At 55.0% G+C, this 115343-nt stretch carries 105 protein-coding genes (2 of these 105 cut by a window edge); 55 read left to right on the top strand and 50 right to left on the bottom strand.

The genetic code is table 11. The annotated features are described in order from the left end of the window. On the top strand, nt 1-1328 hold the 3' portion of the coding sequence (locus tag AC6I8R_RS21270; RefSeq protein ID WP_415174656.1) for a GMC family oxidoreductase. 445 nt of this gene lie to the left of the window's left edge; the window shows 1328 of its 1773 coding nt (coding positions 446-1773); the start codon falls outside the window, past its left edge; its stop codon occupies nt 1326-1328. 10 nt (nt 1329-1338) lie between these two features. Further along, on the top strand, nt 1339-2646 hold the full coding sequence (locus tag AC6I8R_RS21265; protein WP_415174705.1) for a c-type cytochrome: 1308 nt from the start codon (nt 1339-1341) through the stop codon (nt 2644-2646). Nucleotides 2647-2704: 58 nt separating this feature from the next. Here the strand turns inward: AC6I8R_RS21265 and fetB are convergent, their stop codons facing one another. The 4 genes from fetB to AC6I8R_RS21245 all read right to left on the bottom strand — a co-directional run bounded on the left by fetB (nt 2705) and on the right by AC6I8R_RS21245 (nt 6994). Further along, complete coding sequence (fetB, locus tag AC6I8R_RS21260) at nt 2705-3463, bottom strand: iron efflux ABC transporter permease subunit FetB (protein ID WP_415174657.1); 759 nt, start codon at nt 3461-3463, stop codon at nt 2705-2707. Further along, a complete protein-coding gene (gene fetA, locus AC6I8R_RS21255) occupies nt 3450-4115 on the bottom strand; it encodes an iron efflux ABC transporter ATP-binding subunit FetA (protein WP_497832843.1) in 666 nt (221 codons plus the stop codon). The genes fetB and fetA overlap by 14 nt, the downstream gene beginning before the upstream one ends. Nucleotides 4116-4213: 98 nt before the next feature. Further along, the gene (gene arnT / locus AC6I8R_RS21250) at nt 4214-5860 is read right to left on the bottom strand and encodes a lipid IV(A) 4-amino-4-deoxy-L-arabinosyltransferase (RefSeq protein ID WP_497832842.1); all 1647 of its coding nucleotides are present in this window, start codon (nt 5858-5860) and stop codon (nt 4214-4216) included. A 141-nt stretch (nt 5861-6001) separates the two neighbouring features. Beyond that, entirely contained in the window at nt 6002-6994 is a 993-nt protein-coding gene (locus tag AC6I8R_RS21245) for an FUSC family protein (protein ID WP_497832841.1), read from the bottom strand. 294 nt (nt 6995-7288) lie between these two features. Here AC6I8R_RS21245 and AC6I8R_RS21240 point away from each other — a divergent pair, with 294 nt between their 5' ends. After that, nucleotides 7289-8668 (top strand): glycoside-pentoside-hexuronide (GPH):cation symporter, encoded by a 1380-nt coding sequence (locus AC6I8R_RS21240; RefSeq protein WP_415174661.1) that lies wholly within the window; start codon nt 7289-7291, stop codon nt 8666-8668. Beyond that, nucleotides 8665-10701 carry a glycoside hydrolase family 31 protein gene (locus AC6I8R_RS21235; RefSeq protein WP_497832840.1) on the top strand — a complete coding sequence of 679 codons (2037 nt, stop codon included), beginning with the start codon at nt 8665-8667 and terminating at the stop codon, nt 10699-10701. The genes AC6I8R_RS21240 and AC6I8R_RS21235 overlap by 4 nt, the downstream gene beginning before the upstream one ends. 67 nt (nt 10702-10768) lie before the next feature. Here the strand turns inward: AC6I8R_RS21235 and AC6I8R_RS21230 are convergent, their stop codons facing one another. From AC6I8R_RS21230 to galB, 4 genes are read right to left on the bottom strand one after another with little or no spacing between them, the layout of a single operon-like run. Further along, nucleotides 10769-11653: an NAD(P)-dependent oxidoreductase gene (locus tag AC6I8R_RS21230; RefSeq protein WP_497832839.1), complete on the bottom strand. Its 885-nt coding sequence runs from the start codon at nt 11651-11653 to the stop codon at nt 10769-10771. Next, nucleotides 11646-12737 (bottom strand): 4-oxalomesaconate tautomerase, encoded by a 1092-nt coding sequence (locus AC6I8R_RS21225; protein ID WP_415174664.1) that lies wholly within the window; start codon nt 12735-12737, stop codon nt 11646-11648. Before AC6I8R_RS21225 ends, AC6I8R_RS21230 begins: the two co-directional genes overlap by 8 nt. Before the next feature lie 2 nt (nt 12738-12739). Then, complete coding sequence (locus tag AC6I8R_RS21220) at nt 12740-13456, bottom strand: 4-carboxy-4-hydroxy-2-oxoadipate aldolase/oxaloacetate decarboxylase (RefSeq protein ID WP_415174665.1); 717 nt, start codon at nt 13454-13456, stop codon at nt 12740-12742. Next, entirely contained in the window at nt 13453-14190 is a 738-nt protein-coding gene (gene galB, locus AC6I8R_RS21215; RefSeq protein ID WP_415174666.1) for a 4-oxalmesaconate hydratase, read from the bottom strand. The genes AC6I8R_RS21220 and galB overlap by 4 nt, the downstream gene beginning before the upstream one ends. A gap of 136 nt (nt 14191-14326) precedes the next feature. Between galB and AC6I8R_RS21210 the strand changes: the two genes are divergently transcribed. After that, nucleotides 14327-15538, top strand: coding sequence for a LysR family transcriptional regulator (locus AC6I8R_RS21210; protein ID WP_415174667.1), 1212 nt, complete (start codon nt 14327-14329; stop codon nt 15536-15538). Nucleotides 15539-15807: 269 nt separating this feature from the next. Here AC6I8R_RS21210 and flhA read toward each other — a convergent pair whose 3' ends face one another. From flhA to hypA, 6 genes are all read right to left on the bottom strand, one after another. Further along, nucleotides 15808-17877 carry a formate hydrogenlyase transcriptional activator FlhA gene (gene flhA / locus AC6I8R_RS21205; RefSeq protein ID WP_497832838.1) on the bottom strand — a complete coding sequence of 690 codons (2070 nt, stop codon included), beginning with the start codon at nt 17875-17877 and terminating at the stop codon, nt 15808-15810. A 110-nt stretch (nt 17878-17987) separates the two neighbouring features. Beyond that, nucleotides 17988-18998 (bottom strand): hydrogenase expression/formation protein HypE, encoded by a 1011-nt coding sequence (gene hypE, locus AC6I8R_RS21200; RefSeq protein WP_415174706.1) that lies wholly within the window; start codon nt 18996-18998, stop codon nt 17988-17990. Next, complete coding sequence (hypD, locus tag AC6I8R_RS21195) at nt 18985-20115, bottom strand: hydrogenase formation protein HypD (protein ID WP_497832837.1); 1131 nt, start codon at nt 20113-20115, stop codon at nt 18985-18987. Before hypD ends, hypE begins: the two co-directional genes overlap by 14 nt. After that, nucleotides 20115-20372 carry a HypC/HybG/HupF family hydrogenase formation chaperone gene (locus AC6I8R_RS21190; protein WP_415174670.1) on the bottom strand — a complete coding sequence of 86 codons (258 nt, stop codon included), beginning with the start codon at nt 20370-20372 and terminating at the stop codon, nt 20115-20117. Before AC6I8R_RS21190 ends, hypD begins: the two co-directional genes overlap by 1 nt. Beyond that, the gene (gene hypB / locus AC6I8R_RS21185) at nt 20363-21214 is read right to left on the bottom strand and encodes a hydrogenase nickel incorporation protein HypB (RefSeq protein WP_415174671.1); all 852 of its coding nucleotides are present in this window, start codon (nt 21212-21214) and stop codon (nt 20363-20365) included. Before hypB ends, AC6I8R_RS21190 begins: the two co-directional genes overlap by 10 nt. Then, nucleotides 21207-21569 carry a hydrogenase maturation nickel metallochaperone HypA gene (gene hypA / locus AC6I8R_RS21180; protein WP_208725884.1) on the bottom strand — a complete coding sequence of 121 codons (363 nt, stop codon included), beginning with the start codon at nt 21567-21569 and terminating at the stop codon, nt 21207-21209. Before hypA ends, hypB begins: the two co-directional genes overlap by 8 nt. Before the next feature lie 205 nt (nt 21570-21774). Here hypA and hycA point away from each other — a divergent pair, with 205 nt between their 5' ends. The 18 genes from hycA (at nt 21775) to hcr (ending at nt 42646) form a co-directional block, all read left to right on the top strand. Beyond that, the gene (hycA, locus tag AC6I8R_RS21175; RefSeq protein ID WP_415174673.1) at nt 21775-22230 is read left to right on the top strand and encodes a formate hydrogenlyase regulator HycA; all 456 of its coding nucleotides are present in this window, start codon (nt 21775-21777) and stop codon (nt 22228-22230) included. 88 nt (nt 22231-22318) lie between these two features. Beyond that, nucleotides 22319-22924 (top strand): 4Fe-4S dicluster domain-containing protein, encoded by a 606-nt coding sequence (locus AC6I8R_RS21170; RefSeq protein ID WP_415174707.1) that lies wholly within the window; start codon nt 22319-22321, stop codon nt 22922-22924. After that, entirely contained in the window at nt 22921-24729 is a 1809-nt protein-coding gene (hycC, locus tag AC6I8R_RS21165) for a formate hydrogenlyase subunit 3 (protein WP_497832836.1), read from the top strand. The genes AC6I8R_RS21170 and hycC overlap by 4 nt, the downstream gene beginning before the upstream one ends. Before the next feature lie 9 nt (nt 24730-24738). Then, nucleotides 24739-25665 (top strand): respiratory chain complex I subunit 1 family protein, encoded by a 927-nt coding sequence (locus tag AC6I8R_RS21160; protein ID WP_415174675.1) that lies wholly within the window; start codon nt 24739-24741, stop codon nt 25663-25665. A gap of 18 nt (nt 25666-25683) precedes the next feature. Next, entirely contained in the window at nt 25684-27393 is a 1710-nt protein-coding gene (locus AC6I8R_RS21155; RefSeq protein ID WP_497832835.1) for a hydrogenase large subunit, read from the top strand. A 12-nt stretch (nt 27394-27405) separates the two neighbouring features. Further along, on the top strand, nt 27406-27951 hold the full coding sequence (locus AC6I8R_RS21150) for a formate hydrogenlyase complex iron-sulfur subunit (protein ID WP_415174677.1): 546 nt from the start codon (nt 27406-27408) through the stop codon (nt 27949-27951). Then, nucleotides 27948-28712, top strand: a complete 765-nt coding sequence (locus tag AC6I8R_RS21145) for an NADH-quinone oxidoreductase subunit B family protein (RefSeq protein ID WP_208725891.1) — start codon at nt 27948-27950, stop codon at nt 28710-28712. The genes AC6I8R_RS21150 and AC6I8R_RS21145 overlap by 4 nt, the downstream gene beginning before the upstream one ends. Continuing rightward, nucleotides 28712-29122 carry a formate hydrogenlyase maturation HycH family protein gene (locus tag AC6I8R_RS21140; RefSeq protein ID WP_415174679.1) on the top strand — a complete coding sequence of 137 codons (411 nt, stop codon included), beginning with the start codon at nt 28712-28714 and terminating at the stop codon, nt 29120-29122. The genes AC6I8R_RS21145 and AC6I8R_RS21140 overlap by 1 nt, the downstream gene beginning before the upstream one ends. Beyond that, nucleotides 29115-29582, top strand: a complete 468-nt coding sequence (gene hycI / locus AC6I8R_RS21135) for a hydrogenase maturation peptidase HycI (protein WP_497832834.1) — start codon at nt 29115-29117, stop codon at nt 29580-29582. Before AC6I8R_RS21140 ends, hycI begins: the two co-directional genes overlap by 8 nt. A 183-nt stretch (nt 29583-29765) precedes the next feature. Beyond that, complete coding sequence (gene hydN, locus AC6I8R_RS21130) at nt 29766-30311, top strand: electron transport protein HydN (protein WP_208726618.1); 546 nt, start codon at nt 29766-29768, stop codon at nt 30309-30311. A gap of 35 nt (nt 30312-30346) precedes the next feature. Beyond that, nucleotides 30347-32497 (top strand): formate dehydrogenase subunit alpha, encoded by a 2151-nt coding sequence (fdhF, locus tag AC6I8R_RS21125; RefSeq protein ID WP_415174681.1) that lies wholly within the window; start codon nt 30347-30349, stop codon nt 32495-32497. Nucleotides 32498-32580: 83 nt separating this feature from the next. Then, a complete protein-coding gene (hypF, locus tag AC6I8R_RS21120) occupies nt 32581-34845 on the top strand; it encodes a carbamoyltransferase HypF (RefSeq protein WP_497832833.1) in 2265 nt (754 codons plus the stop codon). Further along, on the top strand, nt 34823-35836 hold the full coding sequence (locus tag AC6I8R_RS21115) for a HoxN/HupN/NixA family nickel/cobalt transporter (protein WP_415174708.1): 1014 nt from the start codon (nt 34823-34825) through the stop codon (nt 35834-35836). The genes hypF and AC6I8R_RS21115 overlap by 23 nt, the downstream gene beginning before the upstream one ends. A 279-nt stretch (nt 35837-36115) precedes the next feature. Beyond that, on the top strand, nt 36116-36862 hold the full coding sequence (locus AC6I8R_RS21110) for a gluconate 2-dehydrogenase subunit 3 family protein (RefSeq protein ID WP_415174683.1): 747 nt from the start codon (nt 36116-36118) through the stop codon (nt 36860-36862). A 4-nt stretch (nt 36863-36866) separates the two neighbouring features. Next, the gene (locus AC6I8R_RS21105; RefSeq protein ID WP_497832832.1) at nt 36867-38630 is read left to right on the top strand and encodes a GMC family oxidoreductase; all 1764 of its coding nucleotides are present in this window, start codon (nt 36867-36869) and stop codon (nt 38628-38630) included. After that, nucleotides 38627-39844 (top strand): c-type cytochrome, encoded by a 1218-nt coding sequence (locus AC6I8R_RS21100; RefSeq protein ID WP_497832831.1) that lies wholly within the window; start codon nt 38627-38629, stop codon nt 39842-39844. Before AC6I8R_RS21105 ends, AC6I8R_RS21100 begins: the two co-directional genes overlap by 4 nt. A 164-nt stretch (nt 39845-40008) precedes the next feature. Beyond that, a complete protein-coding gene (gene hcp / locus AC6I8R_RS21095) occupies nt 40009-41661 on the top strand; it encodes a hydroxylamine reductase (protein ID WP_497832830.1) in 1653 nt (550 codons plus the stop codon). 10 nt (nt 41662-41671) lie between these two features. Further along, entirely contained in the window at nt 41672-42646 is a 975-nt protein-coding gene (hcr, locus tag AC6I8R_RS21090) for an NADH oxidoreductase (RefSeq protein WP_497832829.1), read from the top strand. Between the two features lie 47 nt (nt 42647-42693). Here hcr and AC6I8R_RS21085 read toward each other — a convergent pair whose 3' ends face one another. Beyond that, on the bottom strand, nt 42694-43023 hold the full coding sequence (locus AC6I8R_RS21085; RefSeq protein WP_208725901.1) for a YciI family protein: 330 nt from the start codon (nt 43021-43023) through the stop codon (nt 42694-42696). Nucleotides 43024-43124: 101 nt separating this feature from the next. On the opposite strand from AC6I8R_RS21085, the gene AC6I8R_RS21080 reads away from it, so the two are divergent. Further along, entirely contained in the window at nt 43125-44018 is an 894-nt protein-coding gene (locus AC6I8R_RS21080) for a LysR family transcriptional regulator (protein ID WP_497832828.1), read from the top strand. A gap of 37 nt (nt 44019-44055) precedes the next feature. Here AC6I8R_RS21080 and AC6I8R_RS21075 read toward each other — a convergent pair whose 3' ends face one another. Next, nucleotides 44056-44856: an IclR family transcriptional regulator gene (locus AC6I8R_RS21075; protein WP_497832827.1), complete on the bottom strand. Its 801-nt coding sequence runs from the start codon at nt 44854-44856 to the stop codon at nt 44056-44058. 71 nt (nt 44857-44927) lie between these two features. Between AC6I8R_RS21075 and AC6I8R_RS21070 the strand changes: the two genes are divergently transcribed. From AC6I8R_RS21070 to AC6I8R_RS21055, 4 genes are all read left to right on the top strand, one after another. After that, nucleotides 44928-46382, top strand: coding sequence for an NAD-dependent succinate-semialdehyde dehydrogenase (locus AC6I8R_RS21070; protein WP_497832826.1), 1455 nt, complete (start codon nt 44928-44930; stop codon nt 46380-46382). Between the two features lie 28 nt (nt 46383-46410). Continuing rightward, nucleotides 46411-47571 carry an iron-containing alcohol dehydrogenase gene (locus AC6I8R_RS21065; protein WP_497832825.1) on the top strand — a complete coding sequence of 387 codons (1161 nt, stop codon included), beginning with the start codon at nt 46411-46413 and terminating at the stop codon, nt 47569-47571. A gap of 54 nt (nt 47572-47625) precedes the next feature. Next, nucleotides 47626-48417: an AttM family quorum-quenching N-acyl homoserine lactonase gene (attM, locus tag AC6I8R_RS21060; protein WP_208725906.1), complete on the top strand. Its 792-nt coding sequence runs from the start codon at nt 47626-47628 to the stop codon at nt 48415-48417. Nucleotides 48418-48683: 266 nt separating this feature from the next. Then, on the top strand, nt 48684-50063 hold the full coding sequence (locus tag AC6I8R_RS21055; RefSeq protein WP_497832824.1) for an MFS transporter: 1380 nt from the start codon (nt 48684-48686) through the stop codon (nt 50061-50063). Nucleotides 50064-50101: 38 nt separating this feature from the next. Here AC6I8R_RS21055 and AC6I8R_RS21050 read toward each other — a convergent pair whose 3' ends face one another. From AC6I8R_RS21050 to AC6I8R_RS21040, 3 genes are all read right to left on the bottom strand, one after another. After that, entirely contained in the window at nt 50102-51454 is a 1353-nt protein-coding gene (locus tag AC6I8R_RS21050) for a carbohydrate porin (protein ID WP_497832823.1), read from the bottom strand. Between the two features lie 437 nt (nt 51455-51891). Then, a complete protein-coding gene (locus AC6I8R_RS21045) occupies nt 51892-53058 on the bottom strand; it encodes a M20 aminoacylase family protein (RefSeq protein WP_415174692.1) in 1167 nt (388 codons plus the stop codon). Nucleotides 53059-53073: 15 nt separating this feature from the next. Continuing rightward, on the bottom strand, nt 53074-54408 hold the full coding sequence (locus AC6I8R_RS21040) for an MFS transporter (protein WP_415174693.1): 1335 nt from the start codon (nt 54406-54408) through the stop codon (nt 53074-53076). Nucleotides 54409-54570: 162 nt separating this feature from the next. On the opposite strand from AC6I8R_RS21040, the gene AC6I8R_RS21035 reads away from it, so the two are divergent. After that, complete coding sequence (locus AC6I8R_RS21035; protein ID WP_208725911.1) at nt 54571-55509, top strand: LysR family transcriptional regulator; 939 nt, start codon at nt 54571-54573, stop codon at nt 55507-55509. Here the strand turns inward: AC6I8R_RS21035 and AC6I8R_RS21030 are convergent. Continuing rightward, complete coding sequence (locus AC6I8R_RS21030; protein ID WP_497832822.1) at nt 55500-56378, bottom strand: LysR family transcriptional regulator; 879 nt, start codon at nt 56376-56378, stop codon at nt 55500-55502. The two genes, AC6I8R_RS21035 and AC6I8R_RS21030, sit on opposite strands and share 10 nt — an antisense overlap. A 126-nt stretch (nt 56379-56504) precedes the next feature. Between AC6I8R_RS21030 and AC6I8R_RS21025 the strand changes: the two genes are divergently transcribed. From AC6I8R_RS21025 to AC6I8R_RS21015, 3 genes are all read left to right on the top strand, one after another. Further along, entirely contained in the window at nt 56505-57122 is a 618-nt protein-coding gene (locus tag AC6I8R_RS21025; protein WP_497832821.1) for a glutathione S-transferase family protein, read from the top strand. Between the two features lie 27 nt (nt 57123-57149). Continuing rightward, nucleotides 57150-57920 (top strand): enoyl-CoA hydratase/isomerase family protein, encoded by a 771-nt coding sequence (locus AC6I8R_RS21020; protein WP_497832820.1) that lies wholly within the window; start codon nt 57150-57152, stop codon nt 57918-57920. 73 nt (nt 57921-57993) lie between these two features. Next, the gene (locus AC6I8R_RS21015) at nt 57994-58719 is read left to right on the top strand and encodes an SDR family oxidoreductase (protein WP_497832819.1); all 726 of its coding nucleotides are present in this window, start codon (nt 57994-57996) and stop codon (nt 58717-58719) included. A gap of 48 nt (nt 58720-58767) precedes the next feature. Here the strand turns inward: AC6I8R_RS21015 and AC6I8R_RS21010 are convergent, their stop codons facing one another. After that, entirely contained in the window at nt 58768-59880 is a 1113-nt protein-coding gene (locus AC6I8R_RS21010; RefSeq protein WP_497832818.1) for an alkene reductase, read from the bottom strand. Between the two features lie 200 nt (nt 59881-60080). Between AC6I8R_RS21010 and AC6I8R_RS21005 the strand changes: the two genes are divergently transcribed. Continuing rightward, complete coding sequence (locus AC6I8R_RS21005; RefSeq protein WP_497832817.1) at nt 60081-61106, top strand: AI-2E family transporter; 1026 nt, start codon at nt 60081-60083, stop codon at nt 61104-61106. Here AC6I8R_RS21005 and AC6I8R_RS21000 read toward each other — a convergent pair. Continuing rightward, entirely contained in the window at nt 61095-63809 is a 2715-nt protein-coding gene (locus tag AC6I8R_RS21000; RefSeq protein WP_208725918.1) for a cation-transporting P-type ATPase, read from the bottom strand. The genes AC6I8R_RS21005 and AC6I8R_RS21000 overlap by 12 nt on opposite strands. A gap of 431 nt (nt 63810-64240) precedes the next feature. Here AC6I8R_RS21000 and AC6I8R_RS20995 point away from each other — a divergent pair, with 431 nt between their 5' ends. Genes AC6I8R_RS20995 through AC6I8R_RS20985 form a run of 3 tightly spaced genes read left to right on the top strand, consistent with a single transcriptional unit; the run spans nt 64241 to nt 69349 of the window. Beyond that, nucleotides 64241-65329 carry an efflux RND transporter periplasmic adaptor subunit gene (locus tag AC6I8R_RS20995; protein WP_415174699.1) on the top strand — a complete coding sequence of 363 codons (1089 nt, stop codon included), beginning with the start codon at nt 64241-64243 and terminating at the stop codon, nt 65327-65329. Beyond that, a complete protein-coding gene (locus AC6I8R_RS20990) occupies nt 65329-68391 on the top strand; it encodes an efflux RND transporter permease subunit (protein WP_415174700.1) in 3063 nt (1020 codons plus the stop codon). Before AC6I8R_RS20995 ends, AC6I8R_RS20990 begins: the two co-directional genes overlap by 1 nt. Further along, entirely contained in the window at nt 68384-69349 is a 966-nt protein-coding gene (locus tag AC6I8R_RS20985) for an acyltransferase family protein (RefSeq protein ID WP_208725921.1), read from the top strand. Before AC6I8R_RS20990 ends, AC6I8R_RS20985 begins: the two co-directional genes overlap by 8 nt. A 40-nt stretch (nt 69350-69389) precedes the next feature. On the opposite strand, the gene AC6I8R_RS20980 is transcribed toward AC6I8R_RS20985, so the two are convergent. Then, the gene (locus tag AC6I8R_RS20980) at nt 69390-69743 is read right to left on the bottom strand and encodes a DUF1428 domain-containing protein (RefSeq protein ID WP_208725922.1); all 354 of its coding nucleotides are present in this window, start codon (nt 69741-69743) and stop codon (nt 69390-69392) included. Between the two features lie 179 nt (nt 69744-69922). Here AC6I8R_RS20980 and AC6I8R_RS20975 point away from each other — a divergent pair, with 179 nt between their 5' ends. Next, complete coding sequence (locus AC6I8R_RS20975) at nt 69923-70609, top strand: RipA family octameric membrane protein (RefSeq protein WP_415174701.1); 687 nt, start codon at nt 69923-69925, stop codon at nt 70607-70609. 64 nt (nt 70610-70673) lie between these two features. Here AC6I8R_RS20975 and AC6I8R_RS20970 read toward each other — a convergent pair whose 3' ends face one another. After that, nucleotides 70674-70919: a hypothetical protein gene (locus AC6I8R_RS20970; RefSeq protein WP_415173501.1), complete on the bottom strand. Its 246-nt coding sequence runs from the start codon at nt 70917-70919 to the stop codon at nt 70674-70676. A gap of 138 nt (nt 70920-71057) precedes the next feature. Here AC6I8R_RS20970 and AC6I8R_RS20965 point away from each other — a divergent pair, with 138 nt between their 5' ends. Together AC6I8R_RS20965 and AC6I8R_RS20960 are read left to right on the top strand one after the other, a co-directional pair. Beyond that, nucleotides 71058-71390: a gamma-glutamylcyclotransferase family protein gene (locus tag AC6I8R_RS20965; protein WP_415173502.1), complete on the top strand. Its 333-nt coding sequence runs from the start codon at nt 71058-71060 to the stop codon at nt 71388-71390. A gap of 282 nt (nt 71391-71672) precedes the next feature. Continuing rightward, on the top strand, nt 71673-72401 hold the full coding sequence (locus tag AC6I8R_RS20960) for a hypothetical protein (protein WP_497832816.1): 729 nt from the start codon (nt 71673-71675) through the stop codon (nt 72399-72401). Nucleotides 72402-72480: 79 nt separating this feature from the next. Here AC6I8R_RS20960 and AC6I8R_RS20955 read toward each other — a convergent pair whose 3' ends face one another. After that, entirely contained in the window at nt 72481-73653 is a 1173-nt protein-coding gene (locus AC6I8R_RS20955) for a hypothetical protein (RefSeq protein ID WP_497832815.1), read from the bottom strand. 331 nt (nt 73654-73984) lie between these two features. Here AC6I8R_RS20955 and AC6I8R_RS20950 point away from each other — a divergent pair, with 331 nt between their 5' ends. Both AC6I8R_RS20950 and AC6I8R_RS20945 read left to right on the top strand, forming a co-directional pair. After that, a complete protein-coding gene (locus AC6I8R_RS20950; protein ID WP_415173505.1) occupies nt 73985-75172 on the top strand; it encodes a low temperature requirement protein A in 1188 nt (395 codons plus the stop codon). A gap of 32 nt (nt 75173-75204) precedes the next feature. Beyond that, the gene (locus AC6I8R_RS20945; RefSeq protein WP_497833053.1) at nt 75205-76149 is read left to right on the top strand and encodes a LysR family transcriptional regulator; all 945 of its coding nucleotides are present in this window, start codon (nt 75205-75207) and stop codon (nt 76147-76149) included. Here AC6I8R_RS20945 and mdcH read toward each other — a convergent pair. The 10 genes from mdcH to AC6I8R_RS20895 all read right to left on the bottom strand — a co-directional run bounded on the left by mdcH (nt 76134) and on the right by AC6I8R_RS20895 (nt 85182). Next, entirely contained in the window at nt 76134-77027 is an 894-nt protein-coding gene (gene mdcH, locus AC6I8R_RS20940; RefSeq protein ID WP_497832814.1) for a malonate decarboxylase subunit epsilon, read from the bottom strand. The two genes, AC6I8R_RS20945 and mdcH, sit on opposite strands and share 16 nt — an antisense overlap. Beyond that, nucleotides 77024-77629 carry a malonate decarboxylase holo-ACP synthase gene (locus AC6I8R_RS20935; RefSeq protein ID WP_415173543.1) on the bottom strand — a complete coding sequence of 202 codons (606 nt, stop codon included), beginning with the start codon at nt 77627-77629 and terminating at the stop codon, nt 77024-77026. The genes mdcH and AC6I8R_RS20935 overlap by 4 nt, the downstream gene beginning before the upstream one ends. A 2-nt stretch (nt 77630-77631) precedes the next feature. Next, a complete protein-coding gene (locus AC6I8R_RS20930) occupies nt 77632-78591 on the bottom strand; it encodes an AEC family transporter (protein WP_208725929.1) in 960 nt (319 codons plus the stop codon). 130 nt (nt 78592-78721) lie between these two features. Beyond that, nucleotides 78722-79510: a biotin-independent malonate decarboxylase subunit gamma gene (gene mdcE / locus AC6I8R_RS20925; protein ID WP_415173508.1), complete on the bottom strand. Its 789-nt coding sequence runs from the start codon at nt 79508-79510 to the stop codon at nt 78722-78724. Continuing rightward, on the bottom strand, nt 79507-80343 hold the full coding sequence (locus AC6I8R_RS20920) for a biotin-independent malonate decarboxylase subunit beta (protein ID WP_208725931.1): 837 nt from the start codon (nt 80341-80343) through the stop codon (nt 79507-79509). Before AC6I8R_RS20920 ends, mdcE begins: the two co-directional genes overlap by 4 nt. Next, nucleotides 80336-80635: a malonate decarboxylase acyl carrier protein gene (gene mdcC, locus AC6I8R_RS20915; protein ID WP_415173509.1), complete on the bottom strand. Its 300-nt coding sequence runs from the start codon at nt 80633-80635 to the stop codon at nt 80336-80338. Before mdcC ends, AC6I8R_RS20920 begins: the two co-directional genes overlap by 8 nt. Nucleotides 80636-80644: 9 nt before the next feature. After that, nucleotides 80645-81511, bottom strand: a complete 867-nt coding sequence (locus AC6I8R_RS20910; protein ID WP_497832813.1) for a triphosphoribosyl-dephospho-CoA synthase — start codon at nt 81509-81511, stop codon at nt 80645-80647. Continuing rightward, complete coding sequence (gene mdcA, locus AC6I8R_RS20905) at nt 81511-83166, bottom strand: malonate decarboxylase subunit alpha (protein WP_415173511.1); 1656 nt, start codon at nt 83164-83166, stop codon at nt 81511-81513. Before mdcA ends, AC6I8R_RS20910 begins: the two co-directional genes overlap by 1 nt. Nucleotides 83167-83401: 235 nt before the next feature. Further along, nucleotides 83402-83878, bottom strand: a complete 477-nt coding sequence (locus AC6I8R_RS20900; protein ID WP_497832812.1) for a nucleoside deaminase — start codon at nt 83876-83878, stop codon at nt 83402-83404. Beyond that, nucleotides 83875-85182 carry a nucleobase:cation symporter-2 family protein gene (locus tag AC6I8R_RS20895; RefSeq protein ID WP_497832811.1) on the bottom strand — a complete coding sequence of 436 codons (1308 nt, stop codon included), beginning with the start codon at nt 85180-85182 and terminating at the stop codon, nt 83875-83877. The genes AC6I8R_RS20900 and AC6I8R_RS20895 overlap by 4 nt, the downstream gene beginning before the upstream one ends. Nucleotides 85183-85304: 122 nt before the next feature. Here AC6I8R_RS20895 and AC6I8R_RS20890 point away from each other — a divergent pair, with 122 nt between their 5' ends. The 3 genes from AC6I8R_RS20890 (at nt 85305) to AC6I8R_RS20880 (ending at nt 89633) form a co-directional block, all read left to right on the top strand. After that, a complete protein-coding gene (locus tag AC6I8R_RS20890) occupies nt 85305-86207 on the top strand; it encodes a LysR family transcriptional regulator (protein WP_244634062.1) in 903 nt (300 codons plus the stop codon). A 528-nt stretch (nt 86208-86735) separates the two neighbouring features. Further along, a complete protein-coding gene (locus AC6I8R_RS20885) occupies nt 86736-88553 on the top strand; it encodes a sensor domain-containing phosphodiesterase (protein ID WP_415173544.1) in 1818 nt (605 codons plus the stop codon). Between the two features lie 60 nt (nt 88554-88613). Further along, entirely contained in the window at nt 88614-89633 is a 1020-nt protein-coding gene (locus AC6I8R_RS20880) for a DUF481 domain-containing protein (RefSeq protein ID WP_497832810.1), read from the top strand. Nucleotides 89634-89725: 92 nt separating this feature from the next. On the opposite strand, the gene AC6I8R_RS20875 is transcribed toward AC6I8R_RS20880, so the two are convergent. Beyond that, a complete protein-coding gene (locus tag AC6I8R_RS20875) occupies nt 89726-90868 on the bottom strand; it encodes a mechanosensitive ion channel family protein (RefSeq protein ID WP_415173545.1) in 1143 nt (380 codons plus the stop codon). 206 nt (nt 90869-91074) lie between these two features. Between AC6I8R_RS20875 and AC6I8R_RS20870 the strand changes: the two genes are divergently transcribed. The 3 genes from AC6I8R_RS20870 (at nt 91075) to msrA (ending at nt 92704) form a co-directional block, all read left to right on the top strand. Further along, nucleotides 91075-91320 carry a ParD-like family protein gene (locus AC6I8R_RS20870; RefSeq protein WP_208725940.1) on the top strand — a complete coding sequence of 82 codons (246 nt, stop codon included), beginning with the start codon at nt 91075-91077 and terminating at the stop codon, nt 91318-91320. Beyond that, nucleotides 91317-92102 (top strand): type I methionyl aminopeptidase, encoded by a 786-nt coding sequence (gene map / locus AC6I8R_RS20865; protein WP_415173516.1) that lies wholly within the window; start codon nt 91317-91319, stop codon nt 92100-92102. The genes AC6I8R_RS20870 and map overlap by 4 nt, the downstream gene beginning before the upstream one ends. A gap of 65 nt (nt 92103-92167) precedes the next feature. Then, nucleotides 92168-92704: a peptide-methionine (S)-S-oxide reductase MsrA gene (gene msrA / locus AC6I8R_RS20860; RefSeq protein WP_415173517.1), complete on the top strand. Its 537-nt coding sequence runs from the start codon at nt 92168-92170 to the stop codon at nt 92702-92704. A gap of 83 nt (nt 92705-92787) precedes the next feature. Here msrA and AC6I8R_RS20855 read toward each other — a convergent pair whose 3' ends face one another. Then, nucleotides 92788-94173, bottom strand: coding sequence for an RHS repeat-associated core domain-containing protein (locus tag AC6I8R_RS20855; RefSeq protein ID WP_497832809.1), 1386 nt, complete (start codon nt 94171-94173; stop codon nt 92788-92790). Between the two features lie 64 nt (nt 94174-94237). Further along, a complete protein-coding gene (locus AC6I8R_RS20850; protein ID WP_497832808.1) occupies nt 94238-95155 on the bottom strand; it encodes a LysR family transcriptional regulator in 918 nt (305 codons plus the stop codon). Between the two features lie 127 nt (nt 95156-95282). Here AC6I8R_RS20850 and hpxD point away from each other — a divergent pair, with 127 nt between their 5' ends. Continuing rightward, entirely contained in the window at nt 95283-96314 is a 1032-nt protein-coding gene (gene hpxD / locus AC6I8R_RS20845; protein WP_208725945.1) for a Rieske 2Fe-2S domain-containing protein, read from the top strand. Between the two features lie 11 nt (nt 96315-96325). Next, nucleotides 96326-97291, top strand: a complete 966-nt coding sequence (locus tag AC6I8R_RS20840) for a PDR/VanB family oxidoreductase (RefSeq protein ID WP_415173521.1) — start codon at nt 96326-96328, stop codon at nt 97289-97291. Here the strand turns inward: AC6I8R_RS20840 and AC6I8R_RS20835 are convergent. Then, nucleotides 97288-98001 carry a LysE family translocator gene (locus tag AC6I8R_RS20835; protein ID WP_415173522.1) on the bottom strand — a complete coding sequence of 238 codons (714 nt, stop codon included), beginning with the start codon at nt 97999-98001 and terminating at the stop codon, nt 97288-97290. The genes AC6I8R_RS20840 and AC6I8R_RS20835 overlap by 4 nt on opposite strands. On the opposite strand from AC6I8R_RS20835, the gene AC6I8R_RS20830 reads away from it, so the two are divergent. The 3 genes from AC6I8R_RS20830 to AC6I8R_RS20820 all read left to right on the top strand — a co-directional run bounded on the left by AC6I8R_RS20830 (nt 98000) and on the right by AC6I8R_RS20820 (nt 100162). Further along, nucleotides 98000-98914 carry a LysR substrate-binding domain-containing protein gene (locus AC6I8R_RS20830; protein ID WP_497832807.1) on the top strand — a complete coding sequence of 305 codons (915 nt, stop codon included), beginning with the start codon at nt 98000-98002 and terminating at the stop codon, nt 98912-98914. The genes AC6I8R_RS20835 and AC6I8R_RS20830 overlap by 2 nt on opposite strands. A gap of 254 nt (nt 98915-99168) precedes the next feature. After that, complete coding sequence (locus AC6I8R_RS20825) at nt 99169-99333, top strand: con-10 family general stress protein (RefSeq protein WP_013511857.1); 165 nt, start codon at nt 99169-99171, stop codon at nt 99331-99333. A gap of 367 nt (nt 99334-99700) precedes the next feature. After that, nucleotides 99701-100162, top strand: a complete 462-nt coding sequence (locus tag AC6I8R_RS20820) for an OsmC family protein (RefSeq protein ID WP_497832806.1) — start codon at nt 99701-99703, stop codon at nt 100160-100162. Between the two features lie 3 nt (nt 100163-100165). Here the strand turns inward: AC6I8R_RS20820 and AC6I8R_RS20815 are convergent, their stop codons facing one another. From AC6I8R_RS20815 to AC6I8R_RS20775, 9 genes are all read right to left on the bottom strand, one after another. Next, a complete protein-coding gene (locus AC6I8R_RS20815; RefSeq protein WP_497832805.1) occupies nt 100166-101242 on the bottom strand; it encodes a diguanylate cyclase in 1077 nt (358 codons plus the stop codon). 227 nt (nt 101243-101469) lie between these two features. After that, nucleotides 101470-103305 carry a methyl-accepting chemotaxis protein gene (locus AC6I8R_RS20810; RefSeq protein ID WP_497832804.1) on the bottom strand — a complete coding sequence of 612 codons (1836 nt, stop codon included), beginning with the start codon at nt 103303-103305 and terminating at the stop codon, nt 101470-101472. A 161-nt stretch (nt 103306-103466) separates the two neighbouring features. Continuing rightward, nucleotides 103467-104099: an aspartate/glutamate racemase family protein gene (locus tag AC6I8R_RS20805; RefSeq protein ID WP_497832803.1), complete on the bottom strand. Its 633-nt coding sequence runs from the start codon at nt 104097-104099 to the stop codon at nt 103467-103469. Between the two features lie 43 nt (nt 104100-104142). Beyond that, complete coding sequence (fabF, locus tag AC6I8R_RS20800; RefSeq protein ID WP_415173528.1) at nt 104143-105420, bottom strand: beta-ketoacyl-ACP synthase II; 1278 nt, start codon at nt 105418-105420, stop codon at nt 104143-104145. Between the two features lie 20 nt (nt 105421-105440). Then, the gene (locus AC6I8R_RS20795) at nt 105441-107000 is read right to left on the bottom strand and encodes a DHA2 family efflux MFS transporter permease subunit (protein WP_497832802.1); all 1560 of its coding nucleotides are present in this window, start codon (nt 106998-107000) and stop codon (nt 105441-105443) included. Further along, nucleotides 106997-108022 (bottom strand): HlyD family secretion protein, encoded by a 1026-nt coding sequence (locus AC6I8R_RS20790; protein ID WP_415173530.1) that lies wholly within the window; start codon nt 108020-108022, stop codon nt 106997-106999. The genes AC6I8R_RS20795 and AC6I8R_RS20790 overlap by 4 nt, the downstream gene beginning before the upstream one ends. Next, nucleotides 108019-108564, bottom strand: a complete 546-nt coding sequence (locus AC6I8R_RS20785; protein WP_415173531.1) for a winged helix-turn-helix transcriptional regulator — start codon at nt 108562-108564, stop codon at nt 108019-108021. The genes AC6I8R_RS20790 and AC6I8R_RS20785 overlap by 4 nt, the downstream gene beginning before the upstream one ends. Nucleotides 108565-108771: 207 nt before the next feature. Further along, nucleotides 108772-109317, bottom strand: coding sequence for a GNAT family N-acetyltransferase (locus tag AC6I8R_RS20780; protein ID WP_415173546.1), 546 nt, complete (start codon nt 109315-109317; stop codon nt 108772-108774). Then, on the bottom strand, nt 109310-110323 hold the full coding sequence (locus AC6I8R_RS20775) for a LacI family DNA-binding transcriptional regulator (RefSeq protein WP_415173532.1): 1014 nt from the start codon (nt 110321-110323) through the stop codon (nt 109310-109312). The genes AC6I8R_RS20780 and AC6I8R_RS20775 overlap by 8 nt, the downstream gene beginning before the upstream one ends. Before the next feature lie 283 nt (nt 110324-110606). Here AC6I8R_RS20775 and ascF point away from each other — a divergent pair, with 283 nt between their 5' ends. Both ascF and AC6I8R_RS20765 read left to right on the top strand, forming a co-directional pair. Continuing rightward, the gene (gene ascF / locus AC6I8R_RS20770; RefSeq protein WP_415173533.1) at nt 110607-112055 is read left to right on the top strand and encodes a PTS cellobiose/arbutin/salicin transporter subunit IIBC; all 1449 of its coding nucleotides are present in this window, start codon (nt 110607-110609) and stop codon (nt 112053-112055) included. A 12-nt stretch (nt 112056-112067) separates the two neighbouring features. Further along, entirely contained in the window at nt 112068-113498 is a 1431-nt protein-coding gene (locus AC6I8R_RS20765) for a 6-phospho-beta-glucosidase (protein WP_208725958.1), read from the top strand. 42 nt (nt 113499-113540) lie between these two features. On the opposite strand, the gene AC6I8R_RS20760 is transcribed toward AC6I8R_RS20765, so the two are convergent. After that, nucleotides 113541-114590 carry an NAD(P)-dependent alcohol dehydrogenase gene (locus AC6I8R_RS20760; protein WP_497832801.1) on the bottom strand — a complete coding sequence of 350 codons (1050 nt, stop codon included), beginning with the start codon at nt 114588-114590 and terminating at the stop codon, nt 113541-113543. Between the two features lie 111 nt (nt 114591-114701). On the opposite strand from AC6I8R_RS20760, the gene AC6I8R_RS20755 reads away from it, so the two are divergent. Continuing rightward, entirely contained in the window at nt 114702-115133 is a 432-nt protein-coding gene (locus tag AC6I8R_RS20755) for a winged helix-turn-helix transcriptional regulator (protein WP_415173535.1), read from the top strand. On the opposite strand, the gene AC6I8R_RS20750 is transcribed toward AC6I8R_RS20755, so the two are convergent. Beyond that, nucleotides 115075-115343: the final stretch of a helix-turn-helix transcriptional regulator gene (locus AC6I8R_RS20750; RefSeq protein ID WP_415173536.1), read on the bottom strand. Its footprint extends 556 nt past the window's final position; the window shows 269 of its 825 coding nt (coding positions 557-825); its start codon lies beyond the right edge, outside the window; the stop codon is at nt 115075-115077. The genes AC6I8R_RS20755 and AC6I8R_RS20750 overlap by 59 nt on opposite strands.

The following is a 115343-nucleotide window of genomic DNA, read 5'->3' as shown; positions in this document are numbered from 1 at the left end:
TGGAACCTTTCTACGATCGCATCGAAAAAATTGCCGGTATCTCAGGTAAAGCCGGGGTGATCAACGGCGAAAAACAGGCGGGAGGCAATCCCTTTGAAGGCAGCCGATCCAGTGAATACCCCACCCCTCCGCTGATCCGTTCGCACTGGAACGACAAGTTTCATCAGATCACCGAGAAGATGGGTTATCACCCGTTTCCGATTCCGGCAGGCACCATTGGTGCGGCTTACACTAACCCGCTCGGGATCAACCTCGCCCCTTGTACCTATTGTGGCTACTGCGGTTTTTACGGCTGCGGCAACTGGTCAAAATCATCACCTAACATTTGCGTCGTCCCGGCGTTGATGGACCGCACCAACTTCACGCTGCTGACTGAATGCACTGCGCTGTATATCGACAAAGCCGCGGATGGCAAAACCGTCACCGGTGTTACTTTCCGCGACTCTGACGGCAACACCGGCTTTCAGCCTGCCGATATCGTCTGCCTGTCGGCTTACCAACTGGATAACGTGCGTCTGCTGCTGCTGTCGAAAATCGGCAAAGCTTACAATCATGCGACCGGTGAAGGCACGCTGGGCCGCGCCTACAACTATCAAACCATGTCGATGGGTTATCTCTACTACGAGAATGAACAGATGAACCCGTTCATCTCCACCGGTGCACTCTCGACACAGATTGATGACTTTAACGGCGATAATTTTGATCACAGCGGCCTCGGTTTCCTTGGCGGTGCCGGTATTCAGGCGCTGTCCGATCAGGGTACGCCGCTCAGCATGACGGACCGCCTGCCACCGGGCAGCAAAATGTGGGGTTCGGCATGGAAGAAGACTTTCCAGAAAAGTTACCAGAACTACGCCAAAATCCAGGGCCAGGGCACGTCGTATTCCCATCGCGATTCTTACCTGTCGCTCGACCCGAACTACACCGACGCCAACGGCCAGCCGCTGCTGCGTCTGACATTCGACTACAACCAGAACGACCGTCTGATGGCTCGCTTTATCCGCGATCGTATCGACGATATCTGTCGTGTATCGGGTGCCAGCTCGTGGGAAACCGAAGCCTTCCCGGACAAACACAACTCCCCATTCCGCGCCTATGACAGTTCACACACCATCGGCGGAGCGGTAATGGGTAACGATCCGGCCACCTCGGTACTCAACCGTTATCAGCAGCATTGGGATGCGCACAACCTGTTTGTGCTGGGTGCCTCCTCGTACCCCAACAATGGCGGCTATAACCCGACCATCACGCTCAGTGCGCTGACGCTGTGGACGGCACACGCCATCGTCAATGACTACCTGAAAAATCCAGGTTCACTGGTACGTTAAGGAGAACATGATGGCTAAAACATTGAAGCGCGTGGCGCTGGCTGTCGGCGCGGTCGTGGTCGCTGGGGCGCTGGGCTATGGCGCGCTGGTGGAGTACGGGCTGCATAAAAGCTATCCGCAATCGATACAACCCGAATCCGGCGCTGCGTTACAGGATCAGATTAAACGGGGCGAATATGTCGCGCGACTGTCAGACTGTACTGCCTGCCACACCAAAGAGGGTGGCCAGCCGTTTGCGGGGGGTTATCAGTTAAACACGCCATTTGGCGTCATCCTGTCGTCAAATATCACCGCTGATAAACAGACCGGGATTGGCGGCTGGACTCAGGAACAGTTTGACCGGGCGGTGCGCCACGGTGTTGGCTCGCATGGTTATCTGTATGCGGCGATGCCTTATAACGCGTACGCGAAACTCACCGATCAGGATCTGACCGATCTCTGGGCTTATATCCGCACCATCCCGGCGGTGAACAACAAGGTGGTGGAAAACCAACTCCCCTTCCCGTTTAACCAACGCTGGACGCTGGCTGGCTGGAATCTGTTGTTCTTCCACGATCAGGTGTTCCAACCTTCCGAGCAGCATAGCGCGGAGATCAATCGCGGTGCTTATCTGGTGGATGGGCCGGGTCACTGTGCCTCCTGCCATACGGCAAAAAATCTGCTGGGTGGCGACAGTGCTGCTTATCTGCAAGGCGGCGCATTGCAGGGTTGGAATGCCCCGGACCTGACCCCTAATCCGCATACCGGGTTAGGCAACTGGAGCACGGAGGATATCGTCAGCTATCTGCGTTCGGGCGCTAACCGCGAAACCGCGTCATCCGGGCCAATGACTGAAGCGATTGAAAACTCTACGCAATATATGAATGATGCCGATCTGCATGCAATTGCCAGCTACCTGCAATCCTTACCCGCTTCGGATAGCGCCAAACCCGCGCCGGTAGCCAGCAGCGATAACGCGATGGTGGTGGGGAAAAAGGTCTTTGAATCACAGTGCGGTGCCTGCCATGTCTCCGACGGTTCAGGTATTCGCCAGATGATCCCGCGTCTGGCTGGCAACGCCCAGGTGAATTCAGCCGATCCGTCAAGCCTGCTTAACGTGGTGCTGAATGGCAGTCAGGGGCCGTTTACCCATGCGAATCCCACCGCAGCAGGTATGCCCGCTTTTGACTGGAAACTGTCAGACAGCAATATTGCCGACGTAATGACCTATATCCGCAACAGTTGGGGCAATGCGGCACCGCCGGTAGCGACGGAAGACGTCAGCAAGGCACGCGCAGCGTCAGGCGCAAAGCCGTGGCTGGGAGGTGCCAATAAGTAACGCTTCCCCGTCCGTATGGACGGGGAATACGCAAAACTTGTAGCGGCGCGGCGGGGATCTACCTGAGCTGCGCCCTGTCATTATAAAAGCGTCGATAGGCCAGGTAGACCGCGATGATGGTAGAAAGACTGGCGGTGCCAATTAACATAAAGGTCACCATGATCTGGTATTTGATGGCTTTAACCGGATCGATCCCGGCAAAGATTAAACCGGACATCATGCCAGGTAAACTCACCAGTCCTACCGTTTTTGCCGCATCCACCGTCGGGATCATCGCGGCGCGAATGCTCTCGCGGATAAGCGATGCGGAAGCCAGTTTTACCGAGGCACCCAGGCTCAACATCTCCAGAATTTTTTGCCGGTTGTCAGCGAAACGCTGGTTCAGGTTGCTGTAGCATAAGCCCACCGCCACCATAGCATTACCGGCAATCATCCCGGAAATAGGGATCACCTGCATTGGCATAAATTCAATTGCGCCGCTCAGCACCAGAATCACCAACGTCAGCGCCGTGCCGCTGGTGATGGCGACAAAAGAAATCACAAAGGCATGATCGATATTACGGCTGCGTTTGCGCGCGTTCGCCGCCGCATTGACGCAGATAAATAACACCATCAACACCGTTAACCCGTCATTATTGACGTCAAAAATCGATTTCAATACATAACCGACCACCACCAGTTGCACGATGGCGCGGCACACGCTCCAGATGATGTCTTTACTCAGCCCCAGCTTCTCTTTCTGGCTAATCAGCACCGCGATCAGCACCAGGACCAGCGCCATAAGCAGTGATGAGTTGGTGATATTATGCTGACTCATGGTCGTTCCTCTCTGGTGCGTGCAGTTTCAGCACCCGTGATGCCTGGTGGATTTCCTCAACGTCATGGCTAATCCAGATCACCGCCACCCCTTTGTCAGTAACCATCTCGCGGATCAGTCGATGGATCAGTTCTTTATTGTCTTCATCGAGGGCGCTGGTGACTTCATCCAGTAGCAACACCTGCGGCAGAAACTGCAAATTACGCAGCAAACCCACCCGCTGTTTTTCACCACCAGAGAGTTGATCGATTTTTTTATCCAGCGTTTCAGCGGGCAAATTGACTTTTGCCAGGTCGGTAATGAAGGCGTCACGGTTGGGTTTCTGTTGCCGAATCTGCCACGGCAGCGCCAGATTGTCATAAACGGTAGTGCCGAACAGCACCGGAGTCTGGAAGCAGTACGACACCTGTTGCCGATACGTTTCGGCTTTCAGTTGCGTGATATCCTGGTTTTGCAAGCGTATCTGCCCGCTGCTGGGGGCCAGCAGCGATGCAATTATCTTCAGCAACGTGCTTTTCCCACTGCCTGAAGGACCGGTCAGCAGTAAAAAATCACCGGGGTTGAGTTGCAGTGAAACGGGTGCCAGTAACTCGCGACCTTCCTGTGAAAACGTAACGCCTTGCACATCCAGCAAGGGAAAATCGTTGGCCATCGTTATCCATCCCTAACAATATACATTTGCAATGACGGGCTACCGGTCACTGACCAGACAGCCCTGCGCATATTACCAGAAAGGTGATGAGGATAAGCTTAAGGTGCGGCGCCATATTGCAGGAATACCAGACGACCCTCGCGATAGACCCGCTGAGCCAGGGGCAAATCGTCGGGCATATCACCCCCTCGCTCCAACAACAGCACCAAAGATACCGGACCGCGCAATTGATGGGAGGCGAGCCACTGACGGAAATCCGCCCTGGAGACAAAACGCGACTGAGAATCGGGATACGCCAGCCCGTAAAGCAGCTCATTTTTCTTCGCGTAGAAATGGATATCGTTGCGCTGTAAATGCCAGGCGATGGCGGAAGCAATGCCGGGATCGTTACTCAAAATATAACGGCTGACCGCGAGTTTATCGGCTATTTTGCTGACAAACACCTCGGGTTGGTTAGCATTCTGCACACTTTCGGGAATCGCTTTGCCTACGCACAACGCCAGCGCCAGCGGGCAAAGCGCCGCCAGTTGCCAGCGTTTAAGACTGGCGATACCGGCCACTGCCCAGCCCGCAAACGCAACGAGCGCCAGGGTTAGCGTCAACATCTCATGCGATTTAAACAGCGACTGCCCCCCTATTCCCCAGGGAGCCAGCACCGCCACCAGGGCAAACAGTCCGAGGCAACCAAACAGGATATTGATCCAGGCGTTCAGGCGCAGAATCCGGTTCGCCCTGCTGGCAAGGGTGTGACCGTGATGCGCCATCAGAATCGCCAGTGGCGCAAAACAAGGCAGGATATAGGTGAGCAACTTACCTTTCGCAATGCTGAAAAACAGCAACGGCAACAGGGTCCAGCACAGCAGATAGAGACCACCGGGCAGCGTTTTTCTTTCCTCCCAACCACTGCGCAGTGCACCGGGCAGCAGTGCCAGCCACGGCAGCGACCCGGCGATAACAACAGGCAGGTAGAACCAAAACGGTGCCTGATGTTGCGCGTTGGATTGTGCAAAGCGCTGGATATGCTCCACCCAGAAGAAGTAGTGCCAGTAATCAGGTTGCTGATGATGAATAGCCAACGCCCAGGGTGCACAGAGCAGCGCGGCACTGACAATCGCCACCGGGCCGAATATCAGCAACTCGCGCCAACGATGATGCCAGAGAGCCCAGGGAACGATAGCCAGTACCGGCACCGCCAGCGCCAGAAAGCCTTTGGTCATAAAGCCCATGCCACAGGCCAGGCCCAACAGCACGTAACCCAGCAGCCGCTGTCTGTGATTCACCGCCCCGGATACAAACCAGTAGCTGCACATCGCGGCCACTAACCATAACGACAGCATTGGATCGAGCACCGCATAGGTGCCAATGCCGTATACCAACAATAAGGTGAGGAAGATTAAGCCTGCGGTCAGCGCCACCGCGCGCTGAGCATAAATACGCCCTGCCAGCCAGTAAACTAACAAGGCGCTGAGTAACGTGGCAACCACCGAACCGATGCGCACCGCAAAACGGTTATGACCAAACAACCACTGCCCAATGTTATTAAACCAATATCCGGCGATGGGCTTTTCGAAATAGCGAATGTCGAAAAAGTAAGGGGTAATCCAGTTGCCACGTTGCAGCATTTCCCGACTGATCTCGGCATAGCGCGTTTCATCAGGTTGCCAGAGGTGGCGAAATTCGAGCGGAATAACGTAATAAAGGAGCAGCAGAATAAAAAGCAAACACGATTTGGTGGTAACGGTCATGCACATTTCCCTGTGAGTCATTCACATCGCACTGGCCTTCCCGGCCAGTGCCTGTATCCATATCGGGAATAAGACCCTGGTTTTGTCGTTCGGTTTCACTGACAGAATATAAAAATGCCAGCACAAACAATGAAGCCTGGATTATGTGGAAGTATCGACGGTTGGCGCCATGCTTAATCTGAAAACCACAATCGCCACCACCACACCAATCAGGGTGTCGAACGCTCTGGCAGCGAACAGAGAACTCACTTCGCTAAAATCACGGCCCCCGGCAGCAATCGTCAATGCATTGGCGGTGATAAACACCGTGGCGACGGCGTATTGCAGCACCACGCCCATCTCAATAGCGAACTGCAACATCCCAACCGTCAACGCGATCCATAACCCTTGAGGATTGAGCGTCAGAATGCTCCACGCCAGCACCAGTCCAACCAGCGTACCCAAAAGCCGGTTAAAGGCACGCCGGGAGGTTCCCGGTAAACCATCCGGCTGGTTAAGCACCACCACCACCGCCGCCATTCCCCAGTACGCATGTTCCAGCCCGAGGATGATGCCGATCGACCCGGCCACCAGCGTGCCAAAGGCGACCCGTGCCGCGGTACGTCTGGCGTTTTCTTTGATTACCTGATCCGCAGCCGGGCTGTTGTTGGCTTCGGCCCGTTCTAACAGGCATCCCAGCATATGCGCCAGCCACGAGATCGCGCCACCACACAGCACCCACAAGCCACTGAACCAGGGATCGACGCTACTGCCCGGCATGCCAGTGCCGCTGGCACAGGCCAGAGCAAACATATAGGCACCCGGCGGGCCAATCTGCTGTCGGTTGCAGATCAAAGTCGCAAGAGAGGCAATACCGGTCACGGTCACCACACCGAGCCACGGATAAGGCGCGACGAGAATCCCCAGGGTGACGATAACCGCCAACGCCACCGCAATGATCACCAGCAGACGCGCGCGTCTGCCCCAGGGGAGGCCATCGCCATACAACGCCGTAAATCCCCCGATGGTCGCCAGCAGACCCGCCTGAAGGTGTCCGGCGTAATAACCCAGCACCACTGGCAAACCGCAGCATAGCCCCGCGCGCAGTGCGAAAGGCAGACGGTGCCGCAGAGCGGCTGAAAGTGGCTTGCTCATCGTTTTCTCCGCGATAGCGAGTTAGCACTCCATTTGTAGCGGCGCGCTTTGTCGCGCCACAACTGTCTGAGCTAAACGATAATACCGGACGATCAATTCTAACCCGTTGATTAATGGTAGCCCGTTGCACTTTGCCTGCCATGTTAATTTTTTGTTGTTATTCTTGTTACCCGTATCACATAAAGTAAAAAACATAAAACCTGAAACAGATCCCGCAATTGTCTCATCCCGGCCCGCTTCCTATAACTAACCGTCGATTGACCCTTAGCGATATAAAGACAGGCGGGACTCTTTATGCAAACAAGCTTAACGATAAAAGAAAAAATCAGTTACGGACTGGGCGATATGGCCAGCCATATCGCGATTGATAACGTCATTATTTTTCTCACGTTTTATTACACCGATGTGGTGGGGCTTCCGGCGGTGTTTGTTGGCACGCTGTTTTTACTGGCGCGTGTCGCCGATGCGGTGATCGATCCCGCTATGGGCATGGTGGCGGATCGCACCCGTTCACGCTGGGGACGATTTCGTCCGTGGCTGCTGATGCTGGCGGTGCCGTTTGGTGTGAGCTGCATGTTGATTTACGCCGTGCCGGAAAGCCTGTCGCTGACGGGAAAAATGATTTACGCCGCGGCGACCTACAGCCTGATGATGTTGATGTATACCGCCATCAATATTCCTTATTGCTCGATGGGGGCGATTATCACCGCCGACGATACCCAACGTATCTCATTACAATCGTGGCGCTTTTTCCTCGCCACCCTCGGCGGCGCGATGTCCACCTTTTTGATGATCCCGTTAGCCACCTGGCTCGGCGGTGGTAACAAACTGGAGGGCTATTTCGCCGCCATGTCGATTATGGCGACGCTGGCAACCCTGATGTTTTTTATCTGCTTTCTGAATACCCGTGAGCGCGTCAACGCGCCCGCCAGCCACGGCCACTTTCTTGCTGACCTGCGTGATTTGTTACGTAACGATCAGTGGCGCATTGTGGCTCTGCTGGTGTTCTGCAACATCTCATTCGGCGTCGTGCGTCTCGGTGCCATGATGTACTACGTCACCTATTTTCTCGGTAACGCCAGCCTGTTTATGTGGCTACTGGCGGCACACATTGTCGGCAAAAGCGTTGGTAGCGTGCTGGCAAAACTGTTGACGCGCAACGTAAGCAAAATCACCGCCTTTACCCTCAGCGCCATCGTCACCGGCGTGTTAAGCATCAGCATCGTGTTTCTGCCCGGCAACCTTGTGCTGCTGGTGGGCATGACCTTTATCGTCTCCAGTTTCTATCAGGTCACTACCACGCTGATGTGGGTAATGATGTCGGATGTGGTTGATTACGGTGAATATCGTCAGGGCAAGCGCCTCGACGGCACCGTGTTCTCGACGCTGCTGGCGGTGTTGAAAATGGGGATGGCAATCAGCGGGGCGATCGTCGGCTGGACTCTCGGCCTGAGCGGTTATGTTGCCCAGGCCGCACATCAGCAACCCACCGCAATGATGGCCATCGTCGCGCTATTTTCAGTCATCCCTGGCGTGCTGGCGTTATGCAGCGCGCTGGCGATGCGCGGTTACAAACTTACCGACGCCACCATGCGAACCATCAATCAAAACAAACTGGCAGCACAGCCCGCCACGACCGGCCCCACCGTGCTGCAACCACAGGAGTTGTCATGAGCGAATTACGCGCCGAATCCCAGCGTATTATCTGGACCTTTGACCGTCAGACCCTGGTTATCGAACCCTGGGGGGCAAATAGCCTGCGGGTACGTGCGACCTGCCAGGCGGCACTGATTGACAACGACTGGGCCTTGTTAGCGCCAACGCCTTGCGAGGTAGACATCCAGCGCGAGCCTGAATCGCTGCGTATTCGTAACGGCAATATCACCGCCGTGGTCAATATTCGTGGTCAGTTGGCCTTTTACAACCAACACGGTGAACTGTTGCTGGAAGAGTTCTGGCGTCAACGCAGCACCGTCGGCATAGGTGCGACCGAAAAGAGCCAGGACAAGTACATCAGCGCATTGAAACTGGACGCCCGCACCTTCCGCCCGATTCCCGGCGGGAAGTATCAGCTCAGCGTGCGCTTTGAAGCGCGGCCAGAAGAGAAAATTTACGGCATGGGCCAGTACCAGCAGGATTGTCTGGATCTGAAAGGGTGTACGCTGGAACTGGCACAGCGCAATTCGCAGGCCAGCGTGCCGTTTATGGTTTCCAGCCTCGGCTATGGCTTGCTGTGGCACAATCCGGCAATCGGTGAAGTGACCTTCGGCAAGAACGGCACGCGCTGGCAGGCCGAGGTGACGGACCAGATGGATTACTGGATCACCGCAGGTGATACCCCGGCGGATATTGTGCGCCAGTATGGCCGTGCCACCGGCACCGCACCAATGATGCCGGGCTTTGCTACCGGTTTCTGGCAATGCAAGCTGCGCTACCGCACCCAGCAGGAAGTGCTGGAGGTGGCGCGTGAATATCGTCGCCGTCAGTTGCCCCTTTCGGTCATCGTTATCGACTTTTTCCATTGGCCGAATCAGGGGACCTGGTGTTTTGATGTCCGTGACTGGCCCGATCCACGGGCGATGGTAGCAGAACTGAAGGCAATGGGGATTGAAACTATGGTTTCGGTCTGGCCAACGGTGGACAGCCGCAGTGAAAGTTATCGTCTGATGAAATCCAAAGGCCTGTTGGTAAACAGCGAGCGCGGCGTCTCGGTGAACCTGGATTTTATGGGCAACACCACCTTCTTTGATGCTACCCATCCCGCCGCCCGCGAGTTTGTCTGGCAGGAAGTGAAGCAAAACTATTACGACCACGGGATTCGCACTTTCTGGCTGGATGAGGCTGAGCCGGAATACCGCGCCTACGATTTTGATAACTATCGCTATCATCTCGGTCCGGTACAGGAAGTGGGCAATATCTATCCGCAACTGTTTGCGCGTGGTTTTTATGAGGGGTTGCAACAGCAGGGGGAAAACGAAATCGTCAACCTGGTGCGCTGCGCCTGGGCAGGTAGCCAGCGTTACGGCGTGCTCGCCTGGTCGGGTGATGTTCACTCCTCCTTCCACGCGCTGCGCAATCAGTTCACTGCCGGACTGAATATGGCGATGGCCGGTATTCCGTGGTGGACCACCGATATCGGCGGCTTCCAGGGCGGCAACATTCACGATCCGGCGTTTCACGAATTGCTGATTCGCTGGTTCCAGTGGGCGGTGTTCTGCCCGGTGATGCGACTGCACGGCTACCGCGAACCGCAGATTGAACCAGCCGAAGCCTGGCGTGACGGCATTGCACAGTGCAACAGCGGCTCGCCCAATGAGGTGTGGAGTTACGGCGAGGAGAATTTCGCCCTGATGAAAAGTTGCCTGCTGCAACGTGAACGGCTGCGCCCCTATATTGACGGGCTGATGCGCGAAGCCCATGAGCTGGGCGATCCGGTGATGCGCCCGCTGTTTTATCACTATCCTGAGCAAGCCGAGAGTTGGCAGGTGGAAGATCAGTATCTGCTGGGCCGCGATCTGTTGGTGGCCCCGGTGCTGCACGCAGGGCAGCGTGAACGCGATCTCTGGTTACCGGCTGGCGATCAGTGGATTGCGCGCAATGGCGAGCGTTACCAGGGTGGACAGCGTATCACCGTTGCCGCCCCGCTCAGCGCCATTCCGGTGTTTTTACGCGTCGGCGGCAGCGCTGACGTGCTCGAAAACCCATAGCGCAATAAATCGCGCCGCTACCGTGCGTAGCGGCGTGATTTATCACACGTATTTTTACTCACCGCCGCTACGGTTTTTCCGCCAGCTTCGTCAACACCGCACGCCAGCTAAACGGCACCACATCCAGGTAACGCAGATGATGGGCGCTAAGCTGGGCCGGTAGATCGGCCTGCACATGACGGATAGCCTGACTGAGGGTGCCCGCCAGTCCGACATCCTGAAGCGTTTTCACCACTTCCTGCATCTCTTCGGCACGGCGCACGCCGTGTTCTGCCACCCGGCTGATCAGATAATCTGGCAGCTCTGCCTGCCATCCCAGCGACGGGAAACTGGCATGCAGCGATTCCAGCACCGCGTCTTCCACGCCATAACGTTGCGCTGCGCCGAGGCACTCGGTGGTTAACGCTTCCAACCCTTTAATCATCACGCTGCGACACATCTTGATGGCAGAAACCGCACCGATCTCTTCGCTGGCGGCGCGCGCCTGACATCCGAGTTCACTTAACTGCGCGGCAATCTGCCTCGCCTGCGTGCCGCCGAGTAGCAGTGGCGTCGCGAGCCGTTTTGGCGGAACCGGGGCCATCACCGCCACATCGATATAACGCCCCGCCCCCTGTGCCACGGCTCGCGCCGCCGCGCGTTTCGTCTCCGGTGCTACGGAGTTGAAATCCAACAGGGTTTGCCCCTCGCGTAACAGCACGGCAGCCTGTTCGGCGACCGCTAACGCGTTACCGGCGGTCACCAGCGACAGCACCAGCTCCGCCCCTGTCAGCGCCAGCGCAAGGTTGCCCGCAGGCTGTACACCAACCTGTTCGGCCTGCGCCTTCAGCGCATCACCTTCCGCACTAAGAAACTTTTTGTCCCACACCTTCACCTGTGCGCCCTGGCTTGCCAGGTCCTGCGCATAGATCCGTCCGGCCTCACCAAAGCCGATAATCGCGATGTTAGTCATTGACCTTCCCCTGCCAGAGTGAACCCGGTACCGCTACCGCACCGATAAACAGCAGTCGGGCGGTGCGAATCAAACCGCTGCGGATAACGTTGCCGGCTTCATCACGCTGCAACATCACGCTGAATTCGCCACTCGGATGTTCCACCGCCAGCCGTTGTTCACGGCCCGCCTCCAGACGCGCAATGCCCTGCGCAACCGACCCCGGGATCAGACAAGCCGTTGCCACGCTCACTGCGCCCAGCACCCCGATGGAGGCGTGGCAGCGATGCGGAATAAAGGTGCGCGTCGATACGCAGCCGCCGTGATTCGGTTCGGCTATCAGCGTCATTTTTGGCACGGTACGCGCAGCAACATCGCCCAGATTCATCCGCGGTCCGGCCTGTAGACGGATCGACTCCAATCGCGCTTTGAGTTCGTCATCATTATCCAGTTGTTCGCGGCTTTCACGCCCGGTACGCCCGAGATCGGCAGCACGTACCAGCACCACCGGCATACCGTTATCGATACAGGTCACGGCGACACCGGCAAAGTGATCCTGCGCCTGGCCGGTAGGCAGCAGTGCGCCACAACTCGAACCGGCGATATCGGTAAAATTCAGCACCTGTTGCGCCGCATAACCCGGAACGCCATCAATCTGAACATCGCCTTCATACTCGACCGCGCCATCCGGCGTGGAGAGTTGCGCTTCGGCGATCTGCCCGGTATTGACCATAAAAATGCGCACGCGCGTTACCGCACCCTGGACCGCCACCACGCCTTTCTCGATGGCAAACGGGGCCACCGCCGCCAGAATGTTGCCGCAGTTCTGCCCGTAATCAACCAGCGCTTTATCGACATTCACCTGGGCGAACAGGTAATCCACATCGGCATCTGCACGGGTTGACGGCGAAATGATCGCGACCTTGCTGGTCAGGGGATCGGCACCGCCGATCCCGTCGATCTGACGTGCATCAGGCGAGCCCATCACCGCCAGCAGCACCCGATCGCGCAATGCCGGGTCGGTTGGCAAATCCTGCGCCAGAAAACAGGCAGCTTTCGAGGTGCCGCCACGCATTAACACACAGGGGATCAGCGTCTGTTTCATAGTTAGCTATTCTTCAGTTCAGCCAGCGTTTCGACATAGCGCAGTCCCTTCGCCGCCAGTTTTTGTCGCATCTGATAGATATCCAGTCCCAGCTCACCTGCGGCCAGCCGCTGGCGTTTGCTCTCCTCCACCTCAATGCGCTGCGCCGCCGCCTGCGCAACGGCCGGAATGTCGGCACGGGGAACAATCACCACACCGTCATCGTCAGCCACCACTACATCGCCAGGATGGACTAACTGACCGGCGCAGATCACCGGCACATTGACCGAACCCAGCGTCTCCTTGACTGTGCCCTGCGCATAAACCGCGCGTGACCAGACCGGGAATGCCATTTCACGCAAGGTTTGGCTATCGCGGATGCCGATATCCCCCACCAGCGCGACCACGCCTCGCGCCTGCAACGAGGTCGCCAGCAGATCGCCAAAGAAGCCGTCATAGCAATCTGAGGTGGGAGCCACCAGCAACACGTCACCGGGCTGGCATTGTTCCACCGCAACGTGGAACATCCAGTTATCCCCCGGCGATACCAGCACCGTCACCGCGCTGCCCGCTATGGTGGTGCCCTGCTGCACCGGACGGATGCGCCTGTCCAGCAAGCCCTGACGCTGCTGCGCTTCGTGTACCGTCGCCACGCCGAAGCGCGCGAATTGCGCGATCAACGCCGCATCGGCACGCTCGATATGCCGTACCACCACGCCTTTCTGATTGACATCACTCATGCCAGATCCTCCGTCACGCGCGGGAACAGGCTTTGATAACCCTCACCGTGGCTGAGTACGCGTGAGGAAGCGATACCGACATTACGTTTTGCCTGCACGCCACGTTGCAGCGCCACGCGGGTGTAGTACTCCCACAGGTGCTCCTGACCGGCCATGCATTGAATCGCGGCGTATTTCTTTTCCCACACCGAGGTGATGTCCAGCAGCACGTCCGGTTTCCAGTGGCACTGCTCGGGCTGATGCGGTTCAAAACAGTAAACCGGCGGGGCGCCAATAATCGGTTCTCCCGGACGGTAACCCTCCGCCTGGGCAATGATGCGTGCTTCCTGGGTCAGATTGGCCGCCAGCGGGTGGTCATAGTTATAGGGATCAGCCACAGAATGGGTCAGGACAAAGTGCGGCTGAACCTTGCGGAACACATCAGCCAGACGGAAAAGCGTCTCTTTATCGGCACGCAGCGGGTAATCACCAAGATCAAAAAACTCAATCGAGGCACCGAGGATGTCTGCGGCTGACTGCGCTTCGCTGCGCCGGTTCGCTTTGACGATCTCCTCCGTCATATTGCCTTTACGCCACAGTTTGGCGGATTCACCCCGTTCGCCAAACGAAAGACAAACCACATGCACGTCATAGCCACGTTCAGCGTGCAGCGCGATTGCGCCACCCGCGCGCCAGACGAAATCGGCGGAGTGAGCACTGACGACGAGGGCACTTTTTTTAGCGGTGTTTTCCATCTTGTATTCCTGCTGTTGCGTTTTTTTTCATCCTGACATGCAGCCATCCGCGCGAATAATGCCTTTCATTGCGCGAGCTATGATTTTTATTTATGTTGTGATTTTGATCGCCGCAGGACGTGAGGCTGAACCGAAAATGACCCAGCAAGATAATGATATTAAAATCATGCAACTACGTGCTTTTTGCATGATTGCAGAACGCGGTACGGTGTCAGAGGCTGCGGAGAAATTATTTCGTACCCAGTCGGCGATCACCCGTTCTATTCGTGATCTTGAACACACTTTAGCGATGCCGTTGTTTGAACGTCATGCCAGCGGCATGCTGCTGACCGAAATGGGAAAATGCGTGTTGCCGCGTGCCCAGCGCGCGATCAACGAATTGCAGCACATTCCCGCGGCGCTGGCACGGCTGAAACAACGCGACCACCAGCGGGAAGAGGCAGAACCGATTTGGTTATTTAATGTGCGACGCCTTCAGGTGTTTCTCCGGCTGTATCGCCTGCACCATACGCAAAGCGTGGCGAACTCTCTCAACATCAGCCAACCAGCGGTGAGCGCCGCCCTGAAGGTGCTGGAAAAGGGTGCCGGACTGACGCTGTTTCAGCGCACGCCAAAAGGGATGATGCCTTCTACCGCGGCGCGCGAGATGGCCCCCTTTATCAGTCGCGCGCTGAATGAAATCCGTCATATCCCGGAAGATCTCGCCGCTGCAACCGGGATTTTGCGTGGCACGGTGCACGTTGGCGCGCTGCCGCTGTGCCGCAGCACCCTGCTGCCGCTGGCGATAACCCGGCTGGTGGCGGCGCATCCGGGCATTAAAGTGGTGACCAATGAAAGTGCCTTCGACGCCTTAATTACCGAGCTGCGCGCCGGGGATATTGATTTCATTCTTGGGGCATTACGTCAGGACGAGCAGGTGTTGGATATCCACAATCAGGTGTTGTTTGCTGAATCGCTGGTGCTGCTGGTAAGGCCCCAGCACCCTCTGGCGGGACGCACCCTGACGGCCAACGATTTGGCTGATGCGCAGTGGATATTGCCGCGCGATAACACCCCTTCCCGTCACCTGCTGGACGCGGCCTTCGCGGCGTTGGGAATGGCCGCCCCCACCCCGGTGGTGGAGAGCGGCGATCTGGCGATTGTGCGCGGTCTGCTGCTAAATTCCGACATGATAGCTGCCGTTTCCTCGCACCAGTTGGAGTACGAACTGCAAGCCGGAATTTTGCAGCCGCTGACGTTTGCCTTACCGGACACCCGCCGCGAGATTGGCTTAACCCTGCGCCAGGGCGCACTGCATGCCCCGGCGGCTGAAGCGCTGATTCAATACATTGTTGAGGTGGCATCGTAGCGGCGCGATTTATCGCGCGGGTTTGCCGACATCATGCACAGCATCGCGCAATAAATTGCGCCGCTACGGTTGTGTTCGGCCCGTTGCGGCGCGGTTTGCCGACATCGCGCACAGCATCGCGCAATAAATTGCGCCGCTACGGTTGTGTTCGGCCTGTTGCGGCGCGGTTTGCCGACATCCTGCACAGCATCGCGCAATAAATTGCGCCGCTGCGGTTACGTTCTGCCCGTTGCGGCGCGGTTTGCCGGCATCGCGACGCGACGAGCGGGTTACGACTCCACTTTGTTAATCCCCAAACGTTTCATCCGCGAAAGCAAGGTGGTTCGCTTGATGCCCAGACGCTGGGCTGCACCACGCGGTCCGGCCACCACGCCATTCGTCTCACGCAGCACCCGCATAATCAGCTGATATTCATCCTCTCCTTCGCGCGGCTCGGTGACGGGCGCGGCGATTTTTTTGGCGGCCGGAGTGTCCAGCATTTCCGGCAGCGACAGGTGCAGCACATTGCCGCGCGTCATCAGCACCGCCCTTTCAATCACATTCTCCAGTTCCCGCACATTTCCCGGCCACTCCATGCGTCGCAGCATACTCAGGGTTTCCGCGGGAATGCTGTCAATATTACGATTCAGGCGGTGAGCGATTTTGAAAGTGAGCGATTTCACCAGCAGCGGGATATCTTCCGGTCGCTCACGCAATGGCGGTAATCGGATGGGAAAAACGTTCAACCGATAGTAAAGGTCGTTACGAAATTCACGGTCAGCCACCATTTGCTTCAGGTCACGGTTAGTCGCCGCAATCAGTCGCACATCGACCGTTTGCAATTTGTTGCTGCCAAGGCGTTCAAACTCCTTTTCCTGTAACACGCGCAGCAGTTTCGGCTGCAACTCCAGCGGCATATCCCCCACTTCATCAAGGAATAACGAGCTTTTATCCGCCAGTTCAAAGCGACCAATTCGCTGGGTATTGGCCCCGGTAAAGGCCCCCCGTTCGTGACCAAACAAATCGCTTTCCAGCAGCCCGGCAGGCATCGCGGCGCAATTCATTTTTACCATTCGCCGACGATTGCGTTGGCTCTGGTTGTGAATGGCGCGCGCAATCAACTCCTTTCCGGTGCCGGTTTCGCCAAGGATCAACACCGTGCTGTCGCTGGCAGCCACAATCTCGACCTGTTTCAGCACATCGATCATCACTTCGCTGCGGCCAATAATTTCACCAACATCAGGGCTCCCGGCATTGATCGACTCCGTGGCCCACGAACCTTTATCCGTCAGGCTCTCCTTTAGCCGATTGATTTCCTGCCATGCCAGCGCATTATCGAGCGCAATCGCAATGCGTTCAGCGATTTGATGCAACAACTCAAGGTTGGCGGCGCTAAAGCCCCGTTCACCGCATTGCGCCAGCTTCATCACCCCCAACATATTGTCGCCAAATTTCAGCGGCATCAGGCACAACGTCTGCGCCTGATTATCCCAAAGCTCCAACAACCTGCGCTCATAGGAGGCCGCTTGTTGCTGCGGGTAAAGATTCAGCAACAACATTTCACCACTGGCAAACACCTGTTCGGAGAGCGTGCCCGCTTCAGGCACTTCACTCAGATCATGGATAGGTGACGCTTCATCGACAAAATGGGTGGAATAAATGGTGAGCCACGCTTTACGGCTGCTGCGCACCACGATGCTGATGGAATCAATGGCAAAGTGGTGATGGATTTCACGCGCGGTTTCCTGCATCACCTCGTCAAGATCCAGTTTCGACAGCACTGCATTGGTCACCGCCACCAAAATGCGAAAGTCATCCCGTTCACGACTCAGCACCTGGCAATGGTGATCGATATCCTGGGTGCTGCGAATCTGCTGGGCGCACAACCCCACCACCTGCGTCAGCGTATGCAGACGTTCCAGCTCCTTCTCGCTCCAGCCCTTGTTGCTGTCGCGAATAAACTCACAGCCACCAAAGATCTCACCACTGGAAACCAGCGGTAGCAGGCAGTAGCGCCCAAAAGGTGCGTAAAGCGGCAGGCTAGCCACTTGCGGCCAGGTCGCCTCAAATTCACGCCAGGGACAAATCAGCGCTTCAGGACGGGAAAGGATGCGTTGCATCGGTCCCGTCGCCAGTAAGCTCTGCTGATCCGGCGTGAGCGTCTTATCTCTGCCATAAAAACTGACTTGCCGGTGTTGCGGATGATAAAGCAACACATTCACGCGGTCCGCCAATGCCCCTTGTTTAACCAAGCGGGTCAGGCAATCAGCAAGCGCACTAAAATCGGGCTGTTGCAGCAGAGTCTGGGTGATATCAAACAATCCCTGCTGCCCGATATCGCTCATCGGGGTATATGCCATGTATGTCGTCCATTGAAAGACCTCCCGCTAAATATGGAGGTGAGTCCATCGTCCAATATTGATGAGAATTAAAGTTTATGTGGTTTTCTTTCGGGGAGACCAGGCATAGATCAACAAATTCGTGGCAAGGGTTCTGCATGCGGGAGTTCCAGGCTACGTCTGACGCCATAAAGTCCGTTCATTCTGACGCCGGGCTTTTCAGTCACGATGCCGATAATTGCGGCACGCTCACCCAAAGGATGGCGCTGCAATGCAGCGACGACTGCCGGTGCCGCTTCGGCTGAAGCCGCTATCAGCAGTTTTCCTTCATTGGCAAAATTCAGCGCATCCAGACCTAACAATTCGCAAACACCTCGCACCGCCGGGGAGAGCGGTAGCTGACTTTCGTGGATTTCCATCCCGCAGTGGCTGGCAGCGGCGAACTCATGCAGCACCGCATTGACGCCACCGCGCGTGGCATCACGTAACGCCTTCACGCCGCTGATGCCGACCAACGGCGCAATCAACGTGGACAGTGGCGCGCAATCACTTGCCAAATCCCCATCCAGCCCCAGCTGTTCACGCAAATTGAGGATTGTGGCTCCGTGGTCACCCAGGGTGCCACTGACGATCAACACATCGCCAACGTCAATCTGTGCCGCGCCCCAGCGTAATCCGGCAGGAATCGCGCCAAGACCGGCGGTATTGATGAATAGCTTATCGACCGCGCCACGCGGCACCACTTTGGTGTCGCCGGTAACGATGCTGACCCCCGCGTCTCTGGCCGTCTGCGCCATGCTGGTTACCACGCGTTCCAGCGTCACTAACGGCAGCCCCTCTTCAAGGATAAAACCACAGGAAAGCCAGCGCGGCTGCGCGCCACTGACGGCAATATCGTTGACCGTGCCGCACACCGCCAGCTTGCCGATATCCCCGCCGGGGAAAAACAGCGGATCGATAACGTAGCTGTCGGTGGAAAATGCCAGCCGATCCCCTTTGCCGGTCAGCTCGCTTAACCCCAGCCGCGCCTGATCTTCCTGCTCCGCCAGCCAGGGATTGTCAAACGCCTGGAGAAACAGGTCGGCGATCAGTTGCTGCATCATTCTGCCGCCACTGCCATGCGCTAATTCAATTGATTTCATCATTCACTTCCTGACTTCTGTACTGATACCAGGCCGCGCAGGCCCCTTCCGAGGAGACCATCAGCGCACCAAAGGCGTTTTGTGGATTGCAGCCCTTGCCGAACATCGGACATTGATGCGGTTTACAACGCCCGGTGAGCACATCGCCACAACGTGCGCGCGGGTCGTCACTCACCTGCTGCTGCTGTGGCCGGAACCTGACCTCCGCATCATAGGATTGATACGCCTGCGTCAACTGAACACCGGATTCCGCAATCACCCCCAGTCCGCGCCATTCAGACGCCCCTCGGAGGCAAAAAACCTCGCGCATGGCTTGCTGCGCCAGCAGGTTTCCCTCATCCGGCACCACACGTTTGTATTGATTCTCCACCCGGCTTTGCTGCTTGATTTTTTGCTCCACCAACATCAACACGCCCTGCAATAAATCCATCGGCTCGAAACCCGCCACCACCAGCGGCCGCCGGAAATGCCGGGGGATAAACTCATAGGCGGCAGTGCCGATCACCATGCTGACATGACCCGGTGCCAGGAAGGCGTCGATGCGGTTATCCGGCTGCGACAGCAGGCTGCGCAGGGTGGGGATAAGCGTAATGTGCTGGCAAAAGAAGAAGAAATTGGTGACCTGTTGCGCTTTGGCCTGTTGCAGCGTGATGGCTGTGGCGGGCATGGTGGTTTCAAAGCCGAGAGCGAAAAACACCACCTTACGGTGTGGATTGAGACGCGCCAGCGTCAGGGCATCCATCGGTGAATACACCACCCGCACATCCGCCCCCTGCGCTTTGGCCTGCATTAGCGATCCCTGTCTGCCCGGCACGCGTATGGCGTCGCCAAAGGTGCAGAAAATCACTTCAGGATGGCGGGCAATTTCAATGCAGCTATCAATGCGCCCCATCGGTAACACGCATACCGGACAGCCCGGACCGTGGATAAAATCGATGTTGTCCGGCAGCAACTGATCGAGGCCAAAGCGGAAGATGGCGTGGGTATGTCCCCCGCACACCTCCATAATCTGCAACGGATGCTGCGCATCGTAATCCAGCAATGGCGCCCGCTTATGCAGGGTTTCAATCAACTGCATCACGCGGGCGGGGTCGCGATATTCATCAACATAACGCATCAGCCACGCTCCTCACCGTACAGCAAGGCCCCGACATCAGGTTCCATGTCGAACATGTTTTGCAGCGCATCGAGGGTGTCACGCGCCTCCGCTTCATCAATGATGCTCATGGCAAAGCCAACGTGCACCAACACCCATTGGCCCACCGTTGCATCGCCCACCAGCGTTAAATTGACATCGCGCTGCACGCCGCACACATCCACTTTCGCGTCATTACCCTGGCGCTCAACAATCTGGCCCGGAATGCCTATGCACATCGCTCGCTCTCCAGCCAGTTAATCCACGCTTCCATGCCTGCGCCGCTGGTGGCGGAAACCAGCATGATCTGGATATCCGGGTTAACCTCGCGGGCATAGGCCAGACATCGGTCAACATCGAATTGCAGATACGGCAACAAGTCAATTTTGTTGAGCAACATCAGCGAAGCCGCAGCAAACATGTACTTATATTTTAGGGGTTTATCCTCACCCTCCGTCACCGAGAGCAGCGCAACTTTGTGGCGTTCACCCAAATCAAAACTCGCCGGACACACCAGATTGCCGACGTTTTCAATAAACAACACCCCGTTGTCTGCCAGCGGCAGACGCTGCATCGCCGTCTGAACCATTTGCGCATCCAGATGGCAACCTTTGCCAGTATTCACCTGAATCGCTGGCGTACCCGTGGCGCGGATGCGTGCGGCATCATTTACCGTCTGCTGATCTCCCTCGATCACCGCGCAGGGCACCTTGCCCTGTAACCGTTTCAGGGTTTCGGTCAGCAGGGTGGTTTTACCGGAACCAGGGCTGGACACCAGGTTCAGCACCAGTTGACGCTGCGCAGTAAAAGCGGCGCGATTCGCCTGCGCCAGCTGATTATTTTTATCCAGCACATCAAGCTCCAGCTCCAGCATCTTACGCTGGCTGATACCCGGTGCATGGGCTTCGGCCACGCCGTGCCCATAATGCAGATCGCCATGCTCACTGAGGTTGATGCCAGAAATCCGCTGCACCCGACGTGGTGCCGGCGCAAACGGGGCGCTGCGAAACGCCGAATGCGGGTTACGCTCATCGCCTTCGATATACAGGTTGCCTTCACCGCAACCACAGGTACTACACATGATTGATCTCCTGATCGATTTCCAGCCGCTTAATTTGCACGCCATCATCCGCCACGATGCGCAGTTGATGACCGCCACATTGCGGGCACCGTCTGACGCGCTGCGTAAGCAGCGTGATGTACTGCTGGCAATCGTGACACCAGCACTCCGCTTCCTGCTGATGAAGATGAAGTTCACACCCTTCAGCCAGGGTGCCCCGGCACGTCAGTTCAAAGCAGAACTGCATCGCGCTGGTCTCCACGCAAGAAAACGCCCCGACCTCCAGCCAGACCGCAGTGACACGGCGTGCGCCATGTTGCCGGGCGTGGTTATCGATCAGTTCGACTGCGCGTTGACAGAGGGTAATTTCGTGCATGCTGCCTCCTGGGTTCACTGAGGGCTGCTAATGCAAAGACGATGCCAGCGCGGCGGCGTGTCGATGTCAAAGATGACGAAATGACATGTCACTGACGGATTATTCGTGACAGAGATTTATATATTAACTATAAAATTCAATATTTTAAAAACATGGCACGAAATGTGCCTTAGGGGAATATCCGCACAAACAGAGTGATTTAATAATGGATATTAGGGAACTGAGTGACAAAGCAGCCTACATCGCTGATAAGCATCAACGCTTGCAGGCACAGTGGAAACAATACGGTAACGCCTTAGTTCAGGGGATAACCCTGTCAAAAGCCAAACTGCACCACACCATCGCCTGCACACCGGGGGATGAGTTGCGCTTCTTCTTATTTGAACACTTCGTCATTCATATTCAGCCAGGCGAAGGCTTTAACAATCACCGTATCGAGTACTTTCTCGCGCTGCCGGATGACAGCGATAAGATATTGATTGGTCATGCCAATATCGACAATGACGGTTGCATCGACAACACCTTCAGCAATCGCGATCGCGAGAAGGTACTTACCCACTATCTGGAACTGATTCAGCCGATTTACGACAGCCTCTATCTGGCGGTCCATGAAAACACCCCGGTGTCGATGGAACGGCTACAACAAGCCGCCGTGGCGTAAAGAGGTTGAGGGTGTCGAAACTGTCGAAGCGACAGGTTATCGGCATGATTTCGTCATTAATGACGACAGTCACCAGAGGAATCCGTTGGTGAACCGTTTTGTAATCGCTGATTCAACATTATGCATTGGTTGCCATACCTGTGAAGCGGCCTGCGCGGAGACGCACCGGCAACAGGGTTTACAGTCGATGCCGCGTTTAAAGGTGATGCGCAACCGGGACGAATCCGCCCCGCAGTTGTGTCGCCACTGCGAAGACGCCCCTTGTGCCAGCGTCTGCCCGGTGAATGCCATTAACCGTGTGGATGGCGCGGTACAGCTGAACGCTAACCTGTGCGTCAGCTGCAAACTGTGCGGCATCGCCTGCCCGTTTGGGGCTATCGAATTTTCCGGCAGCCGCCCGTTACACATCCCGGCTGACGTCAACAGCCCCAAAGCGCCCGCCGCCCCTGCCGATCCCCTGCGCGTTAGCTCGTTGCTGGACTGGGTTCCTGGCATTCGTGCTGTCGCGGTGAAATGTGATCTGTGCAGCTTCGATGAGCAGGGTCCGGCCTGCGTGCGCACCTGTCCGACGAAAGCGCTGCAATTGATCGACAACACCGATATCGCCAAAGCCAGCAAACGCAAGCGTGAACTCACGCTGGCGGGTGCGCTGGGTGATTTAAGCCTGTTCAGCCAGCCAGAGGCACGTAAATGAATGTTTTTTTTCTGATCCACTGGGCACTGACCGGTCTGATGCTCAGTGCGTTACTGGCGGGCATCACCGCGTTTAACCGGCCCATCAGTGGCGTTATTGCCGGTATCGGTGGCGCGATAAGTTGTGCGTTGCTGCTGGCAGCCAGCGTCCAGGGCCTGCTCGGATTCAGCGCCACCCTGCCGCTGTGGCGCTGGCAGCTACAACTGAATAGTTTTAACAGCATATGGTTAGTGACAGTGTCACTCTGCGGCCTGTTTATCTGCCTGTTTAACGTAAGCTGGCATCGGCATTCTCAGGTTAAAGCCAACGGTTTGCTGGTCAATCTGATCCTTGCCGCTTCGGCTGTTGCTCTGCTCGCCGCTAACCTCGCCACCCTGGTGGCGATGGCCGAAATTGTCGCGCTGGCAGGCTACTTCCTCACCGGCTGTCGTAAATCCGGTCAACTCTGGTTTGCCCTGGGTCGCCTCGGCACGCTTCTGCTGGTCGCTGCCTGTTGGTTGCTGTGGCAACAGTTTGGCACGCTGAGTTTTGACGGATTACGCCTGGCGCTCCAGGGTGCGGCGCTCTCTCCGCTGGTGTTGCTGTTAAGTTTGCTCGGCTTTGGTCTGCTGGCGGGCATTATTCCGCTGCACGGCTGGGTACCCCAGGCGCATGCCAATGCCCCGGCTCCGGCCGCAGCGCTGTTTTCCGCCGTGGTGCTGAAGGTAGGGTTATACGGCATGATCAGCGTTTCACTGATAGCCGACGTGTTGCCGCTGTGGTGGGGGGTACTGGTGGTGGTGCTCGGTATGGTGACCGCCTTTACCGGCGGGCTGTACGCCCTGATGGAGCACAACATCAACCGCCTGCTGGCTTATCACTCGCTGGAAAACATCGGCATTATCCTGCTGGGCGTGGGTTGCGGCTTTATCGGGATTACGCTGCACCAACCGGCGCTGGTGGCGTTGGGGATGATCGGTGGCCTCTACCATCTGTTTAATCACAGCCTGTTTAAAACCACGCTGTTCCTCGGCGCTGGCGCGGTGTGGTTCCGCACTGGACAGCACGATATTGAGAAACTGGGCGGGATTGGCAAGCGTATGCCGCTGATTTCGTTGGCAATGCTGGTGGGTTTGATGGCAATGGCCGCCCTGCCGCCGCTTAATGGCTTTGCCGGTGAATGGGTGATCTATCAGTCATTCTTCCAGTTAGGCAACCAGGCTTCCTTTATCGCGCGTGTCCTTGGGCCGCTGCTGGCGGTTGGACTGGCGATCACTGGCGCGCTGGCGGTGATGTGTATGGCCAAGGTCTATAGCGTCACCTTCCTCGGCGCACCCCGCAGCCCGGAGGCCGAACAGGCCGCCAACCCGCCCGGCCTGATGAATATCACCGTCGTTCTGCTGGCGTTGGGTTGCGTGATTGCCGGTGTCGCTACTCCCTGGTTGCTGCCGTTGCTGCAACATGCCATCCCACTCCCGCTCAACACCGCGCAGACGCTGGTATCGCAACCGCTGATCGCCCTGCTGCTGATTATGACGCCGCTGCTGCCTGTGCTGTTGCTGGTGCTGTTCCGTGGCGATCGCCTGCCGCACCGCACGCGTGGCCCGGCATGGGTTTGTGGCTACGACCACGAAGCAGCGATGGTGATCACCGCATCGGGTTTTGCCCAACCGGTGAGAGCCGCCTTTGCGCCCCTCCTCGCCTTACGCAAACACCTTAATCCGGTGCGATGGGTGCCTGGCTGGCGGGGTGACGGGATCGCCATCACGTTCCGACGTCTGGCATTTATTGAACTGGCGATTTTGCTGATCGCGGTCATCGCCTGAGGAACCACTATGACGACGTTATTTTTTGCCCTTATCCAGGCGTTGGCCTTGTTCCTGGCTGCGCCCTTGCTCTCCGGCATTTCGCGAATGGCCCGCGCGCGCTTGCATAACCGGCGCGGTCCTGGCGTGTTGCAGGAGTATCGGGATCTGTTCAAGTTACTCGGTCGCCAGAGCGTGGCGCCCGCCGCTGCGGGTTGGGTTTTTCGCCTGATGCCGCTGGTGATGGTCGGCGTGATGTTGACCATTGCCACTGCGCTGCCGGTGGTTACCCTCGCCTCGCCGTTGCCGCCGGTTGGCGACCTGATCACCTTGATTTATTTGTTCGCCATCGCCCGCTTCTTTTTCGCCATTGCGGGCCTGGACACCGGCAGTCCGTTCACCGGCATCGGTGCCAGCCGCGAGACGATGCTCGGCGTGCTGGTCGAACCGATGTTGCTGCTCGGCCTGTGGGTGGCGGCTCAGGTGGCAGGCAGTACCCACATCAGCAACATTGCCATGACCGTCCATGCCTGGCCGCTCAGCCACAGTCTGACGCTGTTGCTGGCGCTAGCCGCCTGCGCCTTCGCCACGTTTATCGAGATGGGGAAACTGCCGTTTGACCTGGCGGAAGCCGAGCAGGAGTTGCAGGAGGGGCCACTTTCCGAATACAGCGGCGCAGGCTTTGCCGTACTGAAGTGGGGCATTTCGTTAAAACAGTTAGTGGTGCTGCAAATGTTTGTCGGGGTGTTTTTGCCCTGGGGGCAGATGCACGCCTTTAGCTGGGGTGGAGGGGTACTCGCCGTGGTACTGGCCATCGTCAAACTGATTGCCGCTGCCCTGCTGATCGCGCTGTTTGAAAACAGCATGGCACGCCTGCGGATGCTCGAAACGTCACGTATTACGTGGGCCGGTTTTGGTCTGGCCTTTTTAGCCTTCGTCTCCTTGCTGGCGGCGTAATTGCAGAGAACTTATTTCATGTCTGAAGAGAAAATCGGTCAACACTACCTTGCTGCACTGCACCTCAAGTTCCCCCACGCGGTGCTGGAGGAGAGCTGGCAGACCAAAGATCAAATCACCATTACCGTCAAACTCAACATGCTGCCGGAAATTGTCGAATGGCTGTATTACCAGCAGGGAGGCTGGTTATCGGTGCTATTCGGCAATGATGAACGCCAACTCTGCGGCAGCTATGCGGTTTACTACGTACTGTCGATGGAGAGCGGCACCAAATGCTGGATCACCGTCCGGGTGGCGGTAGACGCCCATCGGCCAGAGTTTCCATCGGTGACGCCACGCGTCCCTGCTGCCGTCTGGGGTGAGCGCGAAGTCCGCGATATGTATGGCTTGCAACCGATTGGGCTGCCGGACGAACGTCGTCTGGTGCTACCGGACGACTGGCCGGATGAACTCTACCCATTGCGTAAAGACAGCATGGATTATCGCCAACGTCCGGCCCCCACCAGCGACAGCGAAACCTACGAATTCATCAATGAACTGGGTAGTAGCAAGAACAATGTGGTACCCATCGGACCGCTGCATGTCACCTCCGATGAACCTGGCCATTTCCGCCTGTTTGTTGACGGTGAGAACATTATCGATGCCGATTATCGCCTGTTCTACGTCCATCGCGGCATGGAGAAACTGGCAGAAACCCGCATGGGATACAACGAAGTCACCTTCCTCTCCGATCGCGTGTGCGGCATCTGTGGCTTTGCCCACAGCACCGCCTACACCTCTTCGGTGGAGAATGCGATGGGGATTGTGGTGCCCGCGCGCGCGCAGATGATCCGCTCGATTTTGCTCGAAGTGGAGCGTCTGCACAGCCATCTGCTGAACCTCGGTCTGGCCTGCCACTTTGTGGGTTTTGACTCCGGGTTTATGCAATTTTTCCGCGTGCGTGAGTTGTCGATGAAGATGGCGGAGATCCTGACCGGCGCACGTAAAACTTACGGGTTGAACCTGATCGGCGGAATTCGTCGTGACCTGATGAAAGACGACATGATACAGACGCGCCAGCTGGCGCAGCAGATGCGCCGCGAGGTCTTTACCCTGACCGACATTCTGCTCAGCACGCCCAATATTGAATCGCGCACCGTAGGCATTGGCCGTCTTGATCCGGGTATCGCACGCGATTTCAGTAACGTCGGTCCGATGGTGCGCGCCAGCGGCCATGCTCGCGACACCCGTGCCGACCACCCGTTTGCCGGTTACGGCCTGCTGCCGCTGGAGGTACATACCCTTGCCGGTTGTGACGTGCTTTCGCGGCTTAAAGTGCGCATCAATGAAGTGTTCACCGCGCTGAATCTGATTGATTTCGGCCTTGATAACCTGCCTGGCGGCCCCCTGATGGTGGAAGGGTTTACCTACATCCCGCAGCGTTTTGCTCTTGGTTTCTGCGAAGCGCCGCGCGGTGACGATATCCACTGGAGCATGACCGGCGACAACCAGAAGCTGTTCCGCTGGCGCTGCCGTGCGGCGACCTACGCCAACTGGCCGACGCTGCGCTATATGTTGCGCGGCAATACGGTGTCCGATGCGCCATTGATCATCGGCAGTCTCGACCCCTGCTACTCCTGCACCGATCGCATGACGGTGGTGGATGTACGCAAAAAGAAAAGCCAGGTGGTGCCGTACAAAGAGCTGGAGCGCTACAGCATTGAGCGCACCCATTCACCGCTGAAATAGTCGGGAGTCATCATGTTTAGTTTTATTAAAAACGCGCTCAAAGGCGGTGTCGCGACCGAATCTTATCCCTTGCGACCCATCGACGTGGATGACAACTTCCGCGGTAAACCCGAGCACAATCCGCAACAGTGCATCGGTTGTGCTGCCTGCGTTAATGCCTGTCCTTCCAATGCGTTAAGCGTGGCAACCGATCTCGAAGCCGGGCAACTGGCGTGGAGCTTTAACCTCGGGCGCTGCATTTTCTGCGCCCGCTGTGAAGAGGTGTGTCCAACCGCCGCAATTACCCTGTCGCAGCAGTTCGAACTGGCGGTGTGGAACAAAGCCGATTTGCTGCAACAGGCACTTTTTCCGCTGTGCTATTGCCGGGAATGTGGTCACCCCTTCGCGGTACAAAAGGAGATCGACTATGCCATTGCCTTGTTGCGCCATAACGGCGACCAGGGGGCGGAAAACCGGCGGTCGGCGTTCGAAACCTGCCCGGCATGTAAACGTCAGCACAGCCTGGCCTCATCCGGCAGCGCCGTGTTTCACCGTCAGTTGCGAGGAGCCAACGGATGAGTAACGTATCAGGTCCACGCGACCATAACGGCCTGCCACTGCCGCTCTCGGTGGAAGAGTCGATTGCCAGCATGAAGGCTTCATTGCTGAAAAAAATCAAACGATCAGCCTACGTTTATCGCGTTGACTGTGGCGGTTGCAACGGTTGTGAAATTGAGATTTTCGCCGCACTTACCCCGCTTTTTGACGCCGAACGCTTCGGAATCAAAGTGGTCCCCTCACCGCGCCATGCCGATATTTTGCTGTTCACCGGCGCGGTCACCCGCGCCATGCGCTCACCAGCATTACGTGCCTGGGAATCCGCCCCGGACCCGAAAATTTGTATCTCCTACGGGGCCTGCGGCAATAGCGGCGGTATCTTCCATGATCTCTACTGCGTCTGGGGCGGCACGGACAAAATCGTGCCGGTAGACGTGTATATCCCTGGCTGCCCACCCACACCCGCCGCCACCCTGTACGGCTTCGCCATGGCGTTGGGTCTGCTGGAGCAGAAAATCCATGCCCGTCCGGCAAGCGAACAGGATCTGCAACCCGCACGCATCCTGCATACGGCGATGGTACAGCCGCTGCGCGTTCGCATTGATCGCGCGGCGCGCCGTCTGGCGGGTTATCGCTATGGACGACAAATTGCCGACAACTTCATGCACAAACTGACCGACGGCGATGGCGCAGTGCAGCAATGGCTGGCGGAAGAGAACGATCCACGTCTGACGGAGATTGTTACGCATCTGGAAAATCTGGTGCAGATGGAGCGCGTGTAATGAGCGAGTCCGTGGTGTTTTGCCAACTTAGCCGCAAATTTGTCGATGAAAATGACGCAACGCCAGCAGAAGCACAACAGGTGATGTACTACAGCCTGGCCATTGGACATCACCTTGGCGTGATTGATTGCCTGGAAGAGAGCCTGGTGTGTCCCTGGGCGGCTTATCTGGCGTGGATTGCCACGCTTCCGGCGGCAAGCCAGGCCAGCCGTAAGATGGCCGGCGTGCCGCGCTACGGGGAAATTGTGATCGACCACAGCCATGTGGTGATGCTGGCGCAGGCATTTGATGCCGCCAGAGCGTGTCAGACGCCGCAGCAACAGCAATGGAGCCAGGCACTGCTGGCGATGCTCCAGGCCATTCAACAGGAACCGGCTATCTATCTGATGGTCAGGAGGCGTGATGACTAAGGTTTTATTGTGTGTCGGCAACAGCATGATGGGTGATGACGGCGCAGGCCCGTTGCTGGCGGAGAAATGTCGCGCCGCCCCCTGTGGCGACTGGCTGGTGATCGACGGCGGCAGCGCGCCGGAAAACGATGTGGTCGCCATTCGCGAACAACGGCCCGATTTGCTGCTGATTGTTGATGCCACCGACATGCTGCTGTCCCCCGGTGAAATCCGCGTTATCGACCCGGATGACATCGCCGACATGTTGCTGATGACCACCCACAATATGCCGCTCAATTACTTGATTGATCAGCTTAAAGATGATGTCGGTCAGGTGGTGTTCCTCGGCATTCAGCCGGATCTGGTGGGCTTTTGCTATCCCATGACCGAGGCGGTGAAGAACGCGGTAGACCAGGTCTATCAACAACTTGGCGGCTGGGTGGGTGACGGAGGGTTTTCGGCACTCACCAGCGAAGCGTGATGACCCACAACCCGTCGCGGCGCGATAAATCGCGCCGCTATGACATGTGCCGACAGATGTCATCGTCAAAAGTGTCAATGCCAACAAGGCCGACAAGTAACTCATTGTTATTAAACAACTAAAAAACTGGCACGGTTTGTGTATAGCTCCCTGACAATAACAAGTTCAATGCAGGAGTTTATGATGAACCGCTTCATCATTGCTGATTCAAGCAAGTGTATCGGCTGCCGTACGTGTGAGGTAGCCTGTGTCGTGTCCCATCAGGAAAACCAGGATTGCTCGGCGCTCACCCCGCAGACCTTCCTGCCCCGCATTCATGTTATCAAAGGCGTGAATGTCTCTACGGCCACCATGTGCCGCCAGTGTGAAGATGCCCCCTGCGCCAACGTCTGCCCGAACGGCGCAATCAGCCGTGATAAAGGTTTTGTCCATGTGATGCAGGAACGCTGCATTGGCTGCAAAACCTGTGTCGTCGCCTGTCCTTACGGTGCGATGGAGGTGGTGGTTCGCCCGGTGATTCGCAACAGCGGTGCCGGACTGAACGTCATGGCGGAAAAAGCCGAGGCTAACAAATGTGACCTCTGCCACCAGCGTGAATCAGGTCCGGCGTGCATCGACGCCTGTCCGACCAACGCCATCATGTGCGTCGATCGCAACAAACTCGAACAGATGAGCGCAGAAAAACGCCGCCGCGCCGCGTTAGATGCTCCCTCATCGCTGTCGTTTTAATCCTGGCTTTTCAACTTCTTACAGGTTGGCTATAGATGAAAAAAGTGACTACCGTCTGCCCCTATTGCGGTGCAGGCTGCAAACTGAAACTGGTCGTCGAGAACAACAGAATTCTGCGTGCCGAAGCGGCCGATGGTGTGACCAACCAGAACGAATTGTGTCTGAAAGGCTACTATGGCTGGGACTTCCTCAACGACACCAAACTGCTCACGCCACGTCTGACGCAGCCGATGATCCGTTATCAGAAAGGGGGCAAACTCCAGCCGGTTAGTTGGGAGGAAGCTATCCGCTACACGGCCAAACGCCTGAGCGAGATTAAGCAGCAGTTTGGGCCGCGCGCCATTATGACTACCGGTTCCTCACGCGGCACCGGTAACGAAACCAACTATGTGATGCAAAAATTCGCCCGTGGCGTGCTAAACACCAATAACGTCGATTGCTGCGCACGCGTGTGCCACGGTCCCTCCGTCGCCGGGCTACAGGTGACGCTGGGGAACGGCGCGATGAGCAACTCCATCGGTGATATCGAAAACTCCAAATGCCTGCTGGTAGTGGGCTATAACTGCGCCGACTCTCATCCCATCGTGGCGCGCCGCGTGATCAAAGCCAAAGGTAATGGCGCGAAGATCATCGTCTGCGACCCACGCCGCATCGAAACCGCCCGTATTGCCGATCAACATTTGCAAATCAAAAACGGCTGCAATATGGCGCTGGTTAACGCCTTTGGTTATGTATTGCTGGATGAGCAACTTTACGACAAGGAGTATGTCGCTAAATACACCGAGGGGCTGGATGCCTATCGCGAGACCGTTAAAGGTTACGCCCCGGAAGATGTCGAGCATTTGACCGGTATCCCGGCCCAACAGATTCGCCAGGCAATGCGCACCTACGCCGCAGCACCTTCCGCCACCATTATGTGGGGCATGGGGGTGACGCAGTTTGGTCAGGCGGTGGATGTGGTGAAAGGCTTGTCCAGCCTGGCGCTGCTGACCGGCAATCTGGGCCGCGAACATGTCGGCGTCGGGCCGGTGCGCGGTCAGAACAACGTGCAGGGTGCCTGCGATATGGGCGTCATCCCCAACCAGTTTCCCGGCTACCAGGACGTGGTTGATCCAGCGGTGCGAGCGAAGTTCGCCAGCGCATGGGGCATTGATCCGGCAGTGATGGATGACAAAGTTGGCGTGCGCATCACTGAAGTGCCGCATCTGGCGCTGGAAGGCGAGATGAAGGCTTACTACATCATGGGGGAAGATCCGCTCCAGACCGAGGCGGATTTAGGCCTGGTGCGTCAGGGTTTTGAAGCGCTCGACTTCGTGGTGGTGCAGGACATCTTTATGACCAAAACCGCCGAAGTGGCCGACGTGCTGCTGCCCGCCACCTCGTGGGGTGAGCACGGCGGCGTGTTTACCTGTGCCGACCGGGGTTTCCAGCGCTTTGAGAAAGCCATCGAACCGCAATACAACGTCAAACGTGACTGGGAAATCATCAGCCTGATCGCCACAGAAATGGGCTACCCGATGCACTACGACAATAACCAGCAGATCTGGGATGAGCTGCGCGATCTGTGCCCGCTGTTCTATGGCGTAACCTACGAAAAAATGGGCGAGATGGGACACGTTCAGTGGCCTTGCCCGACGCTGGACCATCCCGGCACCCCTTATCTCTACAAAGGGAATAAGTTTGATACCCCAACCGGTAAGGGGCAGTTGTTCGCCGCTGAGTGGCGCGCCCCGGCGGAAGTGCCGGATAAAGACTATCCGCTGGTGCTTTGCACCGTGCGTGAAGTGGGGCACTACTCCTGTCGATCCATGACCGGTAACTGCGCGGCGCTGCAAACCCTCGCCGACGAACCCGGTTATATGCAAATCAACCCGCTGGATGCCGAAGCATTGGGGATAAAAGACCAGCAACTGGTGTGGGTCAGCTCGCGACGCGGCAAAGTGATCAGCCGCGCCGACGTCAATGAACGCATCAACAAGGGTTCGGTGTATATGACTTATCAATGGTGGATTGGTGCCTGTAATGAGCTGACTCAGGACAATCTTGATCCGATTTCCAAAACACCGGAAACCAAATATTGCGCGGTCAACGTCAGCGCGATTGAGGATCAGGCGTGGGCTGAACTCTATGCGCAGACCACCTATAACCAGATGAAAGCGCGCCTGCGCGAAGCGGCAGAAGCGTAACAAGGGCTTCGTCGCGGCGCGATTTATCGCGCGGGTTTTTCCCACATCGCGCAATAAATTGCGCCGCGACGGTATGAATTCCTATGCATAACAACGGCATTGCATTACGTATTCGCGGCAAGGTCCAGGGCGTCGGTTTTCGCCCCTGGATCTGGCAACTGGCACAACAACTCCAGCTCAAAGGCGACGTCTGCAACGACGGCGCGGGCGTGTTGGTGCGTCTGACCAGCCCGGCAGCCACGTTACTGGCGGCGCTGCATCAGCACTGCCCGCCGCTGGCGCGGATTGATAGCATTGAACAACAGACAATGTGCTGGATAAGCCTGCCGGAGAGTTTCACCATTCGTCACAGTGACGAGGGTGCCATGACCACGCAAATCGTCCCCGATGCCGCAACCTGTCCCGCCTGCCTGCGCGAACTGCATGATCCCACGGACCGACGTTACCGCTACCCCTTTATTAACTGTACCCACTGTGGTCCACGCTACACCATTATCCACGCCATACCTTACGATCGTCCCGCCACGGTAATGGCCGCGTTTCCCCTGTGCCCGGCCTGTGAACGAGAGTACCGCAACCCACTGGACCGCCGTTTTCATGCTCAACCGCTGGCCTGCGCGGATTGCGGCCCGCAGCTAATCTGGCACCACAACGGGCAGCAGTGTGAGGGAGATTCGGCACTGCAACAGGCCGTGACGCTGCTGAAAAAAGGTGGGATTGTCGCCATTAAAGGACTGGGTGGGTTTCATCTGGCGGTGGATGCCCGCAACCCGCTGGCGGTGCAGCGCCTGCGGCAGCGTAAGCAGCGGCCAGCAAAACCTTTTGCGGTGATGATACCGGATACGCTGGGCTTACCGGATTCGGCCACCGCGTTCCTCACCTCACCAGCCGCGCCGATTGTACTGGTCGACCGTCACCTGTTAAGCGGGTTGAGCGCCGGGATTGCGCCAGGTCTGAATGAAATCGGTGTGATGCTGGCGGCCAATCCTCTCCAGCATCTGTTGATGGCGGATTTTGGCGGCCCACTGGTGATGACATCCGGCAATCTGAACGGTTTGCCCCCTGCAATAGAGAATGATCGCGCGCTGGCGGAGCTGGCGGGTATTGCCGATGGCTGGCTGCTGCATAATCGCCCGATCCTGCAACGCATGGATGATTCTGTGATGCGCGCCAGCGGTGAAATGTTACGGCGCTCGCGTGGGTTTGTGCCCGATGCCCTGCCGCTACCGCCCGGTTTCAAGCCCCTGCCGCCGATACTGGCACTCGGTGGCGATCTGAAAAATACCTTCTGTCTGGTGCGTGACGACCAGGCGGTGCTCAGTCAGTACTTTGGCGATTTAGCGCAAAGCGGCGTCGAAACCCAGTGGCGTCAGGCATTGCAGCTAATGTGCGAGATCTACCACTTTACGCCACAGCAGATTGCGGTTGATGCGCATCCGGCCTGGCGTAGCGCACAACTGGGGCGTGAGATGGCGCTACCGCTCTCAGAAATATTGCATCATCACGCTCACGCTGCCGCCTGCCTGGCCGAACATCACTGGCCGCTGGAGGGTGGCAAGGTGCTGGCGCTGGCCCTTGATGGTATTGGCTATGGCGATGACGGTCAGCTCTGGGGGGGGGAATGCCTGCGGGTGGACTACCGGGAATGTACGCACCTCGGCGGTCTGCCAGCCGTGGCGCTTCCGGGTGGCGATCTGGCAGCGCGGCAGCCCTGGCGTAATTTGCTGGCACAATGCGAAGCCTTTGTGCCGCACTGGCAACACTATGCGGAAACGGCGGTGGTTCGTGCCCAGCCCTGGCAGCCGTTGGCGCGGGCTATCACCCGCGGGGTCAATGCCCCGCTCGCCTCCTCCTGTGGTCGCCTGTTTGATGCCGTGGCAGCCGCCCTGGGCTGCGCACCCCTCCAGCAAAGTTATGAAGGCGAAGCCGCCTGCCTGCTGGAGACAATGGCCCTCGACCACGGTCCTTGCCCGCATCCCGTGACGTTGCCGCTGGTGCAGGGATGTCCCGATATGGCTACCTTCTGGCAGCAATGGCTGGGATGGCAGGCCAGCGCCCCGGCGCGTGCGTGGGCGTTTCATGATGCCCTGGCTCAGGGGCTGGCCGAGCTGGTTCGTCAGCATGCCAGTCACCTGGGCATTTCCACCCTCGTTTGCTGTGGCGGGGTGATGCATAACCGTCTGCTACGTGAACGCCTGCGCTGGTGGCTTTCTGATCTGGAGATTCTGTTTCCGACACAGTTGCCTGCGGGCGACGGTGCGCTTTCACTCGGCCAGGCATTGATTGCCGCCGCGCGTCTTATACCTCATACACAAGGAAAAAATGATGTTGTTGCGTGTTCTTCGTGAAACCCCGCGCGCTGGCGCTTTATTGGGCGCGCTGGTGGCCGCGAATTTTGCCGCCTGGATTTGGGCATTGGTGGTGTTCCAGCAAAGCACCGCATTGATGGCAACCTGCCTGCTGGCATGGTGTTATGGACTGCGCCATGCGGTTGATGCCGACCATATCGCTGCCATCGATATTGTCACGCGTAAAATGATGCAGCAGGGAAAACGTCCGACAACTATTGGCGCCTGGTTTTCCCTGGGTCACTCAACCATCGTTATTCTGGCATCGATTGCCATCGCCGCCACTGCCGCCGCTTTCCAGAAAAATATGGCCTGGTTCCATGAGGTGGGAGGCGTGATCGGCACCGCAGTGTCGGCCTGTTTCCTGCTGGCGATGGGGCTGGTTAATCTGGTGATTCTGCGCAGTGTCTGGCGTAACTTCCGCCAGTGGAAACGCGGCGAGCCGCTCACCGCCGATGCGCTGGAAAGCAGCGGGGGTGGCCTGATGAGCCGCTTATTCAACACCACCTTTAAGCTGGTGAATAAAAGCTGGCATATGTACCTGGTCGGTTTTCTATTTGGCTTAGGCTTCGATACCGCCACAGAAATCGGCGTGCTGGGTCTTTCGGCCGCTACCGCCTCTTACGGCATCTCAATGTGGTCGATCCTTATCTTTCCGGTGATGTTTGCCAGCGCCATGATGCTGGTGGATACCCTCGATAACCTGATGATGCTCAATGCCTATGGTTGGGCGTTTAATAAACCGCAGCGCAAACTGTATTACAACATGACCATTACCGGCACGTCGGTGGTGGTGGCGCTGTTTATCGGTGGCGTGGAGGCTCTGGGGCTATTGATCGACAAACTCGGATTGCAGGGTGGTATCTGGCCGTGGATTGGCAAACTGAGTGACAACCTGGGTAATGCGGGCTTTGTGGTGGTTGGGTTGTTTGTCGTGTGTTGGGGCATTTCAATGCTTAATTACCGCTTGAGGAACTATGACGCGTTGTAATCTGTTAACGGTTTAATCCCTCTGCTATCAGGCAGCCAACGAAGTAACAATTTGTTAGCTGCCATGTTCATCTATTACAAACCCTTATCTTTTCCCCTCATTTTTTGACAAAAAATGCATTTTTTCCCCTGCTAAAGCCCGCTTTTGCCGAAAGGCCTTACATTTAACAATTGTAAAATGTTAATGATACAAAGTAGCAACATAAAAATTGACTGCCTGTTTCAATGTCCTGAAAAACAACCTTTGTTTCAAATTTGTTCAACTTAATTAGGAAGCAATATGAAAAAAAGAGCCAAAACACTGCCGGGGGTGACACGACGGCAGGTGTTGACGTGGACAACGTTGGGTGTCGCTGCCACGGTGACACAAGCGGCGGATGCCGTGTCTCTCAAAGGTACACCGGGCTGGACGCCCTTTTCTGACAATCCTCCCGAATCGTTCGATCAACAAGGCTGGCTGTTCTTTACCCCTGAAGAAGCACAAACCCTGGAAGCGATCGTTGACCGTCTGATCCCTGCCGATGAACTCAGTATCGGTGGCAAAGAAGCCGGCTGTGCCGTGTTTATTGATCGCCAACTGCACGGTTTTTACGGGACATTTGAACGGCTGTACATGCAAGGCCCATTTCACCAGGGCACACCGCAGCAAGGTGACCAGTCTCCGCTGATACCACAGCAGCGCTATCGCCAGGGCATCGCAGCGCTCAACCGCTACGTGCAACAGAGCGCACAAAAGAACTTCGCTGAACTTCAACCGGAGCAGCAGGACCATTTGTTGCAGGCAATGGAGGCAGGCAAGGTGCATTTCGACGGCTACGATGCGCAATCCCTGTTTAACGATGTGCTGACTAACACTATGGAAGGCTTTTTTGCCGATCCGATTTATGGCGGCAACAAAGACATGGTTTCGTGGAAGATGCTGGGATTCCCTGGCGCGCGTTACGACTATCGCGACTATATCGAACGCCATAACGAGAATCTGGGATTAGAACCCATCAGCATGATGCAATGGAAGGCCAGGGGATAACAGCATGAAAAAATTACCAAAAACGGATGTCGTGGTCATTGGCCTCGGCTGGGCTGGGTCGATCATTGCGAAAGAACTGGCCGATGAAGGCCTCGAGGTGATCGGCATTGAACGTGGCCCCTGGCGCGATACCGCGCGTGACTTCAACGTCGCCACCGTGACCGACGAACTGCGCTATGTGATGCGCGAAGAACTGATGCTGCGCACCCGGCAAAATACCTGCACCATGCGTAACAATCCATCACAGACCGCACTGCCGATGCGCACCTGGGGATCATTTCACCCCGGTAACGGCACGGGTGGCGCAGGCAACCATTGGGCAGGCATCACCTTCCGTTTCCAGCCGGAGGAATTTCGCCTCAAAAGTCATCTGACCGAACGGTATGGCGCAAATGCCATCCCCGATGAACTGGTACTCCAGGACTGGGGAACAACCTGGGAGGAGATGGAGCCGCATTATATGCAGTTTGAGCGGGTGGCCGGTACATCGGGCTATGCCGCCAACCTCAATGGTGAAAAACGTGCTGGCGGTAACCCGTTTGAAGGTATGCGTTCCGGTGATTACCCCACGCCGCCACTGCGTCAGCCTTACGGCCCCACGCTGTTTGCCGAAGCCGCAAAGAATATGGGATATCAGCCCTTTCCGGTTCCCTCATCGTTGGTGTCAGAGGCCTATACCAATCCCTATGGTGTGACGATGGGGCCCTGTACTTTCTGCGGTTTCTGCACCAACTACGGTTGCGCCAACTATTCCAAAGCCAGTGCCATTACCACGGTACTTCCGGCGTTGATGCGTAAGGAAAATTTCACCGCTTACACCAACTGCGAGGTGCTGGAGGTGCTGACCGATTCATCCGGTAAGAAAGCCACCGGGGTGACCTATATCGACTCCTCTGGTGATAAGTGGGAACAACCCGCCGACCTGGTGATTGTCGCCGCGTTCACGTTTGAAAACGTGCGCCTGATGTTGCTGTCAAATATTGGCGAAGCCTACGATCCCGTCACAAATCGCGGCACCACTGGCCGCAATTACGCTTATCAGACCGCAAATGGCGTAACGTTGTTTTTCGACAACAAAAACTTCAATCCCTTTATCGGCGCAGGTGCCGTCGGCATGGGGATTGACGAGTTCAACAACGACAACTTCGACCATAGCGGCCTTGGCTTTCTCGGCGGAGGCAGTATTCGCGTCACGCCCATCGGTTCTGCGCCGATTGGTTACCGGCCAGTGCCGCCGAATACACCAAAATGGGGTTCCCAGTGGAAGCGTGCGGTCAAAGATAACTACCTCAGCACCATGTCGATCGGATGTGAGGCGAGCAGTTACACCACGCGTACCAACTATCTGTCGCTCGACCCCAATTACAGCGATCCCCACGGGCGTCCACTCCTGCGTATCACCTTTGACTTCGCGGAGAATGATCTGAAGATGGCGCAATACTGCACCGGTAAGGTGGCAGAAATTGCGCAATCAATGAATCCGCGCCAAATCGTCGCCAAACCGATGTCCGGCCACTGGAACAGCGTTCCCTACCAATCATCCCATGTGGTGGGCGGTTTCATTATGGGAACCGATCCCAGCACCAGTTCGGTGAACAAACATTTGCAGGTCTGGGATGTGCCCAATTTGTTTGTCGTCGGTGCATCGGCCTTCCCGCAAAACCCTGGCTATAACCCAACCGGTACTGTCGGTGCGCTGGCATTTAAAGCGGCTCACGCCATTCGTCATTACTATCTCAAACGCCCCGGGGAGATGATCACCGCATGAAAACGCTCACGTCTCTCTCACTCGCGGCGTTACTGGCTACGGCCAGCTTCGTTGCGCAGGCACAACCGGAATATGATCAAATCAGTCGTGGCAGCTACATCGCTACGCTCGGCGATTGCACGGCGTGCCACACCACCGATGCCAAACAGCCTTTCGCCGGTGGTGTAAAACTCCAGACGCCTTTTGGCACCCTGGTGGGAGCCAACATCACGCCGGACCCCGCAACCGGTATTGGCAACTGGAACTATGACGACTTTAAACGCGCCATGACGGCAGGCATCGGTCACGGAGGCAAACGGCTGTATGGTGCGATGCCGTTTACGGCTTACACCAAAATGTCCGATGCGGATCTGCGCGATCTGTGGGCCTGGATGCAAACATTGCAGCCGGTTCACCATGAGGTAGAAACCAATCAACTGCCGTTCCCCTTCAATATTCGCAGCAGCCTGATGGTGTGGAACTGGATTAATTTCGACAAAGGAGAATTCCAACCCCATCCCGACAAATCAGCACAATGGAATCGTGGGGCGTATTTGGTTGAAGGCCCAGGCCACTGCGGCACCTGCCACACCCCCAAAAATCTGCTTGGTGGTGATAAAGGCGGCCAGTTTCTCACTGGCGAAGTGGTTGAAGGCTGGTATGCCCCCAACCTGACCAACAGCGACCATAGCGGGCTGGGGAAATGGACAACGGAAGACATCGTCAGCTACTTGCGTACCGGCGTCAACCGCTTCGACATCGCCTCCGGACCGATGGCCGATGCGGTCAGTCATTCAACACAACATTGGCGTGATGACGATCTTCAGGCCGTCGCGACCTATCTGAAAGGTGGAGATAAACAAAGCGAAAAAGTCCCGCAACCCTTGCCTGCCAGCGATGAGCGCATGCAACTTGGTGCGCAAATTTATGCGGCCAAATGTTCGGCCTGCCATAGCCCGGGTGGACGCGGCGAGCAAAATATCTTCCCGCAATTGAAAGATAACCCTTTGCTTAACCAGCCGGATGCAACGTCGTTGATTCGCGTGGTCGCAGCGGGCAGTCGTGGCGTAGACACCGACATCCGCCCGACTGCACCCGCTATGCCCTCTTTTGCTGGCGTGCTGGGTGACGACCAGATTGCAGCGGTGGTGACGTATATCCGCAACAGTTGGGGTAACGCCGCAGCACCGGTTGATGCCACGGCGGTTCAGAAAGTGAAAGACAACCTGCAATAACCTGTTGGGGTGGCAGGGAAGCCACCTTGTTCGCGGCAACATGACTGGCAAAATTGCGCCAAATCAATTCCCCTGCAAATCACGCGAAATTCTTCTGGTTGGTTTTCATCATCAGGATTAGCCTAAAGTTGCATTTAAAATACAACTTATAAAGGGCTATGATTATGTTCTGTGTGCAATGTGAGCAAACCATTCGAACCCCAGCAGCCAACGGCTGTTCGTACGCGCAAGGTATGTGTGGCAAAACCGCCGAAACCTCCGATTTACAGGATCTGCTGATCGCCACATTGCAGGGACTGTCTGCCTGGGCCGACAAAGCCCGTACCTATGACCTGATCGATCACGACATCGACCATTTCGCCCCGCGCGCCTTTTTCTCTACCCTGACTAACGTTAACTTCGACTCCCTGCGTATTGTCGGCTACGCGCGTGAAGCCATTGCCAAACGTGAAGCCCTGAAGGCGGCCTGCCTGGCGATTGACCCGCGAGCCTCTCTCGACCATCCGCTGGCGGATTTACAGTTGGTCAGTGACGATCTCGGCACATTGCAGCAACAAGCCGCCAGTTTCGCGCCCAATCGTGATAAGGCGCTGATTGGCGACAATATTCTCGGTCTGCGTCTGCTGTGCCTGTACGGCCTGAAAGGGGCGGCGGCTTATATGGAACACGCCCATGTACTGGGGCAGTATGACAACGCCCTTTACGCCACTTATCATCGCATCATGGCGTGGCTGGGCACCTGGCCTGCGGATATGGATGCCCTGCTGGCCTGTGCGATGGAAATCGGCCAAATGAATTTCAGCGTGATGCGTATTCTCGATAGCGGCGAAACCAACACCTATGGTCATCCCACGCCGACGCAAGTCAACGTCAAAGCCGTCGCTGGCAAATGTATCCTGATTTCCGGCCACGATCTCAAAGACTTATACAACCTGCTGCAACAAACCGAAGGCACTGGCGTTAACATCTATACCCACGGTGAAATGTTGCCCGCGCACGGCTACCCGGAACTGCGCAAATTTAAGCATCTGGTCGGCAACTACGGCAGTGGCTGGCAGAACCAGCAGGTGGAATTCGCCCGCTTCCCTGGCCCGATTGTCATGACTTCCAACTGCATCATCGACCCGATGGTCGGTGCCTATGACGCGCGTATCTGGACACGTAGCATCGTCGGCTGGCCAGGCGTGAAGCATCTCGAAGGCGATGATTTCACCGCCGTGATCCAGCAGGCACAACAACTCAATGGCTTCCCGTATAGCGAGATTGAACATGTGATCACTGTCGGCTTCGGTCGTCAAACCTTAACCGGGGCGGCGGATACCTTGATCGACCTGGTCAGCCGGGAGAAATTGCGCCATGTATTCCTGGTGGGTGGCTGTGACGGTTCGCGTAGCGAACGGAGCTACTTCACCGATTTCGCCACCCAGGTGCCGCACGACTGCCTGATTCTGACGCTGGCATGTGGCAAATATCGCTTCAACAAACTCGATTTTGGCGACATTGAAGGGCTGCCCAGATTGATCGATGCCGGCCAATGCAACGATGCCTACTCAGCGATCATTCTGGCGGTGACGCTGGCAGAAAAACTCGGTTGTGGCGTCAACGATCTGCCGCTGTCGCTGGTGCTGTCATGGTTCGAACAGAAGGCGATTGTCATTTTGCTGACGTTGTTATCGCTGGGCGTCACCAATATCGTCACTGGCCCGACGGCCCCGGCCTTCCTGACACCGGACCTGCTGGCCGTGTTGAACGAGAAATTTGGTCTGCGTCAGGTCACCACCGTTGCGCAGGATATGCAGCAGTTACTGAGCGCCTGAGGAGATCAACATGACCATGCCAACTCCGCAATGCCCGTGGCGTATGCAGGTGCATCACATCCACCAGGAAACACCGGATGTCTGGACGCTATCGCTGTTGTGTCACGATTATTATCCTTATCGTGCCGGGCAATATGCGTTAGTCAGTATCGCCAACAGCGCGACCACCCTGCGTGCCTATACCCTCTCCTCCACACCCGGTGTCAGTGAATACATCACCCTCACCGTGCGTCGTATTGCAGGCGGTGCTGGCTCGCAATGGCTTACCGGTGAAGTCAAACGCGGTGATTATCTGTGGCTCTCAGATGCTCAGGGGCAATTTACCTGTGACAACGAAGCGCAGGACAAGCTGTTGCTGCTGGCTGCGGGTTGTGGCGTGACACCGATAATGTCGATGCGTCGCTGGCTGGCAAAGTACCGTCCGGCTGTCGATGTGCGGGTCATTTATAACGTCCGTTCGCCGCAGGAGGTGATTTTTGCCGAGGAATGGCGCGACTACGCGGTCACGCTGGTGGCAGAGCAGTCGGCCAGCGCTGGTTTTGTCTCTGGCCGCCTGAGCCACGCGCTATTAAATGAAGTCCCCGACCTCGCCGGACGCACGGTATTTTGCTGCGGCCCGGCACCCTATATGGCGTGGGCGGAAGAGGCGGTGAAACAAGGCGGCGTGACGCGCTTCTTTAAAGAACAATTCTTCACCCCGACAACATCGGTGGCGGCGGCGACCGAAGGGCTAAAATTCAGCAAACTCTCCGCCGGTAAGACCTTTTTCGCCCCGCAGGGCAGTTCGCTGCTCCAGGCGCTGGAGAGCAACAACGTGCCAATCATTGCAGCCTGCCGTGAGGGCGTGTGTGGCTGCTGTAAAACCCAGGTGCTGGCGGGCGAATATCACGTCAGCAGCACCGCAACCTTAACCCAACAAGAAATTGATGACGGTTTTGTGTTGGCGTGTTCGTGTCAGCCTGAAGGAGACATGGTGCTGGCCTGATCGACTGATACGTCGCGGCGCGATTTATCGCGCCGCGACCGTTGGCATTAATCCACCAGATCCTGCAACTCACTGGCGGTGACGCGACTCGACAATGCCGTAAGTTGACCAAATAGCGGGTCCCATTCCTGTATGTCCAGTTGCGCAATGAGATTTTCACGCGCAAAAGGATCAGCATTCACCAGCTTGCTCACTTCTTCACGGCTATCTGCGTTGAAAATCAAAAAACCAGCGCGTAGCGGAGTCTGCTTCAGCGGCCCTGAAGCGATAAGTTTCCCTTGTTTAATCAAGTCCTTCAGATAAACCACATGTTCCCGAACAAAGCTATTCCACTCGGGACCTGCCGGATGGTCCATTCTCACAATATAGATACTCATGATTCACCTCTGCTTATTTGCTGATTAAAAGCGAGTGTAATAAGTACTATTGATACTTAAAATGACCTGATATTGCGCTCTGAAACAACCAGGAGTTGTTAATGTTGGACAAAATCACCGGGATGCGCGTATTTGTCGCCACCGTACAACAGGGATCTTTTGTTGCTGCGGCGGAAAAGCTGGCTATGTCACCGCAGATGGTGGCCCGGCACATCGCTTCAATGGAAAAGCAGCTGGAAACACGTTTACTCACACGAACAACACGTCAGCAGAGTCTTACCCCGACTGGCAACCAATATTTCAAACGCTGCCTGACGATTTTACAGGCGATTGCCGATGCCGATAGTGAAGCCAGTGGCAGTGCTGACGTTGCCAGCGGTACCTTGCGGTTGAATGCACCTGTCACCTTTGGACGCTACGCCCTGACTGACTTTCTCACTGATTTTCTGGCGCGCTATCCCCACATCAATATCGAACTCACGCTGTCGGACGACGTGATCAATCCGGCAGCGGCAGATTTTGATGCGGTGATCCGCATTGGTGAACTGGATAAAAACTTGCGACTGGCCGCGCGGCCCTTAGCCGCCTATCGGCTCATTACCTGCGCTGCGCCAGAGTACCTGGCGAAACAGGGCTGGCCGCAACACCCCGCCGATCTGGCACATCATCAATGCCTGACATTCGCGCCCTGGCAGGCAGGATTGAGCGATTGCTGGCCGTTTATCAGCGAGGGATTACTTTATGACGTTGACGTTAATTCCCGGCTGAAGATTAACGATTGGGGCGCCTTGCTGGAGGCCGCTATCCGGGGAGCAGGCGTGGTCATGGGTTATGATAAAGCGCTGGCCTTGCCACTCAAACGGGGGCAATTGGTTGCTATTCTGGCTGACTACCCATGCCCGGAACAGGCAATGCATCTGCTCTGGCAACCTGCGCGCGTCAACGAAACCCGTTACCGGGTGTTTATTGACGCGTTATGCGAATACTTTCACTGACTGCGCGATAAATCGCGCCGCTACCGGATATCGGTTCTCACCCCTGATATCCACACTGGCGTGAAAGCGCCAACGCCGCTTCACGCATCTTTTCACCCAAACTTTCAACCAACCCCGTCCGGGCTTCGCTGCTGAGAAAACTGGTAGCGATGCCCGCAATCGCCTTGCCGGTATGATCATAAATCGCTGCGCCAACGCAGGTCATCGCGGCGTGAATCTGACCGTTATCAATCGAAAAATGGCGCGCGCGGATCGCGATCAACTCCTGACGCAACTCATCAAGGTTACTCACGCCGGCAGCTGTCATGGGCTGAGGGAAACCGTTCGCGAACAATGCCGCCAGCGCGTCGTCGGGCAGTTCGGAAAGCAGCACCTTGCCGGTAGCGGTAAAAGGGGCAGGCAACCGCATACCAATACGGAACGTATGGCCGAGGGGTTTTTCTGAATTTCGGCAACTGATGTAGACCACTTCATCGCGGTCGAGCACAGTCAGCGTGATGGTATAGCCATTCAGCTCGCTGTCGCTGGCAAAGTATTCCCGGAACAGCGCCACGATATCCATCTGTGACAAAAAACCGTCAGCCCAGCGCATCAGATGCGGTCCGAGGCGGAACGCTCCATCGGCGGTCCTGACTAACAGCCCCAGTTCCGTCAGGACATTCAACTGCCCATGCGCGGTACTTTTTGGCAGGGCCAGTTGACGCGTGATATCCGCCGCAGAGAGTGCGCCGCCCTGCGCGGCAACCAGATCAAGAATGGTCACCGCCCGACGCAGCGCAGGAACAGTATCAATATTTTTGCGCGTTTGATCGCTTTTTGTTACGGAATCCCCTGACATACTGCCCCCTGTCCAATGTTCACTATACAGATCTTAGTTCAATATATTGAACTTATCTCAAGGGGGAGTCGATGATCAAACTAAAAAACCCAACATTGTTACGCGACCGTTGTCTGGTAAATGGCGAATGGGTCAGCGGCAGCAAAGGTGAAGTGATTGAAGTAGATAATCCTGCCACCGGAAAAATTATTGCCACCGTACCTGCTCTCTCGGCGTCCGATACGGAGAACGCAATTCGCGCAGCACAAACGGCGTTCCGCAGTTGGAGCAAAATGGCGGCCAAAGATCGCACCGCCGTGCTGCGTCGCTGGTTCACGCTGATGGTCGACAATGCCGACGACCTCGCGGCCCTGATGACCGCAGAGCAAGGAAAACCGCTGGCGGAAGCTAAAGGCGAAGCGCTGTATGCCGCCTCCTTTGTCGAGTGGTTCGCCGAGGAAGCCAAACGTGTGTATGGCGAAACCATTCCGGCTCCGACCAATAACAAACGGATTGTGGTGATCAAACAGCCGATTGGCGTCTGTGCCGCCATCACCCCGTGGAATTTCCCGGCCGCGATGATCACCCGCAAAGCCGCGCCCGCCCTGGCCGCAGGTTGCACCATGATCGTCCGTCCCGCCGAAAAAACACCGCTGACCGCGTTGGCGCTGGCAGAACTGGCGCAACAGGCTGGCATGCCGGCCGGCGTGTTCCAGGTGATCACCGGCGATGCGCGTGAGCTGGGCGGCGTGCTTACCGCCAGCGATATCGTCACCAAACTCTCCTTTACCGGCTCGACCCAGGTTGGCCGCCTGTTGATGGCCCAGTGCGCACCGACCATCAAAAAGCTGTCGCTGGAGCTGGGGGGTAACGCCCCTTTTATTGTGTTTGAGGACGCCGACCTCGATGCCGCTGTCGAAGGGGCGATCGCCTCCAAATACCGTAACGCCGGTCAGACCTGCGTCTGCTCCAACCGCCTTTATGTGCAGGACGCGGTTTACGACCAGTTTGCGGAAAAACTCGCAGCGCGAGTAGCGGCGCTGAAAGTGGGCGAAGGTCATCAACCGGAGGTGCTGATTGGGCCGCTAATCGATGGCAACGCCGTCAAAAAAGTCGAGGAGCATATCGCCGATGCGCTGGCAAAAGGAGCACGACTGGTGACCGGTGGTAAGACTCATGCCCTCGGCGGGACATTTTTCGAACCGACCGTGCTGGCGGAGGTCACCCAGCAGATGAAAATCGCGCGCGAGGAAACCTTCGGCCCGGTCGCCCCACTGTTCCGCTTTCACAGCGAAGAAGAGGTGATTGCGATGGCGAACGATACCGAGTTTGGCCTTGCCGCCTATTTCTATACCGAAAATGTGCGCCGCACCTGGCGGGTAGCCGAAGCGCTGGAATACGGCATGGTCGGCCACAACACCGGACTGATCTCTAACGAGGTCGCGCCGTTCGGTGGCGTCAAACAATCCGGCCTCGGCCGTGAAGGTTCCCATCACGGCATTGATGAGTACCTGGAAATTAAATACCTGTGCTCAGAAATCGCCTGATTCGAGCAGCCAACAAAGAGGAGATGAGATGACTATCAATCCATTTGAGTTCCGCACCGTACCCTCGATTGAGATGAAGTGGGGAGGTGCGCAGCAACTCGGCACCAGCATCGCCAGTCGTTTTACACAACGCAACGCCTGCCTGATCACCGACGCCGGGTTGGTTAAAGCCGGTCTGATTGCGCCGATCGTCGAGAATCTCACCACTGCCGGATTTAGCGTCAGCGTGTTTGATCAGGTGGTGGCGGATCCGCCGGAGGCGATTGTCCACGCCTGCGTTGACGCCGTGAAACAGGTCGGTGCCGATATCATTATCGGCCTCGGCGGTGGCTCCTCGCTGGATATCGCCAAAGTCGCGGCGGTAATGGCCGAAGGTGATCAACCGTTAGCCGAGATGTACGGCATTGGCAAGGTAACCGGTTCCCGACTGCCGCTGGTGCTGATCCCCACCACCGCTGGCACCGGCTCTGAAGTGACCAATATCGCCATCATCACCACCGGTGAAACCACCAAGATGGGCGTGGTTGCGCCACAACTGTATGCCGATTTCGTGCTGCTCGATGCCGAACTCACCGTAGGTCTGCCGCAAATCCATACCGCCGCCACCGGTATCGACGCTATGGTGCATGCCATCGAGGCCTACACCAGCAAGCACAAGAAAAATCCGTTGTCCGATGCTCTGGCGCGTGAAGCGCTACGACTGCTGGGGGCCAATCTGATCACCGCCTGCCAGGATGGCAGCAACCGCGCAGCGCGCGAAGGGATGTTGCTCGGCGCGACCCTTGCCGGTCAGGCGTTTGCCAATTCCCCCGTTGCCGCGGTGCACGCCCTCGCCTACCCGTTGGGAGGGCACTACCATGTCGCGCACGGTCTTTCCAATGCGCTGATGCTCGGGCCGGTGTTGAGTTATAACGCCAGCGCCGCAGCACCGCTGTATGCCGAACTGGCGGAAGTGCTGGGCGTGGCCGGCAGCGGCGATGCCGCTACCCGTGCCAGCGCCTTTGTCGAACATATGCTGCAACTGATGGAGCGCAGCGGCGCACCGCGCCGCTTACGTGATGTTGGCGTCACCGAGGAGAGTTTGCCTCGCCTGGCAAGTGATGCCATGTTGCAAACCCGTCTGCTCACCAATAACCCGGTAGAGGTGCTGGAGCAGGACGCGCTGAATCTGTACCGCGAAGCCTTTTAAGTTCTTTCCCCTAAAACAAAAAAGTACCCACGACTAACCAGAGGAATGCCCAGTATGAAAGATATACGACTCTACATGCTCCAGTCCGGCACCCTGAAATGTAAGGTTCACAACATCAAGATGAACCAGGGTTCGGGGGCCGATTATGAAATCCCGGTCCCCTTCTTTCTGATCACCCATCCTGATGGTCACACCATTATCGATGGCGGTAACGCGATTGAAGTGGCCACCGATCCGCGCGGTTATTGGGGCGGGATTTGTGATGTCTACTGGCCGGTATTGGGCGAAGACCAGGGCTGTGTCGATCAGGTCAAAGCGCTCGGCATCGACCCGGCGGATGTGAAATATGTGGTGCAGTCGCACCTGCATCTTGACCACACTGGTGCCATTGGCCGCTTCCCGAATGCCCGGCATATTGTGCAACGCGCCGAGTATGAGTATGCCTTTACCCCGGACTGGTTTGCGGCGGGCGGCTATATCCGCCACGATTTCGATCGTCCCGGCCTGAACTGGCAATTCCTGAACGGCACCGATGATGATTTCTACGACATCTACGGTGATGGCACCCTGACCACTATTTTCTCGCCCGGTCACGCGCCCGGACACCAATCCTTCCTGGTCCGTCTGCCCAATAGCAAACCCCTGCTACTGACCATAGATGCGGCCTATACGGTGGATCACTGGGAGCAAAAAGCGCTGCCCGGCTTCCTCGCCTCGGCGGTGGATTCGGTGCGCTCGGTGCAGAAGCTGCGTGCGGTCGCCGAACGGGCAGATGCGATTGTCGTCACCGGCCATGATCCGGATGCCTGGGCCGGATTTAAAAAAGCCCCCGAATACTATTCCTGAATCCCGAGGGGCGTTAAGCCCCTTTTTGCTGCCTGCTAAACGAAATTCATACGTTAACTTTACCTCTCCAGCGGCCAAACCCAGCGTGGCCACGCTTTCCCTCTCTCGCAGATTGTCAGCCAGCTCACAATATAAATCTAACTCATACCCCTAAAAGCCTTTTTTGACAGACACTGCCCCCTGCCATGCTTAAGGTGTGATCGGATTGTTAAATTTCTCTCACCATGACAATAGCCGTCTGACACGGCATAACAGAGAGCGTACCCATGAACACAAACAACCTGGTCGATATCAAAGCATGGATCGACGCCCGGCCGATTTCACGCTTCCAATGGCGTGTGTTATTCCTCTGCCTGATCATCATCATGTTCGACGGTTACGATGCCGCCGCTATGGGTTTTATTGCTCCGGCGCTGATTGAACATTGGGGTATCTCCCGCGCGGCGATGGGACCGATCCTTGGGGCGGCAATGTTTGGCGTCGCCATCGGCGCGCTAATTGCCGGACCGCTTTCCGATCGCTTTGGCCGTAAACGTATCATTCTGCTCTCCTTCCTGGTGTTCTCGGCGTTTAGCCTTGCCTGCGCTTTTGCCGGTACGCCGCTGCAAATGGCGCTGCTGCGCTTTCTCACCGGGCTGGGACTGGGGGCGGTAATGCCGAACTGCGTCACCCTGCTGTCGGAATATATGCCGGAACGCCGCAAAGGGGTGATGATCACTCTGATGTTCAGCGGCTTTAACATTGGTTCCGGTCTGGGTGGCTTTATCGCCGCGGGCTTGCTGAGTATCTGGTCGTGGCAAGCGGTGCTGGTATTTGGCGGTATCGTTCCGCTGTTGATGTTGCCGTTTTTTATCTGGCTGTTGCCGGAATCCGCCCTGAATCTGCTGGTGCGCAAAGCACCGCGTCGCCAGATTGCCGCGCTGCTGAACCGGATGGGCGGCAGCTTCAGTCATGACAGCAGCTTTGTGCTGCACTCACCTCGTGTGAATGGTCACAGCCCGATTTCGCAACTGTTCCGTCATGGTTTTGCACGCGGCACCATTATCCTGTGGCTGACCTACTTTATGGGGCTGTTCGTGATTTACCTGCTGAACGGCTGGCTGCCAACCATTATGCGCTCTGGCGGCATTTCGCTGGAGCAGGCGGCGATTCTGGCCGGGTTGTTCCAGCTCGGCGGGCCGTTAGGCGGCATTATTGTCGGTGCGCTGATGGATAAGCTGCACGCCAAATATGTGATTGGTGTGGTTTACCTGCTCGGCTGTCTGTGCCTGGTGGCGCAGGGGATGTTCGGCTTTAGTGGTGTGGCGCTTGGGGCCTTCATTTTTGTCATCGGCATGTGCATCAACGGTGCGCAAAACGGCCTACAGGTTTACTCACCGGCTTATTATCCCACGGAAATCCGCGCCACCGGCGTAAGCTGGATGCATGGCATTGGCCGTACCGGAGCGATCCTCAGTTCTTCTGTCGGTGGACTTCTGATGGGCGCTTTCCCTGGACAGTCGGCGATTTTCTTTGTCCTCGCCCTGCCCGCCCTGCTGGCAGCGCTGAGTATCATGTTGCATCGCAACCTTCCTTTAACCCTAAAAATCAAAGGCGCCGGACTTGCCGACATCCCCGCGCTGTCACAAACCCTAAATAACCGATAGTAGCGGCGCGATTTATCGCGCCATTACGAAACAGCGGATTAGAACGTCACCACCGTTTTCAGCTCACCCACCCAGGCATCCTGAGTTTCGCTCAGGCTGCCTGGGCGGTGCCAGTATTGAATGCCCGGTTGTAACTCCAGCCAGCTCACAGGACGGAAGCGATAATAAAGCTCAGCGTTTACCGCATGGCCCGGCACCGGGCTGTACAACGGATCATAATAATCACTCACCCCTTGCAGGCTATTTTTCTCCTGCTGATTGCGGCTGTAGTGATTGCTGATATCGATATACGACACGCCCACACCAATCCAGTCTTCCGGGCGGGCATCAAACAACCCACGATAACGCAGGGTCGCCGCGGTGACGTAGTGGATATAATTACTGCGCTGGTCGCCAAATCCCGCATTGATGCCACCACTTAAGCCGCGATTAGCGTCATCTGCATGGCGAGTGAGTTGCTGATTAAATCCGCCGTAAAAAAACCAGGTACGGTTATATTCTTTATAACCTTCAGGATCATTCGCCCCGGCATTTTGTGTTTTACCGCTGTAAAGATCGGATTGTTTGGCGTTAGTAAATTGCGTACCTAAATTATAAATACCGGGTAATTGATGAATGTGGGTTTTCCACTCCACTTCCAGCGGCAAAATAAACCCTTTGCTACCTTTGGTTGACCAACTCCAGGCATGGCTGCGATCGGTAGCCGAGGGATTTTGCTCCAGAATACCCGCTTTCAGGGTCAATTCAGGGGTGACTTTATACGCAAACGTGGTTCCCCAGGTGTGAATATTCCAGTTGTTCCACAACATTGAGTTGGCTGATTTACCACCGCACAACATCAGCGTCTGAAAATCACAGGGCGCAATTTGGTCGAATGTCTGGACTTTATTCATCATCCCGATACGCCATTGTAACCGGCGATCGTCAAATGTTCGGCTGAAGGTTAACCAGCCCAGACGGGTAATTGAACCGGTTCCGGCACTTTCCTGGGTGGCATCATTAATATTCACCCGCGCATCCTGCACCCGTTTTGTCAGCAGGCTGTCATCGTGATTACGGTTAACAATATTGCCTTCAAGGGTGGCATCGGGAATACCGGTAAAGCGTTCTAAATCCTGGGTAAACGTGATGGCAAATTGATCAATATAGGCGAGGTGGTGATCGTGATTGTAGCCCCCGGCGATGTTGTACGCATTTTCATTGAGATACTGAAAATTATAGTTAAAGCCGTTATCGCTCAGAATGGGACGAATTCCCAGCATATCACCCAGTAAACCTTTACCCGGTGCTTCAAATCCCAATACCGTACCATTCCACTGCGGGTCTTCAGCGTGGGTATTTAGCGCAGTAAAAAGTAATCCAGCCAGAATTGTCGAACGAAAAACCCTCATGCTTTTTATCATGATTATCTCTTCTCTCTTTTTTAGGGCGTAGTTAACCCGGCAGATAAATATCTGCCTGAGTCAATTCACTGTCGGAATTTTGAGCAAAAAAAAACCTAAATCGCCGGACTCTGAATAACGAGAGCCAGGTGATTTAGGTTTTGCCTGTAAAACAGTAACAATCCTGAATGGGGAGCATCATCATCAAAGTACGACGCACAGGCAAGCGGTTATCGAAACCTTAATTAAATAATGTGAAGGAGATCTTATTAACATCGCTTTCAGGTCTGCGCATTAAAGCACATTCCGTAGCGGCGCAATTGGGGTTGTCCACATTACGGGTGCATATCCGCGCCAAAACCCTGTGGATAAACTTCTCCGGGCCGCGCCCCGCTTACCCGGAGAAATAGCCGGTCATTTATTGACCGGCTTGCCGCCACTTTTCCTTAACGCAGAAAGGCTTCCGTTAATCGCGCCCAATAGGTTGCGCCGGTCGACAGGCAGGCATCATTAAATTGATACAACGGATGGTGCACCGCGTAGTCTGCTTCGCCGGTGCTGGTGCCCAGCCAGATATAGTTTCCTGGTACGTCCTCCAGCATAAAAGCAAAATCCTCGCTGCCCATCAGCGGTTTGACCTCCGCGTAATCGGCAACACGGTCGGCACCGAAGGTATCCCGTGCCACCTGGGTCGCGAAGTCCGTTTCCGCCACATGATTGATGGTGACCGGGTAGCCAAAATCAGGCTGGATAGTGGCGGTCAGGCCAAAACTGGCGGCCTGCGCCTGTACCAGTTGTTCAATCCTCGCCTTCGCCTGCTCACGCACCTTCGCACTGAAGGTACGCAGATTGAGTTTGAGTAACGCGCTGTCCGGGATGACGTTATGGGTACTGCCACTTTGCAGGCTTCCTACCGTGACCACCACCGCATCCTGTGGATCAACATTGCGTGACACGATGGTTTGTAACGCCATCACTATCGCCGCCCCCGCCACGGTGGGGTCAAGGGTGTTTTCCGGTGTCGCGCCATGCCCCCCTTTACCGTGGAGCGTAATGGTCATGCTGTCGGAGGAGGCCATCAGGGGCCCGGGTTTGGTAAAAAAATGTCCGGCAGGCAACAACGGAAAATTGTGCAGACCAAACACCGCATCGCAGGGGAACAAACGAAATAAACCGTCATCCATCATGCGGCGCGCCCCACCGTATGACTCTTCCGACGGTTGGAAGATCACATGTAATGTGCCACTGAAGGGACGTTTTTCCGCCAGATAACGCGCCGCCGAGAGCAGCATCGCGCAGTGCCCATCGTGGCCGCAGGCGTGCATTTTGCCCGGCACCTGGCTGCGCCACGGAATATCGGCTAACTCCTGCATTGGTAAGGCGTCCATATCGGCGCGTAATCCCAGCCGTTTGCTGCCGTTACCTGCCTTCAGCGTACCCACTACGCCAGTGCCACCCAGGCCACGATGCACGTCATAACCCCATGACGTCAGCAGTTCGGCAATGCGCGCGCTGGTACGAACCTCTTCAAAACCCAATTCCGGGTGCTGATGAAAATCACGGCGGATCGCAATCATCTCGTCTTCGAATGCGAGAATTTCTTTAATCAACATGTCAAACCTCAGCTTTTAGTCATCGGATAAAACCGGTTGCTCACGCCATGCCAGCAACGCCGACAAGGACACCACTGCACTCAACAGCAGATACCACGCCGGAGCCATAGCATCGCCAGTGACATTCAATAACCAGGTCACATTAAATTGGGCAAAGCCGCCGAACAGGGTGACGCCAATGGCATAGATTAACGCCATACCCGAGGCGCGCACCGGACGCGGAAAGGCTTCGAGGATCAGCAGGAAAAAGGCTACCGCCGTGATATTCGCCAGAATCTGATCAAGGCTAATCAGGGCGATAGTCAGTGCAAAAGGTGCGCCGTGGTGCAGGCTGGCAAAGATCGGCCATACCAGCAACAGCGATCCGATGCCGCAGCCCAACAACAATGGCTTGCGGCGCGGCAGGCGATCCGCCAGTTTCCCGGCAAAGAACGGCACCACCAGCGTTAATGTCGCGGCCATCAGGCTAATCCAGTACGACGTCCCCTCCGGCATGTGCAGGGTATGCACCATATAGGCGGGCATGTAATAGACGATGATGTAAAACGTGGTGGTACTTTTCATCACCAGCAGAATACCCAGCAGCATAGTGCGGCGATGTTCGCGCCACAGACGGGCTGCCGGTGTTCCCTCGGCGTGAACAGCCGATGGCGTATGGGTTTCATTCAGGTGGCGACGGATATAGATCCCCACCGGCATAATCGCCAGCCCAACGATGAACGGTATGCGCCAGCCCCAGCTATACAGGGCATCATGGCTTAAGCTATGAGTTAATAACGCCCCCATCGCCGCCCCGAGCAATGCCGCACCGCCCTGGCTGGCCATTTGCCAACTGACACGAACGCCTCGCTGTGACTTGCCTCCCGCCTCCATTAACCAACTGGTCGCGGCGCCCACTTCGCCACCGGCGGAGAAACCCTGTAGCAAACGCCCGCAAACCAGTAAGGCCGGGGCCAGCATACCGACCTGTTCATAGGTCGGTGCAAAGGCGACCAACGCCACGCCCAGCGCCATCAGCGCCATAATCAACGTCAGGGCCGCTTTACGCCCATGCTTATCGGCGTAGTGCCCCAGCACCAGGCTGCCGAGCGGTCGCATAAAAAAACCGACGCCAAAAGTCGCCACCGCCAGGAGTAACGAGGCGGAATCACTATCGGTGGGAAAGAAAAGGTGTCCAATGATGACAGAAAAGAAGCTGTAAACAGCGAAATCATAGATTTCGAGACCATTGCCGAGGGTCACGGCAAACAGCGATTTTGCATGAGCTCGTCGGCTATCCATAGCGGTAGCGCTGAAAGGAAGCGATACCGCAGCCTCCGCTTCGGCAGGCGCACATTTGACTTTATTCATACGCATATCCTTCCAGTAACGTTCAATAAACGGTGGAAGGTGCACTATTGTCATAAATAAATTACATTTCAATCATGAGAAATTGTTATGCCCTGAGTTATCTGTCCTGAATGCTGATGGTGCGTTTTCTGCACCATCTCGTGAGTGAAGCCCGAGGAAAACGTGAAAATAAAACTCAATCAGCTCGATGTGTTACTGGAAGTGGCGGCTCAGGGCAGCATTGGCAAAGCCGCCCGCACTCTGCACCTGACACAACCCGCCATCAGTAAAACCATTCAGGAGATGGAAGCGGAGATCGGCATGCCAATTGTCGAGCGATCTTCGCGCGGCGTAGTGCTGAATGAGTACGGGCAGGTACTGCTGCGTCATGCGCGCGATATCGATCGCTCGTTGAGTCAGGCGCGTGAAGAGATTGACCACCTGCTGGGTAAAGCGATGCGCCAGCTTCGTGTCGGTTTCACTTCTGCCGCCGCCTGGGGGCCATTTACCACCACGTTACTTCAGTACCAGCAACGCTTTCCCGGCGTAAAACTGATCGCGATGGAGGGACGTCCCCATCAGCTTTATGATGCGCTGGAGAATCACCGTATCGACCTCGCCGTGATTTCTTCCACTGATGGGATGCGTATTGCCCCGATGTATTATGAAATGCTCTATTCCCTGAGCAACGCCATCATCGCCGGTAAACAGCATCCGATTACCCACACCACGTCATTGCGCAATTTGCTGAGCTACACCTGGCTGGATTGGGATGAGCCGGGCGACCATTCCATTCTGGCGCAGGTTTTCCGCCGCTATAACCTGCCGCTACCGGAACGGGTGATCCACTGCTCATCACCCACCATCATGGCGCGTTTAATGGAAGAAGCGGAGATGGTCAGCATGTGGACCTCGGTAAGGCTGCGCTTTCCTGGTTATCAGGAAAGCTTGCGCCCCTTGTCCTTGAAGGAGGTACTTCCGGCCACCGACATCGGCATTCTGTGTGCCAATATTGGCCGTCTGTCGAGTGCCGGGCACAGCTTTTTGGAGCTGCTACGGGTGATTAGCCGTGACTGGTTGCAGCAAAGTGATGCCCACGAAATGGTGGTAAATCAGGGCTGAAGGCACGACTCAACAAAGGAAGCAAACTGGCGTGCTTTCGCCGTCGCCATGCGCCCACCAGGGAAAACGGCCCATAAATCAATGTCGGGCAATTGCCATTCCGTCAACACACGCAGCACCGTGCCGTTGATAATTTCCTGCGAAAACATCCAGTCTGAGGCGATGGTGATACCCATATCGGCCAACACCGCCGCCCGGATACCCTCGGCGGCACTTAAATGCAAACGGCTTTCTGCGGTCACACTCTCTTCCTCACCCGCGCGGGTAAAGCGCCACAGGTTGTTGAGCTGGCTGAACACCAGCGTCTGATGTTGCGTCAGGTCCTGTGGATGTTGTGGATAACCACAGCGTGCCAGATAGGCAGGTGTCGCCAGCACAGAACGTCGCGTGGTCGCCAGCTTGCGCGCCACTGCGCTGGAATCATTCAAGGTTCCCATGCGCAGGCAGATATCAATCCCTTCCGCGATCAGATCAATCGGGCGATCGTCCAGCACAATATCCACCTTTAATTGCGGATGCTGGTCCATAAAACGAGCCAAATGAGGAATAACATGCAAACGGGAAAACGTCGGTGCGGCGGCCACACGCAAGACACCCGATAAGCCTTTTCCCGCCCCACGGGCCGCCATCTCAGCCTCTTCCGCCTGTTGCAACGTAATACGTGCCCGTTCGTAGTAGCGCTGTCCGGCCTCGGTAGGGGTCAGCCCGTGAGTCGTTCGCAGTAGCAAGCGTACTTCGAGATGCTTCTCCAACTGCGCGATGGTTTTTGAAACCGCCGGTTGACCGATGTTCATAATCCGTGCCGCTGCTGAAAACGATCCTGCATCAACCACCTGAACATACATCTGCATCGCCTGAAATCGATCCACCCTATTCCTCCTGGGAATATCCATTATCGTTTTTTGCTGTCTGCCATTACCGGGTGACATTAGCAGATACTTGTCTGCAACGACAACGGGATGCAGTCACCGCATCCTGACCACGGGAGAAAACCGATGTACGAACTCTATGCCTTCGCCACACCTAACAGCATCAAGCCCGCCATTATGCTGGAAGAGATCCAGCAAGCCTGGCAACTTCGCCCGGTCAATGTGCGTCAAGGGGAGCAAAAACAGCAGGACTTTCTGGCCTTAAACCCGAATGCAAAAGTGCCGGTGCTGGTTGATCACAGCAACGATATGGCCCTGAGCGAATCGGCTGCAATTTTGGTTTATCTCGCCGAGAAACATCAACGCTTATTACCCGCTGCGGGTGCGCCACGCGCTCGTGTGTTCGAACAACTGTTTTTCCATGCTTCAGCCGTCAGTCCGGCTTTTGGTCAGGCGGGCTTCTTTAATCGTCTTGCCAGCGAACCCCAACCCCTGGCGCAGCAGCGTTTCAATACCGAAGCCGCGCGTGTCACTGGCCTGCTGGACAACCTGCTCGCTACGCAGCCGTTCCTCGCCGGTGAAGCGTACAGCATCGCCGATATCGCTCACTACGGTTGGCTTTGGCGACGTGAATTTGCTGGCGTAAGTCTCGACGGATTGCCGCATCTGGCCCGCTGGTTCGACACCCTTTCTGCTCGCCCTGCCGTTCAGCGGGCGACTGAAAAACTTAATGCTGTTATTTAATTACGCTAACTGAAAAGGAACTATGCCATGTCTCGCTTTGAAAACTATCGCCATGCCTTTGCCAATGCCCACTTAACCCGTTCTGCCAGCGGTGTGCTGGAAGTTAAGTTTCACACGGACGGCGGCGCGTTACTGTTCAACGGCCACACCCACGAAGAATTTGTCGAGTTGTTCCATCAGATTGGTGCCGACCCGGACAACCGCATCGTGATCCTGACAGGCTCAGGTGAGGCGTTTATGGAGAGCATCAGCCCGGAAGGCTTTGATTTCTTCACGCCACGCGGCTATGACAAAATTTATCGCGAAGGGAAGAAAGTCTTGATGAACTTGCTCGATATTGAAGTCCCGGTGATCGCTGCACTGAACGGCCCGGTTCGCCTGCACTCCGAATATGTATTGCTGGCGGATATGGTCCTGGCAACGCCGGATACGGTGTTTCAGGATAAGCCGCACTTCGAATTCGGTATCGTTCCCGGCGATGGCGTTAACCTGTTATGGCCAGAAGTTATCGGTAGCGTACGTGGTCGTTATTTCCTGCTCACACGTCAGGAACTGGACGCGACAACAGCGAAGGAATGGGGCGTGATTAATGAAATCGTACCACGCGACCATTTGTTGACGCGCGCACATGAACTGGCGGAGTCGCTGGCGACATTGCCGCCGTTGACCACCCGCTACACGCGTATCGCCCTGACGCAAAAATTACGCCGCCTGATCGATGAAGGCGCGGGCTATGGCCTGGCACTGGAAGGCATCAGTGCAGCGGATGTGGCGTTACAGGCCAATTCCGGCGTCTGATCATCACGCAGATTTTCCCCCCACCAGCACAGGCCAACCTGTGCTGGTTTTTACGTTTGCAGGAGTTAAAAACATGAGCCAGAAAAGAACATTTCTGATTACCGGTGCCAGTAAAGGTATTGGCTTTGCACTTTCACAGCGTTTGGCGGCCAGTGGACATCAGGTGATTGGCATTGCGCGCAGTGCGCCAGCCCAACCCTTCCCCGGTCACTTTGTCGCGCTGGACCTGGCAGATAGCGCGGGATTCAAACAAGCCCTGGGGGACATCACTGCCCAATTCCCCCTTGATGGCGTCATCAACAATGTCGGCCTGGTTCGCCCGCAATATCTGGCAGACGTCACCCTCGATGCACTGGATGAAGTATTAAAAGTGAATTTACAGCCAGCGTTGCTGGCAACTCAGGCCGCATTACCCGGTATGCAGTCGCGAGGTTTCGGACGGGTAGTTAATATTTCCAGCCTGACGGTACTTGGCGTGCCGCAGCGCACCTCATATGCCGCGGCCAAAGCCGCGCTGGTCAGCTTTACCCGGAGCTGGGCGCTGGAACTGGCAACCCAGGGGATTACCGTAAACGCCGTGGCACCAGGCCCCACCGAAACAGAACTGTTCCGTGCCAGCAATCCCCCAGGCAGTCTGGGAGAACAGCGTTACCTCAGTAGCGTACCGATGAAGCGTTTCGGGCAGCCGGATGAGATCGCCGCAACCATTGCGTTCCTGTTATCTGAAGAGGCGGGATTTATGACGGGGCAGACGTTATATGTCGATGGGGGAGCATCAATTGGGGTAGCGCAGATTTAAAGCCAGCGACAGCCAGTAACGGCGCGATTTATCGCGCCGTTTTCGTTGTTACGATACCCAGACAGGGAAATCGGTATAACCGCGTGCATCGCCGCCGAAGAAGGTGTCACGATCCCAGGCAGTGAACGGGTGCCCCTGACGAATACGTTCTGGCAGGTCCGGGTTAGCGGTAAATAAGCGACCAAACGCAATCAGGTCAGCGTCCCCGTTTACGAGCATCGCCTCTGCCGCCTCCGGTTTAAATCCGCCAGCCGCAATGATCATGCCGCTAAAGAACGGGCGCAGTTCACGACTGGCGACCGGTTCCGCATAGCTGCCGCTTTCACGATCTTCAGGTCCCACAATCCGTGGTTCGATAATGTGTAGATACGCCAGGGAGAAATCGTTCAATTTTTCCACCAGATAACGAAACGTGGTGGCCGGGTCGCTGTCATGCATATCGCCATAAATGCCACTCGGTGAAATACGTACGCTGACACGCCCACTGCCCCAGACATCTGTCAGCACCGCCACCACGTCAAGTAAAAACCGGGCGCGATTTGCCAGGCTTCCTCCCCACTTATCGTTACGCTTGTTGCTGCCATCTAACAGGAACTGTTCCGGTAAATACCCGTTGGCGGCATGCAGCTCCACACCATCAAATCCTGCCGCCAGTGCGCGTTGCGCCGCACGTCGAAATTCGTCGATGATGGCAACGATAGCGTTTTCATCAAGTGCCCGTGGCTCAGGGAATAAGCGGCCCTCATAGTTGCCCTGTGCATCTTTGCCGACGCCATAGGTATCGCGGGCAACCAGGGCAGAAGGCGCAACCGGTGGTCTTCCGGCGGAAAGTTCGGGCAGCGACTGGCGGCCAGGATGCCAAAGCTGCAACACAATCTGGCTCCCTATAGCGTGCACCGCCTCAACCAACCGTTGCCAACCGGCTTGTTGTTCGTCACTGAAGATGCCCGGCGCATCGGCGTAGGCATTCGCAAACGGAGAAATGGCAGTGGCTTCTGCAATCAACAACCCCCCTTCGCTGGCACGCTGGCGATAATACTCCACCATCAGTTCACCGGGAACGCCGCCGACTTCCGTGCGCATCCGTGTTGTTGGTGCCATCACCACACGATGTTGTAGACGAAGTTTTCCAGCGCTAATTGGGGTAAATAAAGTTTTCATTTTTGCTGCTCTCTTTGGCTAAAGAGAGCAGCCTAAAGTGCCTGCACTGATTCAGAAACCGGGCAACAGGCATAACCGCTATTCTCAACTGGAATGTGTATTCTCTGTTCAGCCCTGTGGCGAAACTATGCTGAATCAAAACATTGCAGATATAGTTAATGCACTATGCAGCGCATCGTTAACTTCAGGGAAATGACGAAATGAGCTGGTTTACCCCGTGGCCGCAGTTATATCGTGTGTTGATTCTCTTTGCCTGCCTGACCCTGATTTTGTTCGGGCTTCATCTGTCGGCGCACCTTATCAATCAGGTGCTGCTGGCGTTGCTGCTTTCCATCATGCTGGACCCGCTGGTGAGTTGGCTGGAGCATAAACGGATTCCGCGCATCCTCTCTTCGCTGGCGATCATTCTGGTGCTGCTGCTGGTGATTGTTGTCACCATTATTAAGCTCACGGTACTGACGCCGGACCTGATTCTGCTGAGCCGTCAGACGCCCCTGTTGTTAACCACCCGCTTGCAAGAGATCACCCAGGCGCTGGACCAGGTGGGTATTGCGCTGGCACCGGATGAGATGCTGGCCTTTATTGATGTTGGCGCGGTGGTGAAATGGATCACCGCTTTCCTCACCCAGATTCCCGGCGTGCTGTCGTGGTGGGTGATGGTGTTTCTGATGTTGTTGTTTATGTTGTATGAACTGCCACTGCTGAAAAATGCGCTGGAAAAACGCGCCCACGGCAAATCGGCGGCGCTCTACCGTGCGTTGGATGATGGCATCCAGAGCGTGATTGTCTATGCGCGGGTCAAAACCCTGACCGGCATCTTTGGCGGCATCATCGTCTGGGGGGGTGCACAACTGCTGGGGTTGAAATTTGCCTTCTTCTGGGGTGTGTTGATGTTTGTGTTCAATTACATCCCGGTGCTGGGTTCATTTATGGCGGCGATTCCGCCGGTGGTGCAGAGCTATATCGCTTTTGATCTGGAAGTGGCGCTGGCGATAGCCGGTTTTTTTGTCCTGTTAAATCTGACGCTCAGTTCAGTGCTGGAACCGCTGATGATTGGTAAACGTCTCGATATGGCGTTGACCAGCCAGTTGCTGGCCTTTCTGTTCTGGCAGGCGTTGCTTGGCATCACCGGTGCTATCCTCGCCATTCCGCTGACTTATCTGATCAAAAAAGTCCTGCTGGCCAGCTATCGGCAACAGCAGGACTCGGCGTTATCAGATCAATGACTGCGTTTTAACGCCACGCCAGGAGCGCGTCAGACGTTTTTCTATTTCCACGATGATGAAGATAGCGATACTGACGATTAACGAGATAAACCAGTAATTAATCGGCAACGGACGGGTACCGAACAGCGTGTTCATCAGCGGTACATAGATGATGATGGCTTGCAGGACGATCAGCACCAGCGTCACCATCCAGATACCTTTGTTTTTGACCAGGCCGCCGTCAAGGGAGAAGCCTTCTGAGTTGCGGCAGTTAATCATATAGGCCCATTGCGCTGTCACCAGCATTTGCAGCAACACGGTGCGGATAAATTCCTCACTGTAGCCGCGCGGCTGGAGCCAGGCTTCCAGCACGAAGGCGCTGATGGAGATCAACAAACCAACAAACACGACACGCCAGATGGCGTAACCATCCATCACATGCGCTTTGACATTACGCGGTGGGCGGCGCATCGCATTGGCTTCTGCCGGTTCAAACGCCAGGCCAAATGACAGGGTGGCGGAGGTTGCCATGTTCATCCAGAGAATCTGTACCGGGGTAAGCGGCAGCAGGTTACCCATCAGGATGGCGATGATAATCAACAAGCCCTGTGCCAGGTTGGTCGGCATAATAAACAGGATGGTTTTCTTCAGGTTGTCGTAAACCCGCCGTCCCTCTTTCACCGCTGCCGCAATGGTAGCGAAGTTGTCATCAGCCAGAATCATATCTGCCGACTCTTTCGTCACCTCGGTTCCTTTGATACCCATCGCAATACCGACGTTGGCCTGCTTCAGTGCCGGAGCATCATTCACCCCGTCACCGGTCATCCCGACAATTTCACCGCTGGATTCCAGCGCCTTCACCAACCGCAATTTATGTTCGGGACTGGTGCGCGCAAAGATGTCATAGGTTTTTGCCGCCTGCGCCAGCTCGGCATCATTCATATGCTCCAGCTCGTAGCCGGTCACCGCAGAGTTGCTGTTGCCAATGCCCAGCATCTGCCCGATCGCCATAGCGGTTTCCTGATGGTCGCCGGTGATCATCTTGACGCGAATCCCCGCCTGCTGACATTCGTGAATCGCCGAAATGGCTTCCGGACGCGGTGGGTCCATCATGCAGCCCAGGCCCAACAGCACCATGCCGTTTTTCAGCTCGTCGTGGTCGAGCGTGGTCACGGGCGCTGACGTTGGTTTCCACGCCGCCGCAACGGTACGCAGCCCTTCACTGGCATAGGTGGTGATGGCCGCTTCCCAATACGCCAGATCGAGCGGCTCAACCCCCTGCGGAGTTTGTTGTTGCTGGCACAGTTTCAGCAACACATCCGGTGCGCCGGTCAGCAAAATATACGACTGGCCGTCGGCGACACAGCTCACCGACATGTATTTATACAGGGAATCGAAAGGTAATTTACTGACCACCTCAACCGATTGTTTTTGCGTGATGCCTTTCGCCGCCAGCACTTTCATTGCGCCTTCGGTCGGACCGCCAACAATCACCCAATGACCATTGGCATCCTGCTGCAACTGGCTTTCGTTACAGGTATCTACCGCGCGTAAAAATTGCTGGAACAAGGGATCGGTCGCCGAATTTAATCCGCTACCGCCTTCCGCAACAATTTCGCCTTTCGGTTCATAGCTGTTGCCGCTCACACGCCATTTGCTTTTTGCCAGCACCACCGCTTTGACCGTCATTTCATTCATGGTCAGGGTGCCGGTTTTGTCAGAGCAAATCACTGACATCGCCCCGAGGGTTTCCACCGTCGGCAATTTACGGATGATAGCCTGTACGCGCGCCATCGACTGCACGCCAAGGGAGAGGATAATCGAGATAATCGCCGGTAAACCCTCCGGCACCGCCGCCACCGCCAGGCTGATAACCGACAGCGCCAGTTCAGGGAACGGAATGTCACGCAGCAACCAGGCAAAAATAAACAGCGCAACCATCATCAAGACAATGATGAAGAAAATGGCTTTACCGAGTTTGTCGATCTGCACCAGCAGCGGCGTTTTGACCTCTTTCACTGAGCTGATCATCTCATTGATATGACCCAACTCCGTATCGCCGCCACTGGCGACCACCACGCCGGAAGCGGTGCCAGAACTGACGGTGGTGCCAGAAAAAGCAAGGTTGAGGCGATCGCCAAGGGATTTTTCTCCCTCCAGCGATGCCACGCTTTTTGACACCACCGTGGATTCGCCAGTAAGAATCGCCTCCTCGACGCGCAGGTTATGCACATCAAATAAGCGCAAATCTGCCGGGATTTTATCGCCGGGACGCAGCATCACCACATCCCCCGGCACGATATCCTGGGTGGATATGGTGGTTTGTTTGCCATCGCGCACCAGAATCGCTTCACTGGCTAACATATTCTGAATGCTTTTCAGTGACTTCTCAGCGTTACTTTCCTGAACAAAGCCAATTAAGGCATTGATCACCGCCACACCGATAATGACAAAGGTATCAACCCAATGCGCCATGACGGCGGTAATAAGCGCGGCGGCAAAGAGGATATAAATTAATACGTCTTTAAAATGTGCGATAAATTTCAATAACGCTGACTTCTCCGCTTTTTGCGGCAGCGCATTAGGACCGTATTTCTTTAAACGATCACTGGCGTCAGTTGATGATAAGCCAGCCGGTGAACTTGCTAAGTTCTGGAAAGTTTCCTCTGTGGAGTACTGATACCAGGGTTGTGCACCCTTATCCTGACCTTGAACATTTTCCATATTGACCCCTAGCCACTAAGCTATTGTTAAAATGAGTTTTTCTAAAAAAACACACATAATATGAGGTAATTAGATTTGTAAGACACCTGCTGACATCATTATCCGAAAAAGTGATCTGACTAATGATTTGAATGAGATAAATTAAATCTAATCTATATTATCAGAATGGCAATGTTACTTTGTCTGCACCATCAGCTTCCGGCTGCATGCGTGCCCTGCCGGGATCATTAGATAAAAAAATAAAGGTAAACAGTAATGGAAATACAAACAGTTAAGTTGGTTTGTGGATTCGTTATCATGGCCGTTGTTGCCACCACGCTGGTCGGTTTGCTGACCTATGTTGTGGTATCGCATATTTCATGAAGATCGTTTATTTAATCCTTGCGAGCTGTTTAGTTCATGGCGTGGTATTTACGGGATGAGGGAAAATAATGATAAAATACAAGGCTCTACTTTTACTTGCCTGTACGTTGTTAATTGCGGGGTGCGATGACAAAAAAGAACCGCCGCCTCCCCAACCCCGCGTCGTTAAAGCGTTTACCATCACCTCCGGCAGCGCCAGCAATGTGCGCGTCTTCCCGGCGCGTATCCAGGCGGGTGATAACACCGAACTGGCGTTTAAACGCGCAGGCCGTGTTGAACAACTCGATTTACGTGACGGGATGGTGGTAAAAGCGAACCAGATTCTCGCCCGATTAAATGACACCGATGCACGTTTACGCGTGAAAGACCGGCAAAATAGTTTCCAACTGGCCGATCGGCAATATCAGCGTTTCCGTACCCTTTCCAATCGCAGCGCGGTGTCGCAAGCGGATATGGATGTACAGAAATCCAATCGCGATGCAGCAGCCACCGCGCTGAAAGTGGCTCAGGAAGAGTTGCAATTTCTCACCCTCAGCGCGCCGTTTGATGGCGTGATTGCCCGCGTCAATGTGCGTAATCATCAGGTGGTTGCCGCCGGACAACCCATCGCCTTGCTGACCCGCGCCGACGTGCTGGATGTGATTTTCACCGTACCGGAGAGTTTATTCACCGCCCTCGATATCCAGAACGCCAGTTATCAACCTGAAGTGCAATTCAATGCCCTGGCCGGTAGAACGTTCACTGCCAGCTACAAAGAACACAGCACGCAAACCGATGCCGCGACGCTCACCTGGCAGGTGGTGCTGACCATGCCCCGTCCGGCAGATTTACCGAATGTGGCCGGGCTAAGTGGCACCGTGCGTATTCAGTTGCACAACCTGCCGAACGCACCACAGCAATCGCAGGTGGTGGTACCCGCTGCGGCAGTATTCAATCCGGATCGAAGCCCAACCAATCAGCCACATGTCTGGCTGATTGTTGGTGAAGGCGACAATTTACACGTCAAAGATCAACAGGTTGAAGTGGGCAACATCAGTGCCGAAGGCATTGAAATTATCAGCGGCTTGAAAACAGGCGACCGCGTGGTGTCTGCCGGAACGGGCGAGCTGCGTGAGGGTGAAGCGATCCGTATCTGGACCCGTGAGCGGGGGTTATAATGCGGATTATTGACAACTTTATTAATAAACCTGTCCGTATCTGGATGGTGATTTTGCTGCTGGGCGTCGGCGGGATTTACGCCCTGCTAAACATTGGTCGTCTTGAAGACCCGTTGTTCACCATCAAGGCGGCGGTGATCGTCACGCAATATCCGGGTGCGTCGGCGCAGCAGGTGGAAGAAGAAGTCACGCTCCCGCTGGAAAATGCCTTGCAACGCTTGCCTTCACTCGACAACGTTAGTTCGATCTCCAGCAATGGTCTGTCGCAGATCACCGTCTCAATTCACACCAGTTATCTTGCCAACCAACTGCCACAAATCTGGGATGAACTCCGGCGACGGGTGGGTGACGCGGCGCGCCAGTTCCCACCTGGCGTCAATGAACCCTTCGTCAATGACGATTTTGGCGATGTCTATGGCTACTTCTTTGTTATTTATGGCAAAGACTTCAGCAACGACGAACTGCGTAATTATGCCGACCAGTTGCGGCGCGATCTGGTGTTGGTGCCCGGGGTCGCGAAAGTTGCCGTCGCCGGGGTGCAACAGGAACAAATTCGCATCGCCCTCTCCAGCACCAAAATGAGCAGCTACGGCATCACGCCCGCGCGCGTGGCCGACTTACTCAGCCGCAGCAATGTGGTGTCTAACGCCGGGAGTATCCGTCTTGAGGGAGAATCGATCCGTTTCAACCCCACCGGGGAGTTTCAGTCTCTGGAGGATTTAGCCAACCTGCCGATATCCCGTCCCGGCACCACGCAAACGCTCCATCTGCATGACATCGCCACCCTGTCACACGATGTCACCGACACGCCGGACAACCTCTACCATGCCGACGGTCATGATGCGCTGGCGATTGGTGTCTCTTTCGCCCCCGGCGTTAACGTGATTAACGTGGGCGATGCGCTGACACAAAAGCTTCAGGATTATCAACAGGACAAACCCGCTGGCATCTCGCTGAAAGTGTTTTATGACCAGGCACATGAAGTGAAGCAGTCGGTGGATGGCTTTATCCTTAACTTCCTGATGGCGCTGGCGATTGTAGTCGGTACGCTGCTGATTTTTATGGGACTGCGCAGCGGTATTGTCATCGCTGCCTCGCTTACCTTTAACGTGTTGGGCACGCTGCTGGTGATGTACCTGTTTGGACTGGAACTCCAGCGCATCTCGCTGGGGGCGCTGATTATCTCCCTCAGTATGTTGGTGGATAACGCCATTGTGGTGGTGGAAGGCATCAAGATCGACCAACAACGCGGTAAACCGTTACAACAGGCCACCGCGCAGATGGTCAAGCGCACGGCACTGCCACTGTTGGGAGCCACGGTGATTGCCATCATTGCGTTTGCACCGATCGGCCTGTCACAAGACTCAACCGGGGAGTACTGTAAATCGCTGTTCCAGGTGCTGTTGATTTCTCTGCTGCTCAGTTGGATCACGGCGCTGACGCTGACACCGGTGTTTATTAAATGGAGTGAAGCGCGCCGTAAAGAATTGCAGTTACCACCACAGGATGATCAATCTCCCTATCAGGGTGTGGTGTTCCGCATTTATCGCAGCACGCTGGCGAGCTTAATTCGGCTACGCTGGCTGACCATCACCGTGATGGTGGCCTGCCTCGCTGCCTCTCTTTATGGTTTCACCTTTGTAAAACAAAACTTTTTCCCCTCCTCCAACACGCCGATTTTTTTCACCGACCTCTGGTTGCCCTATGGCACGGATATCAATTTTACCGCCGCGACGGCGGCTGAAATCGAGCGTTTTATTAATCAGGAGCCAGGCGTTGATGCCACCGTCACCACCATCGGTCAGGGTGCGATGCGCTTTACCCTGACCTATGACGCAACCCGGCAGTACAGCAATTACGCTCAGATTATGGTGCGGGTCAAAGATGGCCGCCAACTGGAGCGGATTGCCTTAGCCACCGAACATTACATTCAGCAGCAATATCCGCAGGTGAATGAGCGTATCAAACGCATTCAGTTCGGCAGCGCCAGTGACAGTGCCATTGCGTTGCGTGTCATCGGTCCCGACCCGGATGTGCTGCGCCGTATCGGCAGCCAGATTGATGGTATTTTCCAGGCAGATGGCACCACCTTCCCGGTGCGCAATGACTGGCAGGAGCGTAGCAAGGTGATCCGACCGCAATACTCAGCGTTACGCGGTCAGGAACTGGGTATCGACAAGCGCGACATTGACCAGGCGCTGCGCATGAATTTCAGTGGCGATGCGGTGGGGATTTTCCGGGATGGATCACGGCTGATTCCGATCATGCTCTTCCCGGCACCAGAGGAGCGGCAGAATATTGATCATATCGCCAACATCCAGCTCTGGAGCGCCTCACTGCAACATTTTGTCCCGCTCAGTAACGTGATTTCTGATTTCCGCCTGGAGTGGGAAGATCCGCTGATTATGCGACGTGACCGGATGCGGGTATTGACGGTACAAACCGATCCCGACCCGGCGCAAGGATTAACCGCGGCCCAGGTGGTGGCGCGCGTCCAGCCGCAAATTGAACAACTCCAACTGCCTCCCGGCTATCGGCTGGAATGGGGCGGAGAGCTGGAAAGTTCACGCGAAGCCCAAAGCGGCCTGCTAAGCTCGCTGCCAATCGGGTTTCTCGTGATGTTTATCATCACCATTCTGATGTTCAATTCTTTGCGAGATGCGGTGGCGATATGGATCACTGTGCCACTGGCTTTGATTGGCGTCACCTGCGGCTTTTTACTCACCGGCATTCCGTTTGGTTTTATGGCGTTGATTGGTTTGCTGAGTTTGTCCGGCATGCTGATCCGCAACGGCATCGTGTTACTGGAGGAGACGCGTCAGTTCCGACAGCAAAAAGCGTTGCAGGAGGCGATTCTCGATGCCGCCACATCGCGTTTACGCCCCATTTTGCTGACCGCGTTCACCACCGTGCTGGGTCTGCTGCCGCTGTTGCGCGATGTATTTTTCCAGAGCATGGCAGTCGTGATCATTTTCGGGCTGGGTTTTGCAACAGTGCTGACGCTGCTGGTGTTGCCGGTGCTGTATCGTTGTTTCCATGCCAGGGATGCTGCCGATGAATAATATCGGGTTGAATTTGCTGAAAACCCTGGCATGTATGACGGCGGTCTCCTTTTTCACGATGTATCAGAGCTACGACCGCTACAACTATAATTACAGCCTCGCGCTGAATATCCTGAGTTTTATCTCCACCATCGCCACGCCGCTCTACTTTTTGTTGAGCGGCTATCTCGATGCCGGACAAAAGCACAGTCCGAACTGGCAGCTAGAGAAGATCCGGCGCATTTTGCTGATCTTTCTCTTTTGGTTTAGTTTTTTCTGGTTTGCCGGGGTGCAAAATAAAGGCTATCTGATTCAACCGTGGTTTGTGATTTCCCTGATTTTGATTTATGTCTCGCAACCGGTGATTGACCGCCTGCTTCTTTTCCCTGGCAAAATGGCGTCGATTATTTTTGTGCTGCTGTTGGCCGCTTTCCTGTATGACATTTTGGCCGTGCTCTACCCGAATACACGCGCTTTCTCGCTGTTACCGCAATATCGTATCTGGACCTGGGTGTTGTATTACTTATCTGGTCGTCTGATGGCGTTGCCAGGCGTGGTACAACTGCTGCAATCGATACGGGTGGTACGGCTCAGTTTGTTATTACTGCCTGTGGTGTATCTGTTTACCTGGCTTTATGAACGTTATTATTTTATCGCGCGCTTTATCACTACCGGCAATGATTTCGTTCTGACCGGCTCTCAGGTCTATTTCCTGGTGATTCTGATGGCGATTAGCGTCAACGGGATAACGGTGCCTGCGCACTGGAAAAAGGTGCCCGCGCTGTTCGCCACCCTCGGTAAAACCATGACCGGGGTTTATATCCTGCATTATCTGGTGTTCAACATCCTCGCCTGGTCGATTTCCATCCGTTCGCTGGCCGATAAGATCATGGTGATTTGCCTGACTGTGGTGGTATCGATGATGATTTCGTTGCTGTTGTTACAAATTCCCGGCGTGAAAAAACTGATTAGCTTGTGAGTGAGGTGGCTGGCGGCACGCCGCACAGCCATCAACCCGCTCATTCATCAAGAATGGGTGAGAAACCACCGTAAATCATGCGTTTGCCATCAAACGGCATCGTCTCGCCCATCTCTTTCATGCGCGGATCGGCCATCAGTTTTTCATTAGCGGCATCACGTACCTCTTTGGAAGGATATTCAATCCAGCTAAACACCACCGTTTCTTCCTCTTCAGCTTTGACCGCCATACGGAAGTCGGTGAGTTTGCCGTCTGGTACATCATCCGCCCAGCATTCAACAATACGGGTCGCGCCGAATTCCTTAAACAAAGGCGCGGCCTTAGCCGCCATTGCCAGATAGGCCTCTTTTTTATCCAGCGGGACCGGCACAACAAATCCATCAACATAAGGCATAGGAATTCCTCCGTCGTTAATGACGCGGCCAGTGGTGGCCGCGAAGATAAAGTGTACGAAAAATAGACCAGTGGGATTTGCGTGACGGGCGGCAAAATGACAGACCGACAGCATTCCAGACTTGCGACGCTGATTTACGATACACTTGCCTTCATCCTCGTTAGTCCATACGGAATTCTATGCGCATTATCATTGATCAGGCTGACCAGCCCTTTATCCAGAGCTTATTTGGCGAGAAAGTTGAGAGCATCGAAACAGAATCTTCCCAGGCGAAACAACTGCATCAGGCACTTCAGGTTGCTCGCCAGCAGGTAAACACCGAGGCAGAACTGGACTGGAAACGCAGCGCCTTATTCCTCGTGCTGTTTGTGTTCCTCTATGCGGGACTGGGTGCGTCGCTGACCTTAGATCTCACCGCCAACAGCTCCAGCCATAAAAGCATTGCTTATGCGCTGGAAGCAGTGCCGGTATTGATCGCCTTTTCCGGGTTTTTCCTTTCTCTGCTGTTCCTGTTTTTTACCCGTAGCAGTGCACGCCGGGTACGTAACTGGGAACGCGGCATTCTGTTGCTGGAAAAGTACACCGCCTGCAACCTGAGCCATCAAATCAATGTGATGGGCGCGCGCACCACACATTATTCTCAGCCAACGATCACCATCTCACTGGCGTTATTTATCAGCGTGACCTGGGTGGTGATGTATAACTTTTTCACTTTTACCACCAGCGGCGTAATTGGTAGCGTGATCTCCTTGTTTATCAGCACCATGACTTATGTGATCCTCGATCTTCAGTTACTTAAGTCCGGCCAGCAGAGCGAAATTGATGAACCGTTGATCCCCGCTGATGACGAAAAAGAGAAAGATTAAATCTGGTGTAGCGGCGCGATTTATCGCGCTGTTTCAGGTGTGTTGAGCGCGATAAATCGCGCCGCTACGATAGCACTTCTACCAGTATCAGCGGGCACTTTCTTACCCGACACGCTTGTGAGTATGCCAGCGAGCACACTGAACACAGATCCCGTACGTCTGATTGGTATTCATATTCGGTGAAATAACGAAACTGGCCACGCTCCGGCTCGGTTCGCCAGAAACGTTGTGGCTCGAGAATTTCATCAAGTTGCCTGAAAGTGAGGGCCGACGGGTTATGAAACCCGACTCTTACACGATAAATAGTCATGATTTGATTATTCGTCTCCAACCTGACATCAGCCAGACGTTATTAGTTTTCAATGCGATAGATCTCACTTATCACTCAGGATGACAGGCCGGATGTTCAGGGTTAAAGTGCTTCTTTTGTCTGATTTTACGAGGGAAAATGAAACGTTTATTTGTCTACGGCACGCTGTGTCCGGGTCGTTCCAACGCGCATATTTTAGAAAATATCGGCGGAGAATGGCTGGCCGGGCATGTGACAGGGACTTTTTATGAACGCGGCTGGGGAGCAGCAGCGGATTTTCCCGGCATTGTGCTGGATAAAAACGGCCCTCGCGTAGACGGTTATCTGTTTTTATCCAATAACCTGGAACCTCACTGGCCGATGCTGGATGAGTTTGAAGAGGGTTATGACCGGGTCGAGGTGGATGTGACCACCGTCGAAGGTCAACGGATCACGGCATGGATCTACCAATTGCAACCGCGCATTGCCTGATGAGCATCGGCGGTCACGGCGATAATGTCCGTGGCCGCCGGTCAGCAATGCCGATCAAAACAACCAAAGCCGTCGTAGTCTGATTTAAAAGGAAAACCTTACCTCATGAAATTTCCATGAGGGAAACAGGGTATAATATTGAAATTAATTTCACCCTGTTTTTCAATCCCTCCACTTATATTAACATCGATAAAAATTAAACATTAAATCCCCACATTATTTAATTAAAAAATTAGGTAAATAGTTTGATTCATTTTCAACCCACGAAACCAAAGGAATATCATGCCTGGCATTACCCTCAACGCGTCAGCATCCACTGCTGCACTATCCATCCCTGATAGCGTAAGCGAACCCAAAACCACACTGATCTTTCCCGGTGACAGCCAGATTGTCACAGGCAGATTCAAGGACGATGTATTAATCTATAAAAAACCAGAGCGCCCGGTCGAAATAAGAACAGCAACCGCCAATGAGATTGCACAGGGGAAATATCCAACATATATACGCCAGGATGGCTTAAAAAAGCTGGAATCGAACGTTGATCTCACTGCTGAATCTATTATTATAAGGAAACCCGATCCTATTTCTGCTAACGGAAGTGTTGATGAGAAAAGCATTATTACCCTCGGTGAACTCACATTCTATAATGAATGGGTAGTAAAAAATATCAATAAAGCCGATGTGTTATATGATTTCAATCCAAATTCATTAAGCACCTCCCCTCTCCGTTGTATCTCGAAAGAGAAACATGTAGAAGTGATAGAAATTGACAAGATGGTTTTAGAGTCACTGGGTGCAAAAGTTGGTGATAAAACCGTAGAGATTTCCGTTCCCTCATGGGGCCCTGATGGAAAGCAAAAAATAGTGGAAGGTGGATTACTGGTCCGAATTTGGCTGGGAAATACCGACAAAGGTGAGCCAGTGTATGAATACTATGGCCTCAGCCTGCTGGATCGAGAGGATTATATTCCTGAGTTTATCGTTCCTCCTGATTTTTCGATAGATCGCTAATCTTCGCACGGTTCATATACCTATTTAGCCGCAGGCGACAAAGCCTGCGGCTCATCCTCTGACTGCGAGCCACTGCGTGTTACCGATCCTCCATGCCGCACTGCCCGACAATGCGCTCCCCAATGTAGTTGCAGGTTTCATGCAACCGACCCGTCACGCAGGTATAAGTCGTCTCGCCATCCGGTCCCGGTGAGATCCGCACTTTTCCACCCCCTGATTTGCAGCAACTTTTAAATTTCGATGCAGTCGCAAAAGTACATTGACGCCCGGAACTTTGACCTCCGGCAGCACTGGTTAACGCCGTCTGTATTGACTGCATCTGCTCAGGATCATCAGAGGTCGCAATCGCCACGTTATTAAGTTGCACACCCGTGGCCTGCATCACATCCTGACCGGTTGATGCGGCGACAGCAATGCCGGTTGCCGCCCCGACCAGTGAAGACACCAATTTCTGATTTTTAGCCTCATTCTCGGCTTCAATCCGTTGGTTATCGATTTGCGCTTGCGCATTGCTGGCGTCCAGCGCGGCCATATATTGTGACTGTGCAACATATCTGCCTGCGATATCCGCTGAGGTCTTACCTAATCCGGTGAAACCTTTTTCGTTCATCACGTCAGCAATCAGCTTATAACGATTGGCCTGAGTATCGTTATAATCACTTTGTCCACCGAAAGGATAAGCCGCCTCCGCTTTACTTTGCGAGGCTTGCAGCAGCGTATATTGTTGTTGTAACTGCTGGTATGATTTTGCGTAGTCTTTGTTATTCGCCATAAAATCCAGCAACGGACGATAATCGTTCGCTTTGGCATCTGGCATGGTATTCAACGATACCGCATAATCATTAATGGTTTTCGCGCTGGTATCACCGTTCTTCATCATTGCCTGATAGGCGGGAATATCCAGCGTCGCCATATCATTCACAAACAGAAAATTCCCTCGCGAGTCAATAATATTGACATACTCTTTGTAGACATCAACCGGGCGGCTATTTTTCTTCGCCTTACCATCGTAAAGTTTAAAAAGATTACCGTAGGTCGAGACGGCCAGGTTCGATCCCCCGATTGATTTATCGAAAGGAGGAATAGCCGACAGCAGTTGATTAAATTGTTTGATTCCTTTCTCATAATCACCGCTTCTGCTGGCGTTTTCTATGATGATACTTTCAAGTTCAAACGTTGTGACTCCCTGAACGAGGGAGAATGTAATGCTTTCTCCATATCGGAACATTTGGAGTATTGACCTGCTGAACAACCAGAAAGTATGAAAGTGATGAGTAGAAAAATATTTTCATATTGACACGTTATTAATTTTATTGGCGTCCTTTTTTCATCGCGAGAAAAGGCGTTTTAATTACCCACGTCACGCGACCGCTGAGTTCCTTTAAGAGGTGGTTTCATCCCGAAACCAAAAGCTAATCTACGGCAACAGCTATAGTGTGTGAAGTGAATATTAACAAGGGTAAAATTAGCGAGATAATCATTAGTAGATTATTGTTTTTTGAGTTGAGATAGTTCCAGTTATATCCTGCGTTTCTTCTTTTATCTTCGTGGTTGGCGGCGTTCTTTTAACCGGAGGTTGATGAATGACTGATAAAATTGGCCTGAATGCGCTATTGCGCCAGCGCGATGGGCACCATGCCCGCGTCACCTGGGAAGAACTGTTTTTCGATCTGGTTTATGTTTTTGCCGTAACGCAACTCAGCCATACCCTGCTACATGACCTTAGCGCCAGTGGGATGTTGCAAACCCTGATTCTGTGGTTTGCGGTCTGGCTTGGTTGGCAGTACACCTGCTGGGTAACCAACTGGTTCAGTCCCGACACGCCACAGATCCGGGCGTTGCTATTTGGCGTGATGGCGGCCGCGCTGGTGATGGCCGCCGCGCTACCTGAAGCATTCGGTGAGCGGGTATGGTTCTTCGTTATCGCTTACATCATCATTCAGGTGGGGCGTACCGCATGGATTGTCTGTATCCTTGGCCCGCAGCATGCCCTGACAGCGAATTACCGCCGGATGCTGGTATGGCTGGTGATCTCAGCGCTGATCTGGTGTGCCGGTGCACTGAGCAGCGGCGGTTTACGCACCGCCCTCTGGGCCTTAGCGGTGCTGTGTGAATATCTCTCGCCAATGACCGGTTTTGCCTTTCCCGGGATGGGACGATCCGCCACACGCGACTGGACTATTGAAGGCGCTCATCTTACCGAGCGTTGCCAACTGTTCGTCATCGTCGCGTTAGGGGAAACCCTGCTGGCCACCGGTGGCAGCCTGGCGGAGAGCGAGGCATGGACCTTCCCGGTGCTCTCAGCCATGTGCGCCACTTTTCTTTCAGCGCTGGCGGTGTGGTGGCTTTACTTTGGCACCTCCGGCGAGCAGGCAACGCAAGCCATCACCCATTCTCCTGATCCCGGTCGCATGGGCGCACGTTTTCACTATATTCACGTCATTTTGGTGGGTGGCATTATCGTGATGGCGGTAGGGAATGACCTCATCCAGGAAGGCCCGGAACATCATGTAACGCTGTTGCATGGCGCGGTGATTAGCGCCGGGTCGGTCATTTTCCTGGTGGGTAGCGCCATCTACAAACGCGTGGTGTACGGTGCTATCCCCATTACCCATATTCTTGGCGCACTGGCGCTGTGTCTGGCCGTGGCGCTAATGCCGGTCCTGACGCTGGAACAGGCCGGTTGGTTGACCACCCTTATCATGCTGATCACCGCCCTGGCGGAATCACGGGTGCATCAGCGCCGCATGATTAAAATGAAAGGTGTATGATAACCATCGTCTTCATTTTTAAGTCTTTATCCATGAAACTCAATTTCGACAATGATCTGACGGTGCGCAAACTTTTCATTTTCTGCACTTACATGGAAAGCGAAAATCTGGCGCGCACCGCAGAAACCCTCGGTATCAGCACTGTCAGCGTGCACCGCGCGCTGCATACGCTGGAGGAGAGTCTGCGTTGCCCGTTGTTTACCCATAAGGGACGCAATCTGGTGGCGCTGCCCGCCGCCTGGACACTGCTGGAGTACAGCCGTGAAGCGTTGCAAACCCTGAGTCAGGGGCTGGAGGAGACGCGCCGCACCGCAGGCATCGGGCTGGGACATCTGCGCATCGGCACTTTGTATTCACTGTCGCTGGAAACCGTGCCGCGTCTGATTATGAATATGAAACTGCGCCGACCGGAGCTGGAGTTAAACCTGACGATGGGTTCGAATCAGGTACTGACGGGGATGCTGCAAAATAATCAACTGGACGCCATCATCATCTCGGTGACGGAAACGGAAATCGATCAAAAGGTGTTTGAGCAGGTCGGATTGTTTCAGGACGACATCTATCTGGCGGTGCCCGGCGCTGAACCCCGCAATGCCACAGAAGATGTCGATCTACGCGCGTACAGTGACAAACCTTTCGTCTCGCTCGATGAAGGATTCGCTACCTTCACTGGCTTTCAGGAAGCGTGCCATGTCGCGGGGTTTGAACCCAATATCGTCACCCGCGTCAATGACATCTTTTCGATGCTCAGTCTGGTGCAGGCCGGTATGGGATATTCACTGGTACCGGGCCGCATGCGTAAACAATACGAACACGATTTGCAGTTCCGCAAGCTGGCCGAGCCCTATCAGATGCGTCAGCAGATCGCCATCGTCTTCGCCCGCAATCGCGAACATGACCCCAATCTGCTGGCGTTAGTTGCGGAGGGCCGGATGTACGCGCTGAGTTTACAGGATAAGGCTCAGCCCCGGGCGTAGAGATGTTGCACCAGTTCCACGCTGCTGCGTTCCAGCGCCAGACACTCGCCCTGCGGCTGTGTACTGCGCGTCAGTCCGGTCAGCACCCCACCTGGCGGCATCTCAATCACCAGCCGCACCTCACGTTCTTCTGCGGCCACCATCGCCTCATGCCAGCGTACCTGGCGCGCCATATTCATCGCCAGATCATCAGCAATGCGCTCCGGTTGCCACAACACCCTGGCGCTGTTACCGCTGAGGTAAGCACAACGTGGCCGTTGCAGCGACAGCTGTTGCATCTGCTGCACCAGTATCCGCGCCGGTTCATTTAATAACGCGCAGTGGGATGGCACGCTGACCGCCAACCGTCGTACACAGTTTGCCCCCTGCGCGCGGGCTTTATCACCGACGGCTTGCATCGCCGCCTCGCTTCCCGCAATCACGATCTGCGCTTCTGAGTTAATGTTGGCGATAAAACTGTGCTGGTTATCCACCAGCGGCTCCACCTGTTGCAGCGGCAAGCCGTTGATGGCGGTGAGGCCATAACCGTGCGGCCAGGCGCCTTCCATCAGATCACCGCGCCGCGCCACCAGCCGTAACGCATCGGCGAAGTCCAGCGCACCGGCAATCACCGCCGCCGGATACGCGCCAATCGACAAGCCACAGACCATATCCGGTTGCACACCCTGTGCCATCAATCTGCGGGCAGCGGAGACTCCGGCAATCAGGAGCGCCAGTTGTACCGCACGGGTATGCTGTAACGCCTCATGGCTATCCAGCCGCGACAGTTCATCACCTAATACCTGCTGTGCCTGTTGCCAGGTGTCATCACGCGGCAGGTCACTGAGCATCCCCGGTCGCTGAGCGCCCTGGCCGGGGAATGTAAACAAGGTTTTCATGGCGTCTCCTCTGCCCAGGGGTTGTCCGTTAAACGCGGTCCGGTTGCGGTTTTTAGCAGCACGCGCCCACTGCGCAACCACTCATTCAAGGCAAAACCGCCCTGCGGTGTCTCGATTTGGCTGTCGGCGCGACAGGGTAGCATCGACAATACCTGTTGCCAGTGGACCACATCAGCGGGACGCAACGGCTTTGGCGCGCGGATCAGCAAATCCAGATCGCTGTCCTGATGCAGCACCGGCAGGCCGGTAGCCAGTGCAAATCCGGTGCTGCCGGTCACGCCCCACTCCCACGGCCAGTGATGCTGACGCAATACCACCAACGCCTGCACCGTTGGATGGTGGTTTAACTGCCTCGGCACCACCAGCATTTCCGGTGACACTACCCGAACCACTTCAGTCGGGGCCACCCATCCTGCCGCCCGTTGATGGCGTGCCTGACCACGCACGCCAACCGGAATCAATCCCTGTTTCATCACATCACGTCGCACCACCACCGGTTGCTGACAATGCCACAGCTCAGCTACCCAGGGGTCTGTCACCCCGAGCAGCGCCGTATCATGGCGCAGCCAGAGTAAGTCATGGGGACGTGCGGTGATGTTCATCATCAGATTCCTGCGGTTAAGGAGATAAACAGCGGCAGCGAGAGGATCGACAGCAGTGAACTTAACAGCAACACCGCTTCCGCATCCGGCGACTGCACGCCAAAACGGTTACCGAATACCACACCAAAGAAACCGGCGGAGAGCGCGATCATCAGAATCGCGGTGATCGCCACGGTGCCATGTAAACCAAACACCAGTACGATACCCCAGGCCAGCGCCGGTTGAATCAATAACTTGGTGACGGTGGAGCTGATCACCATGCTGTTGATTTTCAGTTTGCGCGCCGAGAGGATCACCCCGGTCAGGAACAACGCCGCCGCGGTGGCCGCCAGTCCGAGCGGTTTAATCGAGGCCAGCAACAGATCCGGCATCTTCACGCCAAACGCCGACAGCACCACCCCGAGTAACGGTCCCCAGACGATAGGTTTTTTCACCGAACGCCACATCAGCACCGGCAACATTGCCAGGGTGGAGCGTTGAGTTTCACCCGCCGCACGCGCTTTTTCCCGTTCGAGGATCAGCAGACAAAACGGCGTCATTAGCACCGAACCGCAGGCGATGGACACGGCAACCGACAAGGAAGTCGCGGAACCTTCACCCACCACGCTGCCGAGAATCGGCAGCCCCAGCGCGGCATAGTTCGGCAGTGCCACCGTCAACGTGAGTACCGCGGCGTCCTGTGGCGACTTTTTGAATACGCCAGTGGCGATGAAATACAGCGCTGCATAGGCAATCCACATCGCCAGAGTCAACACGGCAATCAGTGGCATCTGCGCCACGATACCGCTCCACGGCGTTTGCACCGTGGCGCTGAACAACGCGGCGGGTAAAGCAAAATCCATAACAAAAATATTCAGTAGCGAGACGTTCTTGTTATCGACCATCCCGGCTTTGCCAGCCCAGAAACCCAGCAACATAATGACAAAAATGGGTGCGAGGGCATGAAGAATCACGTAAGTCATAAATCACCTGTTATTAGAAGAGTGAATACTGACGCGATGGTGTTTATTTAACAGACGCTACAGTTAGCCGGGTGTACCAACACACCCGGCCCTGTCGCTATCCGGCAGGTTTATTGTTTTTTATGTTTAACTACCAACTGGCGCGCATACGCGCGCGGACATCAGCCGAAGCCTGTCGATTGACAGCGACTTCACCGGAACCACGACGTGGATCCTTGCGGGCATCCTCGATCGCCGCCGCTAAGGTATCGCGAACGCGTTGTACATCAGACGCACCAGGCGCATCGGGGTCGGCGATATTCAGCAGCGAGGACAGCAAACCCAGGGTGGCGTAATTGCTGATGTCATACGCCATCGGCGGTACGGTGGCCGCCAGTTTTTCCAGCGCTTCCACGGTGCGCAGCGTAATACGTGCGGCGGATTCTTTACCCATGGCATGCACCAGTACGCCCGCGTCATTGAAGGCGATCAGGCGATTGGCCTGATAACCGTGCGCCAGAAACGCCCCGGACATCGCCTTACCGACAATCAAGCCGATCACCGGGTGACCTGCCAGACGTGCCTGGGCATACGCCCCTGCTGCACCCGCCAATGCCTGGTGGATACCAAATGCCTCTTCGCGACGACCGTAGGCCTGGCTCGGCACATCAATCACCGCCACAATCGGACGTTTGATGGCGCTGTCGGCATCGGCCGCGAGGGTTTCCTGTACCACTTTCGCCAGCGTCCAGCCTTCCAGTAACCCCACCTCACCTTTGGCAGCGCGCGGATAGCGGTTATGTGCATCCGGGACGACCGCAATGTAACGGACACCGTCGGCGTCAGCGGCCAGCACCGATGGACACAACCCCTGAATCCGCTCTGCACCGCCGGTCAGTTGGTTAAACCAGCGTTCACCACGGCTGTTATTTGTGCTCATTTTTTCACCTCCGGGGCAAAGACCTGATGAATCACAGCCGTACTGGCCTGCTGTTGGGTGTCGAAACGCGTCAGGCGATCAAGGTAAAAGGCGTAGTTTTCGCTACGATGCTGCGCCGGAACGCCCTGAGCGATGGCGGCATCGACGGCGGTTTGCACCGCATTCACGCCATCGCCAACCAGCGCATCGACCAGCCCGCTTTGATAACGGATTTCGCCGCCGGTCATGCTCCAGATAAAGGGACGATCGCGGGAGTCGTACTCTGCTATCCCGGCTTCCTGTTCAATGACCTGTGGACCATTCAGGCCCAGACGCGCTTCACGGGTGACAATCAGATAGCTACATAACGCCGCCGCAATCGACATCCCGCCAAAGCACCCGACCGTACCGGCGACAATGCCGATGACCGGGGTATACCGGCGCAGATCCACAATCGCCGCGTGAATATCGGCAATTGCCGCCAGACCGAGGTTGGCTTCCTGTAGCCGCACCCCACCGGTTTCCAGACAAAGAATGGCCTGCGTCGGGATACCGTTACGGTTGTCCTCCGCCGCCAGCTCCAGCGCGGCGGCCATTTTGGCCCCGGACACTTCACCCATACTGCCGCCCTGGAAGGTGCCTTCAATCGCCACCACCACCGTCGGTTTGCCGTGGCGGCTGCCTTTCATCACCACCATGCCGTCATCGGCCTGCGGCACGATGCCCTGCTGTGGCAACCAGGGCGACATCACACCGGCGAACGGGTCGAGCAATTCGCGTGCGCTACCAGCATCCAGTAGCGCCAGCGCCCGTTGCCGCGCCCGTAACTCAATAAAGCTGCTGTCGTTACGCATGAGCGACCTCCTCAAACACCTGTTCAATGCGGATACGCGCCACACCCGGTGTCGCACCGAAGTCATGAATAACCAGTTGGCCCGCAGGCAAGTCGGTGAGCTGCGCCAGGCGATTGAACAATGCTTCCCAACGCGCGTGACTGTTATTGACTGACGTGGTGATAGCGATGTTCAGAACGTGGCTATCATCCGCCGTGAACAGCACCTCCATATCCCCCGATCCCACCACGCCCGCCAGCGCCTTGCCGCTGAGCGTGCGGCTGGACGGGTATGACAACGTTATGTGTTCCATAGCTACCTCTTAATCATTAAATGTTGCTGCCTGAGCACCGGTGATGCGGTCAAGAAACAGCGTGGCGGCCAGTAAATCGGCGGCCCCACCCGGCGAGGCATTGAACCTCAACATCGCGTTATCCAATTTTTCCAGCGCCTTGCGCCCTGCCGCCCCGGCATAGCCCCCGGCCGCCAGTACCTGGCGCGCACCCTCCTGCATGGCACGCAGTGCCGGTAAACCCGCCCGGTGCAGTACGCAGGTGTCGGTTAGCGAGGTCAGGATGGCCATCAGCGCATCAATGCGTGCTGCCGTTTCATCGGCTCCGGCACGGCGACTGGCATGGAGTTGCGGCAGCGCCAGCCGGGTAATATGGGGAAAGCCTTGCTGCGCCTCTTCACGCGCACCCGGTACACGAAAACGATGTACCACCCGTAACCCTTTGCTGAAGGTTTTCGGGGCCGCGCGATCCGGCAATCGGGCAAGCTGGGCGGCAACCTCGCAGACGCGTTGGCTGTCGCCAGTCCCCGCCAGCATCGCGACAGCGCTAACCAGCAAGCCAAGCGCCCAGATAGCACCGCGATGGGTGTTAACCCCGGCAGTGGCGGCCATCATTTGCCTCTCACCTTCACGTCCCAGTTGTCCGATGGTTTCCCGCAGCGCAATATCCGCCGGTCGTTGCCAGCTTTGTTGTGCCAGTGCGTAGAAGGTAGGCGTCAGGCTACGCGCAGAGCGCTCCATCAGCGCCAGCGTGAGGTCGTGATGCGCCCCACTGCCACGGCAATCCACCAGCCCAGGTTTGGGCGTGAGGTTCACTTCTTCGATCAGACTCGCGCTCGCCATCTGCGCCAGGTGATGCAGATGATGTTCAACCGGTGTGGGTGAGAGTCGTTTCATTACCAGCTCCGAAATTTAGCGGGCGGGTTGTAGAGGCCGTCTGACCACTCGACCAGGTCAGCGACGCTACCGGCAGCCAGCAGTGAACGGGTGGCATCTGAACGACGAATGCCGATATCTTCCGGGAACACCACTTTGCCGCTGCGACGTAATTCAGCCACGCGTTTAGCATCCACACCCAGACCGATATCGGTGATACCCGCCACCGCAGCCACCATCGCCCGACGTTCTTCCAGGCTGGTCGCCCGATAGAGGTAGGCAATACCTTCTTCGGTCAGAACGTGGGTCACATCGTCGCCGTAGATCATTACCGGGGCCAACGGCATACCGGCGCTTTTCGCCACCTCAACGGCATCGAGGGTTTCCACAAAGGTCGGTTTGACGCCCGCCTGGAAGGTTTCCACCATCTGTACCACCAGCTTGCGCCCACGTTGCAACGGATCTGGCTCGTTGATCATTGCCAGCCAGGCGGGAGTGGCATGACGGCGTCCGTGTGGGTCATGGCCCATATTTGGCGCGCCACCAAAGCCCGCCAGACGACCACGGGTGACGGTGGAGGAGTTGCCGAGGCCGTCAACCTGCAAGGTCGAACCGATGAACATGTCCACCGCGTATTGACCGGCAAGTTGACACATCGCGCGGTTTGAACGCATTGAGCCGTCGGCACCGGTAAAGAAAATATCGGGGCGCGCGCGGATGTACTCTTCCATCCCCAGTTCACCACCGAAGCAGTGCACACTCTCCACCCAGCCACTTTCGATGGCCGGGATCAGGGTCGGATGCGGGTTAAGGGTCCAGTGCTTGCAGATTTTGCCTTTCAGGCCGAGTTGCTCACCGTAAGTCGGCAGCAGCAATTCAATCGCCGCGGTGTTAAAACCGATACCGTGGTTAAGTGATTGCACCTGATGTTCGGCGTAGATGCCTTTGATGGCGAGCATCGCCATCAGGATATGTTCCTGTTTAATCAGGCGCGGGTCGCGGGTAAACAGCGGTTCAATAAAGAACGGTTTATCCGCCACCACCACAAAATCAATCCAGGAACCGGGAATATCGACACGCGGCAGATCGCACTCGTCATCCACCAGTTCATTGACCTGGGCGATCACGATACCATCATGGAAGGCAGCCGCTTCCACCAGCGCCGGGGTGTCTTCGGTACTCGGCCCGGTGTACAGGTTGCCTTTTCGGTCGGCTTTATAACCGGCGATCAGCGCCACGTTCGGTGCCAGATCGACATACAGGCGCGAATACAACTCGATATAGGTATGGATAGCACCGATTTCGAGGACGTTATCCTCCAGCAGTTGCGAGATACGCAGGCTCTGCGTACCGGCAAAGGAGAAATCGAGTTTACGGGCGATGCCTTTTTCGAAGATATCGAGGTGCTCGCTGCGCCCGACGCTCGGCATGATCATATGCAGATTATTAACTTTGGCGGGATTGACCTGCGCCAACATGCGCGAGAGAAAATCGGCTTGTTTCTGGTTGTTGCCTTCCAGCACCACCCGGTCACCCGAGGAGATCAACCGTTCAAGCATCTCTGCCATTTGATCGCTCGGTAGCACTTTCCCTGCCACCTTCACTTCTGCCAGTCTCCGCTGTTTTTCGATGCGCCGCGTATTCCAGACGCGCGGCGAATGCTGTCCTGATGACATGACTAACCTCCTGAATTCGCGAATCTCAATGATTGCTTCAACTGGATTCAGTCTGGCGTCAGGGGACGGTTCCATCAATCAAGCAGCGGAGCAGATCGTTAGCCTGAGAGTAATGATTGGATAGTCAGAAGTTTGATGGGGATCAACGACGTTGGCGTAGCGGCGCGATTTATCGCGCAATTCTGTGCGCGTTGCCGGACAAATCCGCGCGATAAATCGCGCCGCTACGGTTTACTTAACGTTTCTGCCAGAACGACTGTTGCAGCGCAAAGGTTTCCTCATCCAACGCAGCCACCGGGCCGATTAAACGGATAGGTTTCTGCCCATGCGCAAAAACCGCTGCTGCCGACAGGCTCATGGTTGGGTTTTCCTCATGGCTGCCGGTGCATTCCAGTAAACGCGTTTCACTCATACCAAATACCACCCGACCGATATTGGCCCAGTAAATGGTTCCGGCGCACATGCAGCAGGGTTCAACGGCGGTATAAAGCGTGCATTGCCACAAATATTCCGCCGGGAAGTTGCTGGCGGCGATGCGCGCCAGGGTCGATTCCGCATGGTTCACCGTGTCGATATTGCATTGCGTCAGCAAAACGGTTTGATTGTCCGGTGCCACCAGCACTGCGCCAAACGGATGTTTGCCTAATGCGATGGCGCGCCTGCCGACCTCATTCGATAAACGCAGAAAGTGAAGATCCTGGTCATCAATCATGTGCGTGCTCCATAACCATTCAGGATGGCGTTCAATACCACGGCGGTGAAACCGCCCAGGAAGATACCGCTGTCAAAAATCAGTTTTAAGGAGGGCGGCAGGACATGGAAAATTGCCGGAAAGGCCATCGGAACAATCCCCACGGCAACCGAGACAGAGATAATCAGGATGTTCTTTTCATTATTGAAATCGGTATTTTTCAGCTCCTGAATACCCGCGCTGATGGTCATACCAAACATCAGAATACCGACGCCACCCAACACCGGACTGGGAATGGCGGCAATGATCGCGCCTAATTTCGGGAACACGCCTAAGCCCACCAGAATCGCCCCCGCAGCAATCAGCACCAGTCGGCTGGTCACTTTCGTCAACATTATCAAACCGGCATTCTGCGAAAACGCATTGTACGGAAAGCTGTTCAGGCAGCCGCCGAGCATGGTGGAGAGTCCATCGGCCCGAATGGCATCCGCCAGGCGGCGGGAAGTGGTGGGCTGGCCGATCAGTTTGTCGATCAACAGCACGTTGCCGGTAGTTTCGGTCATCACAATCAGCATGGAGAGACACATCACCACAATGGGTGCGATATGAAACTCCGGCATGCCAAAGGCAAATGGCAGGCTAAAACCCACCCAACCAGCAGTGGTGACCGCAGAGAAATCCGTCATTCCTGCCAGGTATGCCAGTGCCGAACCGCAAAACAAGCCGAAAAGAATACTGAAGTTACGCAGCACGCCACGGGTCGCACAGTAGAAAATCAGCGTAATGATTAAGGTTCCAGCCCCCAACAATAGTTTATCTACGCTGGCAAAATCAGGCGCATCCGGGTTGCCACCACCCAGCCAGATCGCGGCGGCGGGCATCAGCGAGATACCGATTAACGTAATCACACAGCCAATCACCACCGGCGGAAAAAAACGCACCAGTTGGCTGAAAATCGGGGCAACCAGCAGGGTGAATAATCCGCAGGCAATCGCCGCACCAAATACTGAGGTCAGACCAAACTCATGCCCGACCATCAACATCGGCCCCAGCACCACGAAAGAACAGCCCTGAATCAACGGCAAACGCGCCCCAAAACGCCCTATTCCCCACGACTGTAAAAGGGTGGCTAATCCCGAGGTCAGTAAACAGGCATTGATCAGCACGATAGTCTCACTGCCTGACAGTTTCAGCGCTGATGCCAGTATCAGCGGAACCGTTACGGTGCCGGCATACATCACCAACACATGCTGGAATCCAAGCGACAGAATACGTCGGAGGGTGAGCGGATTTTCCGCCTGCCCGCTGTTTAACACGCTTTCCATACAACCCCCTGAAAATGAACCATTGAATGATTGACCGCCCAACTATATGTAATTAAAAATGGCAACCAATAATTAGCTGCTTTCAATAAAACTGAAAGGTGGGGTGTCAGGTGAAGTATTCATTGGATCAACTTATGACCTTTGAGCAGGTTGCCCGCTCAGGATCATTTTCCGCTGCCGCACGGTTGATGAAGCGTTCACAATCCTCGGTGAATATGGCGATGAGCAACCTTGAGGACGAATTTAACCTCAACCTGTTTGTGCGCACCCCACGCCAAATCAGCCTTACCCCGCAAGGCCAGACTCTGCGGGAATATGTCAAAACCATTCTGGAGCAATGCAACGCGCTGGAGCAGCGGGTCAGTGCCTTCAATATCCAAACCGAGGCACACGTTAGCCTGGCGATTGAAGTCCCCTACACCACCGTTGCCGCCGTACTATACGAATTTGCTATGCATTTCCCGGAAGTGGATATCCATGTGCGTGAACCCTTTCAGGGTGACGTGGAGGCGATGGTGAGACGAAATGAGGTGGATGTCGGTATCTCAATGTCTCGCCCGGTAGACAGCGATGCCATTGAGTTCGCGCAGTTAGGCAAACTGATCATGGTGCATGTGGTCAGCTCACAACATCCGTTAGCACAACGTCTGCCGGTGTCATTTGCCGATCTCCATCGCTGGCGACATATCACCTTCGGTGAGCAGCAGAAAACCATCTCCACCACAGAATATCTCGGCAGCCCGATGACCTGGCGGGTGGAGAGTTACAACGCCATGATTGATGCCGCGCTTGCCGGACTGGGCTGGGCTTCCCTGCCACGCATTTTTGTGCAGCGTGAGCTGGAACAAGGTGTGCTGACGGAATTGCGTCAGCAGGAATACCCGCATACCGATTGGGTTGTCGGCGTGGACCTGCTATGGTCGCGCAAGAAACAGCCCGGACGTGCATTAAGCTGGCTGATTGACCGACTGATTAAAAATAAAATTTTTGAACGAGATGCTGCGGGAAATAGCACGACACTTTGAAAAAAATGGCTCACCATTTCTTATTATTCTTTTCAACATGTTACTCACGGTGATTATCATCATAAATACAAACCCATAAAATATATTTGCTGCCATCTGATTAATTAATTGTGCTTTTTTATATCTGGAAAACTTCTTCCTGGCAGAATAATTCCCTGGGATTAAAAATCTAATCATCACGGTCAATTTAATTCGCCGATCATTTTCTGTACACCGCCACGCTCGTTGCTATTATAGCAACGCAAAGCACACACACAGCAACGTGCTGCGTACGAGAATTTTCCTGAATTAAATGTGCAGCATTTTAACCCGCTCCGTGCGGGTTTTTCTTTTCAATGACTCTCGATTGCCGTCTCGCAGACGCAAAGAATGCATTAAGACAAATAAGAATGACAAAATCTGGCGACAAGCCTATGATAATCAACTTAAAAACGACCTGTCATTGTCGGAATAAACGGCTAACCAGGTTTACATAATTCGTTTTCATTTTAATTTTCGCATCTGAATCAGGGTCAGGGCGGAGGAATGATGTACATAAACGACAGTAGTGGAGATGGATGCCAGCGTCTCGCATTGCAGGTACTTCGGGACCCGGATGAAAGCCGGGATGATGTACTGAGAAAATTTACCAGTCTGGTCAGTAAAACCTTGGGTATCCCGAGTAGTTTTATCTCGGTGATGGACGATGACCACCAATATATAAAAGTCGCGCACAACTTTTTGGTGGGGAAAACCGCCAGGGTTGATTCGATGTGCCAGTATGTGGTTGACGGTGAGGGTGCCATGGTCGTCCATGACACCTGGCAGGATCCCCGTTTCGCAAACAATCCCTTTGTCGTGGGTGAACCTTTTGTTCGTTTCTATGCCGGGGTGCCGCTAACAAATCGGGAAGGTATGGTACTTGGCAGTCTGTGCGTGGTTGACCGCCAATCCCATCCCTTCAGCCCGGACCAGGTGAATACCCTTAAGTTACTGGCTGAACTGGTGATGTCATTTCTTGAAGCATGGCATGCGGTGGGTTACACCGACCCGGTGACGGGTCTGCCTAACCGCCAACGCCTGATACGCGATCTTCAATCTCTCGCGTCTTCCGGTGATAACACGCCACGCCGCCTGGTGTTGATCGACTGTATTGATATGCCCAGAGCCTATGAGCTGGCACGTTCTCTGGGGATGGCTCCGGTTGAGGGGCTGCTTAAAGATGTGGCTACGCTGCTGCCCTTACGCCTGCGTCCCGGCAATGATGCGTTGCTGTATACCATTGCGACAGGGCGCTTTGCGGTATTAACCAAACAAGACAGTCGGTTAAGCGCCACCTGGGTTGCCGCAAGGCTTGAGGGTATCAGTGCCGATATGGGAGAAGGTTTGTCGGTTGATCTGACCACCCACACCGGAGAGACGGACTTTATCCCCTCGCGACTTTCCGCACATGAGATTCTGCGGCGTGCCGTCAGCGCCCTGCATGAAGCCATCTGCCGTGGTGTCCCCGCTATGAGCTTCAGCCTGGCGTCCGATGAACGCCGGACAGAAGATTTCACCCTGGTGAATGATCTGGCCTCGGCGCTCAAACATGACCGCGAGCTGTACCTGGTTTATCAGCCGAAAATTTGCCTGCAAAGCGGTGAACCGCTCGGTCTTGAAGCGCTGATCCGCTGGGCGCATCCCATCAGGGGAGAATTGGCACCCGCAGAATTCATTCCCCTCGCGGAGCCGACCACGTTAATAGAAGAACTGACGGTATGGGTAGTCACTCATGCGATAGATCGTCTGAAACGCCTCAAGCATAGTGCGATTCAGCTCCCGATTACCGTGAATGTCAGCGTCCGTGACTTTAGCAAAAAGGGCTTTGCCGACTGGCTCGAAAAGCTGATGATTGACGCCCGCTTGCCAACCTCGTTGCTCGGTATTGAATGCCTCGAAACCGAACGAATTATCGAAAGCCCGGCTGCCATTGATGGCCTGGAAATGCTGAAACTTCGGGGCTTTGGCATCTCACTGGATGACTTCGGCACCGGGTACAGCAACATCAGCTATCTGCGCCGCATGCCGCTGGATGTCATCAAGCTGGATCGCTCAATCATTAATGGCCTGTCCACCGATACCGCTTCACGCATCATCACCAAAAGTATCATCTCCATGCTGAAGGAACTGGATTATATGGTGCTGGCTGAAGGGGTGGAAAATGAGGAAACACTCGAAGCGCTAAAAGAGTTTGGTTGCGACCAGGCACAGGGATATTTTTACTCCCACCCTTTACGAGAGGAAGAACTCGACGACTGGCTGGCATGGAAACTGCGCAATTGTGTGGTCACTCCAAAATCCGTGCCTTATCGTCGGAAATTTTAGATTTATTTCTAATTTTTGCTTTAATGCATGACACGACAATGCAAAAAAGAGGCTTATAAGGTGTTTATCACATTGAAGTCACCATACGGCCTCCTGCTCATGCCATGTCTGCTCACTCCTTTCCACACATATGCTGATACCGTTTGGTTAACCAATGGTGATCGGCTGACAGGTTCTCTCGTAACACTGAGCAAAGGTAAGCTGAAAATCAAGACTGACTATGCCGGTGAAATTTCGCTGGAATGGAAATCTGTCAGCACCTTGCTCAGTGAAAAGGAAATTTTGCTGCAAAATGAACAAACGGGTGAAAAACATACCATCCACATCTATCCTTCCACGCCTGGGTATGTTCATGTTGTCGCTCCTGAATATGATGAGAAGGTTTCGGTCAGTCGTATCGCTGCATTTATGCAGGCGAAGACCCGATCCGATCAATGGGATATCACAGGAAATATCGATGCCGGTATCAATCTCATAAGATCCAATACCGATAGCGAGAACTATGATCTGACATTAAATACTAAAGCCAGAAAAGGGAAATGGCGCCATGTTACAGATGCCTCCTTCTTGCGCCATAAAGAGGAAAGTGAGGTCGATACGGATAATTACAGCCTGCGACATGCTGTCGATTATATGTTCCATGAGCAATATTTCTGGCAGGTTCGTGCCAGTTATAAACGTGACTGGATAGCAGACCTTACACGTCAGATTCTAATCGGCACCGGACCTGGGTATCAACTTTGGGACAATGAGTTCGGTGCATTTTCCCTCTCCGTATTGGGCGGAGGTTTTCGATATAATTATCGCGATGGTGAGACTGATACTCATACTGCGGCTACCTTACGTTGGGACTATGAACGATATCTTAATGACAATGACTTCACGCTATACAGCACAGGGGAACTGGGTCACTCTCTGGGGGGGCATGCTATCTATTCGCTGGACTCTGAGATTGGCTTACGTTATACACTCACATCCTGGTCATCACTAAAAATGAGTTATCATCATAATATTGTGAGTGGCACTCGCGAGACATTAAATGAAAACATTTTTGATACCGGAGTAGGTATAAAATGGTGACACACTGTTGGCGGGTAATAAAATCAGACTCCGCGAAGAGTAGCGATGTAAAAAAAATACATCGCTACAAATTAAACCTCCAGGTCCCATTTTCATATTCTGGCTTGAGTGTCATTAACGCATTTTTCGTCTTCAGCGCTTCCCCTCTCGCTCACAAATGAATTCGGAACACCCTTATCAACGAACTCAATCCGTCGAACGGGAAAGGCAAAGCGAATATCACGCTCTTCAAGCGCAGCCATTATTTTTAAGTTAATATCCTGTTGTATATCCATATATTTATTATAATCTGAAGTCAACACTAAATAGACCACTTCAAAGGTGAGTTTTGAGTCCTCAAAAGCAAAGAAGTGTGCTCGATCAAAACGAGTATCCGGGTTACCTGAAATAATCTCCTTCACCAACTCACCAACCTGGCTAACTTTTTTGGCAGGCGTTTCATAACTGATACCAAATTTAAAAACTATACGTCGTTGTTGCATCCGCTTGTAATTATGAATCGTCTGCTGTAGTAATATAGTATTTGAACAGATTATTTGTTCTCCACTTAAACTTCTTAATCGCGTGGTCTTTAGGCCGATATGCTCAATTGTACCCGCAATGTTGCCAAAGATAATGAAATCGCCGTGCTCAAATGGCTTATCAAAACCGATAGCTAATGAAGCAAAAACATCACTCAGAACGGTTTGAATAGCCAGTGCAATCGCAATACCGCCGACGCCAAGGCTGGCAACCAATGCCGTAATATCGATCCCCATATTAGACAGGATGGCCAGGAAAGTGACGACCCATAACATCACTCTTATTAGAATACCAATAATGACTGTCGTAACCGGGTTACGAACATTTAATGGGTCATGCAGTAACCGCTGTAACCATAAACGAATGCCACTATCTATCCATAGTGAGAACTGAAAAATTAACGCCAAAAACCATCCATGTGCCACCGCATCGCGCCATGAGTCAGGTAATTCCACCATTTTCAATGCTATTAAAAATGAAAAGATAAATAGAAGTATGCGACTGGTGTTGTGAAGTATCTCACCAACTACACCCATGACTCGTGAATTTCGCCCCTCAACATAACGAGTTATGCGATGTGTAACAAAACGCAGGATAGATCTAATCACAATATATATAACAACCGTACCAACTAACACGGTGATTAGTCGCAGCCATAATTCAGGCTCAAGAAGTAACTCTTTTAAATGCTGATACATCAGGTTATTTTCGATCATGTTCCCCCCAAGGTGAGTGTTACATTGTCATCTCAATAATGGTTTAAATAATGGAAAATGCCAGGCTGAAACAATGCATTGACTTTACTGCCGTGCGATTTCCAATCGTAGATTTAACGCTTCGCTAAAATTTTTCTTTTAAGATTTCCTGACTTAACGTAAGATTTATATAAAACATATACGTTTCATATAGGGCTTAGGTGATGGGAATCGTAAAAATCTCCGATCTGATGCATGAGAACCTGCGCGTGGCGAGTACGGCGTTAAGTCGCTCAATTAACGCGCAGGCGGAACACTGGATGAAAATCGGCATGCTGGCCGAGCTTTACCCGCAGCTTAGTCATCAGGAGTTAACACGCCTGTTGATGCGCGTGGAAATTGATGGCGGCTCCGATCTGGCGCAGCTGCTCAACACCTCTTTACCCACTACGCAGGGAATTGCGCAATGAACAACATCAAACTGCACTCCGCGCAGGAAATCGAACTGGCGCGTGCAGCAGGCCACGACGCCGCCAAAGTGCTGGCGATGATCACGCCTTACGTGAAACCGGGAGTGACCACCGACGAATTGGATCGCATCTGTCACGATTTCATCGTCAATGAACTAAAGGTCATTCCCGCCAATATCGGCTATCACGGCTATACCCGCACCGTCTGCACCTCAATCAACCATGTGGTGTGCCACGGCATTCCCGGTGAGAAAAAACTCAAAGACGGCGATATCGTCAATATCGATGTGGCAATCATTAAAGACGGCTGGTACGGCGATACCAGCCGGATGTATTTCGTCGGCACGCCATCGGTACGAGCCAAACGTCTGGTGGAGATCACTTATCAGTCGATGGTGGCCGGGATTCGCGTAGTTAAACCGGGTGCCACCCTGGGGGATATTGGTGCCGCGATTCAGCAGGTGGCGGAAAAAGCCGGTTTCTCGGTGGTGCGTGAATATTGCGGTCATGGTGTGGGTGAAATCTATCATGGTGAACCGCAAATTCTGCATTACGGTACGCCGGGCACCGGTCTGGCGCTGGAAGCAGGCATGATTTTCACCATCGAACCGATGATCAATGCCGGTAAAGCGGGCACCAGCGTGTTGTCCGATGGCTGGACGGTGGTAACCAAGGATCGTTCTCTGTCGGCCCAGTGGGAACACACCGTGGCGGTGACGGAAACCGGGTTTGATCTGCTGACGCCGTGGCCGGATGGTACGGGCGAATACGAAGCGATTTGATCGTAGCGGCGCGATAAATCGCGCCGCTACGGGTAAACCATTTATCTCAGGATCAGGGTGTAAGTGTGAAACAAGAAAGCGCAATTTTTGCCGGTGGCTGCTTCTGGTGTACTGAAGCGATTTTCCAATCCATTGATGGCGTGATTTCGGTAGAAAGTGGCTATATCGGCGGCCATGTCGTCGCGCCCACTTATGACCAGGTGTACAGCGACACCACCGGTCATGCCGAAGCGGTCCGCATCGTTTTCGATGCTGATACCGTCAGCTACGACGACCTGCTGGATATTCACTTCGCCACTCACGATGCCACTCAGCCCAATATCAAAGATGGCGTCGAACGTTCCCGTTACCGTTCCGCGCTGTTCCCAACCTCGGCAGCACAACGCCTCGCCGCTGAGCGGGGCATCACGCGTGCAGCAGAGGAATTGGGCCTGCCGTTGGTGACGCAGTTGGAACCACTAAGCGAATGGTATCCGGCAGAAGATTACCATCAGAATTTCTGGGAGAAAGAGGGCCAGGAAAACGCCTTTTGTATGATGAATATCCCGGCCAAACTGCAAAAATTACGTAAAAAGTTCCCCAAAAAAGCCAAGGATATTTAGTCATTATAATCAGGGTAATAAATTACTTTTACCCTGATATATAATAAATACGTTTTCTGTTTTATTTAACCCATCGCCATTTATTAATGCCGACTAAGCTCTTTGACATTAGATTCAAAACGAAGAAATTTACTTCTGTCACCATTCATTCTTCTGTAAATCAGTATTCCTTTACTTTCTTCATCTCTCAAGTACCTCGTTACCAGGGAAGGGGATTGCCCTGCTGAAAGCCTGGTGCTGGCCTTCTCCATGATTGAATTTTTGTATTTATTTACAGAAGAATATAATCCTGAGTAAGTGATAATGTTTTTCCCTGTGATATCCCGCAATTCCTCGCCAAATTTCTTCGCGCCATCAGGTGTATTGCAACAAGTTACTACAAGCGTATCGTAGTCAGCATCGAAATTTTGGTGGAATCTTTTTAAATACTCATAAAAATCATCAGGGCTATAGTTCATCCCATTAATTACAGGTTGTCCTTTCCCTGAAACTTCTCCGTGTGAAGAAAAATATAATTTCCTCTTTTCATCACGGAGAGTGTACGTAATCGCAGGATACTGATTATCATTTTTACCCACTACAGTGATATCACGCATCCTGTAGTCTTCAGTTTCAATAGGATGAAACTCACCAAGATACCCCTCCGCTAATTTCCCCAATGCGTTAATTTCATTGTTCAATTCTTCTGTTTTTTTCTTCTTCTCGTCCTGCTGTTGCGAGTATTTGAATACACTATCCAGCACGAAGGAAAGCCCTACTACCACACTGCCCAGAATCGCAGAACAGAATTCAAAATTTTCGAGTTCGGAACCTGACACCCATGCTGCACCCGCTAAGGCATAAATCGCAAAGCCCGCACCCATCATCTCCTCTTTGTTAACGGTAATTCGCCCATCCTCATCAGTGAAGGTAACCGGGTTATTCTTCACCATCCTGAAAAGATTAATTCCGTCCACCCCTCCTGCCGGGTCGGTGTTAATCCAGCGCATCATCCACGGAGCGTAATAACGGTAGCGGTTGTAAAGTAATCCGGTAATATCGCGTTCTTTAGCAGCATAGCGCAGGGTTTTGTAATGGGACGTTATTTGTCTTGCTGTTGCCCAAAGAGATGTCCCACCAAATGGATAATAGTGTTCCCGACTGATTATATTCCCCTCTCCATCCAGCTCAAACCGGATGTTTTCACTGCGATCGGCAACAGAAAAGCGTGGTTGATAAATATCGACACCTTCAGGCTTGCCCCGCTGCCAGTGCAAAATACGCACACCTTTGAGCGTAATGACACGCAGATCTTCGTTCATCTGAGAAGTCATATTGGTCGTACGTAATTCCAGCCCCGTAAGGTAACGTACTTGTTGCTGGTGCATTCCCTGTTTTATTGGCTGACAGGTTGCTTTTGTGACGCGTTGACCTGCACAGACGTAGCGGTAACGCTCATAGCTATTGTTTAACGCTGAAGCCTCTTTCATCGCAATAATTCCTCACTGGAGTCATCGCTTCACGTTAAGCGCACCGACGTCCGGCAAATAGTACTTAGCGATGTTGTTGCGGCATCATCTCCTCAATCACCGCAGTGATGCGTTGAATCACCTGCTGTGCCGCACGCGACAACTGACGGGAGGGTGCGGTACACAGCGCCAGCGTCAACGGGCGTAGCACGCTATTTTTCAGCGGTACGAAACACAGTTGTTGCTCCTCCACCTCACTCATCACATCCAGCAGACTGAGGACACAGATGCCGGTGCCCTGCGCCACCAGACTGCGGATCAGACGGATATCATTGCAGGCGATGATGTTATCCGGTGCCATACCCTGCTTGCGATACAGCGCCGCGACACGTTCGTGCACCACCAGCGACTCGCCGGGAATGATATGTCGTTCGCCACTTAACTCGCTCAGCGATAACGCGTTGCGGCCACTCAGCGCGTGTTGCGGCGGCAGGACCACCCCCATCTCCAGCTCGGCAAAGGCCAGCACATCCAGACCACTCTGCCCGGCCGGGTCGAGAATCAAACCAAAATCAATTTCCGACTGGCGGATCCGCTGGCTGATGGCATGGCTGTTGTCTACCGTCAGCTCCAGCCGCAGCCATTGATGCTGGCGGGCAATATCCGCCAGCGCATCGGCCACCTTGCCTTTGGTCAATGACTGCACCAGCCCGGCACTGACATTGCCGCGTTTCAGGCCCTGGATATCATCGAAACGCTGGCGGGTAACGCGAAACTCACGTTGCCAGCGCATCACATCGTCATACAACAGTTCTCCAGCCGTCGTCATGCGCAAGCCGTCGGGCAGGCGTTCAAACAATGCCGTGCCGAAGCTCTCCTCAGCCTGCAAAATTTGCCGGTTGATGGCGGATGCCGAGACGTGCAGCTTCTCCGCCGCCTTACGCAAACTGCCGCTACGCGCCACCTCAGCAAAATAAACGGCAAATCGGGAAAATGGACTCATGGCTCACCTGTACAGTTTTTTGCAACACAGAATTGAATTAATGCTGATGGATTTGTACAGGCCTGATTATTCACAATGACCAGACAAAAATGAAGAGTTTATTGTGAGCTACTGACAGGACATCGCTATGAATACCCTCACCCCACCCGCCCACTGTACATTTGAACCCGATGACTGGTTGCGCCTGGCTCGCCAGTGGCACCCGGTTGCCCGCTCCTGCGACGTTACCGGTGCCCCTACCAAAGCGGTGCTGTTGGATGAGCAATTGGTGGTCTATCGCATCAAAGGCCAGGCCGTGGTGGCGCGCGATGTGTGTCCACACCGTGGCGTCCCCTTGACCCTCGGTTTTCATGACGAAGAGGGGGTGGTTTGTCCTTATCACGGCCTGCGGTTTGGTGAAGGTGGCAAATGCAACCGTATCCCCTCCAGTCCTGGCCAGCCCATCCCCGCCAAACTGAATCTGATTAACTATCAGGTTGAGGAGCGTTATGGTCTGATTTGGGTATGCATGGCACCGGATGCTGACAACCCGTCACCTTTGCCGGTAATGCCGCACTGGGACGATGCCGGATTCCAGCAAATTAACTGTCCAGGCTTTGATGTGAATGGTTTTGCCGGGCGTCAGGTGGAAGGTTTTCTCGACGTCGCCCATTTCGCGTGGGTCCACACCGAGACTTTCGCCGATGCCACTAATCAGGTAGTACCGCCCTACAATCCGGTTGAAACCGCTTACGGTTTCGCGGTGGATTACTGGAGCTCGGTCAGTAATTTCGCCGCCGACAGCGGCCAGCAGGCACCGGAAGGATTTGAATGGCTGCGCCATTTTGAGATGCACCTGCCCTTTACCGCCACGCTGACCATTCATTTCCCTGGCGAGGCCCGACTGGTGATCATGAACGCGGCATCACCGGTTTCGGCACGTAAAACCCGGATGTTTGCTCCCATCGCCCGCAACTTTGATCTGCATATCCCGGTAGAAGATGTGCATGCCTTTAACCAGCGGGTGTTTGAGGAAGATCGGTTGATGGTGGAAACCCAGATGCCGGAGCGCCTGCCACTCGACCTGGCGCTCGAGGCCCATATCCCGGCCGACCGCAGTTCCATTGCCTATCGTCGTGGCCTGAAACGTATGGGCTTCGGTGAATTTTTCCTGGTGTAACGGAGGCAACGATGAGCACAACATTACAGGTGGTGGTGGACGGGATGTTCCGCCAGGGACGGCACAACCTCGCCGTTAACCTGGTCGCGGAAAATGGTCAGCCGTTACCGTGCTGGCAACCCGGCGCGCATATCGATGTTCATCTGCGCGAGGGATTGGTGCGCCAATATTCCCTTACCGGACAGAGTGACAACACCCGTCATTATCAGATTTGTATTGCGCGCGATCAGCAGTCACGCGGTGGATCGCGTTATGTCCATGAGATGCTGCGCCCCGGTCAGGTCCTGCGCATCTCGCCGCCGCGCAATCTGTTTCCCATGCAACCCGCCGGAAAAGTGATCCTGATGGCAGCCGGTATTGGCATTACGCCGTTGTATGCGATGGCAGAAGCGCTGGAAGCGGCGGGAGTACCCTTCGTGCTGCATTATTATGTGAAACAACGTGGCGACGAGGCGTTTCTGCCCGAGCTATCCAAACCCTTCCAACATGGTTTTTGTGAAATCTGGCACAGCAGCGAAGGCCGCAGCCCACGCAGTCATGCGCCAGCAGAGTTGCTGGATCCGGCAGAAGATACCCATCTTTATCTGTGCGGCCCGGCGGGTTTTATGAGCCATATCCGCGCCACCGCCATCCGTCACGGTTGGCAAGAGCAGCATATTCACACTGAAGCCTTTAAGCCGCTGACGGCTGTCGCTGCACAGGGTGAAGCAGGTTTCACCGTCACCCTCGCCTCTACCGGGCAGCAATGGCCGGTCGCACCCGGACAGACCATCGCCACGGTGCTACTGGAAAACGGCGTCGATGTGCCGCTTTCCTGCGAGATGGGCATGTGCGGAGCCTGTCTGACCCGTGTCACTGAAGGCGAGATCGATCATCGCGATACCGTGCAATCCGCGGCAGAAAAATCTGCGCCGGAACAATATATCGCATTGTGCTGCTCACGCAGTTTGTCGCGCAATCTGGTGATCGAACTTTAAAACAGTTCGCGCAGGTTATACCCCGCCCCCACCAGCGCCATCAGCAGCAGCAGGTATTGGGAAGCCATTGCCCATTGCTGCTGCTGAACGCCATTGACCCAGCGTCGCACCGCGAGGATATAGCAGGCCATGACGCAGAAATCGAAGGCTATCCACAGCAGCGAGAGCAGCAGCAGGCTGGTGCTGAGGTGTGGCGTAACGGAAATGAACTGGGGAAACAAGGCAGCAAAAAACAGGATATCTTTCGGATTCGAGACACCCACCAGAAAACCCTGCACTATCCCGCCCTGCTGCATTGGCGCGACATGCTGTGCCGGTGCCGTCCTCAAGCCTCGCCAGGCACCGTAGCCGATATAAAGACACCCGACCAACGCGGCAATGCGCAAGCTCAGCTGACTGATGGTGACCAACCCAACCAGCATCAAAACTGCCAGCGCAATCAACACCAGCGACGCACCGTGGGTGCCTAGCACCGTGTTAAACGCGCGTCGGCTACCGTGACGGGCGGCGGTGCCGGTCACCAGCGCCACCACCGGACCCGGCGTGGCTAATAAGACGAAGATGGAAAACAGGTAAGTACACAGTAATGGCAGATTCATGGTGGTTATCAACAGAGAAATCGGACCGTCAGTATCGCCAGCCACAATGCAGTTGAAAAACGCATTAAACTGCCGTTGAATGTGAGTTTTACTCAATATGGCAAAACCCATGTCACTTCCTCCCCTTTATGCGCTACGGGCTTTTGCCTGCGCCGCCCAATACGGCTCCTTTAGTCAGGCGGCAACGGTGCTGCATGTCACACCGGGTGCTATCAGTCGCCATATCCGCACGCTGGAGACGTTGTTTGGCTGCGAACTGTTTATTCGTCGGGGACCTAAAGTGGAGGTCAGCGCCGCAGGCCGCGTACTGGCGACACAACTACAATCAGGATTCGACAGCCTCGAACGCGCCTGTGCCGCCTTTAGCCAACAAAGTAAAAACCTGCGCCTGAAGGCCCCCTCGACCCTGACCATGCGCTGGTTACTGGATGTGTTGCAGTCGTTTCGTGAGAAAAACTCAACACCTGAAGTGGCAATCTCCAGCGTCTGGATGGCAACCGACAGTGTCGATTTCAGCCGCGAACCTTTTGATTGCGCGATTTTGTTGGGTAATGGCGATTTTGGCCCCGGCACCGAGAGTCGCCTGTTATTTAAAGAGTGGCTGATTCCTGTCTGCTCCCCCGCCCTGAAACCGCAGGCACAGCAGGATCTCGCAAGCTGCGAACTGATTCACCCCACCGCTGACCGGCGGGACTGGCAGCGCTGGTTAAGGGGCGTCGGACTGACGCCGGGCGCGAACCTTTGGCAGGGCAAAGTCTTCGACACGCTGGAGCAAGGCAATATGGCCGCAATCAGTGGTCACGGTATTTCGGTTGGGGATCTGTTGCTGAGTCTGAATGCGCTGCGCGACGGACTGCTGACGCTACCTTTTCCCCAGGCGGTGGCAACCGGTGATGGTTATTATTTTGTCTGGCCGGCTAACGCCCCGTTTAGCGCCGCACGCGACACGCTACTGAGCTGGCTGCGTGATCATCTTCCCGCCCTGCCAACAACCGGAATCGATGGATTAATACTGATGAAATAACCGACTCCTGGATGGGATATAACAGCACCTGCCCTATTCGCCACAATGAAAATAGATAGCAACCTAACGAATATAAATAAGCCAGAGGCATCACATTAATTATTTATTTCTTACATGAAAGAAACGGCCAAATGCCAACTTAGGATTATTCTTAGTTTGCCTTAATTAAAATCACCGCTACAGTTATTCTTGCTTCCTGATGTGAGAAGAAGCGCGCTCTGTTAATCGGCAAATACATCGAAGAGGAATAAACAATGACGCAACGTCGTGGTGGTTCAGGTAACTTTGCAGAAGATAAGCAACGCGCGGCTGAAGCGGGTCGCAAAGGTGGTCAGATGAGTGGCGGAAACTTCCGCAATGACCCGGAGCGTGCCATCGAAGCCGGTCGAAAAGGAGGAAAAATCAGTCGCCGCAAGTAAAGCAAACGCTCAGATATTCCATATTCAATCTATTTTTGCGGAAACGCATATCCTGACCATCGCCTGTTCGACGTCGGGAGGTGTTTTATTACCCGCAAACACCAGGCTATTTCCCCACCATCTTATACAATCAGTCGATTTAATTTGTACAGGATTATAATTCTTGTACAAATTAAATCTGCGCTATATATATTTATTCCGGCGCTCTGGAATATCCGCTGAACACCCTAACTTAATAATAAATCATGATTTATTGCATCTTTGATGCTACTTTATGTTGCACGCCCCAGGTGTCTGCGCCCTGGTGATTGCAGAAGATCTATACAATGCGCGATAAATCGCCCCGCCTCATAAAAGGAGCAGCACGATGGCAGCACGGGAACATCATTATCAGGTGACGGTTCGCTGGACCGGCAATCGCGGTGACGGCACCGCCAGCTATACCGCTTATGATCGCAATGCCGAGTTACTGGCAAACGGCAAACCCACCCTCCCCCTCAGCGCCGATCCCGCGTTTCGTGGCGATGCCAGCCGCTGGAACCCGGAAGAGCTGTTGCTCGCCGCCGCGTCTGCGTGTCATAAGTTGTGGTATCTGCATCTGTGCGCCGATGCCGGGATTAACGTGGAAAGTTACGAAGATGCCGCTGAAGGCACTATGGTGGAAGGTGTACGCGGTCGGTTTACGCAAATCACCCTGAAACCGCGCATCACCTTGCGCAACCCGGCAGATGCCGAGCGCGCAAGAGAACTGCATCATCAGGCGCATGATGCCTGTTATATCGCTAACTCACTTAACTTTCCGGTAAGCTGCGAACCCCGCTTCGCATAAACATCAGGCCGCGCCGGCCAGTACGGATTGCCACAACCGCACCCCGTTACGTCCGGCGCGTTTCACTTCATACAGGGCTTCATCAGCATGACGCAGCCAGTAGCCAAGTGACTCCGCACCGGCTGCTGCTGCGATGCCAATACTCACCGAACAACTGAAATCCGGCGAGGCCGGCAAACGCAGTTGCGCAATTTTCTCTTTCAACCGTTCCGCCAGCAGCACCACGGATTCATCACTGGCATGATGGACAATCACCCCCAACTCATCGCCGCCAAAGCGGGCGGGGATATCCTGGATGCCGACATAGTTGCGCAATAACGCGGAGATCTCCGCCAGCAAAAAATCGCCCGCTTCATGGCCCCAGGTGTCGTTAACCGCTTTGAAATTATCGACATCAATCAGCAACAGATATGCGCTGCTGTCACCACGACGGGTGCTGAGAAATTCACTCTCCAGCCGCCGTTCAAACAGACGCCGGTTGGGGATTTCCAGCCCAGGATCCATCAGCGCGATACGTTCCAGTTCGCGATTGCGTTTGCGCAACTGCCAGGTGAGGTTGTACGACGCAACGCTGAGCGCCAGCATATAAATCGTTGCCAGCGGCAGCGTCAGCCAGACAGTTTGCGTGCTGAAGGTGGGCCGGAAGCCAGTGCCGTCCACCAGCCAGACCATCGTAAAGGTACAAAAGAAGGCCTGAAGCGCGGCAATCAGTTGCGCACTGCCTCCCGCCGCATAACGATCCGAGGCCAGCACCGCCATAATAATAAACGAGGGCATGGGGCTGAGCCCCATCAGCGCGACCCAGGCCCCGCCAAAGGCCGCGTCCAGTGTCAAATTACGCCGCTCGGTGGCGGTGGAATCTACAGCGTGCAACGCCAGACGATACGCGATCCACGGCCAGATAAATGCGTTAGTAAACAACAGCCCGCATAGCTCAAGGCTACGATTCATTTCCATCAACACGGAAAGAATAGGGAAGAAACACAAGATCGTGCCGAGCTGGCGCATCAAAAACATGCGGCGAACGAAGCGCACCGAACGACGCTTCAGGTGATTATCATCAGGTGAGTAGTAATTCATTCACGGGCAATATCAGACCGACAAGACATGCAGTTTATCGGAAAAGCGTTAAACCGCGTGTACTTTTTCAGACTTTTTCCCTTGAATAGACACGACAGCGCAATTTTTTTCCATTATGGGGAAAATTAGCACTGACCCCATAGGTCGCGGCACGATTTAACGTGCGGTTTTCCCAAAAAAAACAGCGCGATAAATCGCGCTGTTCCTGAAGGGTGTTCCAGTGCTTGTTAGCTTGCAGTACTTTGCAAACGGAATTGTGCCACCAGCCGTTCCAGCATCAGTGCCTGTTCTTCCAGTGAATTTGCGGAGACAGACGAGGCGCTGACCAGCGAGGCGTTCTGCTGGGTGGTGGTGTCCAGTTCACCCACGGCACGGGCGATTTGTTCAATACCGCGGCTCTGTTCATCCGACGCTGCCGAAATTTCTTCCATGATCTCATTCACGCGCGCAATGCTGCCGAGAATTTGATCCATAGTTTCACCGGCACGCGCCACCTGCTGATGACCGTTGCTGATACGGCTGACCGACTCGCTGATCAGCTGTTCAATATCTTTTGCTGCCTGCGAGCTGCGCTGTGACAGGTTACGCACTTCACTTGCCACCACGGCGAAACCACGCCCCTGCTCACCCGCGCGCGCAGCTTCCACAGCGGCGTTCAGGGCAAGGATATTGGTCTGGAAAGCGATGCTGTTGATCACCGCGGTAATATCAGCAATTTTCTTCGAGCTATCAGAAATTTCACCCATAGTGCTGACCACATCGCGTACTGCGACACCGCCCTGATTGGCATTGCGTGTGGCTTCTGCGGCGATTTGGCTGGCCTGACGCGCATTCTCGGCATTATTTTTCACCGTAGCGGTCAACTGCTCCATGCTGGCGGCAGTCTCAACCACCGCCGCCGCCTGCTGTTCCGTGCGTGACGACAGGTCGAGGTTACCCTGATTGATCGCGCTGGCGGCCTGCGACACGCTGTTAACGCTACTTAACACGTCGCCAATCATGCTGCGCAGCCGTTCATTCATTCTGCCCATCGCGGAGGTCAGCTTGCCTAACTCATCACGACGATCGGTGGCAAACTGCGAACTGAGATCACCGCTGGCAATGCGCTCCGCCAGTTCGAGGTTATGGAATACCGGCTGGGTAATTTGACGGATGATGTACCAGGCCACCAGCACGCCCAACAGGATCGCCAGCCCGCCAATCAACAGCGACAAGGTGGAAGAACCGTTAGCCAGTTCATCGTTGCGTGTTTTAACAATGGTGATGACTTTCTTGATGGCCGCGCTGCTTTTATCACCCGCCACTTTTACGCCGTCTTCTGCGCTGCGCAGTTGCGCATAAGCCTGAGCCGCTTGCAAGCTCAGGTCTTTAAAGCGTTCGGTATCCTGCCATAGCGCGGTAAAGCCCCCCTGCTGTTCCGGTGGCAGTTGCGCCAGTAACGCTTTCATCCCCTGATCGGCGCTACGGAAGTGGGCTTCCAGCGCGTTACGCAACGGTTCGCTGACGTTGAAGCGCAGCGCCAGCGCCTCTTCCCGCACATTGCTGATGGCAAACAGTTGGTCGTAAATCTGGTTGGTCAATTCCGGCGTGGCTACCGGGGTGCGGATCAGTTGGGTATAACGGGAGGTGGTGTCCTGCTGGCTGATGTTATCGAGTTGGGCTCGCAGGCTATTCAGTTGCTGGGTGGCCTGCGTCATCGCGCCGATACGTTGTTGGAAATCGGTGAGATGGCTGCCGATCTCGTCGATAATCGGTGCGGCATCGTCTGACCAGTTGAGTTTTTTGGCCTCCCCGGTCAGTTGCTGCGCATGGGTGACATATTTCGCCATCACCGCGCCAGACTGATCATCGCCATAAAGGTACTTCAGACGGTTAATTTTTGCCTGGAACACTTCAATATTGATGTCATAAATCAGGTTCGTTTTTTGATAGATATTATGAATTTCGTTGAAACGCTGTACGCTCAGCCCGGTAGCAAGCGCTACCAGCAACAGCACAATACCGAATCCTGCCGACAGTTTTCGGGTTATGCGCACGTTTCGCAATCGCGATACCAATCCCATGTTTCCCACTCCTGCGTTTATCATTTTTGTAAGGGTTACTGAGAGGGTTATCGGAGGGATTAGGGAATTGTTTATTGTCGGAAGCATAAAAAAAGCGCGATAAATCGCGCCGCAACGATTGAATGGGATCTGTAGCGGCGCGATTTATCGCGCAAAGGGTGTTACTGCGGGGCCAACTGACTGATAAACAGCCCCGCCGCGCTGACGGCATCAACGGCGATGCCGCCCAATTGCTCGCGGATACTATCGCCCAACGCGATGGTCGAGAAGCCGGTGCAGGAGAAGGCAATCACCTCAATCCCTTCGCGATACAAACCCTCGGCACAGGCCAGGGCACTGGCGCGTCCTTCCGCCGTCAGCAGATCGGTGGTGTTGCGAATCCCTTCTGGCCGCGCATAACGCACTGACTCACCCAGCAACTGGCGGAACGGTGCCGGTGCGGTGGCACCGATCCCCATCACCGCCACCGGTCTTTTTAACATGCGGGCGATACTGGCCGCTGCACTGCCCGCGCTGATCACCGGCACCGTCACGGCCGCACGTAACGCAGCCAGCCCCGGGTCGGCGGCACAGCTGAGAAACAGCGCATTGCAGCCCTCCGCTTCCAGTTGCTGGCCCAACGTCACAATTTTGGGCACTGCCAGCGCCTCGCTGGCATCGTCAAAAATACCTTTAGGTTGATCGGGAATAGCCCGGCTGACCGCTGCAATGCCATACTCCTGGTGAATTAACCGCCCGTGTTCTTCAACAAAGTGCTGATCCGGGTGGGTCAAAACACGAATAATCCCCAGCATGTCCAAACTCCTGCATAATGTTGTCGTTATTTTGCTGACGCCGCTACGCCTGCCAGCGGCGGAAAATCAGGCTAGCATTGACGCCGCCAAAACCAAAACCATTCGACAACACATATTCCATCGGCATCGGGCGCGCGGTTAACGCCACCAAATCCAATCCCTCCGCCGCCACATCGGGTTGATGCAGGTTCAGTGTCGGTGGGGCCAACTGGTCACGCAATGCCAGAATGCTGAAGATGGCTTCAACACCCCCTGCCGCACCTAACAAATGGCCGGTGGCCGATTTGGTTGAGGTGATCGCCACCGGGCTGTCGGCAAACAGCGCGCGGATCGCCGCCAGCTCCCCTTTATCGCCCACCTGGGTTGAGGTGGCGTGTGCATTGATATGTTGAATTTGCGACGGAGTAATCCCGGCCTGACGTATGGCGGTTTGCATGGCCCGACGCGCACCGCTGCCATCTTCCGGCCCGGCGGTGAGATGGTAAGCATCGGCGCTGGTGCCGTATCCCACCACTTCCGCCAACGGGGTCGCGCCGCGCGCCTGGGCATGCTCCAGCGATTCAATCACCAGCAACCCCGCTCCCTCGCCCATGACAAAACCGTCGCGCTGTTGATCGAAAGGTCGCGAGGCGCTGGCAGGCTGCTGGTTAAATCCGCTGGACAGCGCTTTCGCCGCGGCAAATCCGCCGAGGCTGACACGATGAATCGCCGCTTCGCTACCGCCGCACAAGGCGATATCCGCCTCTCCACTGCGGATCAGGCGTACCGCATCGCCAATCGCCTGCGCACCGGCAGCACAGGCTGTCACCGGCGCACCAATCGGCCCACGAAAGCCGTGGGCAATCGAGACGTGACCCGCCGCCAGATTGGCAAGAAAGGAAGGTACGGTAAAAGGTGACAGGCGACGTGGACCACGGTTATGGGTGGTTTCTACCGCCGCCGCGATTTCATTAAAGCCGCCGATGCCGGTGGCAATGATGGTCGCAGTTCGCTCGCGCAACGCTTCCAACTGAGGAAACCAGTTAGCCTGGGTGAGCGCCTCATGAGCAGCAACCAGCGCAAACTCAATAAAGCGGTCCATTTTTTTGCGCTCCTTTGCCGGGATAACCGCCAGCGGATCAAAGCCATGCTGCGGGTCCTGTTCTACCGAGGGCACCTGACCGGCGATTTTGCAGGGGATATCCTGCACGATGGCTTCGGGCAACGGGCTGATCCCGGATTGCCCCTGCACCAGGGCGCGCCAGACATGTTCCACGCCGCACCCCAGTGGGCTGACGATCCCCATGCCGGTAACGACGATGCGTTTTAATGAGATATCCATATGATCTCCAGTTGTGATGATTAGGTTTTTGGCACTTTCATAAACGGCACCAGTAATGCGGCGATGAAGAATCCGATCATGATCAGCCAGAACGCGTCGGCAAAAGCCTGAGTTTTGGCTTCACGCAGCGTCATTGCCGCAAGGTTTTTCAGCGCGGCAGTCTGTGCAGCATCGGGGCTGAAACCCTGCTGGATCAGCGCAGCGGTGGAAGTGTGCATAAATTCGCCCAGCGTCAGGCTGGCACTGTTGAGATGGTCTGCGAGACGGCTGTAATGCAGGTTGGTGCGATCATTAAGTATAGTGCCGCACAGGGCGATGCCGATGGCCCCACCCAGATTACGCATCAGGTTAAACAGCCCGGATGCCAGTTTGAGACGCGGCGGTGGCAGGCTACCCAGCGTCAGTGTCACTGTCGGTGCGACGGCAAATTGCTGCGCCATACCACGAAATGCCTGTGGCAGCAGCAGCTGATCTGCACCCCAGTCGTGAGTAATCGGCACAAAACTGTACATCGATACGCCAAAAGCAATCAGCCCGGCCGCCAGCAGCCAGCGCAGATCCACCCGATTAGCCAGCCACGAGTACAGTGGAATCGACAGCACCTGGAACAGGCCGGTAGAGAAGATCGCCAGACCAATTTCCAGCGCGCTGTAACCCCGCACCGTGCCGAGAAAAAGAGGCGTGAGATAGATGGTGGCAAAAATGCCAACCCCCGCCATAAACGAAAAATAGCAACCGAGGGTAAAGGTACGATCTTTTAGCGCGCGTAAATCCATCACCGGTTGCGCGTGGCGCAGCGTACGGATGATAAACATCACGCCACATACCAGCGCCAGCCAGCCGGTGATGGTCAGGGTGCTGTCGTCAAACCATCCCCAGCGCGGCCCCTCTTCCAGCGTATATTCAAGACAGCCCAGCGATACCGCCAGCAAGACGATGCTGAGATAATCTGCGCCGCGCAACAACGAGGTATCCGGCGTATCGATTTTTACCAGCGCAGGCACCGCCAGCGTGATGTATATGCCCGGCACGATATTGATGAAGAACAACCAGTGCCAGTTGAAATTCTCGGTGATCCACCCGCCGACAGTGGGGCCAAGTGTCGGGGCCAGCGATGCCAGCCCACCAATCGTGGCGGCGGCAATCACCCGTTGCTTACCCTGGAAAAAGGCAAAGGCGGTGGTAAACACCAGCGGGATCATCGAACCCCCAGCCAGCCCCTGCAAAGCGCGAAACGCAATCATGCTCTGGATATTCCACGCCCAACCACACAACACGCTCATCAGGGTGAAACCGGCCGCCGAGGCGGCGAACAACCAACGCGTTGACATGACCCGCGCCAGCCAACCGGAAAGCGGGATAATGATGATTTCGGCAATCAGATAGCTGGTCTGCACCCAGACGGTTTCGTCATCCCCCGCCGACAGACCACCACCGATGTCACGCAATGAGGCCGAAACAATCTGGATATCCAGCAGCGCAATAAACATGCCGAGACACATGGTGGCAAAGGCAATGACTTTTTTGCTGACCGGCATCTCTAATGCCGGTGCAGCAGGCAAGGCCGTCTGGCTGCTCATGGCGCAGGTTTCTCATCAACCGTTACCGTAACCGACAGCCCCGGACGCAACAGCCCCAGCTTTGCCGCTTCGCCATCCAGCGCAATACGCACCGGGACACGTTGCACGATTTTGGTGAAGTTACCGGTGGCATTCTCCGCTGGCAGGATGCTAAAGCGTGAACCGGTGGCAGGCGACAGACTGACGACATGGCCGGTAAAGGTACGACCCGGCAACACATCAGCGACGATCTGCGCCTGTTGTCCGGCCTGTAAATGCGCCAGTTGGTTCTCTTTAAAATTGGCATCTACCCACAACCCCTGTGCAGGCACCAGCGACAGCAATTGCGTACCGCTGCTGACGTAAGCCCCGGACCAGGCGCGGCGATTACCGATCACCCCATCAAAAGGGGCACGAATTTCGGTATAGCCAAGATTGAGTTTTGCCATTTCCAGACCCGCCTGCGCCTGTACCAGCGCCGCTTGCGTCTGTTTCTCACGCGCATCCAACACCTGTAACTGGCGCTCCGCAACGCTTTTATCGGCGCGGGCTTTGCTCTCCTGCGCCACCGCCTGACGGTAATCCGCCTGCGCGTAGTCGCGGGTTTGCGCAGAAACCGTCTGCACCAATGCCCCATAACGTCGGTTGTCGCCTGCGGTTTTTTCCGTCATCGCCTGTGCGGCATTCACTGCCGCTACTGAACCGGCGATGGTGGCGAGTTGTAACTCACGCGTGGCGGCGATATCCGCCAGCGCAGCCTGCTGAGCCTCGACTTCTCCACTGGCTTTCATCAGTGCTGCCTGATAATCACGCGCATCAAGCCGCACCAACAGATCACCTTTTTTCACCCGCATGTTGTCCTGCACGGCGATTTCCTGCACGTAGCCCGCCACTTTGGCGGAGATGGTGCTGATATCGCCGCCGACATACGCATCATCGGTCGATTCAACAAAACGGCCGGACTGCCACCACCACAGGCCATAACCGGCAGCCAGCACCACGGCGGCAACCGCCACTAACGGGATCACTTTGCGCCTGTTCATGGCTTATCCACCTGTTTCGCCGGTGGGACAAATTTCAGCGCTGGCTCACCCGCACGTTTTTTCTGCATGTATTCGTGACGATAGCGAATCACTGGCGCGGCTACCGGACCGGGCACGATCGAATACTTATCCGCGGTCAGCGGCTCACGCGTTTCGCTATCCACCATAATCGCCTGCACCGGACGTTGGGTGGCGGTTTCCACCAATTGCACCTGACGACCTTCCGGCGAGAAGTGGCGGCTACCCCACTCCACCAACGCCAGAATGACAGGACGAAAATCACGTCCGATCTCGGTGAGGTGATATTCGTAGCGCGGCGGGGTGCTGCTGTAGCACACCTTCTCCAGCAATCCATCCTCCACCAGCTCCTTCAGGCGTCGGGAAAGGATATTCGGGGCGATGTCGGCATTCTTTTGAAATTCATCAAAGCGGGTAAAACCTGCTAACGCATCACGCAGAATAATCATGCTCCAGCTATCGCCAATGCGTCCGAGGCTGCGGGCAATGGGACAGGGGGCGTGGCAAAGCGGTTCGTTTTTCATCTTGCTGGCTCAGGTTGGTTCGCAATGCGCTCAGATTTCCACAGTCACTATCAAAATGCAAGTTACTCTGATTGGCAGGAACCGTCGCGGCGCAATTTATTGCGCGGTTTCGTGCACGCTGAAAGAAAAATCTGCGCGATAAATCGCGCCGCTACGGGTGAGCCAGTCGATGAGATCTGTTGGAATGCAGTCAGCAGGTTTTACCGCTTAATATCTGAACTCTTCGCTTAACAAGCCAAAAATCCAGTCATCCTGCCAACGACCATGCAGGAAATAGTTTTGCCTGAGCGTGCCTTCCTGATGAAATCCAGCGTTAAACAAGGTCCTGCGCGAAGCTTCATTTCCTGAAGTCACCGTGGCGGTTAATTTGCGATACCCCAGGGTATTAAATGCGAAACGGGAAATATCTTTTAGCGATTCGCTGCCAAAACCCTGACCATGAAATTCGGCGGCGAGGATAAAACCCACTTCCGCAATGCCTTCATCACGCTCGATAAAGCCGGTGACGCCTATCGGTGTATCTGTATTCTTTTGACGCATAACAAGACATAACCAATGCTCACTGCCTTTATGCCAGGGTTGCAAACGTTTCTCGAAAGACTGGATTCTGATTTCTTCATCCGTGCGTGAATCGCTAATAAAATGCATGACGTGACGGTCCTGATTTAACGCCTTGAAAAATGGCCAGTCAGCAGGTTCGAGGCAGCGATAATCCAGCCTGACAGAAGAGATTTCCTTGTAATGGTTAACCATATGGCCCCGGCCCGATAGATTCGCGCATGACCAGGCGCGCGGTGAAATTTTTGTTCTGCGCCATATTGCCACCATCCAGCATCGACACCAGTTGTTCAATGGTCTGCTGGACCATTTCGGTCACCGGAATTTTCATACTCGACAGCGAAGGAATGGTAAACGGGGCCAGCGGGATATCATCAAAACCCACCACCGACACCTGTTCAGGCACGGCAATCTTCGCGGCAGCGAGTTGTTTCATGGCGCCAATCGCCATCTCATCGTTGCTGGCAACAATGGCGCTGAAGTGACACCCGCGTGCCAGCAAGGACGCCACCGCCGCCATGCCACTTTGCGCATGCCACTTACCCTCGACAATCAGCGCATCCTGCACCGCGATCTGATGCCCGGCCAGCGCCGCTTTATAGCCGGAAAGACGTTCCAGCCCGGTAGGAGAATCCAGTGATCCGGTAATAAAGGCGATATCACGATGGCCCAGCGCAATCAGTTGGTTGACCGCCAGCGCGCTGTTGGCGTGTTGATCGGAATAGATACAGAAACTCTGATGCTGCCGCAGACGGCGGTTAATCACCAGAATCGGTTGTTTATGTTGGGAGATGATGTCGTCCATCTCATCGATGGAGAGAAAACGGGGGTAAATGATGATGCCGTCGCAACGCAAATCCAGCAGAAACTGAATCGCCGCACGCTCTTCGGCTGCGCTGTGTTTGCCATCGGCGAGGATCAGCTGTCGCCCCTGTTGCTCCATCAGGCGCGCCGAGTGGGCCATCAGCTCGCTAAAGTAACTGCCGCTGTAGAGCGTGTTGGTAATCACCAGCCCGATGGTTTGCGTCGATTTCACCGCCAGATTACGTGCCAGCAAGTTGGGGCGGTAATCCGTCTCGGCGATCGCCCGCAGTACCCGTTCGCGTTTTTCCTCGCCCACATAGCCATTCCCCGATAACACGCGGGATACCGTTGCTTTTGACACACCGGCTTTTTTCGCCACTTCGAGAATGGTTGTCATCGTTTTCTCATCGCAATCAAGACGAATCGCAGTTTACCTAACATGCTCATAGATTAGGAAATTTTTCTCCTGACTGCCGCCCTGCCGTCACAGCGATTAAGTGATGAGCGTCACAATGTTTTAAATCAAATTTCAAATGTCTTGTCAGGTTAAAAATACAACTTCATTATTTTGTGAAACCGGTTTCTCATGATGAGAAACTGAACATCTGGTTGCCTCTGCCCTACAGCTGATGCACGAACGGCCAGATAAGCGACCTATTTTGATAAGAGACGAAAAATCCATGTCGAAGAATTATGCCGAGATCTCCCGCGCCATCGTCCAGGCGCTGGGTGGTGCCGAAAACATTGAAGCCGTCACGCATTGCATGACCCGGCTGAGATTTGTCGTCAAGGACACGGGCCTGGTGGATAACGCCGTGCTGAAAGCAATCCCCGGCGTGATGGGTGTGGTGCACGCCGATACCCAGTGCCAGGTGATTATCGGCAACAACGTTGGACAGGCGTTTCAGGAAGTGCTGAAGCTGGCAACACCGGGTTCAGCACCTGCCGCACAACCCGAACGGCGCAAAATCACCCTGAAACGCATCGGTGCCGGGATTCTTGATGCGCTGGTCGGCACCATGTCACCCCTGATCCCCGCCATTATTGGTGGTTCGATGGTGAAACTACTCGCCATGATCCTCAATATGACCGGCGTGTTCGCAGAAGGCTCCTCAACGTTGGTGATCCTCAACGTCATCGGCGATGGCGCATTTTTCTTCCTGCCGATCATGGTCGCGGCTTCTGCGGCGCTGAAATTTAAAACCAATATGTCGCTGGCGATTGCGATCGCTGGCGTGCTGGTGCATCCCAATTTTATCGACCTGATGGCTAAAGCCGCACAGGGCCAGGCGGTGGAGTTTGCTTATATCCCGGTGACGGCAGTCAAATATACCTACACCGTGATTCCGGCTCTGGTGATGACATGGATCCTGTCGCACATTGAACGCATCATCGATCGTATCACCCCGGCAGTGACCAAAAACTTCCTGAAACCGATGTTGATTGTGTTGGTTGCCGCACCAATCGCCATCGTACTGATTGGCCCGCTGGGTATCTGGATTGGTAGCGGGATTTCCTCGCTGGTGTACACCATCCACGGTTATCTTGGCTGGCTGTCAGTGGCCATTATGGGGGCGCTCTGGCCCCTGCTGGTGATGACCGGTATGCACCGTGTGTTCACCCCCACCATCATCCAGACTATCGCGGAAACCGGCAAAGAAGGCATGGTGATGCCCTCAGAAATTGGCGCCAACCTGTCGCTCGGTGGCTCCTCCCTTGCGGTCGCGTTCAAGACCAAAAACCCGGAACTGCGTCAGACGGCTTTGGCGGCAGCAGCTTCAGCGATTGTTGCCGGGATTTCAGAACCGGCATTGTATGGCGTGGCGGTGCGGCTAAAACGCCCACTGATCGCCAGCCTGATCAGTGGCTTTATCTGCGGCGCGGTGGCCGGTATTGGCGGTCTTGCCAGCCATTCGATGGCCTCGCCAGGCCTGTTCACCAGCGTGCAGTTTTTCGATCCCAATAACCCGATGAGCATCGTCTGGGTCGGTGCGGTGATGGCGCTGTCGGTGGTGCTCTCGTTTGTTTTGACCCTGGTGCTGGGCTTTGAGGATATCCCGGTTGCGGAATCCAGCCCGAAAACACCAGACGCGGTGGTTGACGCCGCAAAACCTGTAAACGCCAATTAATTGAGGATTTTCATGTCTGAACTGACATTTCCTGCGGGATTCTTATGGGGCGGCGCCCTTGCTGCCAACCAATCGGAAGGGGGGTATCTGGCAGGCGGCAAGGGACTGACAACCGTGGATATGATCCCGCATGGCCCGCATCGCATGCCTGTCAAGCTGGGGCTGGAGCAGCGTTTTACCCTGCGTGAAGACGAATATTATCCCAGCCATCAGGCCATCGATTTCTACCATCGTTACAAAGAAGATATCGCGTTGATGGCAGAGATGGGCTTTAGCGTATTCCGCACCTCGATTGCCTGGAGTCGTCTCTATCCCAATGGCGATGAGCTGCAACCCAACGCGGAAGGTATCGCTTTTTATCGCGATGTGTTCCGCGAATGTAAAAAGCACGGTATCGAACCGCTGGTGACGCTGTGCCACTTCGATGTGCCAATGCATCTGGTGACGGAATACGGTTCGTGGCGCAATCGTAAAATGATTGAGTTTTTCGCCCGCTATGCCCGCACCTGCTTTGAGGCTTTTGATGGCCTGGTGAAGTATTGGCTGACGTTTAATGAAATCAATATCCTGCTGCACAGCCCGTTCTCTGGCGCAGGTCTGGTGTTTGAAGCTGACGAAAACCCTGAGCAAGTTAAGTATCAGGCGGCACACCATGAGCTGGTTGCCAGCGCGCTGGTGACGCGCATCGCCCATGAGGTCAACCCGCAAAACCAGGTCGGTTGCATGCTGGCGGGCGGTAACTTCTACCCGTGGTCGAGCAAACCAGAAGATGTCTGGGCCGCCCTCGAAAAAGATCGCGAAAACCTGTTCTTTATCGATGTGCAGGCGCGTGGCGCTTACCCCTCATACTCGGCCCGGGTGTTCCGCGAGAAGGGAGTGAAGATTGAGATGGCACCTGAAGATACCGAGATCCTGAAAAACACCGTGGATTTTGTCTCCTTCAGCTACTACGCCTCGCGTTGTGCTTCCGCCGAGATGAACGAACAAAACAGCAGCGCTGCCAACGTGGTGAAATCGCTCACCAACCCGCACATTAAACGCAGCGAGTGGGGCTGGGGCATTGATCCGCTCGGTCTGCGCATCACCATGAACATGATGTATGACCGTTACCAGAAACCGCTGTTCCTGGTGGAAAATGGCCTTGGCGCACGCGATGAGATTAACGCCGACGGTGAAATTCATGATGATTACCGCATCAGCTACCTGCGGGAACACATTCACGCGATGGCGCAAGCGATTGATGATGGCATCCCGGTGATCGGTTACACCACCTGGGGCTGCATTGACCTGGTTGCGGCCTCGACCGGTGAGATGAGTAAGCGCTACGGTTTTGTCTATGTGGATCGCGACGACCACGGACAGGGTTCGCTGAACCGTATGCGTAAAAAATCGTTCTGGTGGTACAAGAAAGTCATTGCCAGTAATGGGCGGGATTTGGCGTAAAGGTTGTCCGGTAACGGCGCGATTTATCACGCCGTTACCGCCTTACCAGCGCGTAGCCTGCATATCAATCACGAAGCGATACTTCACATCGCCGCGCAACATGCGCGCAAACGCGGTTTCGATCTCCTCTCCAGCAATCAGTTCAATATCCGCCGTGATAGCGTGTTGACCACAGAAATCCAGCATGTCCTGGGTTTCTTTGATGCTGCCGATGGACGATCCACTGATGCTGAGACGGCGGTTCACTATCGGGCTGACGTTGGGAGACGGATGCGGCTGCTCGGGAATCCCCACCAGCACCAGTTTGCCGTTGGTTTTTAACGTTGCAAGCCAGGGGTCGAGATCGTGCGGGGCAGAGACACAGTCGAGAATCAGGTCCAGAGAAGCCTGGCAGGCCGCCATCTGCGCGGCATCACGCGAGATGACCACTCGCTTCGCACCTAAGCGCAGCGCATCTTCGCCCTTTTGCGGCGAGGTGGTAAACAAGGTCACTTCGGCACCCAGCGCACTCGCCAGTTTTACGGCCATATGCCCTAAACCACCGAGTCCTACCACGCCGACGCGGTCCCCGGCTTTCACGTTACCATAACGCAGTGGCGACCATACCGTGACGCCCGCGCACAACAGCGGCGCGACACCCGCCAGCGGCAGGTTGGTCGGAATCGCCACGACAAAGTGTTGGTCCGCCACCACATGCTGCGCATAGCCGCCCCAGGTGCTGCCGCCAGTATATTTATCCGTGCCGTTATAGGTCGCGGTCCATCCGGCTTCACAATATTGTTCTTCCTGCTGCTGGCAGAAATGACACTCGCGGCAGGAATCGACCATTACGCCGACACCCACTAAATCCCCGGCCTGAAAGCGTGAAACGCTTTTGCCCGTTTCCACAACACGTCCGACAATTTCATGTCCCGGCACCAGCGGATAGTTGCTGACGCCCCATTCATTGCGCGCCATATGCAAATCCGAATGGCAAACGCCACAATAAAGGATCTCAATTTTGACATCCTGCGCCTGCACGCTGCGCAGCGCGATCTGACCAGAAGAGAGGGGTTGTGTGGCATGGGGTGCGACTAACGCGTTGATTTTCATTGCGCCTCCGAAAGCTTGTGGCAATGGCTGTGTGAAGGCGGCAGACTATAAAGAACAAGGTTCAGAATTGATAGTAGTCACCATTTGGTGACCATCCGAGGAGATAAGCACATGCCCGCCTGGGTTGACGGTAAACTGATGTTCTTCGCGGATTCACCCCCGCGTCGCCTAATGGATCTTTTTTCCCTGAAGTGGAGCAGCATGGTGCTGCATGCGTTGTATCACTGGCCGGATCATCGCGCCCGTACTGGCGAACTTCAACGCAGTTTGCAGGGGATTTCGAAGAAGATGCTGTTTCAAACCCTTAAAGAACTGGAACAGCGCGGCCTGATCGCGCGCCATGTTTATGAGGTGATACCGCCAAAAGTGGATTACCGCCTGACACCACTCGGTATGACCCTTGCCGCACCGATTGAACAGATGTATCAATGGGGACTGGAGAATCAGGCCGCGCTGGACCAGATGGCCGCCAACTACCACGCGGCTACGGACGCGCCATCAAACGCAGCATGCACAGCTGATCCTGCTCCCGACGCGGATTAAATACCACCAGGCTCAGACCGGGTTTGCCCTCGACGGCAAAGGTGCTGTACTCCAGCTCCAGCACCCCTTCGTCCGGTAGCCAGAGTTGTTTAATGCCTTCCCCGTGTTGGCTGACTTCCTGCGATTGCCACAGGTGACGGAAAGTTTCACTCATGGCGCACAACTCCGCCACCAGCGCACGCACATGTTCGCTGGCCCCGGTGCGCGCCA

The sequence above is a fragment of the Pantoea sp. X-Soil-OKNW-713 genome (assembly GCF_059730685.1).
The sequence above is the reverse complement of the archived record's forward strand: the minus strand, read 5'-3'. Positions and strand labels throughout refer to the sequence as shown.

Bases quoted from the DNA above. Each gene is read 5' to 3' on its own strand.
- AC6I8R_RS21265 (WP_415174705.1), top strand. From the start codon at position 1,339: ATGGCTAAAACATTGAAGCGCGTGGCGCTGGCTGTCGGCGCGGTCGTG.
- fetB (WP_415174657.1), bottom strand. From the start codon at position 3,463: ATGAGTCAGCATAATATCACCAACTCATCACTGCTTATGGCGCTGGTC.
- fetA (WP_497832843.1), bottom strand. From the start codon at position 4,115: ATGGCCAACGATTTTCCCTTGCTGGATGTGCAAGGCGTTACGTTTTCA.
- arnT (WP_497832842.1), bottom strand. From the start codon at position 5,860: ATGACCGTTACCACCAAATCGTGTTTGCTTTTTATTCTGCTGCTCCTT.
- AC6I8R_RS21245 (WP_497832841.1), bottom strand. From the start codon at position 6,994: ATGAGCAAGCCACTTTCAGCCGCTCTGCGGCACCGTCTGCCTTTCGCA.
- AC6I8R_RS21240 (WP_415174661.1), top strand. From the start codon at position 7,289: ATGCAAACAAGCTTAACGATAAAAGAAAAAATCAGTTACGGACTGGGC.
- AC6I8R_RS21235 (WP_497832840.1), top strand. From the start codon at position 8,665: ATGAGCGAATTACGCGCCGAATCCCAGCGTATTATCTGGACCTTTGAC.
- AC6I8R_RS21230 (WP_497832839.1), bottom strand. From the start codon at position 11,653: ATGACTAACATCGCGATTATCGGCTTTGGTGAGGCCGGACGGATCTAT.
- AC6I8R_RS21225 (WP_415174664.1), bottom strand. From the start codon at position 12,737: ATGAAACAGACGCTGATCCCCTGTGTGTTAATGCGTGGCGGCACCTCG.
- AC6I8R_RS21220 (WP_415174665.1), bottom strand. From the start codon at position 13,456: ATGAGTGATGTCAATCAGAAAGGCGTGGTGGTACGGCATATCGAGCGT.
- galB (WP_415174666.1), bottom strand. From the start codon at position 14,190: ATGGAAAACACCGCTAAAAAAAGTGCCCTCGTCGTCAGTGCTCACTCC.
- AC6I8R_RS21210 (WP_415174667.1), top strand. From the start codon at position 14,327: ATGACCCAGCAAGATAATGATATTAAAATCATGCAACTACGTGCTTTT.
- flhA (WP_497832838.1), bottom strand. From the start codon at position 17,877: ATGGCATATACCCCGATGAGCGATATCGGGCAGCAGGGATTGTTTGAT.
- hypE (WP_415174706.1), bottom strand. From the start codon at position 18,998: ATGAAATCAATTGAATTAGCGCATGGCAGTGGCGGCAGAATGATGCAG.
- hypD (WP_497832837.1), bottom strand. From the start codon at position 20,115: ATGCGTTATGTTGATGAATATCGCGACCCCGCCCGCGTGATGCAGTTG.
- AC6I8R_RS21190 (WP_415174670.1), bottom strand. From the start codon at position 20,372: ATGTGCATAGGCATTCCGGGCCAGATTGTTGAGCGCCAGGGTAATGAC.
- hypB (WP_415174671.1), bottom strand. From the start codon at position 21,214: ATGTGTAGTACCTGTGGTTGCGGTGAAGGCAACCTGTATATCGAAGGC.
- hypA (WP_208725884.1), bottom strand. From the start codon at position 21,569: ATGCACGAAATTACCCTCTGTCAACGCGCAGTCGAACTGATCGATAAC.
- hycA (WP_415174673.1), top strand. From the start codon at position 21,775: ATGGATATTAGGGAACTGAGTGACAAAGCAGCCTACATCGCTGATAAG.
- hycC (WP_497832836.1), top strand. From the start codon at position 22,921: ATGAATGTTTTTTTTCTGATCCACTGGGCACTGACCGGTCTGATGCTC.
- AC6I8R_RS21160 (WP_415174675.1), top strand. From the start codon at position 24,739: ATGACGACGTTATTTTTTGCCCTTATCCAGGCGTTGGCCTTGTTCCTG.
- AC6I8R_RS21155 (WP_497832835.1), top strand. From the start codon at position 25,684: ATGTCTGAAGAGAAAATCGGTCAACACTACCTTGCTGCACTGCACCTC.
- AC6I8R_RS21150 (WP_415174677.1), top strand. From the start codon at position 27,406: ATGTTTAGTTTTATTAAAAACGCGCTCAAAGGCGGTGTCGCGACCGAA.
- AC6I8R_RS21145 (WP_208725891.1), top strand. From the start codon at position 27,948: ATGAGTAACGTATCAGGTCCACGCGACCATAACGGCCTGCCACTGCCG.
- AC6I8R_RS21140 (WP_415174679.1), top strand. From the start codon at position 28,712: ATGAGCGAGTCCGTGGTGTTTTGCCAACTTAGCCGCAAATTTGTCGAT.
- hycI (WP_497832834.1), top strand. From the start codon at position 29,115: ATGACTAAGGTTTTATTGTGTGTCGGCAACAGCATGATGGGTGATGAC.
- hydN (WP_208726618.1), top strand. From the start codon at position 29,766: ATGAACCGCTTCATCATTGCTGATTCAAGCAAGTGTATCGGCTGCCGT.
- fdhF (WP_415174681.1), top strand. From the start codon at position 30,347: ATGAAAAAAGTGACTACCGTCTGCCCCTATTGCGGTGCAGGCTGCAAA.
- hypF (WP_497832833.1), top strand. From the start codon at position 32,581: ATGCATAACAACGGCATTGCATTACGTATTCGCGGCAAGGTCCAGGGC.
- AC6I8R_RS21115 (WP_415174708.1), top strand. From the start codon at position 34,823: ATGTTGTTGCGTGTTCTTCGTGAAACCCCGCGCGCTGGCGCTTTATTG.
- AC6I8R_RS21110 (WP_415174683.1), top strand. From the start codon at position 36,116: ATGAAAAAAAGAGCCAAAACACTGCCGGGGGTGACACGACGGCAGGTG.
- AC6I8R_RS21105 (WP_497832832.1), top strand. From the start codon at position 36,867: ATGAAAAAATTACCAAAAACGGATGTCGTGGTCATTGGCCTCGGCTGG.
- AC6I8R_RS21100 (WP_497832831.1), top strand. From the start codon at position 38,627: ATGAAAACGCTCACGTCTCTCTCACTCGCGGCGTTACTGGCTACGGCC.
- hcp (WP_497832830.1), top strand. From the start codon at position 40,009: ATGTTCTGTGTGCAATGTGAGCAAACCATTCGAACCCCAGCAGCCAAC.
- hcr (WP_497832829.1), top strand. From the start codon at position 41,672: ATGACCATGCCAACTCCGCAATGCCCGTGGCGTATGCAGGTGCATCAC.
- AC6I8R_RS21085 (WP_208725901.1), bottom strand. From the start codon at position 43,023: ATGAGTATCTATATTGTGAGAATGGACCATCCGGCAGGTCCCGAGTGG.
- AC6I8R_RS21080 (WP_497832828.1), top strand. From the start codon at position 43,125: ATGTTGGACAAAATCACCGGGATGCGCGTATTTGTCGCCACCGTACAA.
- AC6I8R_RS21075 (WP_497832827.1), bottom strand. From the start codon at position 44,856: ATGTCAGGGGATTCCGTAACAAAAAGCGATCAAACGCGCAAAAATATT.
- AC6I8R_RS21070 (WP_497832826.1), top strand. From the start codon at position 44,928: ATGATCAAACTAAAAAACCCAACATTGTTACGCGACCGTTGTCTGGTA.
- AC6I8R_RS21065 (WP_497832825.1), top strand. From the start codon at position 46,411: ATGACTATCAATCCATTTGAGTTCCGCACCGTACCCTCGATTGAGATG.
- attM (WP_208725906.1), top strand. From the start codon at position 47,626: ATGAAAGATATACGACTCTACATGCTCCAGTCCGGCACCCTGAAATGT.
- AC6I8R_RS21055 (WP_497832824.1), top strand. From the start codon at position 48,684: ATGAACACAAACAACCTGGTCGATATCAAAGCATGGATCGACGCCCGG.
- AC6I8R_RS21050 (WP_497832823.1), bottom strand. From the start codon at position 51,454: ATGAGGGTTTTTCGTTCGACAATTCTGGCTGGATTACTTTTTACTGCG.
- AC6I8R_RS21045 (WP_415174692.1), bottom strand. From the start codon at position 53,058: ATGTTGATTAAAGAAATTCTCGCATTCGAAGACGAGATGATTGCGATC.
- AC6I8R_RS21040 (WP_415174693.1), bottom strand. From the start codon at position 54,408: ATGAATAAAGTCAAATGTGCGCCTGCCGAAGCGGAGGCTGCGGTATCG.
- AC6I8R_RS21025 (WP_497832821.1), top strand. From the start codon at position 56,505: ATGTACGAACTCTATGCCTTCGCCACACCTAACAGCATCAAGCCCGCC.
- AC6I8R_RS21020 (WP_497832820.1), top strand. From the start codon at position 57,150: ATGTCTCGCTTTGAAAACTATCGCCATGCCTTTGCCAATGCCCACTTA.
- AC6I8R_RS21015 (WP_497832819.1), top strand. From the start codon at position 57,994: ATGAGCCAGAAAAGAACATTTCTGATTACCGGTGCCAGTAAAGGTATT.
- AC6I8R_RS21010 (WP_497832818.1), bottom strand. From the start codon at position 59,880: ATGAAAACTTTATTTACCCCAATTAGCGCTGGAAAACTTCGTCTACAA.
- AC6I8R_RS21005 (WP_497832817.1), top strand. From the start codon at position 60,081: ATGAGCTGGTTTACCCCGTGGCCGCAGTTATATCGTGTGTTGATTCTC.
- AC6I8R_RS21000 (WP_208725918.1), bottom strand. From the start codon at position 63,809: ATGGAAAATGTTCAAGGTCAGGATAAGGGTGCACAACCCTGGTATCAG.
- AC6I8R_RS20995 (WP_415174699.1), top strand. From the start codon at position 64,241: ATGATAAAATACAAGGCTCTACTTTTACTTGCCTGTACGTTGTTAATT.
- AC6I8R_RS20990 (WP_415174700.1), top strand. From the start codon at position 65,329: ATGCGGATTATTGACAACTTTATTAATAAACCTGTCCGTATCTGGATG.
- AC6I8R_RS20985 (WP_208725921.1), top strand. From the start codon at position 68,384: ATGAATAATATCGGGTTGAATTTGCTGAAAACCCTGGCATGTATGACG.
- AC6I8R_RS20980 (WP_208725922.1), bottom strand. From the start codon at position 69,743: ATGCCTTATGTTGATGGATTTGTTGTGCCGGTCCCGCTGGATAAAAAA.
- AC6I8R_RS20975 (WP_415174701.1), top strand. From the start codon at position 69,923: ATGCGCATTATCATTGATCAGGCTGACCAGCCCTTTATCCAGAGCTTA.
- AC6I8R_RS20970 (WP_415173501.1), bottom strand. From the start codon at position 70,919: ATGACTATTTATCGTGTAAGAGTCGGGTTTCATAACCCGTCGGCCCTC.
- AC6I8R_RS20965 (WP_415173502.1), top strand. From the start codon at position 71,058: ATGAAACGTTTATTTGTCTACGGCACGCTGTGTCCGGGTCGTTCCAAC.
- AC6I8R_RS20960 (WP_497832816.1), top strand. From the start codon at position 71,673: ATGCCTGGCATTACCCTCAACGCGTCAGCATCCACTGCTGCACTATCC.
- AC6I8R_RS20950 (WP_415173505.1), top strand. From the start codon at position 73,985: ATGACTGATAAAATTGGCCTGAATGCGCTATTGCGCCAGCGCGATGGG.
- AC6I8R_RS20945 (WP_497833053.1), top strand. From the start codon at position 75,205: ATGAAACTCAATTTCGACAATGATCTGACGGTGCGCAAACTTTTCATT.
- mdcH (WP_497832814.1), bottom strand. From the start codon at position 77,027: ATGAAAACCTTGTTTACATTCCCCGGCCAGGGCGCTCAGCGACCGGGG.
- AC6I8R_RS20935 (WP_415173543.1), bottom strand. From the start codon at position 77,629: ATGAACATCACCGCACGTCCCCATGACTTACTCTGGCTGCGCCATGAT.
- AC6I8R_RS20930 (WP_208725929.1), bottom strand. From the start codon at position 78,591: ATGACTTACGTGATTCTTCATGCCCTCGCACCCATTTTTGTCATTATG.
- mdcE (WP_415173508.1), bottom strand. From the start codon at position 79,510: ATGAGCACAAATAACAGCCGTGGTGAACGCTGGTTTAACCAACTGACC.
- AC6I8R_RS20920 (WP_208725931.1), bottom strand. From the start codon at position 80,343: ATGCGTAACGACAGCAGCTTTATTGAGTTACGGGCGCGGCAACGGGCG.
- mdcC (WP_415173509.1), bottom strand. From the start codon at position 80,635: ATGGAACACATAACGTTGTCATACCCGTCCAGCCGCACGCTCAGCGGC.
- AC6I8R_RS20910 (WP_497832813.1), bottom strand. From the start codon at position 81,511: ATGAAACGACTCTCACCCACACCGGTTGAACATCATCTGCATCACCTG.
- mdcA (WP_415173511.1), bottom strand. From the start codon at position 83,166: ATGTCATCAGGACAGCATTCGCCGCGCGTCTGGAATACGCGGCGCATC.
- AC6I8R_RS20900 (WP_497832812.1), bottom strand. From the start codon at position 83,878: ATGATTGATGACCAGGATCTTCACTTTCTGCGTTTATCGAATGAGGTC.
- AC6I8R_RS20895 (WP_497832811.1), bottom strand. From the start codon at position 85,182: ATGGAAAGCGTGTTAAACAGCGGGCAGGCGGAAAATCCGCTCACCCTC.
- AC6I8R_RS20885 (WP_415173544.1), top strand. From the start codon at position 86,736: ATGTACATAAACGACAGTAGTGGAGATGGATGCCAGCGTCTCGCATTG.
- AC6I8R_RS20870 (WP_208725940.1), top strand. From the start codon at position 91,075: ATGGGAATCGTAAAAATCTCCGATCTGATGCATGAGAACCTGCGCGTG.
- map (WP_415173516.1), top strand. From the start codon at position 91,317: ATGAACAACATCAAACTGCACTCCGCGCAGGAAATCGAACTGGCGCGT.
- AC6I8R_RS20855 (WP_497832809.1), bottom strand. From the start codon at position 94,173: ATGAAAGAGGCTTCAGCGTTAAACAATAGCTATGAGCGTTACCGCTAC.
- AC6I8R_RS20850 (WP_497832808.1), bottom strand. From the start codon at position 95,155: ATGAGTCCATTTTCCCGATTTGCCGTTTATTTTGCTGAGGTGGCGCGT.
- hpxD (WP_208725945.1), top strand. From the start codon at position 95,283: ATGAATACCCTCACCCCACCCGCCCACTGTACATTTGAACCCGATGAC.
- AC6I8R_RS20840 (WP_415173521.1), top strand. From the start codon at position 96,326: ATGAGCACAACATTACAGGTGGTGGTGGACGGGATGTTCCGCCAGGGA.
- AC6I8R_RS20830 (WP_497832807.1), top strand. From the start codon at position 98,000: ATGTCACTTCCTCCCCTTTATGCGCTACGGGCTTTTGCCTGCGCCGCC.
- AC6I8R_RS20835 (WP_415173522.1), bottom strand. From the start codon at position 98,001: ATGGGTTTTGCCATATTGAGTAAAACTCACATTCAACGGCAGTTTAAT.
- AC6I8R_RS20825 (WP_013511857.1), top strand. From the start codon at position 99,169: ATGACGCAACGTCGTGGTGGTTCAGGTAACTTTGCAGAAGATAAGCAA.
- AC6I8R_RS20820 (WP_497832806.1), top strand. From the start codon at position 99,701: ATGGCAGCACGGGAACATCATTATCAGGTGACGGTTCGCTGGACCGGC.
- AC6I8R_RS20815 (WP_497832805.1), bottom strand. From the start codon at position 101,242: ATGAATTACTACTCACCTGATGATAATCACCTGAAGCGTCGTTCGGTG.
- AC6I8R_RS20810 (WP_497832804.1), bottom strand. From the start codon at position 103,305: ATGGGATTGGTATCGCGATTGCGAAACGTGCGCATAACCCGAAAACTG.
- AC6I8R_RS20805 (WP_497832803.1), bottom strand. From the start codon at position 104,099: ATGCTGGGGATTATTCGTGTTTTGACCCACCCGGATCAGCACTTTGTT.
- fabF (WP_415173528.1), bottom strand. From the start codon at position 105,420: ATGGATATCTCATTAAAACGCATCGTCGTTACCGGCATGGGGATCGTC.
- AC6I8R_RS20795 (WP_497832802.1), bottom strand. From the start codon at position 107,000: ATGAGCAGCCAGACGGCCTTGCCTGCTGCACCGGCATTAGAGATGCCG.
- AC6I8R_RS20790 (WP_415173530.1), bottom strand. From the start codon at position 108,022: ATGAACAGGCGCAAAGTGATCCCGTTAGTGGCGGTTGCCGCCGTGGTG.
- AC6I8R_RS20785 (WP_415173531.1), bottom strand. From the start codon at position 108,564: ATGAAAAACGAACCGCTTTGCCACGCCCCCTGTCCCATTGCCCGCAGC.
- AC6I8R_RS20780 (WP_415173546.1), bottom strand. From the start codon at position 109,317: ATGGTTAACCATTACAAGGAAATCTCTTCTGTCAGGCTGGATTATCGC.
- AC6I8R_RS20775 (WP_415173532.1), bottom strand. From the start codon at position 110,323: ATGACAACCATTCTCGAAGTGGCGAAAAAAGCCGGTGTGTCAAAAGCA.
- ascF (WP_415173533.1), top strand. From the start codon at position 110,607: ATGTCGAAGAATTATGCCGAGATCTCCCGCGCCATCGTCCAGGCGCTG.
- AC6I8R_RS20765 (WP_208725958.1), top strand. From the start codon at position 112,068: ATGTCTGAACTGACATTTCCTGCGGGATTCTTATGGGGCGGCGCCCTT.
- AC6I8R_RS20760 (WP_497832801.1), bottom strand. From the start codon at position 114,590: ATGAAAATCAACGCGTTAGTCGCACCCCATGCCACACAACCCCTCTCT.
- AC6I8R_RS20755 (WP_415173535.1), top strand. From the start codon at position 114,702: ATGCCCGCCTGGGTTGACGGTAAACTGATGTTCTTCGCGGATTCACCC.